Origin of the sequence: Psychrobacillus sp. NPDC058041 (assembly GCF_042885655.1) — a bacterium.
Classification (GTDB): domain Bacteria; phylum Bacillota; class Bacilli; order Bacillales_A; family Planococcaceae; genus Psychrobacillus.
Map to the genome: position 1 here is coordinate 1 of NZ_JBHVRO010000005.1, position 115,343 is coordinate 115,343.

Here is a 115,343-nt window from a genome sequence, read left to right on the forward strand (position 1 = left end):
CCAGTTGAAAATGAGTCCTTTTCATGTGATTCCGCATTCCCTAAAACATTGGGCAAAAGTCTCACAACACTATCAACAATCGTCATTGCAGCAAGATTAATTCAAAGTGGTTAAAGCCAACCTATTTTGTTGGCTTTTTTCACATTACTATTATTAGGAGGTTTGTCCACGGAGAACTTTAGAGCTATTTGCCAAGAATATGCACAAATTGTTAACGGAACAGCCAGCATTAAGCAAGGGTTTTGTTCAGTAGAAAAGGAACGAAATCTCATTGTCACCATTCAAGGACGCCCTAGCCGAAGTGCACTTCCTGCCGGAATAACATTTGAGTCATTAGATTATGAAGGGAATGCGCTAAATCTCGGTGAGGTAGCTGTTCTTCAGGAAGAATTAACCGCATTTGTTAGAATTCTAGTTAAAAATAATTTAATAGTTAGCGCTATCCATAACCATTGGACTTTCATGAACCCTACTATTTTATATGTACATTTTCAATCCGTGGAACCGCCCTTATCGTTTGCTAAAAAGTTTAAAGAAGCGTTTCTCGTTTTACATCAATAGCAATTAAACTACAGATATATCCAAAATCAATAAAACAGAAAAGTATACGCTCCCTTTAAGTGCACTTTGATATCACACGTAATTGAGTGGTTTGGACTATATAACGACCCCACTATTACCGAGGTAACTTTTAAGGCTCGTGAAGTGACCACCTTACTTCACGATTCATTTATTCCACTGGAAGTTGTTTGTCTGTCGCCAACTTAAAAGATACGGTGTCATGTTGGATATGGTTTGGATAATTAGAGACAAGACCCTGCCTTAACGCAGTTAAAAGCAACCGAAGAAATTATTTCGGTTGCTTTGATTTACTCTTTTCTTACAGGAAATTTTCGTTAGAAAGTGATGATCAACTAAACTTGATTAATTTTTCCCCTAAAAATAGTACAGAATAAAATTAATCAATAAGAACCACTGGAAGGAAAAAGACCTATGGTTTTTATTGAAAGTGAGCTTAGTCATTTAATAGTCGATTATCATAAATGTGATAGCTCTAACATTAAAGAACAAATACTTTTAGATATAACCTTTTATGTGAGGCTTTGACGATTCTTCAAAAGGACGAGCAAAAAACATATTACTAACTTACCATCCAAATGGTACATTCCACCTCTAAAATAATACTACGTAAAACAAAAAGAACGCCTTCACGACGTTCAAAATCATTTTTTATATTTACACTTATTCATCGAGATAAAGAGCATTCATTCCGATTAATAAAGTTTTCGCATCTTCGTTTAAATAGTGCTTTATATCATTTCTTATCAAAAGTTCCGAATTATTTTTAACCGACATTTTTAATCCTCTAATATCAAATTTTGTAGCATAAGCATTAATGGAATGTATCACATTTAATTCTTTTCGATTTAATGGGTTGATCACAGAGTTAGTATTGTCTTTCAAAATTTCAAACAACGATCTAGCATTACTTCTTAAAAGATGTCTATTCTCATCAATTAATTCAATATTTTCTTCTATATACTTTCTTGCCGAAACCAAATCGAAGTTTTCCATACCTTCATTAATTTTTTTCATTAATTCATTTATATCCATAATAACCCCTCTAACCTCTTTATATTTTTATCGGTTTAACAAAATAATAATCCATAGTTAATTAGGTAGAGCATACCCCTTTCTTTAGTCCCGATATTTTTAAAAAAATTAAATTATTAGTTAACAAACTTAATAAAAACGAGAGCTTTTAGAAGTTGGAAAAAGACAAAAGCTTTCCATACCTGCTGTTGCTGACTGAATCGATTTTTGTCCATTTGCTAGGCCCTTTTATTCGATATTATTCGCTGGTGCATCTATTTTCTCCACGACTCTTATCGTGCTAACCATAACCTTCATCATCTTCATTAGCGGACCCGTTAATTTATCTTTTAATGCTATTGAGGTTTAAACACCGTTCACCTAATCCCCCCCCTTTCTCCATAATAAAAGGCACCCTATGAAAGGATGCCAATAATTATTTAACGCTTTTAAATATTTCTTTCGATTTTTCATCGTTTGTTTCTAAGACAAACAATCCGTTTCTTTCCCATTCTTTCATCATTGATAAGGACTCTTCTGCTGTTTTTATAGATTTTTCAGAGTCAAATTCATAAATTGCAACTTTCTTATCATAATCAAAAATAATGCCATCTTTCGCACCAATTAAACTAAACATAGGTTTTTCTGTGTCTACCTTTATGCCTTCTTTTTCAAAAGCTTCAACATAGGATTCCAAACTTATCTTTGATTTAGTTCCGCTAGCTCCAGCATTGCAACCAACCAATAGTAAACAAAAAAGCATTACATAAATAATCTTTTTAAACATAAATATCCCTCCCATTATTTCTAAAGTAAATATATCATATCTATGAAATAAATGGATGAAATATTTTATTTTGTCATTTTATTAGCTTCCGCTTTCTCTTTAGCTAATTGGTTTTTTATGCTGGCAATTATACGGTCTTAAAAGCACACAATTGTGTGTATAATTGCATGAAACAGGCGGAAACAAGATAAAAAGATTACTGATAACCCTTGTATAGATGTTGTTAAACCTTATAAACGAATGCAAGAAGACGATTCATTAAAATTCAAGAACGCCAAGGTTGACGTTCTCGATTTGTTATTGGATAACGTTTATTAAATATTGACCTTTTGTCGAACCATCTTCAGCTAACACATCCAACCAAGATACATAGATAGTAGATATTGTATCTGAATCTGTATAGTCAAAATTATCATCACCAATATTCTTTCTAATTGAATAACTTTGATCAGTACCATTGGTGGAAACTATTACGGCTTTAATTTCAGAGACTTTTGCAGTAGCGTTAACTGATATGAATCCAGTCAACTCATCCACTTGAACTACACTGTTATTCATTGAAATAATTTTTGTTACAGATTTTGGATTTGGTTCTGGATTTGGTTCTGGTGTTGGTTTTGGTTTTGGTGTTCGTTTTGGTGTTACTGTACCATCACTTATGTTCGCAAACCTATCTTTCACTTGTACGTAATTAGTAATAACATCCGTTACTTTTGAACCTTCAGGTATTATTAATTTTGCTATTTTTGTTCCTTCACTTACTACTAATCTTGCATCTTTATTGATTACTTCGATTTTACTAATATTCCCAGTTGCATTTAAAATAACTTCGTTACCAGTTGTAATAATTATATTGGTAGTATCACCTTTACCATTAAGTACTACCTTGTTTTTAGAAGCCACTTCAAGATTAGCAACAGTCGCGTTTACTTCAACAATCTCAGCACCATCTTTAATTATCAATTTAGGAATTACTATACTACTCTCAGCATTTATGATTGAATCTTCAGAAACCACTAATTCCTCAATATGATCACTTTTTCCTACTGTTACTACTGATAAATCTTTTGCTGATGCAAACGATGATTGAAAAACAAACAGAAAAACCGTAAAGCTAACAAACATTAGTATTTTTGAAACAGTTTTCATTTCATACACCACTACTTTCTTACTATTTTCAAAAAAGTTTATCACAATTTATTTCAATTGTATATACACTTAAACTTTTTCCGTTTTTCACTTTATCAGACTCTACTCTCAAAAAACTCTCAAAATATAAACTTCAAAAAATAATAAGAAAAATACGAGCTTTTGCTACGTTTTTGATTTGATATAATAAAAGGAGACCCCCCCCCGATTGGAACGGTTCTACATTGTTGCAATTTGTTTTTTATTACGATGCTTCTATCATCCCTCATTGCCCATTCACTCATCACGACATACCCATGTAGTAATGTTATTAGAAGCCGGAGCTGATATGAAATTTGTGCAGGAACAATTTGACCATGTCTCGATGCAAATAACCTCAGATGTATACCCCCATGTTTAGAAGAAGATGGCAGCAAGATCAATCGAGAAATTTGAAGAGTATATGCAAAATTGAATAATTTAGTGGTATAAATGTGGTGGGTTTTTAAAAAGCTACCACGAACCACTTTATAATTCATAAGAAAAAGCGTTGGAAGCCCAGAGCCCCAACGCTTTACTATTAATACATTTTCAAATATTGTTCACGTTCCCATGGGTGAACGGTTGTTCGGAACATATACCTGTATAAAACTAGGTGAAATCAATCATATTTTATATGTGTTTTCACATTTCATTAAGCAATCAAAAACAGCTAAATATAGCTAGTTCTTACTCGACAGGAATCCCACCCGCTATATGATACGACCTATGCTCGGCCGCACAACTGCTGCTTTAGTTGAACAAAAAAGAGCTGACTTAGCAACCCTACGCTCTTTGAATAATGCACGCGTTAGTTCGAGAACCTAACATTTCTCTTAAGTAGGTCCTCTTATCCTTCATTGCTTCAATAAAATGAATCTTTTTAAATTAGTTTATTATTTTATTTTTTCTCATTTCTTTAATAACATTAAGAATTCTCAAACCATCAGTGGGATAGCCCCCTATATGTCTGTTATAAGAAGGAAATGTGTAAGGTAATACATTTATAATAAACATTATAAAATTAATGAAAGCAGCGTCATCTAAAAAGGTTGTATATTCTTCGGAAAATAAATAAGAACTACCCAAAAATAATATAGATCCAACTAAAGAAGCTAAAGGTCCTCCACTATCTATAATTAATTCTTGTCTGTTTGAAAATGGCGCTAGTTCTTCTATATTAGCAACACAACAAAATCCCGAAAAAGCCATTGTTACATAAAAATTTACTCTACCAATTTTAAACTTTAGTTTCTTCTCTTTACTTAGTGAACCAAAAATAATATCTGCCTCAGCTTTTTTGGATGAAGTTAATATTCCGATTGCATGGCCCATTTCATGTATCAAAATAGTAAGAGGAAGGTGAATAAATAAAACAATAATAACTTCGATTATAAATTGCAAATTACGAATCTCCTTTATCAACAGAATAAATATGATAGTCTTAAAATAAATTTCTTGATTTCTCTCTAATTGAAAATATTCACCAATCAGATCGTTAATCCACCACTTATTCAACTAACCTGCTCCGGTAGTTTATCCAGAAAATCAACAATAATCTTTAAGAAAGCTATTTTTTAAAAACGACCCACTCATACGAAAGGACCATTTCTTAATAAAGACTTAAAAGAGTCTAAATTAAGTATAGTTTAACTAAATTATATTTCTATCGAAATCGTTCGACAAAAAGAGACATAACAAAAAGCCACACCCACATTTAAGTGAGCGGGGCTACTTTTATTCAATATCAGGAATGGCGAAAATAGTGTTAGAAGTTCTTTAACATCATAAAAATTAAATCTTGTTTTGTATCGAGAGAACGGAACACCTTTAACTAAATCTCCACTTTTTTTAGAGGAAATCGATCTTCCTTCATTGCCCATTCATTCCACATACCATACCCACGCAGTAATGTTATTAGAAGCCGGAGCTGATATGAAATTTGTGCAGGAACGATTTGGCCATGTCTCGATGCAAATAACCTCAGATGTATAAGCCCATGTTTAGAAGAAGATGGCAGCAAGATCAATCGAGAAATTTGAAGAGTATATGAAAGAAATTGAATAATTTTGTAGTATAAATGTGGTAGGTTTTTAAAAAGCTACCACGAACCACTTTATAACTCAAAAGAAAAAGCGTTGGAAGCCCAGAGCCCCAACGCTTTACTATTAATACATCTTCAAATACTGTTCACGTTCCCATGGGTGAACGGTTGTTCTAAACATATCCCATTCAATCTCTTTTGCTTCTACGAAGTTTGCGTAAATATGCTCACCAAGCGCACCACGTATTATTTTACTTTTACTAAGTTCCTGAATTGCTGAATGAAGTGAAGATGGCAAATTGTAGACACCATGTTCATTTCTTTCTTCTTCGGTCATGACATAAATATTGCGATCCACTGCAGGTGGTGGTGTTAATTTGTTTTTAATACCATCAAGTCCAGCTTGTAAAATAACCGCCATAGCAAGGTATGGATTTGCAGATGGGTCTACAGAGCGAACTTCAATACGAGTGCTTAAGCCTCTTGAAGAAGGAATACGAATTAAAGGACTTCTATTTTGACCCGACCAAGCAACATAACAAGGAGCTTCATAACCTGGAACTAATCGTTTATATGAGTTTACTGTAGGATTTGTAATAGCTGTAAAACTTTGTACGTGCTTTAATACCCCTGCCATAAATTGCATAGAAGTTTCACTCATTTTATTTTCAGCGGATTCATCAAAAAATGCATTTTCATCACCTTTAAATAGGGAAACGTTAAAGTGCATTCCAGATCCAGCTACTCCAAAAAGTGGTTTTGGCATAAACGTTGCATGTAAACCATGTTTACGAGCAATTGTTTTTACTACTAACTTAAATGTTTGGATGTTATCACAGGCAGTTAATGCATCTGCATATTTAAAATCGATCTCGTGTTGTCCAGGAGCTTCTTCATGGTGAGATGCTTCAATTTCAAAACCCATCTCTTCAAGCTCAAGTACGATATCACGACGGCAGTTTTCCCCTAAATCTACTGGTGCTAAGTCAAAGTAACCACCATGGTCATTTAGTTCAAGCGTTGGCTCGCCTTGTGCATCTAGTTTAAATAAGAAAAATTCAGGTTCTGGCCCTAAGTTAAAACTTGTAAATCCTAGCTCTTCCATCTCTTTGAGAATTCGTTTTAAATTATTACGTGGGTCTCCTGCAAATGGAGTTCCATCTGCACTATTTACGTCACAGATTAATCGAGCTACTTTCCCTTTCCCTGCAATCCAAGGAAACACTACCCATGAATTTAAATCTGGTACTAAGTACATATCCGATTCTTCAATGCGAACAAACCCTTCAATAGATGATCCATCAAACATCATTTTATTGTCGAGAGCTTTATCGAGCTGACTCACTGGAATTTCAACGTTTTTAATCGTACCAAGGATGTCAGTAAACTGAAGACGAATAAAATTCACCTCATTTTCTTGAACGAATTTTTTAATGTCTTCTTTTGTATACTTGCTCATTATTTCACTCTCCTATTGATTTTTATTTATGAACCTCGCCTTAACATTAAAAGCGAGAGGGTTCCCATGTCTTAGTGAAGTGCGTTGATGGCTTTGCGCAATTTGCATCTCTTCTCTGAAGATCGCTCTTAATTGTGCATCAGAAATAGCTTGTTGCACTTCTTTGTTGGAAGTTGGATTTTTTTTCATTTCAAAGATTTGTTTAATACCCGCAATGTTTACTCCAGTTGATATCATATCTTTTATCTCTAATAAAATATCGATATCATCCAGTGAAAACATACGTTGCTTCCCTTCCGTTCGTGCAGGTTGGACTAGCTCATGCTCTTCATAATAACGAATTTGCCTTGCTGTTAATCCTGTTAACTGCATCACTATATTCATGGATAACAACGGCATCGACCGTCTCCATTCCTTTTCCATCACTGCACCCCCAGTTGGATATGCTAATACTATACGTCATGTAAACTTTACTGTCAACCTTACGTCAGATAAACTAACATGAAAAAATTTCAATAAAAAAAAGGCAGAAGCACCCTTTAAGTACAAAACCTCTTTTCAATCGTTTTCGGGAGGCTTTAAGCAGACTCGGGCTATATCATTTCCCAAAATTATGGAAGAGGAAGGTCGTTACTAAAGCCACGACCTGCCTCTCTTTTCGGGAATCTTATGGCCGTCGTCTGCACATCACTCTCCTCCAACTTTATTAATAATTTTAAACCCTTTTTGGACAATAAAAGAAAATATCCTTTCTTACAAATACAGGAAACTCCCAAAGATACAATTTCGGGAGTTATTACAATTCTTTATTTGATTGCATGCTTCCTATTCTTCATCAGCATATCTCTACATAAAAGTTTATATTTAGTTGATTGGAGTGGAAGGCGGCGACTCCTAGGGGATTAGCAAGTAAATCAAGACCCTGGACTGAGCCTTCAATTGTTCAAAGGCTAAGATCGCCACATCGTGTGGCAACGCCTTTGTGACCAACTTCGTGTTGGGCCGAATCGGCTTGATACTTGCCCCCTGGAAAGCGTCCGCCTGCAGCGGAAATCAACCTGTACCCGGCATAATAATTTGTATACTTTTGCATGAAAACAGCGGCTTTATTCATATACAAAATAGATAGGGATCCAATTTTAATCAAAATAATACCGGTTTAAAGTTGAAGCTTTTTCACGGGAAGATGGTGGCTTTCGTAATGTGAGTTTCTTATCTCTAAAAAACCACTTCCAATCATGAAAGTGGCGTAAATACTTATTTATTCAATGTTTGGACTGCACCTAAAATAGCATATTTAACATGTTCGTATGTTAATCCACCTTGTATAAAAGCTGTGAATGGAGGACGAATTGGTCCATCTGCTGTTAATTCCATACTAGATCCTTGAATGAAAGTTCCTGCAGCCATAATAACATCATCCTCATAACCTGGCATATACGCAGGCTCCGGTGCAAATTGAGCATTAACAGGGGAATGTAATTGAATTGCTTTACAAAATTGAATCATTTGATCCGACGTTTGAAAAGAAACAGATTGAATAAGATCCGTTCTTTTCTCTGTATAATGTGGTTCTGTTATCATACCAACTTCCTCCAATAATGCAGAAGTAAAAATGGCGCCTTTAACAGCTTGTGAAACTATATGCGGTGCCATAAAAAATCCTTGGTACATATCTAGAAGGGTATTTAGAGAAGCACCTGCTTCTGCACCAATTCCTGGGGAAGTCATTCGGTAAGCGCATTTCGTCACGAATTCGCTTTTCCCTGCAATGTAACCTCCAGTTTTAGCAAGACCTCCACCAGGATTTTTTATAAGTGAACCTGCCATCAAATCTACCCCGACATTCGTTGGTTCTAGTTCTTCGACAAATTCACCATAGCAATTATCTACAAAAATGATTGCATCTTCTTTTATCGCTCTAATTTTTTTAACCATTTCCTTAATCTGTTCCACTGTAAAAGATGGTCGGACTGCATACCCTTTCGACCGTTGTATGGCAATCACTTTTGTATTTTCTTTCACTGCGGTTTCTACGTTTTCCCAATCAACTGCCCCTGTTTCCAATAAATCAATATGCCTATAGGTTATCCCAAAATCAGCTAGAGATCCTGTATCTTCCCCTTCTCCGCTCACAATCGACTGAAGTGTATCGTAAGGCTTTCCAGTTATGTATAGTAATTCATCATTCGGTCTCAATAAACCAAATAAGCTGATAGAAATCGCATGTGTACCTGAGATGATTTGTGGTCGAACAAGAGCTGCTTCTGCACCAAATGTTGATGCATATACTTTTTCCAATGTATCACGACCTTCATCATCGTATCCGTAACCAGTAGAAGGATGAAAGTGATGATCACTTACATGATGTAATTTAAATGCGTTGATTACTTTTTGCTGATTATTAAATGCAATTTTTTCAACATCTTGTTGAAAAGATGTGATTTTCGCCTCTGTATTTTCCGCTAGCTCTAATACTTCTTTTGATAATGTAGTTATAAAATTCATTTCAATCTCTCCTGCACTCTTGTTTTCATATACAAATAGAAAAGACTAATTCCAAAATGAAATTAGCCTTTCTCTTCAAAACTTAAAACTGTAATTCGCCATCCCATTCGAGCATTCCGCCAACTACATTCGTTGCTGTAAATCCATTTTCCTCTAGAATTTCACATGCCATCGCACTTCGTCCGCCTGCTTTACAAATAATATAGTGAGGTACAGACTTATCAATTTGACCTAGACTTGAATCTACTTGTCCAAGTGGAATATGTTTCGCCCCTGGTATCATACCATTTGCTACTTCTTCATTTTCACGTACATCTATAATGCTGAATTGTTCTCCAGCATCTATTTTTTGTAACAATTCTTCAGTCGTAATAAAATTCATTTTTTATCGCCACTTTCCATGTATATTCCTACAAATAGTAATAGGAACATTTCTAGATGTCAACTAAACCATTTCCAACCCATCGAGGATTATCATTCAGATATAGAGTAATGCATGCAGTAATTCTCTATTCCACATTAATATTAATTGATTTAGAGGGAGCAAAAGTTGAAATGGCATGCTTATAAATTAACTGCTGTTTACCTTCCGATTCTAGCAACACAGTAAAATTATCATATGATTTTATAATACCTTTCAACTGAAAACCATTTAATAAAAATACGGTTACAAAAATATCATTCTTTCTTAATTGATTTAAAAAATTATCTTGAATATTTATTGGTTTCATCCCAATACCCCCATTTACATTTTGCGTTAAAAGATTCTCCATAACTAATATTCGATATTATTCGCTTATCTCCTGCAAAATTGTTTGAATTTCTTTAATAATTCTTTCCGAATCTGTAAATGGATTATACCAATGGATATCCATCTTATTTCGAAAATAAGTTAGTTGGCGTTTGGCATACCTTCTCGAATTTTGCTTCAAGTTATCAATTGATTCCTCGAAAGTTATATGCCCATCCAGAAAATCATAAATCTCTTTATAACCGATAGCTTGAATGGATTGAACATTTCGGATATTTTGCTCATGTAGCCCTTTTACTTCTTGAAGTAACCCTTTTCCCAACATTATTTCCACTCTTTTATTTATTCTTTCATAGAGCAGTCCACGATCAATAGAAAGTCCAATGATATAATGTGGATATACCTTCTCATTTCCTTGATTTTGTTCAATCTCATCTTTTCTTTTCCCACTTAATTCCACTCGTTCGATCGCTCTCATAACCCTTTGAATATTATTCGGATGAATTTCAGTTGAAGCGATTGGATCTAACTTGCTTAGTCTTTCGAATAACACTTCTGATGATAGCTGTTCCAATTCCTTTAATAAGTCACTATTTGTTTTAGGTTGTTCAGTAAACCTAAAGTCATATAGTACCGATTGTATATAAAGCCCTGTTCCTCCCACAATAATTGGCACACGACCACGAGAAGCAATTTCGTCTATTTTTAGGCGAACAAGTTTTTGATATTCAGCTACTGAGAAACTTTCTGTTGGATCTTTTATATCTAATAAATGGTGGGGAACACCTTCCATCTCATCTGAATTAATCTTAGCAGTTCCAATAGACAATCCACGATATACCTGCATAGAATCCCCGTTAATAACCTCACCATTACAAGCTTTTGCTAATTCTATACTAAGCGCTGTTTTTCCGACAGCTGTCGGACCTACAATTGCTATGACAAAAGGTCTTTCACTCATTATTCATCATCCATTTTACAATAATATTAAATGTATCTTTTTTATTTTTTTCTAATAAAATTTCATGTCTTGCATTTTCTACTAAATGTACAGTTACATTTTTCATTCCAGCATTCGTCAAACCTTTCGCTACTTTAAATATACCTTCTCCATTTTTACCAACTGGATCCTCTTCACCACTTATGAGTAAAACCGGCAAGTCTTTTCTAATACGAGCAATCTCTCCAGTTTTATGAATTGTCTTTAGGCCGTAAAACAAATCAATATAAAATTGATTGGTTGGGATAAACCCACACATTGGATCGTCTATATATTTTTTAACTTCTGTTTTATCAGTATTTAACCAATCAAATGTTGACACGGCATCTTTAATCTTTTTATTAAACCCACCAAAAGATAAATTATTGAGTAATTTACTTTCTGTTATTGGTGTCTGAAATTTAGAAGCAATTTTTCCAATTATCGACCCAACATCTCCAAGGACACCTGGACTAAAAGAAGTGCCACAAATGACTACTTTGGATAGTGAATCACTGTATTTTTGCATATATCTTCGGGCAACAAATGAACCCATACTATGTCCAAATAGTATTAGTGGTATCTCCACCATATCTTCTCGAACTTTTAATAATACTTCTCGAACATCTTCTGTTACACGCTCAAATCCATTAGTTTTAGCAAAATAACCTTGTTGTCCATTTTTCTCAACAGTTCTACCATGCCCTCTATGGTCGTGACCACTAACAATATAGCCTTTTTCCACTAGAAATAGTGCAAATTCATCATATCGCTCAATATGTTCCGCCATACCGTGTAATAAATGTATATGGCCAATAGGTGATTGTTTTGGAGAATATTTCACTACATGAATATGATGACCATCTGACATTTCTACTTCTAAAATTGATTTCAATACGCTATTCAACTCCATCCTAAAGTCGCTTGCATAAGAAGTTTATCTAGTTGGCTTTGATATTTTACCGTTTCTTGTTCCGAGTAATTCAACAGATTATTCATTACTTGTAAAACTTCATCTTTATAAGTTTTGTATTGCTCTATATTAAAGTAAAGCATACCAGTTCTTCGCACGAGAAAGTCTACTGGGGAATATGCCATCTCATCATGTACTGCATAATAAATTTGTGCTAATAGACTTAGCGGTAAACTTGAATCGGATGTAGTCTTTAACAAGTGTGCATATTTAAATATTTTATCAACATTTGATCCATACAATTTAGCTAATCTTCTTCCTTCTTCAAAAGATAAACCATAAGATAGCGCTAATCTTTCTTTGTTTGCAACAAAAGCCGGAAAATTCTCCGATCCACCAATGTCTCCTCCAGAAAGTTCTAAGTGCTTTGTCACACATGGCCCATAATTGTAATCACCTAGTTGTTTGGATATTGAATCAACAATAGATTCAGCCATTTTACGATATCCTGTCAGTTTACCACCTGCTATTGTAATCAAACCAGAATTCGATTGCCAAATTTCATCTTTTCGGGAAATTTCGGAAGGGTCTTTGCCTTCTTCATAAATAAGCGGTCTTACACCTGCCCAAGTAGACTCTACATTTTTTTCGGAGATATGAACATGTGGGAACATATCTTGTATCGCTTTTAATAAGTATTGAATATCTTCTTTTGTCGCTACAGGATTTTGTATATCTCCTTCAAAAAAAGTATCTGTAGTACCTACATATGTTTTTCCTTCGCGAGGAATTGCAAATATCATTCGTTTATCCGGTGCATTAAAATAAATAGCTTGCTGAAGAGGAAAATATAGTTGATCGATTACTATATGAACACCTTTTGTCAGTCTTAATTTTTTATTATTATCCATTGCATCAAGCGCTCGGACAGAATCAACCCAAGGGCCAGCTGCATTTACCACTTTTTTAGCATGAATTGTTATTTTCTTATTATTTATTTGATCGATTACCTCTGCGCCAACAACATCATTATTATCGTTATATACAAAGGACCTTACTTTTGCATAGTTTAAACATACTGCACCTTTTTCAATCGCTTTCTTAATAACTTCCAAAGTCAAACGTGCATCATCTGTCCGATATTCTACATAATATCCACCGCCAAGTAATCCTGTGCTTTTTAATAACGGTTCTTTTTCTAGGGTTTCTTCAGGCGATAACATATGTCTCTTTTCTTCTTTTTTCACTTTGGCTAAAAAGTCATATACTTTTAAGCCGACTGAAGTTGTCATCGGACCAAAAGTACCTTTTTTGTGAAATGGTAGAAGCATCCATTCAGGTTCGGTAACATGGACTGCATTTTCATATACTACTTCTCTTTCTTTCCCAACTTCTGACACCATTTTCACTTCAAATTGCTTTAAATAACGTAAACCACCGTGCACTAACTTCGTCGATCTACTAGAAGTCCCGGCTGCAAAATCTTGCATTTCTACAAGAGCTACAGACATCCCTCTTGTAACTGCGTCTAAAGCTATGCCGGCACCCGTAATGCCTCCTCCAATAACTAATACATCGAATTCATAAAAATTTAAGGTGTTAAATATTTGTTCACGCTCTAATGAAGATTTCATTTACTAGACTCCTTCTTCTATTGGTTTGAATACTCTTGTTGCTGCGACAGCTCTTTTCCAGCCTTCGTATAAATTAGTTCTTTTCACTTCATCCATTTTTGGTTCATACTTTTTTTGACTTTCTCGCATCTTTAATAATTCAAATTCATCTTGCCAAAATTTTGTTGCTAAGCCTGCTAGAAATGCCGCTCCAAGCGCCGTTGTTTCATTCAACTTTGCGAGTTCTATCGGCAAGTTGAGCAAATCACATTGGAATTGCATGAGAAATTCGTTACTCACTGCCCCACCATCTACACGGAGCACTTCTACACTTACTCCAGAGTCTTGTGCCATAGTTTGCAGTACATCCTTTGTTTGGTAAGCAAGGGATTCAAGTGTAGCACGGATGAAATGTTCTTTCGTAGTTCCTCGTGATAAGCCGAAAATTGCCCCCCTTGCATCCGAGTCCCAATAAGGGGTACCTAGCCCAACAAATGCTGGAACAATATATACACCTTCTGTAGAGTCTACTCTTTTTGCATAGTTTTCAGACTCGGATGCATTTTGTAACATTCGAAGACCATCCCGCAACCATTGGATAGCAGATCCAGCTACAAAAACGCTACCTTCTAAAGCATAAGTTACTTTTCCATTCAGTCCCCAAGCAATCGTTGTTAGCAATCCTGAATGAGATGAAACAGCTACTTCTCCCGTATTAAGTAGCATAAAACAACCCGTTCCATATGTGTTTTTAGCCATCCCTTTTTCGAAACAACATTGGCCAAAAAGTGCAGCTTGTTGATCTCCTGCCGCTCCAGCAATATTAATTTCTTTCCCAAAGAACACGCTAGAATCTGTTTGCGTATAAACTTCGGATGAAGAAGCTACAGAAGGTAGGATGTTCATCGGTATATCTAATTTTTTGCATATTTCTTCATCCCAGCACTGTTCATATATGTTATAAAGCATCGTTCTAGATGCATTGGAGTAGTCCGTAACATGTGCCTTTCCATTAGATAATTTCCAGATAAGCCAAGTATCAATAGTGCCAAAAAGAAGTTCTCCGTTTTCAGCTTGTTCTCTAGCATTTTCTACATGATCTAAAATCCATTTTACTTTCGTAGCAGAGAAATATGGATCCAGCATTAATCCAGTCTTATCTTTAAAAAAAGATTCCAATTTCTCTTTTTTTAATTGATCAATAATTTCTTGCGTTTGTCTGGATTGCCAAACAATCGCATGATAAACAGGCTTACCCGTCTTTTTGTTCCAAACTACAGTTGTCTCTCTTTGATTGGTAATACCTATCGCATGAACATCTTCTGGTTGGGTACCACTTTCCGTTAAAATTGCAGCTATAACAGACAAGACAGATCCCCAAATTTCCTGCGCATCATGTTCAACCCAACCCGGTTTTGGAAAATATTGGGTAAATTCTTTTTGAGCAGAATGTACCATATTTCCTTGTTTATCGAATAGTATTGCTCGTGAGCTTGTAGTTCCTTGATCGATTGATAAAATATATTTCCCCAAAAAAATCCCTCCTACATTACCCGCTTGAACATCTTTTCAATTTCATACGTAGTAAAATGAACGATTACTGGTCGACCATGTGGACATGTTAATGGATGTTGCGCATTTTTTAAACTTTCTAATAGCTGCTCCATATCTCTAGTAGTTAAATGGTGATTAGCTTTGATGGATAGTTTACAGCTCATCATAATCGCAGCATCTTCTCTAAGCTTTTTAATATCTGTTTTTCGATTCGTTAATACTTGCTCAATTAAACCTTCAATAATTTTGGTTTCACTTCCTTTTGGAAACCAAGATGGATGCTCTCTTACAACAAAGCTAGATGAACCAAATTCTTCTAAATATATGCCGACATTTTTTAGTTCCTCTAATGAATCTTTTATGCGGTAAGATTCATCTAAAGAATAGTGAAAAGTAAGTGGAAGTAATAATGCTTGCCGTTCACTTGCACTTACTTCCCCAACCTTTTCTTTGAAGAATTCATATTTGATACGTTCTTGTGCTGCATGTTGATCTATTAAGTAAAAGCCATCATCACTTTGCGCAACAATATATGTTCCATGTATTTGTCCTACTACATGTAAATCTGGAAAGGGCTTTTTCTCCTCTTTAAATTCTTCTATATATTCTTCTACCTCTATTTCTTCTAAAAGAGGCTCTAAATCCTCTTTTACTATCGATGGTAGCTCAGTTTCTTCTGTATCTGTTTTTGTTATTGCTTCAGGTGGGGCTTGATACGTTTGTTTAAAAAAGTCAAACTGAATACTCGGTTGTTTTTTAACTTCAGGCTTTTCTGTAATTTTCGGTGGTTGTTGTACTTTATGAATAACGGAACGAATTGTTGTTCTAACAAGCTCCATTAATTCCTTTTCTTTACTTAATCTAATTTGATGCTTTGCTGGATGCACATTTACATCCGTGAGCATTGGGTCTGTTTCAATATTTAATACTACAATCGGAAATCTTCCTATTGGTAACAAAGTATGATAAGCATCTACAATTGCATTATTTAAACCATAATGCTTTACCCAACGCCCGTTCACAAGAATTGTAATATAGTTTTTAGATGCTCGGGTAATTTCCGGTAACGTGGCAAAACCAGAAATATGAAAATCAGCGGACTCATTTTCAAAACCAATCATTTTTTTCACATTAGATACACCATAAATTGAGGCAAGAACCTGCCTTAAATCTCCTCGTCCGGTCGTTTGAACAATAGTTTGGTTATTATTTGATAATTTGAAGGCAATTGACGGAAAACTAATTGCCAATCGGTTAATTAAGTCAATAGAATGACCTAACTCTGTCTGAATTGTTTTTAAATATTTTAATCGAGCTGGTGTATTAAAAAATAATTGATTTACAACAATATCCGTACCTCGTCTAATTGGTGCCGGTGCGCAGGAAAGTACACGTCCTCCTTCAAGTTCCACTTTTGTCCCAATGTTTTCTCCATCGGACGTCCATAAACTAATTTTTGATACAGAGGCAATACTCGCTAGTGCTTCTCCCCGGAAACCTAATGAACGGATTCTAAATAGATCATGTTCCGTTGTAATTTTTGAAGTGGCATGTCGTGAAAAAGATTGGACAGCATCTTCCTCATCCATTCCTTTCCCATTATCAGTTACTTGTATTTTTGCTAATCCAGCTTCTTCGAGCACTATTTCAATGGATGTACTTTCAGCATCAATGGCGTTTTCCACTAACTCTTTTACTACGGATGCGGGACGTTCCACTACTTCTCCCGCTGCTATTTTATTGGAAAGTAGTTCTTCCATCACGATGATTTGCCCCATATTCTTCACCTACTTTTTTGGTTATTCTAATTCGTTTTGCAGTTCATATAATAGTTGTAATGCTTCTAATGGTGTTGTGCCGGAGATGTTAATCTTTTTGAGTTTTTTCACAATCTTTTCCGATGAATTATCATCATTTTTTTTAGAATCAGTATGTGTTACTTGTAATTCGTCAAAAAGGGATAGCTGTGTATCGTTTACCCCAGAAATGGATTTTTCCTGTTTATCTTTTTGCTCAAATGTCACTAAAAGCTCTCTTGCTCTTATAATAATTTCTTTCGGAAGCTGTGCTAGTTCGGCAACATGAATACCATAACTTTTATCTGCTGGACCTTTTTTTAATTTATGAAGAAATACCACTTTTCCATCTTTTTCAGTAGCAGAAACATGCACATTTCGCAGTTTAGACAGTGTTTGTTCTAGATCGGTTAACTCATGATAATGAGTTGAAAATAAAGTATTTGCACCAATATGGTCATGAATATATTCCATCATCGATTGTGCTAGACTCATCCCGTCATAAGTAGATGTTCCACGGCCAATTTCATCAAAAAGCAGCAAACTCTTACTTGTAGCATTCATAATAGCATGTTGGGATTCCATCATCTCAATCATAAATGTACTTTGTCCTCCTGCTAAATCGTCTGCAGCACCAATGCGAGTAAATATCTTATCGACAATTGGTAGATTTGCAGATTCAGCAGGAACATAACAACCAATTTGAGCCATAATTACTGTAATTGCTACTTGTCGCATAAAAGTGCTTTTACCAGACATGTTTGGACCAGTTATTAACAACATATTTTCATCTTCTGTCAAAACACAATCATTTGGTACATACAACTGATTATTCATCATTTTTTCAACTACAGGATGTCTTCCTTCTTTAATAACCATTGCATTTGTTTCGTGAAAATTTGGTTTTGTTAATCGATGTTTTTCCGATACTTGCGCAAAAGAAATATATACATCTAATTCACTCACTTGTTTTGCAAGTTTCTGGACGCGAGGAATATACTCTTTTATTTCTTCTCTTAATTGTGTAAATAACTCATATTCTAGCAATAAACTTTCGTCTTCCGCAGAAAGGATGAGTGACTCTTTCTCTTTCAATTCATCTGTAATATAGCGCTCAGCATTTGCTAATGTTTGTTTTCGAACATACCTTTCCTCATCTGCAAAGTGAATATTCGATTTCGTTAACTCAATATAATAACCGAATACTCGGTTATACCCTATTTTTAAATTCTTAGCACCTGTAAGTTCTCGTTCTTTTTGTTCTAACTCAGCTATCCACTTTTTACCATTAACAGAAGCATCACGGAGTTGATCTAAACGATTGTTGTATCCATTGTTTATCACTCCACCATCTTTCACAGAAACAGGGGGATTTTCACTAATAGCTGTTTCTAACTTTCTCCAAATATCTTGGCAATCCTCAATTGCTTGTCCTAAAGTAATTAGTGCATCATCGTTTGATTCTAATAAAACCTGCTTTATCATTGGAATTTTAGAAAGTGATTGTCGTAATTGTGCAAGATCTCTTCCTCCTGCACTTCCAAACCCTATTTTCCCTACTAATCGCTCTAAATCATATACTTCTTTAAATGCTTCTTTTATTTCTTCTCTAAGCATAAAATCTTCCAAAAAGCTCGTTACGATTTCTAAACGTGCTTCTATATTTTTTTTATCTGCAAGTGGCTGATGAATCCATTGTTTCAGTTTTCGTCCGCCCATAGCAGTTATCGTTTCATCTAATAACCATAGTAATGTTCCTTTTTGGTCTCCATTGCGAATAGAAGAAATAAGCTCTAAATTTCTTTTCGAATGATAATCAATGGCTAAAAAGGAATCTCTTCTTTGAAATGCGAAAGGCTGAATATGTAAAAGAGATCGCTTTTGCGTTTTTTGAATGTATTGTAATAATCGTTTGACCGTTCGATGTGTTTCTTTTGGATGATTTTCTACATATTTTTCTGCTTCCTCATTATTCAACTCTTCTTGTTCAATTGATAATGTAAATTCATGTAACTCTGATAAGTCGTTAATCAGTACATACAACTGTTCACTTACAATCAATTCTTTCGCTTGTATAGACAATATTTCTTGCACAACTTCTTTTTCATCACCATGTAATATAGTTGTAAAACCATCCCCAGTGGAAACATCTAGGTAAGAAAATGCTACTTCATTTGAAGGTAGCAAATCTGCAGACGCAATGAAAAAATTCGTCTTGTTGTGCATAGTTTTTCCTTCAATAATCGTTCCAGGGGTTATTAACCGTACAACTTCTCTTTTTACAACGCCCTTTGCAACTTTTGGATCCTCTACTTGCTCACAAATCGCCACTTTATGTCCTTTACTAATGAGTAATTCAATATAATTCTGCGCCGCATGATGTGGTACACCACACATTGGAATATTATCCTTTCGACTTGTTAACGTTATTTCTAAAATGGCGGCAGCCTTTATTGCATCATCATTAAATAACTCATAAAAATCGCCTAATCGGAAAAATAAAAATGCATCTATATAGTCTTCTTTTATTTTCAGATATTGTTGCATCATTGGAGTATGTGTAATCATTTTCTTTCCTTCTCTCTTCTAAACTTCTCTATTTATTATAGCAAAATATAAAGAAAAAAAGCCGGAAATACTAGCCGGCTTTTAAAGTGAGGAGGAAGAATTATCATTTGAAGAATTAGATGAGTTAGAAGAACTAGAGGAACTTTCTTCATCGAACGCCCACTCTTCTTCGAAATCCTGATCGTGAACCTGGATGCATACTGTTGTTTCCCCTACAACTTCAGCGAGAAGTTCACGTTCTACTGTTACTTGAAATTTAGTTCCTCCCGAATTAATTATTGCTTCAGTGCAATTTGGTTGCTGAATAACACGTACATGAACTTCTTCACCAGTAGAATCTTTATCACGATAGCTTAATTTTATTCTGTCTTTGTAATTAATTGTTTCGGTAAAAACAGATGTTTTGGAATGGTCATGATGAGCATACCAAACATTTATATCAAATTTCCCTGTTACCTCTACGAATTTCCCATGCTTTTTAGACTGAAACGTATGGTTAATAACCCAACATCCTAAAATACTAGATGGCGTATTTGGCGGGCACAGAATTTCAGCTGATTCCGTTCTCTTTTTCCCTTTAGCAATAACAGCTTTCGTCACTATCTGTCGTAAATGTTTCATTTTTTTCCTCCTTGTATTCAAGTCATAACATCATATGCACTATACGCCCAATGGGTTCATATTTTTTGATAAGATAGATGATTGACCTTTTGAAAGTTTACAAATACACTTATTATATAAATAGAATAGCGAGGTATTAGAATGCCATTTTTTGAAATAATTCATGTAGATAGTCAACAACAAGCAGCTTCTCATGCAATAGACAGGCTAACAAACGATTTAAATGCAAATTCATTGAATAGATTAGGTCTAGCAACGGGAAGTACAATGATTCCTATCTATAAAAGTATTATCGAATCCTCTTTAGATTTTTCCAAAGTTACCGCTTTTAACTTGGATGAATACGTCGGTTTAGCTCCTACAAATAAAAATAGCTATGCTTTTTTCATGAAGGAACATTTATTTTCCAAAAAACAATTTAAAAATACATATATCCAAAACGGACTAGCTGAAGATCTAGAATTAGAATGTATTAGATATGAAAATAAATTAAATGAACATCCATTAGATATTCAATTTTTAGGTGTGGGGGAAAATGGCCATATCGCATTTAATGAACCTGGCACTTCTTTTGACTCTGTAACCCATGTGGCCAATCTAACTGATTCTACACTTGGAGTGAATAGTCAATATTTTGATAAAAACGAAAATATACCTACTAGAGCTTTTACTATGGGTATTTCTTCTATTATGAATGCGAAGAAAATCATTTTACTGGCTTTTGGAGAAAAAAAACGTGTGGCAATAGAGGCTTTACTTGGAGATGAAATTACGGAACAGTTTCCCATTACAGTATTAAAGAGACATCCGCATGTTACCGTTATTACAGATATAAAATGAAAAAAGTGGTAGTGTCTTTTAAGTATAACTTGTCTTTAACATTTCCAAAGTACTTTGGACTAAGCATGACTACACTATTACCGTAGGAATTTTCGTGGATCTTGTTACGGATGTTTGTCCGTCGCAATCTTGGAATACGTGGAGACGTGTTGCCTAAATTTTAGGTAATAAGAGAAAAGATTCTTTCCTACTCTTTTAAAAGCAGACGAAAATGTAATTTCGTCTGCTCACGGCTTCATTTCAATTGAGGCTACTTTTTTACTTCCTTATTCCTTGAGAAACTCCGCTCTTAAAACATATACAACATCGTAATTTTTAATTTCATTTAAGCGATTGTCTATTTTCGAATAAAAATCTTTTGAAAGAGAACTCATACCTTGACCATTAGAGTAACAAATACTAGCAAGAACCATCTTATCAGATATTTGAACACTTTCCGATGGATTAGTCGCCCAAGTACTTTGCAACACTGTTGGCATTATTTGTTGTGTACTGCTACCACTATGGCCGCTTTCACTTCCAACGCTTATATTAAAAGTTGACTCTTTTTGATCTACAAGCGTTGGAGAAATAGAAAAAATAATCGTTCCTTCATTATCAATTTCAGTTACTATACTATTTAGTTTTTCTTCTATCAGTTTTCCAAACTCATATTTCTCCACCCATAGAGAGACTTTTTTATATTTTTTATCTACCTTGTAATCAAACACAAATGATTTATCACTTGTAGAAGATAATAGAAACTTTTCTTTATCAGTTAGTTTTGCTTCAGCAAGTGTATTCGTTTCTTGTATTTCTTTATTACAAGCCCCTATGCATATCATGAATAAAACTAAAGAAATGACAAGTGATATTCTTTTCAATCAATCATTCCTCATTTTACTAATTGAAATCATTGGCCAAATAGAAGACCAATTCTTTTTTCTTATTCGATCCTCGTATATGGTAATCAACTCTTTAGTTGTCTCAAAGCGTGGTGTGGGTTTTATCATCAATTGAATAACATCATTAAAACCATGCGGTGCAGCTAATAGTACATTATCTTCTTCGTCTAATTTCACTCCTAGTGCTGTTGCCGTCTCCGGAAAGTTTGCAATCCCATCAACGGCCGATGAATAAGCAGGCAAATTATTTATGACATGCATCCTAGCTTGATTTTTCACCGACCAAGGAATATTCGGCATACATTTTATTAACTGTTTTTCTATAGATTTTTCATTCGATTCCTCTACGTTTGTACAATCAAAATAGATTACATCTACATCGGATAATGGGGTTCTTTTTTCGAAATCATGAATCGTATCCCATAATTTTGAACGTACAAACCCCGCACAAATCCACCAATCAGGAAGTTTTAATTTTTTTGCTGCATTTAAAATTTCCATCATCCATTCATCTTCCTTGATCAAATTAATAATCTCTATTTCACTGTTGATTTTCACCTAATTACCTCTTTTTTTGATTGTTTTGGAAACACTGCTTTCCAACCAAATATTATTCCAATTATTAAGATAGCCATATATCCATATAATCCATAAGGTATTTTTGAAACAATCACATGTACTAATACAAACATACCTATCACTAACATACTAGCAAAGATTTTATATGCACTCGCATCTTGCATGTGCTCATGGGAGTTTGAAAATGGGTATACCTCTCTATTCAACATCTGATAGGAAATGAGTGTTATTACAATTGCCACAAGCATTACTATTAATAATTCTGACAAAATTCGTATAGAAAATAACCATATAAATAGGACACTTAAAATGACAAATACCGGAAGGAAGAATTTAACTATGCATGTCTTTAACGTAGCTCTATAGATAGATGCTTTATCTTGAACTGGGGCAGCTAAGAATATCCAGTTACCTTTGTAAGTACCAGAAAATTGAAGCATATGAACAACTGTGGGTATCATCATTAAGCTAAAATAAATTACCAAATACATATTTCCCTTTCCTATCTCATCCAATGATCGTATCCTCATCTCATTAAACAAAAATATTAAAGGGAAAATAAAGGCAAAGCCTAATTGAGGATAAATTTTTAATTTTAATTCGCGTTCATGCTTCATCATAAGTGAAGAAAAAAGGAAGAAAGTTCTTTCCTCATCTGTTTTGCATAATATTCGTGCCCAGAACTTATCAATTTTTCGAGATTTCTGTTTTCTTGTAGTAGAATCACTTAGCAATTTTGATAGATTTCGCTCAAATGCCGGCATTAAACGAATATAGAATAGTATAGCTAATATTGGTGCAATGAATGCAAGAATAGATAATATTATAATATGTGCTGAATAGTCCTTGTTTAAGATAAGCTCAAAAGGTGCTCCATACCAAATTGGGGGTAATAATAAATGCCACCACTCAAATGTATACGTTATTTTAAGATTTATAAATTCAAACGACCGTGCTACTAGCTGATAGCTCACCATTATGCCAATCGTTAAAAGAATTTGAACATAATTTATTATATCCTTCAGTTTTTCTCCACTAAAAAAACGTAAAATAAATAAATAAACAAACGCAGTTAATACGACAGCAAAGCAACTAGTAAGCACAATTTCTATTAAAAATATAAAGAAAAATTTAATTCCACTAGTAAATATACTAATTATTAATGGAATCCCTACAAATGACCCTGTTAATAAAAAAATATATATTAAAATATGAACTATTTTAGCTGCATTTAAAGTTTTTGTATTAATAGGCTTTGTATGAATAATGTTTTTATCACGAATATCTAGTAAAACAGCTGAGAAATCAGATATCATCGATGTCATTAATATAAACATTAATAAACTAAACATTATACTAATGAGAAATATATATTGGCTTCCTAAAAATAGAAAAGGGGTCAATAGTATAAGCCCGTATAACGCATACACCCACAGAGATTTCAAAAATTGATTTCCCTCTTTTTTCACTTTCGATCCATTAAAAATGGTTGGCATTCTTCTACTATCCATTGTTAATTTTAACTGTACTATCTTCCTCATTACTTCATAATCTATGCCCAATTTCCTAAAAATCCCTTTAAAATGATCTAAGATTCTCAAAGAATTAAATTCATACATGGGTGGATTCCTCGTTTACAATATTCACAAATCTTTCTGCTATTTCAGCATGTTGTGTAAAGCCAGTTAGCTGATTAAATATATTTTCGAGCGTTCCTTCTCTGTTGATAGTTTTTAATTCATCGAATGTTCCATCCGCAATTACAGTGCCATTTACAAGCAATACAATTCGGTTACTAATCTTCTCAACAACATCCATAATATGAGAGGAATAAAAAATAGTCTTTCCTCGTAACGCAAGTTTTGCTAGTATTTCTTTAATTACCATTACACTATTGGCATCTAATCCACTTAAAGGCTCATCAAAAAATAATAAATCTGGATCATGTAACAAACTGGAGATGATTAGCACTTTTTGTTTCATCCCTTTTGAAAAGGAAGATAGACGTTGATGAAACACTGCTTCTAGATTAAACTCTTCCATTAATTTTAATGCTTTTTTCTCGGCAACCTCACTTTTCAAACCATAAAGTTCTCCAGTGAAGGTTAAATATTCACACGCGGTTAAATTTTCATACAATTCAGCCGTTTCCGGTACGTACCCTATTCTTTTCTTGTAACTAATATCACCATTTGATATATCGCTCCCGAATATTTCAACTTTTCCGCTGTAATCATTCAATAATCCTAGCATTAGTTTAACAGTAGTACTTTTACCTGCACCATTCGGACCAATATATCCTATAATTTGACCTTTAAAAACTTCTAAATTAACACCCTTCAAAACTCTTTTATTTCCGTAACTTTTAGATACATCTATTAATGACAACACCTTTTCTGTACTCAAAACTAACACCTCCTATTATTTTATGAATTCTACAATACCATCTACAAGTCCTTTTGCTAATGGGAGATTAGGATCCGAATAAGTGCCGATATTCCCCTCTCTATTGGCTGGAGCTTCTTTAAGGATATGATTCATATCTTTGATTATTAATAAGGATGAAGCCACTTTTGAGTTATAAAGCGCTTCAGCATCTGACACTGGTACTTGTATATCATTTGTTCCATTTATTATTAATACTAGACAGTTTAATTTTTGAATTTCTTCAGAAGGATTATATGCTAGCCATGAAATCAAATATGGTTGTACTGATGGACGAAAAATACTTTGCAGTTCCATACTAACATTTGCTACTTGTTCTTTTTTTGCTAATTTTCTTAAAATAGTTTTAGATTCTTCTAAAAGATTTCCGGACAGCTGAACTTGTAATTGTTCGATTAATACCTCGTTAATCGGTCTTCCTGCTCCTGCTATCGAAATAAATACATCAATATTCTTTTTGTTTGCGGCTACCATTCCTACTAATGAACCTTCACTATGTCCAATGATACCTATTTTAGAAAACAACTTATCATTTTTTGCATATTCGATAAAAGACGCTACATCATCAATATATTGATCAAAGGTTAATAGATTTTCCTTCGTTACTAAATGTGCGTTTTCTCCAACACCTCTTTTATCGTACCGAATGCTTGCTACCCCTTGTTTTGCTAAGTCTTCTGCTAACATCTTCAAACTATTGTTTTTTCCTGGAAGCAGAATCGAATTACCATTATGGTCAGTTGGTCCAGAGCCCGCAATAATAATCATGACAGGAAAAGGTCCGTTTCCTTCTGGTTTTTCCAAAACACCGACCATTTCTCCATCAGATACTTTTACTTTCACAGTTTCTCCTTTATCTATCACAGATTCAGGTGATGCTTTTGTCAGTTCAAAAGGGAACTGTTGTCCATTCTGCTTAAATGTTCCAGAGATATTATCCTTTATTACCTTTCCAGCAAAGGCTATACGCTGGCCCTGAATAAGCATATCGAAAGAGAGTGCTGGCTCCGTTAATTTCACATTTTCTAATGGATATTCATTTAACCCTTGAACGGGGATACTTATAGTACTATTTTTTTCTCCGAACTGAATCGTAATAGGTAGAGGTGTTTCGGGTATTTGAATTGCTCCCTCCCAATTACCTAATATATTCTCCATTGAAAACACATCCTCTTCTATTTTTTCCTTCTTTTCACATGCCGAAAATATAAAAACGGCCCCAACAAATAACATGATTAATACCAATGATTTTTTCAATAAGTTGCCTCCTTTATCTTTCTATTGAACTTTACTATCAAAAAGTGTTAGTCTTTCATAGTACTAATTATTATTGTCATCATAAGGAGAGAATTTTGTGTCAACAAATACAGCATTAAATAAAAAAAATACTATCTTATTAATACTAGGAATTATTTTCATATCTTCCACATTAAGATCACCTCTTACGTCGGTAGGACCAATAATTTCATATATTCGAGATGGTCTAGCAATTTCTAATGTGTTAGCCGGCTTTATTACTACTATCCCTCTTCTAGCATTTGCAGTTATTTCCCCCTTTGCACCTAAAGTTGCACGCCGTTTTGGAATGGAACTGACTTTGTTTTTTTCGATCCTTTTGTTGACTGGTGGCATAATTATTCGATCCTTAGGAACTACATCTTTATTGCTTATTGGAACTGCATTAATTGGAATTGCTATTTCATTTGGAAATGTATTGATGCCCAGCTTAATAAAACTAAAATTTCCTTTACAAGTTGGCTTATTAACAGCAATCTTTACCGTTTTCATGAATTTAACTGCTGGAATAGGAGCAGGTGTCAGCTATCCTATCGCTGAAGGTACTGCATATGGATGGCAGGGTGCTCTTGGTTGTTGGGTAATTTTAGCTATAATAGCCATAATTGTTTGGATACCACAAATTAGAAAAAGAGAAGAAAACGTGGAAGTACGTAAAATTTCTGCTACAAAGAAATCTAAGTCTATATTGTATAATCCTTTAACATGGACGATAACCTTAAGTATGGGATTCCAATCATTAATTTTTTATACTACAGCTGCATGGCTACCAGAAATTTTGCAATCAGAGGGAATGAAAGCAGAACAATCTGGATGGATGTTATCTATTATGCAGTTTTCTCAATTACCAATGACATTTATTATTCCCATTATTGCTGGTCGTCTAAAAGATCAAAGAATGCTTGTAGTAATCTATACGGCTTTGTATTTAATTGGTTTCATCGGATTATTATCTGGACCTGCTTCACTAACAGTTGTTTGGATGATTTTCCTCGGTTTAGCTGGAGGAGCTTCATTTGGACTAGTCATGATGTTTTTTTCTCTTCGCTCTCGAACACCAATCGAAGCTGCTGAGCTTTCTGGTACAGCACAATCAATTGGATATCTGTTGGCAGCACTCGGCCCTGTTTTTTTCGGATTTATTCACGATGAAACGGCAAGCTGGTTTATTCCGAAAATATTATTTATAGTAATAATCGTCTTACTATTCTTTGCTGGTATGCATGCTGGAAGAGATCGATTTGTTTCAAGTGAGAACTAAAAACAGTTAAATCTTCATTCTATAAAAAAAGAGGAACCAGCAAGCTCTATTGCTGATTCCTCTTTTTAATATGGTGATGGCTGGTAAAAATAATTAGGAGTTTTCTTTTCATTATTATAAGGTTTGTGAAATATATGAGTTGTTCCTGGCGATAATGGTGGGATTAGCCAAGTCCAGTTTCCTGTTACATCACGACCCGCCTCCCCTTCTTTTTCTTCAAACCTCTTAAATTGCTGTGCAGCAGTATGATGATCAACGATGCTTACTCCGTCTTCTTTAAATGAAAATAATACCGCTGCATTTAATTCTACCAATGCACGATCCTTCCAAAGAGAAGCATTGGATTTCGTATTTAAGCCCATGTTCTCTGCAATAATAGGAACCATATTGTAACGGTTATCATCAGCCAAGTTACGGGCACCGATTTCGGTTCCCATATACCATCCGTTGAATGGTGCTGCTGGATATGTAATTCCTCCAATTTCTAGTTTCATGCTTGAAATTATCGGTACAGCATACCACTTAACGTTCAGTTCCTCAAACCACTTGAGTTCCTGGTGACGAATCGGCACTTCTAAAATATATTCTTTTGGTATCTCAAATAATTTAGGCTGATTGTTTTTCGTCTGAATGACGAGAGGCAATATATCAAAATGTTCGTTATTACCTTTCCATCCGAGATCTTGGCATACTTTGGTAAATGCTATCGAGTCTGGATCACCAATTATTCCTTTTTCCGTTTTATATCCTGCATAACGTATTAATTGATGGTTCCATATGCGAACATCATGAGGTGAAAATACGGTGATTGTTGGTCTAATTCTACCTTCATTCGTTGCAAACTGAATATGCTCAAGTAGTGCTTGGTAAATTTCTTCCTCTGTTTGCATATATCTTTTATCAAAAACGTTCAAGCTTTGCCAAAATAACCGTCCTATACATTTATTGCTATTACGCCATGCCGCTTTAGCGCCATATGTAATCTCATCAATCGTTTGTTCATAACTTCCATTTTTCTTTATTTGTCGTTCTATCTCAAGTAAACGAGAATGTATTTCCAGCTCCGATCGACCAATTTCATTATAATAACTACGTATAAAATCCTCTGCTTCTTTTAACATGCCTGTCATCCTTCCTGCTACTACTTCCATCATAGAAGAAATGGTTTAGAACAAACAAGTCCCAAGTTCTTTGAAGTTGTGAGGAATTTATGACATAAAAAAAAGAGTGCCTACTAGTAGACACCCTTTCTATAAAACTATACGAATAATTTTTTATTTCTGTATACAATAATACTTACTACTACTAATAATAATCCTGAAAATATAAATACCGCTCGTACTCCTAAAAAATCTGCAAGTATTCCAATTACCAAAGATGAAATTCCAAAAACTCCAGTTGCAACTGTACCCATGGAAGTATAGACAGTTACTAGTTTTTCAGGAGGAACACTTCTTTGAATAACCGTTCTTTGCGGAATATTTTTAAGTTGACTAAACAAACCAATACCAAACGACAAAATTAGCGCTATAACAGGATAGCTTGTTGTACCAAATAATATAGTTAAGATACTAGAGATTAAGACTCCCACGAAAATAAAAAGGTACTTATATTGTTCAACATGACGAGGGAATTTAATACAATAAAGACTACCAATTAATAAGCCAATAAAGAATGAACCATTTATAAGGCCCCACCATTGTTCTCCAACTTGTAGTGCTTGCTCGACAAATACATAAACAATTGCAGCAATCCACACAGTCCCAGCAATGGTTTCTAAAATGTCCATTTGAATTATTTTTTTCAGAATTGGAGTTGCTCCAATACTTTTCCATCCTCCGGTAAGCTGTTCCCAAAGTTTTTGTTTTTCTTTCTCGACATAATCCACATGTTGAATGAAAGTCAGAAATACACAGGACAGCATAAATAGTAAAGCTACGACACCTATTAATTGAATTGAGCTTATTACGATCAATAAGAGTCCTCCGAAAAGCCAAGCTCCTATTTGAATCATTTGAGTAATGGATTCAGCTATACTATTAGCCTTTATCAACTGATTATCTTCTACATAGTACGGAATAAGAGTATGCAAAATCGGATTCGCGCAGCCATCTAAAAATGCTATTCCAGCAATTATGAAAAAGATAAAATAATAGTTCTTATCTTGTAAAAATAGTAAAAGAAAAGCACCTAATCCCACCAATAAAACGGTTTTTCCAATTTGCGATCCTAATAACACCGATTTTAAACGCCACTTACTAATTACTAAAGGTGTAATAATACTAGAAATGAACATCGCAGAAGTAATCGTAAACGGAACAAATGCAGCTACAGTTGCAGAGCCCGTTAACTTGAATAAAACACTAATGATACAAACCACATAAAATACATCACCCAAATTAGCTAAAGACTGTCCGAGCATCAAAAAAAGAAAGTTTTTATTTATTTTCATTGTAATCCCCCATTAAATTAAATAAGTATTATATTTAATTTAGTGGGTCAAATTGGACAATTCATAAAAAGTCTCCTTTTCCTTAAAGCAAGATGAAAAAGCTTTGGGGGATAAGCGTTTCTTCATTGTCTTGCATTATTATTTATCTTTATTATAACAATCCGTTATTTAATTCACCATATGTTGTAATATTATTTGGAAATATTAATTCGTAATTTTTCCTAATAAGATATGCGCAACCACCCTCTTGGTGCAAATCCTATATTCAATTGTTTCTAAAGGACTTTGAGAAGACTTGGGTTATATCATTATCGACAGCTCCGGAAGAGGCATGTCTTGACTTCCGTTTTTGTGTGAAATAGAGTTTGATCAAAAATCCTTAACCCCACATTATATTGAAAACAAAAAGAATCCATCTTGAAAAAAGATTGATCAAAATGGATTCCACTATTATAAAAAAGTTTGATTATTTTCTGTCTGCGATGTTCAGCAATCGCGCCCGATTGTGGAAGATGCGATCTATTAATCACCTATGTTGGAAAAAAGCTGTTTTAATTTGATCATTCTTATAAGTCTTTTTTCTAATCCTTTTTCGACTTAGCCGTTAACGGTGCATTTCGCATGATTGGATATGTGATGAACAATGCAATCAGACTAATAGTAATCACAAAAGAAAATATCACCGTGTCATGAAAGTCCTGAGTCACTATCCACTCCCATAATGAAAAATCGACCAAACCACTGTATTTTACTAACGTACCGATGATCACTAACACCATGAACCAGATCACACTTTTCTTGAATCCAAGTCTATAATATATAGTATATAACAGAAAAGCGAAAGAGAAGGTAAAAACACAAAACATAAAATCTATTAAATAATAGGATAGGAAGGTATACTCTTGATTAAAAAAGGTTGCTGGATGCAATATATTAGCCGCTACGTTCCATCGTTCATAAAGTGTTAAGAGAATCCATTGAAAGACATTTAAAATAAAGGTGATAACCAGTACACTTGCTAAACCTACCACATAAAAGGTTTTCAACAAATTGACCCTTGTACTTCCCATTCCTATTGCGACAGGGAAAATAGTTTTGAATCCATTAATTGCAAACAGAAGAATAAAAAAATATGTTGGTCCTGAGATGGCGGCGATAACATCTTCACCCAAGTTAAAGAAATATCCAATGAATAACCATAACAAAAGTAAAGGGATAGTTATATATAGTAAAAGCAACTTCCCGAAGGCAAAAAGTGTCTCTTCATAAACCATCCTAAATGTCCCTCTGTTCAAGTTCATATGTTCACCTCATTTCGTTCTTCCGTTCTATTTAATAAATAATCATGTAGGGAGGCTGGTTCAATTGATAAGCTATGGGACTGAGCAAAATGCTTCCATTCGTTCGTATAAGGTTCATCAAGCATGACTTTCATTTTCGTACCCATTTCTTGTTGCTCCAACACAGTGTGCGACTGGATGATATTTAATAAATAGGTCTTCTCTCCACTTAACCAAATGCCTTTTTCCCGCATCGTTTCCATTGTTTCATGGAGAAATACTCTACCATCATGAATCACTACCAACGCTTCACATAGAGTTTGAATTTCTTCGATATGATGGGAGGACAAAAGAATGAGCCTCGGGTTTTCTTCATAACTTTCCAATAATACTTTGTTAAATTTCTTTCGCATACCTATATCTAAACCATTGGTCGGTTCGTCAAGTATTGTTATATCAGCATTACTAGCAATACCGATAATAAATTGCAGTGCTGATTTCATACCTTTAGAGAGCCTGGATACATTTTTGTTTTCATTCAAATTAAAAACTGTTAAAAGCTCTTTAGCAAAATTCATATCAAAATTTGGATTGTAATAATCGCCAAAGCGTAACGCATCTTTTACCTTCCAAATCTTACTGAATGGATGCTCTTCTTGCATATAACATAAATGATTATTTGTTCGATCATGGTTATAAGGATTAAATCCCTGTATGTTTATCTCCCCTTGATCAGGTTTCAAATGACCGGCTAACAACTTCATAAAGGTAGTTTTCCCAGTTCCATTTCGCCCCCAAAGTCCAACGATGATTTTCTCGCTCTCAGACAAATTAAAGTCATGCAATATTTTGTTTGAATCATAACTAAAGTGAACCTGATTGATTTCTATCATGATTGATCCTCCTTTTTAATTAATTGGATAATCTTTTGGACATCCATCCCTAAACGAGCCCCTTCTTCTAATAAAGGGGTTATATAATTCTGACGATATTGTTTCTGTCTTTCATCTAATATTTTTTGATAAGCTCCTTCATTCACAAACATACCGATACCTCTTTGCTTATAAATAAAAGCATCATCAACTAAAGTTTGAAGCCCTTTTCTTATGGTTGCACGGTTAATATTGTAAAAGCGAGACAATTCATTCTCAGAGGGCAATTGTTCTCCTTCTTTTAAATGACCTTCCACGATTTCATCTAATATGATTTGTGCAATTTGTAGAAAAAGTGGCTGATTTTCATCTAATGATGGCTTCAAAGCTTTACCTCCAAATCTATACATATGTTTACTTGAACACTCGACTATCCAACTATACAACATCTTAGTTTTGTTGTAAAGTCTTTTTCTAAATTTTCTATCAACTCTAGTTTTTATTATTTGTCCGCCAAATTTATAGCCGGATCAATTCGCTCATGCAATAGCAGCAAGTAAAGACGTCCTGTACATTCAGATAATCCATTCAACAGGTTGTTGATTTCCGTTCCGGCGCTCGCTTTCCGCGGGCATGACTTGAGCCTCCTCGTTCGCTTCGCTACCTGCGGGGTCTCAAGGCTCATGCTATTCCCGCAGGAGTCGAGCACCTGCACTCAAAGCAACAATGAACACTAAATAAGAGTACTATTGAAAACAGCGTAAGCTATTTTCATTCATGGATTCGAAATGAAGGACTATGAGCAAACACAAGGAAACAGCCGATTATATCTTGGGAAAGGAAGGAACAGACGAAGAATAAAGAAAAGGTAATACATAAAATCACGTACAAAAGATTTGGTCGCCATCTCTTTTGGGAAGGAGGCTGCGTTTAACCAATGGAACCTATGAAATAAGATTTTCTTACCTTGACTAGAGGTAAGAAAGCGTCCGCCTGCAGCGGAAATCATACTGTTTCTGATATACAATACTGCCTACTTTTTCTCAATTTCCACTTGCCATATTAATATGCAAAAAAGTAAACCAGTACATTAATTTGAGAAACATATTGTCTTTCATATTAGCAATGTTGATTGGAGCGGATGGCCACGACTCCGAGGGGATTAGCATGCAGCGGATATCAATCTGTTCAAAGAATAAAAATTTCTATACTTCTCGATTCTTCAAAAAAAAAAGAACATACACAAATCTTTTCAGATTTCCTGTACATTCTTTTTCGAATTCTTCTTATTTAAGAACAACTACCCGGTGTAGAGTTTTTTACTTGTGAACCAGTTTCACCTCTAAGTAAATCTCCACCTGTTGCCTCTATAATTTGATTTGTAACATTGTTTGAGATGGAATTTGCAACCATTTGAAGAAGACTGTTTACATCTCCTTGTGATTGCTTAAACTGTTGAACAATTGGTAGTTCATCAATTTCTGCTTCGATTGCTTCAATTTTTCCTTCAATTAATTTTAAAGCTTTTTCTTTACCTAAATGTTGAAAGTTAACTGCTTGTTTTTGTAAGCTTTTTAAACTAGCAATTTTTTCACGAACTTTTTGATTTTCATTGATTTGAGCTTCTGCTCTTTTAAAGAAATCAACTTCTTCTGTGCTTGCAATCATCGTAGCAATTTCTCTTGCTTTTTCAATGATATCTTCTTTTGTGTACTTAGTAGTCATTATATTCCCACCTTTTGTCCATTTGGTACGTCTACTAGTTCTCCAGTAAGTGACCATGTTTTTGCATCTGTAATTTTCACTTGCACAAGTTGGCCAATTATTTCTTTTGGTCCTTTAAAGTTCACTAGCTTACTTTTTCTTGTGTATCCTGCTAGAACATCCGGATTATTTTTACTTTCTCCTTCTACTAACACTTCCACAATTTGTCCGTCAAGCTTTTTCATTGCTTCCGCAGACATGTCATTTACCAGTTTATTTAAACGCTGTAAACGTTCTTTTTTCACTTCCATCGGTACATTGTCTACCATTTTAGCAGCTGGAGTACCTTCCCGTGGAGAATAAATATACGTATATGCCAGTTCGAAGCCTACTTCTTTATATAAAGACATTGTCTCTTCAAATTGCTCATCTGTCTCATTAGGGAATCCAACAATAATGTCAGTTGTTAAAGATGCATTTGGAATAGCTGCTTTAATTTTACGAACAAGTTCTAAGTAATGTTCTCTAGAATATTTACGAGCCATTATTTTTAGTATTTCAGAAGAACCTGACTGAACAGGTAAATGAATATGGTCAACTAAGTTTCCGCCTTTTGCAAGCACTTCGATTAAATGATCATCGAAATCCCTTGGATGACTCGTCATGAAGCGAATACGTGCAACATCAATTTTACGAAGATCGTCCATTAAATCACCAAAACGATAATCTAAATCTTCAAAGTCTTTTCCATATGCGTTTACGTTTTGGCCGAGCAATGTTACTTCTTTGTATCCCTGAGCAGCTAGATGTCTTATTTCTTGAATAATATCTTCTGGACGACGACTACGTTCTTTACCTCGTGTGTAAGGGACAATGCAATACGTACAGAATTTATCGCAGCCATACATAATATTAACCCATGCTTTGATCGAACCTTTTCTCACACGTGGCAAGTTTTCAATTACATCGCCTTCTTTTGACCAAACTTCAACTACCATTTCTTTTGAAAGGTATGCTTCGTTTAATATGTTCGGAAGTCTATGAATATTATGCGTTCCGAAAATCATATCAACTTGATTGTAAGTTTTCAAAATTTTATTTACTACAGATTCTTCTTGTGACATGCAGCCACAAACACCGATTAATACATCCGGATTATTTTGTTTCAAATGCTTTAAATGACCTAGCTCGCCGAACACTTTGTTTTCCGCATTTTCACGGATTGCACAAGTATTTAAAAGAATGACGTTTGCATCGTCCACGGTATCTGTTGGTTCATACCCAAGTTGCATGAATATACCAGCCATTACCTCTGTGTCATGCTCATTCATTTGACAGCCATAAGTACGTATATAAAATTTTCGATTTTGTCCCATACCTCTAAATTCTTCGGCGATGGCAAAGTCGTTATGGTAAGCAACTTCTTCTTTTCCTCGTTTTTTTGCTTCTTTTAAAGATGGAGGCGTATATACTGCTTGAAAATATTTACTATAATCCTTCTCGGATTTTTTGTCCGGAGAATTAGGTTCTTTCACTTGACTGCTAAGTAAACGTGATTCTTCGTTCATGAGAACGCTCCTTTCATACATTCGTATAATAACACGAATATCCATCCTATTATTATACTGAATAGAACTCCATTGCCACAAGGTTTAAAGCTTAAAAGTGCTGAATTGGTCATAAATATGTGTGTACAAGTCGAATATTTTATTGAATACCATAAATAGTCGTTGATTTCCGCTGCGGCGGACGCTTTTCGCGGGCATGGCTTCAATCTCCTCGTCGCTCTGCTCCTGTGGGGCTTTCAGCTCATGCTATTCCCGCAGAAGTCGCCGCCTCCACTCTAATCAACTAGTTCACCACTTAACGATTAATAGAATAAGAAAAAAGGATAGAAAACTACTGTTCAAAAGGAAATCACTTCCTATGTTTGAAAGTAGCGGTTTCCAACTATGAAAGCAGCCTTACTAGTAGCATAAAAGCGTAATTTTTTAAATTTATTCGTATATCCGTCTTTATTAAGCTCAAATACTTCCGTTCACAAAAGATAAAAATACTAGTTCATTGATTTGATATCATTGACATGCTACCTAAAATTAATACACTCATTATACAACAAAAACAACAACCCTTTCCTCATTAAAGTATTGGAAAGGATCGCTATTATTAGATATTTTAATTTTTGTATACTTCTTTTTAAAAGATACTTTTTAAACAAGAATACTTGATTGGAATTCTTTAGGAATATCTCTATGATCACTTTGGGTTATATGATTAACGGGTAAATACAAAGAGCAGCATATAAGCGACTGCGTCACTTAAAAGCTGCTCTTTGTTGGGTAATCGTATGGCAAGTGTTTGCCCTCCGTTCGCTAGAAACTTAAGTACCAAGTAGTTGAATGCTTTTGGTAATAAGAGAATCCATGAAATCACTAAATAGAAAGAACATGATTATACACTGCTTAACTAGATAGATGAAGTGGAAAGCGTCGACTCCGGCGGAAATAGCGTTAGTAGAAGACCCCACAGCGAAGCGAGGAGTCTGAGGCAACGCCCGCGGAAAGTGTCCGCTTGGAACGGAATCCTCTCTATAAAATTTTTCGTCCTTGTTCTTTAAGAAAAGCCGCCAATTTTTATTGGCGGCTTCTTTTTACATAAAGTCTTGCATCAAAAGATTAAATTCTTCTTCACTCATTTTCAAATTTTGATCAACAAGTGGATCTTCTGCATAACCTGGAACTTGCTCTTGATACGAAGGTGCTTGTTCATTTTGATAGATAATACCTGTTACAAGACCTTCCTTTTCCATTACTACTCTCATTGCTTCTTCACGATTTGTATGATTATAACCTTCGATATCAGAAAGCTTTGTTAAATGTTCTTTAAACCAATCATACGTATTTACTTTATTGTATGTTACACAAGGGCTAAATACATTAATAAATGAAAAGCCTTTATGTTTAATACCTGCTTCGATAATAGCGGTCAATTCTTTTATATCGGATGAAAATCCTTGAGCAACAAATGTCGCACCAGAAGTAAGTGCTAGTTCAAGTGGTTTAAGCGACGGCTCAATTGCACCACCTGGCGTTGACTTTGTTTTAAATCCTTCTGCAGAACGCGGAGAAGTTTGCCCTTTTGTTAATCCGTAAATTTGGTTATCCATAACTACATACGTTAAATCTATATTACGGCGAATAGAATGAATTGTATGCCCAAGTCCGATGGCAAAACCGTCTCCATCTCCCCCAGATGCTATAACGTGAAGATCTTTATTTGCCATTTTTAACCCTTGTGCAATCGGAAGTGCTCTACCGTGAATACCATGGAAACCATAAGAATGGATATACCCTGAAATCCGTCCCGAGCATCCAATACCAGAGATTACTGCTAATTCATGGGGAAGTATTCCCACATTTGCTGCCGCACGTTGAATAGCTGCTTGAACAGAAAAGTCACCGCAACCTGGGCACCAATTTGGTTTGACATTGTTACGAAAATCTTTAAATGTTACCATCAGATAAGCAACTCCTTTACTTGTTTTTCAAGTTGTAACGGCAAAAATGGTGTTCCGTCATATTTCGTTACATTTATCACTTTATCATGTCCGCCTACATTCATTTTCAAAATGTTTGCTAGTTGACCTGTTGCATTATTTTCCACTACAACTACTTTTTTTGCATTTGCTACTAATGATTGCACTTCTTCAACTGGAAATGGGTGTATTAATCGGATATGAGCATGATTCACTTTCATACCTTGGGCATTTAGTGTTTGCTGTAACTCTTCTAACACACCTCTTGTAGAATTAAAGCCAACAAATAAAATATCTGCATCTTCATAAGGAGCATTGACATAAACTGGTTCACTAAAATTGATATACTTTAGTTTTCCTAATCGTTTGTCCATTTGAGCTTTACGATTGGTAGCAGCTTCGGATGGTTTTCCAGTTTCATCATGCTCTACACCAGTTACATGATGAATTGCATGCTCAGTTCCAGGTAGGACACGCGGTGAAATACCATCTTTTGTTACTTCAAATCGCTTAAAGTAAGATTTATCTTCCGTTGCTGGAATTTCCTCGTTTTGAATTAATTTACCACGACGAATTTCTATTTTAGAATAATCAAACGGCTCCACCGTTTGTTTACCTAATGATAGTTGTAAATCTGACAAAATAATTACTGGAAGTTGTAGTTCTTCAGCGATATTAAATGCTTGAATCGTGTCAAAAAAAGCTTCTTCCCCAGTACTTGGGGCAATAACTACTTTAGGAATTTCCCCATGCGTACCATAAATCATTTGCATAAGATCGGATTGTTCTTGTTTTGTTGGAAGACCTGTTGATGGTCCGCCACGTTGTGTATCTACTATTACGAGTGGTTGCTCTGTCATTCCTGATAAACCAATTGCTTCCATCATAAGAGAAAGTCCAGGTCCTGCAGAAGCTGTAAAAGCACGAACGCCTCCGTAATTAGAACCAATCGCCATTGTTGCAGCTGCAATTTCATCTTCTGTTTGAATAACAGCACCACCAAATAACGGTAGCTTTTTAATCATATATTCCATAATCTCAGAAGCAGGAGTAATTGGATATGCTGCCATGAAGCGAACACCCGCTGTTAACGCGCCAAGTGCAATTGCGTCGTTTCCAATCATGAACATACGATGCTTGCCGTCAGCCGCAACAAGTTCCCATTCTCCTAAACGGTCTCCTAATTGCTCAGCCATTACATCAAAACCTTGTTGAATGGCTTGCATATTTTTTTCCACTACTTCTGTTCCTTTTTTACCGAAAATCTCATCAACCACACCTTGGAACACAGCTTTATCTAAATTTAATAATGCAGAAGTTGCTCCAATTGCTACCATGTTTTTCATAAGTGATGTACCAAGCTCTGCGGCAATCTCCGTAAATGGAACAATATACATAGGTGCTACACAATTTTCAGGTGAAATTGGAGAAAACTTAGCGTCGGCTAGTATAATACTATTTTCCGTCAATTCATTGTAATTAACATCTATTGTTTCTTGATCAAACGCTACAAGTATATCTAAATTATCTGGGATTGTACGTACTTGAGTAGGTCGTACACAGATTTTATTATTCGTATGTCCACCTTTAATACGAGAAGAGAAATGACGATATCCGTATAGGTAATATCCAAGGCGGTTCATCGCCATTGAGAATATCTCACCGGTACTTTCGATACCCTCTCCTTGCTGCCCTCCTACTTTCCATGAAAGTTGTTGCAACATATAAACATCTCCTGTCTTTCTTAATCGAATGTGCCTCATCGTATGTGCGTCCAGAATTTGAATTAATGATAGGTCAGCCTTTTACCAAGCCGTTACGTATTAAATGATACATAAAACTTTTCCTTAGCCAAAAGCTATCAACGAATTTAGATAACATCAATCTTATAATTCTTTTCAATATCTGTGACTTTTCAGCAGGGTATGTAATTAAACCTCTACTCTTTGAAGTAATGAAGCTAAATCTTTTTTTCCTTCATAAGTTTATCACGAAGTAAGGAGATTCACTATGTATTCCCTATATTTTTAATGAAAATCAGACCTTTGACGGAATAGCAACGTCACATTATATTCAGAATATCATTATATATAAATATATTAAACATAAGCTCTGTTAAATTATGCGATTGTTTTTGTGAAGGGAAATCCGCGAAAAAACGTGTTGTCAATCCCCAATGAGCTTGCGGATGGCATTGGAAAAGTCCATTTTAAACTAATTTACTAGATAGTTCTTTCCAATGAGGAAGAAAATCGTTGAAACGACTCCCAACATGCTTTTTAATAGAGCAACAGAGTCCACAAAAACATAAATGAAGTCGCTACTAATACAGTAGCGACTTCAGGTAAAAAATATTTAAATTCAAAGTTGTCGCCTTTGACTATCATTAATACACTTATCAGTCGAGGCAACTTAATTTCGTTGGAAAAATGAAAACACATTTTCAACAGTCTAAGATTATTTTGACTTTTTTTCTACCAATAGCTTCAAAGCAGTTCGATCTTCACCTGATATAATAATATCTGTAAAAGCAGGTGAGCAAGTTAAATCTGTACCACTAGGCGCAACAAATCCTCTTGCAATTGCGATTGCTTTAATTGCTTGATTTAATGCACCTGCTCCTACTGCTTGCATCTCTGCATACCCTTGTTCTCTTATTACTGCAACTAATGCACCTGCAACTGAATTTGGGTTTGAACGAGAAGATACTTTTAAAGAATCCACTATCATTTCTCCTTTTATCGCTAGATTATGAACTTGCTTTCGTCCATAATCTAACTTATGCTAAGAGGAATTTTTTTAGACTCTTTTACCCCTTAAAGGGATAATCATCATTTATATAAACTCGTTCTTGATGTATGGATTTACCAGTCACATCGTTTACTTCTACAAATATTCCACTTAAGACGGAACGGCCATTTTTTGGCACTTCAAAACGAGTCGGCATATTCGTTTGGAAACGATATAAAACATCTTCTTTTTTCATTCCTAAAACTTCATCATATGGACCAGTCATTCCAACATCTGTAATATATGCTGTTCCTCCTGGTAATATCCGAGAATCTGCTGTTTGGACATGTGTATGTGTTCCTACTACAACTGATGCTTTACCGTCCAAATGCCACCCAAAAGCAATTTTTTCACTTGTTGCTTCTGCGTGAAAGTCTACGAAGATAATAGGTGATATTTTTTTTGCTTCTTCTACTAACTCAGTAGCTTTTTTAAATGGGTCATCATGTGGAGGTAAGAAAGTTCTTCCATGCAAGTTGATAACAGAAATAGTTTGTCCGTTTTTAGTAATAGTCGTCATTCCTTTACCAGGAGCTTCCTCTGAAAAGTTTGCAGGACGAATTAAATAGTCAGTATCATCAATAAAGTCCATAATTTCTTTTTGATCCCAAGTATGATTTCCCATAGTTACAACATCGACACCCATATGTAATAATGATTGAAAAATACTTTTTGTAATACCTCGTCCTGCCGCAGCGTTTTCTCCATTTGCAATAACTACATCTGGCGAATATTTTCTTTTTAATCGTGGTAAATAGCTTTCTAATGTATCTCTTCCTATTGAACCAACGATGTCACCTATAAATAATATCTTCATATTCAAACTTCTATCCCTTCACGAAAAAAAGGCTTCTTATCGAAGCCTTTTTCTATTATTTTGCGTATTCTACCGCTCTAGTTTCTCTAATAACAGTCACTTTAATATGACCAGGATAATCTAGTTCTTCTTCAATCCGCTTACGTATATCCCTTGCCAAACGATGTGCAGTTAAATCATCTATTTGATCTGGACGTACCATAATACGAATCTCTCTTCCTGCTTGTATTGCAAAAGATTTTTCTACACCTTCGTACGACTCTGAAATTTCTTCCAGTTTTTCTAAACGACGAATGTAGTTTTCAAGTGTTTCACTTCTAGCCCCTGGACGTGCAGCGGACAGTGCATCTGCAGCTGCTACTAAAACTGCAATAACCGAAGTAGCTTCCGTGTCACCATGATGTGAAGCAATACTGTTTATGACTACAGGATGCTCTTTATACTTGGTTGCCAATTCTACACCAATTTCTACATGGCTTCCTTCTACTTCATGATCAATTGCTTTTCCAATATCGTGTAGTAACCCAGCACGTCTCGCAAGAGTTACATCTTCTCCAAGCTCAGCAGCCAGTAATCCAGCTAAATAGGCTACTTCTGTAGAATGCTTTAACACATTTTGACCGTAGCTTGTACGATAGCGAAGTCTACCTAAAATTTTCATCAGATCAGGATGTAAATTGTGAATACCGATATCAAATGTTGTTTGCTCGCCGATTTCACGAATTTGCTCATCCACTTCTCTTCTGGATTTCTCTACCATTTCCTCAATGCGAGCTGGATGTATACGTCCATCCTGTACTAGCTTTTCAAGTGCTAAACGAGCTGTTTCCCTACGTATCGGATCAAATCCTGATAGAATAACAGCTTCTGGTGTATCATCAATAATTAAATCAATACCAGTGAGGGTTTCTAACGTACGGATGTTTCGACCTTCACGACCAATGATGCGACCTTTCATTTCATCATTTGGTAAATTGACAACGGAAACAGTTGTTTCTGCCACATGATCAGCTGCAAATCGTTGTAATGCTAAAGAAAGGATTTCTCGAGACTTTTTATCCGACTCTTCCTTTGCACGAGTTTCAGATTCTTTTGTCATGACAGCAATGTCCGTTGCAAGCTCATTTTCTACTTCTTGAAGAATTATTGACTTCGCTTCTTCACGCGTTAAAGTAGAAATTCTTTCAAGCTCGCTTTTTTGCATACTAACTAACTCGTCCACTTTACTTTCCTTCTGTTCGATATGCTGTTGTCTTTCAGTTAGAGCATCTTCTTTACGCTCAAGACCTACTTCTCTCTTGTTTAGAGCATCATCCTTACGATCAAGATTCTCTTCTCTTTGTAATAACCGATTTTCCTGTTTTTGCAGTTCCATACGGCGTTCACGGATGTCAGATTCTGCTTCATTTCGTAATTGGTGAGTTTCATCTTTGGCTTCTAACAGTGCTTCTTTCTTCAAAGCTTCTGCTTCTCGCTTTGCTTCATCTAAGATGAGTGCAGAAGATTGTTTTGCACCGGACACTTTTGAATCGTTCACTTTTTTAAGATAATTATAACCAACAAGCGCACCGACAATCAGACCAAGCAAGGCGGAGATGATAATTTCTAACATTCGAACACCCCCCTATTGCTATACTTTTTAAGTTATAGTCGGCACATATATACACATGGCATATATGTATTGCCTTTTCATCTTTTATTCAAGAAATTATACAATTTTAATTGTATAGATGTAGAAATACTCTGTCAAGGAAACGGAAGGAATATAAAAAAAAAGTCTCCCAATAATTGAGAGACTTTTCAATATTTTATTCTTCAGATAATAATAATTCAAATTCTTCATCTTCTTCTTCAGGTTCGTGTCCAGCAATTGTGTATGAACTTCCAGCCATACCAAGTGACTCGCGAATTTTAAGAGCAATTTCATTTTTAATAGCAGGATTTTCTTTTAGGAATTGTTTCGCATTTTCTCTACCTTGTCCTAAGCGCTCTTCATTGTATGCATACCATGATCCACTCTTTTGTACAATATCCAACTCAGACCCAAGATCGATTATTTCTCCTTCTTGGGAGATTCCTTCACCGTACATAATATCCACTTCAGCAGTTCTAAATGGAGGTGCAACTTTATTTTTTACAACTTTGATCTTCGTTTTGTTACCTACAATATCAGTTCCTTGTTTAATAGCTTCAGCACGTCTAACTTCTAATCGCACTGAACTATAGAATTTTAGTGCACGTCCACCAGGTGTAACTTCTGGGTTTCCAAACATTACGCCAACTTTTTCACGAATTTGGTTGATGAAAATTGCAATCGTATTCGACTTGTTAATAGCACCAGATAATTTACGTAATGCTTGCGACATTAGACGGGCTTGAAGGCCAACATGAGAATCTCCCATTTCTCCCTCAATCTCCGCTTTAGGTACTAGTGCAGCTACTGAGTCAATAACTAAAATTTCTACTGCACCACTGCGGACTAATGCTTCAGCAATTTCAAGTGCTTGTTCACCTGTATCAGGTTGAGAAAGCAGTAATTCATCAATATTTACTCCTAGTTTTTGTGCATAAACTGGATCTAATGCATGCTCAGCATCAATAAACGCTGCTTGCCCTCCACTTTTTTGTACCTCTGCTATCGCGTGAAGAGCAACCGTTGTTTTACCAGAACTTTCTGGACCATATGTTTCAATAATTCTTCCACGTGGATATCCACCTATTCCTAAAGCTGCATCAAGTGCTAAGGAGCCACTAGATGAAGTCGATATCTCTCTATCTGTTTTTTCACCAAGTTTCATAATAGAACCTTTACCAAATTGTTTCTCTATTTGTTTTAAAGCCATTTCTAAAGCTGCTTTACGATCATTAGCCAACTGTTTTTCCTCCCTTAAAGTAAGTCTGATTTTTATTTCTATCTCTACTATACTAGGTAATTGAGAAATATACAAGAAAAAAGCGAACGTCTATTCGTTATTTTTACCATCAATTTCATTTTAGAAGCTAAAAACAGTCCAAAAATCAATTTTGAACTGTTTTTTTCGTTGAAAACTCTATTTTGGCTTAACGAAATAATTACTTCTACTCTTCCGTTCACTTTGTACCAGTACTGAAAAAAGTTAAATGGTTGTAAATCCGTGTTCACGAAGTAACCTGATTAAATAGTGAATGGCAAACTTTACTGCTCTCAATCTGTTCGTGTTTCTCATTCCAGTAAGATTTAGCTGGTAGGAGAATGGTGCCATTTGGTTCAAAACAAGACCTATCCAAACAGTTCCTGCAGGCTGTCCACCATGCGCATCTGGCCCAGCTGCGCCAGTAATACCAACACCTATATTCGTTCCAAACTTTTCTTTAATACGAATTGCCATGGCTTCTGCACATTTGCTAGAAACAACACCGGATTCAGTAATAATTTGTTGCTTAACGCCAAGTTGCTCCACTTTAATCTCTTCGGTATATGTAATCATACCTCCAACTAAAACTGCTCCCATGCCAGGGATTGAAGCAAGTTCTGATTGAAATAATCCTGCAGTCATACTTTCAGCAGCAGAAATAGTCAATTGGTTTTCAACTAAAATTTCCTGAAGCTTGGAAGCAAGAGAGTCATCATTATAACCATAAACATACTCTCCTACCCGCTTAAAAATCTCAGCTTGAAGGGTATCAATTTTTTCACGTGCATCCAACTCAGTCTCACTTTTAGCAGTAAGACGCAACGTAACTTCTCCATCTGAAGCAAGTGGTGCTAATGTGGGATTCGTTTGATTATCCAAAAGGTCTTGGACTTTTGTTTCTAATTCCGCTTCTCCAATTCCATAAAAACGAATAACATGTGATAATATAATTGTTTCTTCATTTATCAATTTTGAAAGCATTGGTTTTGCTTCAAATTGGAACATTGGCTCCATTTCTTTTGGTGGACCAGGTAAAAGTATATATGAGTGCTTATCTGTAGATAACAGCATTCCTGGAGCCATACCATGCTTATTTGGAAGGACATTGCAACCTTCTAATATTAACGCTTGCTTTTTATTATTTTCAGTCATTACGCGATTCATTCTTTTGAAAAACTCTTCAATATCTACCAAGGCATGATCATCCATTATTAATCTCTTATTCAAATGGGTAGCAATCGTTTCCTTTGTTAAATCATCTTTTGTTGGTCCTAAACCGCCTGTGAAAATGAGTAAATCTGCACGTTGTTCTGCGAGTTTAATGGTTTCTAATAATCGATTGGAATTATCACCTACTACTGTATGATAATACACGTCGATTCCTAGCTCAGCTAATTGAGATGATATAAATTTTGCATTTGTATTGGAAATTTGCCCCAATAACAATTCTGAACCCACGGCAATAATTTCTGCTTTCATCTACTCATTCTTCCTTCCTACTTAGAATCCAGTAATACTTTACGGTTTAAATAAAAGTAATCGATACCAGACCATAAAGTAAATACAAGGCAAATATACAACATAATCATGTCAAAAGGGATGGAGAACATTTCAAAGAAAACATTTCCTAATAACAAGGAAGATATTGCAATAATTTGTGTCCACATTTTAATTTTCCCTAACATGTTTGCTGCAACTACTTCTCCTTCATTTGCTAGAATCAAGCGTAATCCTGTTACTGCAAACTCACGACTAATAATTAAAATTACTACCCATGCAGGTGCAATTCCAAACTGAACTAAAATGATAAGTGCAGCTGAAACAAGAAGTTTATCTGCTAAAGGATCTAAAAACTTCCCCATATTGGTCACTAAATTATATTTACGCGCATAATAACCATCAATAAAATCGGTAATCGAAGCAATAATAAAAACAATTGCTCCAATTAGATGTCCCATAGGTATAGTTGCCCCAAGAAAACTTACATTTCCCCAGTTAAAATCAATCAGCATAAAAAACATAAAAACGGGAATTAAAAAGATACGAAACATCGAAATTTGATTTGGAACATTCATTTTCATCTATAGTAAGCTCCTTTCATTTTTCAAACAAAATAGCCATCTTATAGATGACTATTTGTTGAACTGTATTACTAAATTTTGAGTAGTTCTATTTGGTTGAAATTCAACCAATTGATCATTAATATACACCATGTTACCTGGAGTATGACCCATTCGAACACGAATACGTGAAAATTCACTTGCATCTAACTCATAAGTCTCACCAGCATTAACTGCTCGATCAACTAGTATTTTATTGTTTTCATCTCTTATATTAAGCCACGTTTTATTAGCCGCAACTACTTTTAAATCGTATTTTTCAGCATTCGTTAAATCATAGGTAGTCGTTTCTCCTTGCGTTTCGACAATTGTTAGCTGTTGTTCTGGTTTTGTTTCTTCAACTGGTGGAACGACCTCTTCTTTAGGCTCTTCTGTAGGCTTTTCTTCCTCTTTTGGTTTAACCGAACTATTTTCTTCGGACTTTGGTTTTGTTTCCATTGTTAAAGTAGTATCTACTTCAGTTTGATCTACTTCGTTTTTTGGCGTCTTCTGAAAAAGAATCCACAAGATAACGATAATAACAATAATGAATAGGGCAACAACAACCATTGGAAAAACTTCCATTAATTTATTGGAAGAACGACCACCTAAAGATCTTCTAGTAGGAGTTGCTGGAATATTTTTTGAAACTTCTTCATTTGATGGAGTAGGAATTTCAGTTTTATACATTTCTAATAGCTCGTCCCCATTTAAACCAACTGCTTCTGCATATTGCTTTATAAATGCACGCACATAGAAAGATCCTGGCATCGTTTCATAGTTACCTTCTTCTATTCCCGCCAAATATCTCTTTTGAATTTTTGTAATTTCTTGTAAATCATCAATACTATAACCTTTTGCTTTTCTCGCATCTTTTAAGCGAGATCCCAGTTCTGTCAATTAAAACACCTACCTGTTAAAAATTAAATCCACCAAATCCTTCAAATCCCTTGTCGGACATTCCGTGGTTTTTCTCCATCATTTCATACGTAAATTCTTCCTCAGGGCTATGACGAAGTTCAATTATATAATCAAAATCATCAATTGAATACTCGGAATGCTGGATAAACATATCCGGGTGTTCTACTACTTTAATAGTTGGCATACGCATCATTTCTCTAACTAACATTTGATGTTTTTCATCATTTGAATTTCTTGTCACAATACCATCTAATATAAAAATATTGCGATCACTAAACTCGTCCCCTGCAAGTTGACTTCTGATAGTTTGCTTAATCATTGTAGAAGAAAGAAATATCCATTTTTTATTTGCACATACGCTCGCAGCAACAACTGATTCGGTTTTACCTACACGCGGCATCCCTCTAATTCCAATTAACTTATGACCTTCTTGTTTAAATATTTCCGCCATAAAATCTACAAGTAAACCTAGTTCATCACGAACAAAACGAAATGTCTTTTTATCATCGGCATCTCGTTGAATATATCTACCATGTCTAACAGCTAGGCGATCTCTAAGCTTCGGTTCTCTAAACTTAGTTAATTGAATCGTTTCCATCGTAGAAGCAATATGCTCAAATCGCTCGATATTTTCTTTTTTTTCTGCTTTAATAAGCATTCCACGACGACCTTCGTCCACACCGTTAATTGTGACAATGTTTACTCTAAGCATACCAAGTAAAGAAGCAATATCTCCGAGAAGTCCGGGACGATTTATCTGAATTTCGTATTCAAAAAACCACTCACTAGCCATACTATATCTGTCCTCTCTATTTAGATGACGTTATTCACTCATTATAAGTTCTATCATATCTGATTTCTTAGATGAATAAAAGAAAAAAAGAAAAGAGCTGCAATAAAGCTCTTTTCAGACTGTAGACAAACTCAATTTTGGATGTATAGAGTTGTATATTAAATTGGCAGGGACCACCACTTCGCTTTCCGTGGGCTTGGCTTCAGCCTCCTAGGCCAACACGATGTTGGTCATGAAGGCGTCGCCTCAGGACGAGGCGCCCTTAGCCTTCCTTCCGTCACTGCGTTCCTGAGGGGTCTTCAGCTCAAGCTATTCCCACAGGAGTCTTCATGGGTGCCCTGCCTTGTAAACAATTCCTAATAATAGTTATCCACTATCTTCTCTTTTATTTGGATGAAGTAACCTCATTTCTATTCTTAAGCGTTTTATAAAATACTTTGTCGTCAAGATAAAAAAAAGCTGCAATAAAGCTCTTTGATTTTCGTATTTGGTTATTCAGACTATGGTCTAGTACGAGCTTATAGTCTAGAACATCCTAATCATATTAAATATACCATCCACCATTTACACGAATAATTTGACCGGTTATATAATTTGCTTTCTCGCTAACTAGAAATAACACTGTATTCGCTACATCTTCCGCAGAACCAAATACACCTGTTGGTATTTCCTCCAATAGGAGTTGTCGAACTTCTTGTTCCACATGATGATTCATTTTAGTATCAATAAACCCTGGAGCAACTGTATTAACGGTAATTTTTTGGGAACCTACTTCTTTTGCAAAAGCTTTTACAAATGCATGTTGAGCCCCTTTTGCAGCAGAATAAGCAACTTCATAGGAAGCACCTGTTTCTCCCCAAATTGAACCTACAAAAACAATTGAAGCATTTTCACATTTGCGAAGTTTAGGAGTCAATTGAGCAACTAAGTACATTGGATGCTCCACATGTACTTGAAATAGATGGCGAATCTCTTTTAATGTAGTATCTTCTAGTCCTTTATACAAACTATGCCCTTGAGCAAAAACAACTGACTGTATTGAAAAAATAGAAGATGATAACTTTTCTACTGACTCCGCATCACGCATATCGGCTTGTACGGGTATAAATTCTTGCTCATGATAAGTTGCTTCTAACTTTTCTAAGAGACGTTTTACAAGCTCTTCATTGCTTGCATAATGTAAGTACAAAGACCAACCAGCTTCTGCAAGTTTATAACTAATTGCATGGCCGATTTCACCTGATGCACCTACTACTAATGCAAACTTTTTATTCATTGTTCTTTTTCTCTTTTGGAATAATTGTAAATACGGTATGTGCATCTTCGTCTTGCATCGATTCAAAAGCATTTCTAACTTGTTCCATCGTTATATTTTCCAGCGTTGGAACAACATCAAATAAGTTCATATTGTTGAATGAGTAACGTGTAAATTGATTGGCAATATATTCAATAGAGTTTAATGCACGTAAGAAAAATCCGATTTTCTTACGTGTAATGCGTTTTAAATCTTCGTCCGAAAACTTCCATTCTTTCGAATTGTCTAGAATAGCTTGTTTGATCGATTTTACCAGCTCATTTGTGTCAATAGAATCAGAACCAATCATAGTAAACCCATAACCATGTTCCATCGAAAAATCTGCAGAGTATGATTCATCAACTAAACCCTTTTCATAAACATCCTGATAGAAGAGAGACGTTCTTCCGAAAATGAGTTCTACTGCTACTTGCATAGAAAGCTCATAATTTAACATTTCTTTACCAGAAATATTCGTATTATTTGATTTTATCCCGAAAATTACCTTTGGTTTTTGTACATCCATCTGTAATGTTCTTTCTGAAAAAGCTACAGAACTTTGCTCATTTGGAAAAAATCGTTTAATTTCCTGTGGTTGTTCAAATGATTTCGATGATTGATCTTTTTTAATAAAAGTCATCATTTCTTCCGGATTCACTGCTCCTACGACAAATACCATCATATTGGAAGGATGGTAAAAAGTATTATAGCATTCATATAAATGATCAGCTGTAATTTGTTGTATCGATTCAACAGTTCCAGCGATGTCTATTTTTACTGGATGTTCTTTATACATGTTCTCTATTGCACCAAAGTATAAACGCCAATCTGGTTGGTCATCATACATCGTTATTTCCTGTGCAATAATACCTTTTTCTTTTTCAACTGTTTGTTCAGTAAAGTAAGGTTGTTGCACAAAATCAAGCAATACTTTCGTATTTTCTAGCACAAGATCTGTTGATGAGAACAAATAGGCGGTTCTAGTAAAAGAAGTAAATGCATTAGCTGATGCCCCGTTCTCACTAAACTTTTGAAATACATCCCCTTCTTCTTTTTCAAACATTTTATGCTCTAAAAAATGTGCTATTCCGTCAGGAACAATTACTGGTTCATCCTTTCCAAGAGGAATAAATTCCCGGTCAATCGAACCATAATTTGTAGTAAAAGTTACAAAAGTTTTAGAGAACCCTTTTTTGGGTAAAATATAAACATTTAAACCATTTGGCAGTTTTTCATGGTATAAAGTTTCTTCTAGTTGATTAAAATAAGTTTCATTCATTGCTTGCACCATCCTTACCAGATAGGAAATAGACAAACTCCTTCTCTATTTTAGAAGCCATCTGTTTTATTTGTTCCTTTGTCACATTGGACCATTTTTCTACCCATTCTTCGACCGTAAAATCTTCATTTAATTCTTTATATTGATCATAAATATCAATTTGCGCTCTTGCAGAATCTAAAGCTTCTTTTAATTGATTTTTTAACATCGATTTTGTTTGGTTAATTTCTAAGTCAGAGATATCACCTTTTTGCATAGCTTTTAGCTGTTCATCAATTAATTGAACTGCTTTTTCTTGCAAATTTGAATCAATACCTGCTAACACAAAAATTAGACCATACAAAGAAGAATAATTACTTGAAGCATAGTAAGCCATACTTTCTTTTTCCCGGACATTCATGAATATCTTTGAATGAGCAAATCCTCCTAATATGCCATTTGTCATTTGCATAATAGGATATTCTTCCGAATAAAAAGTAATTGGTGTATGATAGGCGATATGTAATTTCCCTTGTTTCATGTCTTGAATTTCATGTAAATAATTCTTACCATTTATTATTTGTTGTTGCTCAATGTGATTCTCAATTGGAACTGTCCCTTTTCTGTCCGAAAATGTGAAATGATTTTTCATTTTCTCTTTAATATCTTGAACATCAATATCCCCAACTATATAAATGGAAAGCTCATCATCATCTAATAATTTTTTATGCATGTCGATCAATTGTTCATTTGTAATTGATTGTACTGTAGCTACTGTCCCATTTGAAGAGATAGATGCAGGTTGATCTGGACGAATATTTTCGAGCAAACGTTGTTGAGCATATCTTGTTTTGTCATCATACATCGATTGAATTCTCTCAATCACTTGTTCCTTCTCGCGTTTTACAATCGAATCTACAAATTTCCCGTTCACTAATAAAGGTTTGAAAATCACTGTTGCAAGTAATGAAAAAACTTCATCTACTACTTTTTCTTTTAATAAATATGCATCATTCACCATTTCTGCATTTAAGGAAAAAATATGATTGTTTCCCTTTTTAGATGTATCAAAATATAATACCGCTCCATATAAATCATCTAATCGTTTACGAAATTCTGCATTCGATGGATATACTTCATTGCTATATTGAAGTATGTTGGCAAGCACTGCACGAATGGAAGCGTCTTGTGCTGTTATTGATTGTTTCCACTTAAATGAAATATTAATTGTTTTAAATTGTTCTGTCGGTCGTACATAAAGCTTAACACCATGTGCAAGATCAAACTGCTGAAACATGTTGGTGTCCCCCTTTTTCTTTCTAGTTTAACTCTTTCTTCTCTTCACTATACATGTTCTAACGATTCTATGACAAACAAAAAGGAACCAAATAAATTTGGTTCCTAATTCTAAAATCAGAAAATTAGCTTACTATTCAGCTACAGACGCCAGCTACTCGAGGTTAAATGCCAATTTCCTGCGGAGGCTTAGGAACTGACTCCTTGGTCCGCACGAAGAAGGTCATGTCTGCTTTACCAAATGATGTGGCGAACTTCGCAGACCTACCCCAACCACATTTGCTTTTGGTAGCTAAACGGCGTCTATTCTCATTTCAATTTATCTTTTCCCTTTAATGTAAGGTACTCCACTAGCTTTTGGCGCATTTGCCTTACCAATAAATCCTGCTACCGCCAAAATTGTTAATACATAAGGTAAGATATGCAAGACGTAGCTTGGTACTTGGTCAATAAAAGGAATTTGCCCACCAACAATACTTAACGCTTGAGCAAAACCAAAGAATAGAGCTGCTCCAAGGGCTCCAAGTGGATGCCACTTACCAAATATCATTGCAGCAAGTGCCATGAACCCTTGTCCATTTATAGTAGTATGACTGAATTCTCCAGAGATGGCTTGAGAATATACTGCACCACCGATACCAGCAAGAGCTCCTGATAATACAACTGCAATATAACGCATTTTTGTTACATTTACACCCATTGTGTCAGCAGCCATCGGGTGCTCACCTACAGCACGAAGGCGTAAGCCGAACGGAGTTTTATAAATGACGAACCAAGCTCCAATTGCTACAGCAATAGCTAATATAGATGTAGAATACACATCTTTGAAAAACATTGGTCCAATTACTGGAATGTCACTTAAAAAAGGAATATCAAATCGTATGAAACGTTCCTGAATATAGTCTGTTTGCCCTTTACCGAAAATCATTTTCACAGAAAATAATGCGACTGCTACACCAAGCATATTAATCGCAACCCCAGATATGGTTTGATCTGCACGGAATGATATCGCTGCAACTGCATGCATTAAAGAAAATAATGCAGAAGCAACCATCGCTGCAAGAAGTGCTAACCATGGAGTATAAACTCCGAATACGTCAACAAATTTCAAGTTAAATAGTATGCCGATAAATGCACCCATTACCATTAAACCTTCTAGTCCAATGTTAACAACACCTGATCGCTCTGAGAAAACTCCTCCAATTGCCGTAAAGATAAGTGGAGCTGCATAAAAAATAGCAGAGGGAATGATGAAATATAGAACATCTAAAAAGCTCATATTATTTCGCCTCCTTTTTCTTGTTCATTTTGTCAAGGAAATAGCGAATTACGTAACCACAAGCTACGAAGAAAATTATGATTGCGATTACAATCGATACAATCTCAACTGGTATACCAGCTGCATTTGGCATATTCAAAGATCCAAATTTTAGAGCTCCAAATAAAGTTGCACCGAATACAATTCCAAGTGGTGTATTTGCACCTAAAAGAGCTACTGCAATACCATCAAATCCTATACCGGTGAATCCACCATTAACATTCGCATATTGGAATGTACCTAGTGCTTCCATCGCTCCAGCTAGTCCTGCAAATGCACCTGAGATAACCATAGAAAGAATAATATTTTTCTGAACGTTCATACCAGCATATTGAGAAGCATTTTTGTTAAATCCAACCGCTTTCAATTCATACCCAGTGGTTGTTTTTTCTAATATAAACCACATAACTAAAACCATTGCTATTGCTATGAAAATTCCATAATGTAATCTAGAATAATCCGTTATACTTTCAAAAAATGCGGATTTTAATGATGCAGTTGGTTTTATGTTTCCTGTATTTTCACCACCGTGAGAGACAACACGGATGAGTGCATTCGTTGTGTGAAGCGCGATATAGTTCATCATAATTGTCACTATAACTTCGTGCACTTGTAATTTAGCTTTTAATAGTCCTGGAATGAATGCCCACAATGCACCTGCTAAAGCGGCAGCGATAATCGCAAATGGCAAATGAATATACATTGGAAGATCAAAAGTAATTCCAACATATGCAGCTGCAAACCATCCGACAAGTAGCTGCCCTTCTACCCCAATATTAAATAATCCTGTACGGAATGCAAATGCTACTGCTAATCCGGATAATAAGTAAGGGGTTATCTGGCGTATAGTTTCACCCATTGCATATGCATCACCAAAAATTCCATTCCATAATGCAGCATATCCTTCGATTGGATCGTAGCCACTTACTAACATAACGATGGCACCTACAAGTAATCCTAAAATAACGGATATAACGGGGACAAGTATATTGACTACTCTATTCGACATGCTGTTTTTCCCCCTGATTAACATCTTTTTCATTTCTTCTCTGACCAGCCATTAACAACCCAAGTTCTTGTTCCGTTGTTTCCTTTGGTAATAATGTATCAACAATTTGACCATCATAAATAACAGCAATACGGTCAGAAACATTCATTACCTCATCAAGTTCAAACGAAAGAAGAAGTACAGCTTTCCCTTTATCACGCTGTTCAATTAAACTCTGATGAATAAACTCAATTGCTCCTACATCCAATCCACGAGTTGGAAGAGCTGCTATTAATAATTCTGGATTTCGAAGAATTTCTCGTCCAATAATCGCTTTTTGTTGATTTCCACCTGATAAAGAACGAGCAAGTGTGTCTTCACCTTGCGTACGCACATCAAAATCAGTTATCACTTTTTGCGCAAGTTCTGATACTTTACCGTAATCAATAATTCCATTTTTTGAAATTGGTGGGAGGTAGTATGTTTGTAACGCAATATTATGTCCAATTGAAAAATCAAGTACTAGCCCATGTTTATGTCGATCTTGTGGAATATGACCAACCCCAGCCTCTGTAATGAAACGTGGCTTCTTATTTGTAACATCTTTACCATTGATGGAAATCAATCCACTTTTTACTTTACGAAGACCTGTTATAGCTTCTATCAATTCCGATTGACCGTTCCCATCAATCCCTGCTATCCCCAAAATTTCACCTTTACGTACCGTTAAATTCAATCCTTTAATTTTTTCTACTCCACGATAGTCTGTTACGACTAAGTCTTTTACTATTAAAGAATCTTCTGTTGGATGAGCTTCATCTTTCACAGTAGTAAAATCAACTTGTCTACCAACCATCAATGAAGCTAGATCATTTGGATTTGTTTCCGCTGTAACAACAGTTCCAATACCTACACCTTTACGAATAACTGTCACTCGATCTGATACATCCATGATTTCTTTTAATTTATGTGTAATTAAAATAATCGATTTTCCTTCTTGAATCAGTCGCTTCATTATTTGAATAAGTTCTGTTATTTCTTGAGGTGTAAGAGAAGCTGTTGGTTCATCAAAAATTAGTATTTCTGCTCCACGATAAAGAGTCTTTAGGATTTCAACACGTTGCTGCATGCCAACAGATATATCTTCGATTTTTGCGTATGGATCTACTTCTAAACCATACATTTCGGACAATGCTTGAATTTTCTTTGCAGCATCTTTAACATTAAGCATTCCGCTTTTTGTTAATTCATTTCCTAGAATGATATTTTCAGTTACAGTAAAATTTTCAACAAGCATAAAATGCTGATGAACCATTCCAATTCCCAAGTCATTTGCTATATTAGGGTCCGTTATCTTAACAGATTTCCCATTAACTTTTATCTCACCAGCTTCAGGTTGATATAGTCCAAAGAGGACGTTCATGAGGGTCGACTTACCAGCACCATTTTCCCCTAAAAGAGCATGAATTTCGCCCTTTTTCAATTGAAGGGTGATGTTATCATTTGCAACGAACGATCCAAACTCTTTTCGAATACCAAGCATCTCTATTACATAATCCAATGAATTCACTCCCTACTATACTAGTACAAAATTAATACAGGAAAGACTTTAAATTTTTTAATCCAGTCAGTTTATAAAAATACTTTTTGTTTGCTATTATTGTCAAGCTATTTTACAACAAACTGAACATGTCTACCTTCAACATTAGATTTTGCATACAACCCAAATAAGACTTTAAAATATTTAAAATCTTTCTTCTATTAATTAAAATATCATAAAGACCGAATTACTCGGCCTTTATGATGTTAGAAAAACAATTTATTTTGCTACTGATTCAGGTACAACAATTTCTCCAGCAGCTATTTTATCAGAGTATTCTTTCACTTTAGCTAAAATATCATCTGGAATAGCTCCACGTGAATCAGCAAGACCTACTCCGCCTTCAGCAATACCATAAGTAGTTGTTTTACCACCAGGGAAGTTACCTTCCATACCAAGTTTAGCAATTTCTTGTACCGCAACATCTACACGTTTTTGCATAGAAGTAAGTGTTACGTTCTTATCTCCAATTTGACCTTCTGCGTATTGGTCAGAGTCAACTCCGATTACCCATACATCTGCATTTGGATCTTTCTTTTTACGTTCTTTTGCTTCAGAAAATACTCCGTTACCAGTACCACCAGCAGCGTGGAAAATAATGTCTACGCCTGAAGAATACATACGGTTTGCAGTTGTTTTACCAAGAGCAGCATCATCGAACTTACCAGTGTATTGAACATCTACTTTAATGCTTGGATCTACCGCTTTTACTCCTTCTAAGAACCCTGCTTCAAATCGTTCGATTACCGGAATTTCCATTCCACCAACGAAACCGATTTTTTTAGATTTAGACATAAGAGCAGCTGCAACTCCAGCTAAATATGAACCTTCTTGCTCTTTAAACATTACTGAAGCTACGTTTGGAGCATCAACAACTGAGTCGATTAGAGCAAAGTGATTATCTGGTTTTTGACCTGCAATTGTACTAATTGGTTGTTCCATTAAGAAACCAATACCGTATACTATGTCAAAGTTACGACGTGCTAAGCTATTTAAGTTTGTTGTATAATCAGCATTTCCAGCTGATTGAAGGTAATCATACCCTCCATCACCTTTTTTAAGACCGTTATCTTTACCAAACTTTTCAATACCTTCCCAAGCTAATTGGTTAAATGATTTATCATCAATCCCACCAACGTCAGTTACCATAGCAATAGAGAAGTTTTTTGCTTTAGATGTACCTTCATTATCTTTTGTAGAAGTTGTTCCTTCATCTTTTGAACCACATGCTCCAAGGATAGTACCAGCAGCTAGTACAAGCGACAGTCCTAATCCAAATTTACGTTTCGTCAAATTGAAAACCCCCATTATTTTTCTTATTAGCAGGAACTAAAAGATTTTACACCCTTTTTCGAACAACATGAAAGCTAAACTTATCTGCTCGAAAATAATTTTTCGAGTACAAGACTACACGATCATTTTCATCGTAATGAAGTTGTTTTAATATCAGCAATGAAGTTTCCGGATCGCAATTCAATGTTGGAGAAGCAATTTCATGATATCCCACTGGATCAATGAAAGTGACTGCATATGAAACATGAATGTCTCCAGATTCCTCTAATGCCGAAAATATTGAACCTTCTTCTCTAACGAGGAAATCATTTGGCAAATATTTTTCCGGAACTTTATCAATACAATACACAACTGGTTCACCATTTGCTGTACGTACTCGTTCCATAGAAATAATAGATTGTCCTTCACTACATTGAAAGCGATTTAAATCATCTTCAGAAGGAAGCGTTTGCATAGAACTTAAATATATTGTTCCCGGCTCCATACCAACACTTCGGATCATGGATGAAACGCTTGAGAGTTGCTCTATTCCTGAAGTAAAAACAGGTTTTGAATTCACAAAGGTTCCTACACCATGTCTTCTGATAATTATATTTTCTTCTTCCAATAAGCGAAGTGCTTCTCTTAATGTTGCACGACTTACTCCAAGTGATTTAGCTAATTCAAATTCTGAAGGAAGTTTTTCCTTTTCTTTGAAAATGCCTTTTTCAATGTCCTTTTTTAGACGATCGATCACTTGAAGATATAAATGACGATTGTCTATTTTGATTGTCAACGAAAACACCACCATTTTAAAGAGATCAGACATCAGATGTAAAACATTCCTACTAATCAGTCATACTATACCATTTTTAAAGATTGAAATAAATACTTTTATTCTTATTTCAAAAAAAGATTTAATGGAAATTTCATATGCTTGTAATCATTTTGTCATATAAGGTCATGATCTAATGGGTGTTTTGGAGCAAGTACTTGACGTGGCTTGCTACCTTCATACGGTCCAACAACTCCACTCATTTCCAGCTGATCAATAATTCTAGCGGCTCTCGAATATCCAATTCTAAAACGTCGTTGAAGTAATGAAACCGATGCTGTCTGCATTTCCGTCACTAATTGCTCTGCATCATCATACAGTTCATCTCGATCCATTTGTTCTTCTACATCTTCCATTTCTTCTGGAATCATTTCTTCTTGATAATTTGCTTTTTGTTGTTCAATAACGAAATCCACTACACGCTCTACTTCTGCATCGGACAAATAAGCACCTTGAACCCGAACTGGCTTAGAGCTTCCTGCTGGTAAAAACAACATATCTCCTCTACCAAGTAACTTTTCAGCACCACCCATATCTAATATGGTGCGGGAGTCAATAGCTGAAGATACCGCAAATGCAATTCTAGATGGAATATTTGCTTTAATGATACCAGTAATTACATCTACACTAGGTCTCTGAGTAGCAATAATTAAATGAATACCGGCTGCTCGTGCCATTTGTGCAAGTCTTGTGATTGAATCCTCCACATCACTTGATGCAACCATCATTAAGTCAGCTAACTCATCCACGATAACTACTATATATGGTAGTTTAGGATGTTTTTCTTCGTTTTCTTCATTCCATTTATCGATATGTTCGTTATATCCCTCCATATTACGTGTGCCAGTATGAGAGAATAAATCATATCTTCTTTCCATTTCAGAAACGATTTTTTTCAATGCTTGAGAAGCTTTTCTAGGATCTGTTACAACAGGTGCCAATAGATGTGGAATACCATTATATACATTTAACTCCACCATCTTGGGATCAATCATCATCATTTTTACTTCATGTGGTTTCGCACGCATCATAATACTAACAATTATGCCATTAATACAAACACTTTTCCCACTACCAGTTGAACCCGCAACTAGTAAATGAGGCATCTTGTTAAGTTCAGCTAACACAGCTTGACCAGTTACATCCCTTCCAAATCCTATTAAGAGCTTTAAGTTTGGTTTATTGTTCTCAGTAGATTCGAGCACTTCACTTAGACTTACGATAGCAACTTCTTTATTTGGTACTTCGATACCGATAGCAGATTTCCCAGGAATTGGTGCTTCAATTCGAATATCTCTTGCAGCAAGCGCTAAGGCCAAATCATCATGAAGACTTACTATACGACTAACCTTAACACCTACATCCGGAAGTACTTCATATTTTGTAACAGCTGGACCTAAATGGACTTGAGTAACTTTTGCTTTTACACCAAAACTTAAAAAAGTTTGTTCCAATTTTTTCGCATTCGCTTGAATCATATTTAACTCACCGCTTTGGTCACTATGGGCTGGTGAATCTAATAGAGAAATTGCAGGTAATTGATAATCTTCATTTTCAACTACATCTGAATCCATATTGATTTCAATCGGTTCTGTCGGCTCAACTATCTCTTCTTTTTTTGAAATACGTTCTGTGAATGCAGAAATAATAGGAGCTGTTTCATGTACTATCTCGTCTATATGAATCATTTCTTCATGTGTTGTAACAGCCTCTTCTTGAGGAATCTCTTTTTTATTTCTCCTTGTTTGTCTTTCAGGAACAACTGGTTTCTTTTTCTTTTTTCTTATTTTCATCGAATCTTTAATCTTTGGTGATACTTCTACTAAATAGGGGACCAGTGCTTTTCCCGTTAGTAGAACAATTCCAATAAGTAATAACAGCCAACCAGCTATCTTTGCTCCTGCTGAATCAAATAACACATGGAATGTTGCAAATAGAATGGCTCCAATCATTCCACCACCAAGCGAACTACTCCTATCTATAATTCCACCACTTTCAACTAAAACTCTGTAACTTTCTCTTAACACCGAATTAGTTACTAAAGCTTTTCCTTGAAATAATTGTTCAAAAAGAGCTAAATGGCTAAATAATAAAAGACTACTCAAAAAAAAGATAGAGCCTAAAATTAGTCTATGATTCCAAGATGGAAATGTTTGTTTGATCATAATTATTAGAGCATAAACAATCAAGAAAAATGGTATTGCAATATGCCAATTACCAAAAAGAAAATATCCTATATATGCCAATCCCCTACCAACTAAACCATATTCAAAAAAAGAAATAATCGCTATTCCAATTACGATTAACCCAATAATTTCATACATAAGAGGGTGCAAAGGTTGTTTCTTTTCCTTTTTAGTTGGTTTTTTTAAAGTTTTTTTCTTTTTTTGAGCCAAACTAATCACCTACTTTCCTAAAAGATAAAAAGGATTTCCTATCCGCTTTCGGAAGGAAATCCTCATACTCATATTAATATTCCATAATAATCGGGATGATCATTGGACGTCGTTTTGTTTGTTGGAATAAATATGAATTTAGCGTATCGCGGATTTCTTGTTTAATGTTTGTCCATTCAAACGTTTCTTTATTCACATATTTTTCAACAATCGTTCTAACAAGCTTCGCTGATTCATCCATCAGCTCCTCTGATTCTCTAACATAAACGAACCCTCTTGATAGAATTTCTGGACCAGATGCAATTTTCTTTTGTGCACGGTTTAAAGTAATGACAACTATAAAAATACCATCTTGTGAGAGAAGTTTGCGATCACGTAAAACAATATTACCTACGTCACCAACACCAATACCATCAATTAATACATTACCAGCTGGTACTCTTCCACTCATTCTCATTTTGCCATTTTTATATTCAACAATATCCCCTTTATCCGCAATAAATATTTCAGATTTTGCCATACCGATGTCTTGAGCTAATTTGGAGTGAGCCATTAACATTCGATATTCCCCTTGAATTGGGATAAAGTATTTTGGTCTTGTTAAGTTAAGCATCATTTTTAAATCTTCTTGACTACCATGACCAGATACATGAACATTTTTGCTTGAAGTTAATACTTTAGCCCCTGCTTTAGCAAGTTGGTTCATCGTTTGGAACATTCCTACTTCCATCCCTGGCGAAGGGGTGAAAGTGATTAAAATTGTATCCGTATCTTTAATTTTTATATCTTTATGATGTTTTCGCACCATTTTTTCTAATGCTTCTAGAGGTTCACCTTGATTACCCGATACGATTATAACAATTTCATCATCATTGTATTTTGAAATTTCTTTAATCGAGATAATTGTATCTTCGTCAACAGAGAAGTAGCCTAGATCTAGTCCAATTTCAAAAATATTTTCTAAACTTTTTCCTGCAATGGCAACCTTCTTACCAGTTTCAACCGCTTTATCGAATACTTGTTGAATTCGTATAAAATTTGATGCATATAAAGACACAAGAATACGACCTCGAGCAGCGTGGAATGTTTCTGATAATTGGTTTTCAATAACTGCTTCTGAAGTTGTATACCCAGGTCTTTCCGCTTCCGTTGAATCAGATAATAAAATAAATACTCCTTCTTCACCAAGCCCAGCAATTTTAGCAATATCTGGACGGTATTTTCCTTTTGCTGATTGGTCAAATTTAAATTCCCCTGTATGCACAATTGCGCCTTCTGAAGTATGAAATACAATGCCAAATGAATCTGGAATACTATGTGTTGTGTGAAAGAATGTCACATAAGTGCTTTGAAAATTCATCCGACTCTTATTTGTCACTTCAAAATATTTAACCGATTGTTTGGAAGGTAACGCTTTTAAATGCGTCTTGGCTAAAGCAATCGTTAATTTAGAACCGTAGACAGGTGCTTGAATTTTTTGCAATAAATATGCTATAGAACCAATTGAATCTTCGTGTCCGTGGGTTAAAAAGATACCTTTTACACGATTTTTATTTTCTTCTAAGTAAGTTATATCTGGTATGACAATATCAATACCAAGCATTTCATTTTCAGGGAACATAAGCCCACTGTCCACAACAAATATTTCTTCGTCTATTTCTACTACATACATTGCTTTTCCAATCTCACCTACTCCACCGAGCGGTATGATTCGAATAAGTTCATTATTTACTTTTACCAATTGTTTTCCTCCTATAATTAACCCGACCAACATCCACTTATTTTCATTATATCGAACGAGGACGATTCGCACAATAATAAAAGCATAAAGCAAACACTTTACAAGTCTAAACGTCGTACTACTCAACCTATAAGAGCATCATGTCTCCACTAATTCCTCGGTGCTTTGGAGGGAACATAAGAAAAGAAATGAAATATTAATAGATATAGCTACATTTGCAATAAATGTTTTTAAAAGAGAGAAAAATTTATATGAATTTTTTGCGATGAACGGGTTGATTTCCGCTGCAGGCAGACGCTTTCTTACCACTAGTCAAGAGTTTCTATAAAAATCAAATTAAAGATAGTGATTCATTCAACGAGTTGTTGATTTCGGTGCAGAAGACATCTGCTATTCCCGTAGGAGTCGAGCTCCAGCACTCCAAGCAACAATGGACACTAAACAAATGGACTTATCAATAATCACCTTTAAAATTAATTACTTTATTAGGGTTTTCTCTTTCTAATTTGCATGCCAAACTTGCTAATTCCCTAGGAATCGCCGCCTTCCGCTCCAATCAATGAACCGAGGCATTTTCTTTTGCTTATCTATTGGGCAAGCAGACAGAGAGAAAAATAGGGAGTATCGATTAATAAAATAGCGAAGCCGCAGACGAAATTATATCTTCGTCCGCATTTAATCAAGAGGGCGAGGGACAAACATCCACCACAATATTAACGAAAAAATGGATCGTGAAGTGAAGAAGTCAATTCACGATCCATTACTCAGATGGTAATGATCTAGCAAGATCATAACTGCCCCAGCTACGTATACTTTCTTGTTTATAAAAAAAAGACTGAAAAGTGCCTCAGTCTTTTAACGCTTATTTTTTTTGTAAGAATTCATCCCATATTCGATCAAAATTTATCTTTTCCTCATCCGTCATTTCTACTAACGGAAGACGTAAAGAACCTACCCCAACTCCAACTTTCGAAAGCGCATATTTTACAACTACTGGATTAGGATGTTGAAATAATCCTTTAATAACTGGTAAGATTTGTTGATGAATTCTTGCTGCTTTCACATGATCCCCATCATGGAACGCATGAATCATTTCTTGCATATCTTTTCCGATGATATGGGAAGCAACTGAGATTATTCCAGTTCCCCCAATAGCTAATAAAGGTAAGGTTAAAGAATCGTCCCCGCTATATACGAGAAAATCTTCTTCCGTATTTGCTAATATTTTAGTCATTTGATCCAAATTGCCACTTGCCTCTTTCACAATCTGAATAGAAGGAATTTTGCTTAATTCAACGATTGTTTCAGGCTCCAGATTTACAACAGATCTGCCTGGAATATTATATAACACAATTGGTAAAGTGGTTGCATTTGCAATTGCTTCAAAATGGGCAACCATTCCTCGTTGGTTTGGCTTATTGTAGTATGGTGTTACAATCATAATTGCATCTACGCCAAGTGCTTCCGCTTTTAAGGATAAATCAATAGAAGCAGCCGTATTATTGCTGCCTGTTCCCGCTATGACAGGAACTCTTTTGTTCACTTTTTCTACAACAAATTGGATTAATTCTAGTTTTTCAGAAGTAGATAAAGTAGGAGATTCTCCCGTAGTTCCACATACAACAAGAGAATCCGATCCACTCGAGAGTAAGTGTTCTATCAAATTTTCCGTTGCTGTGTAATCAATGTCTCCATCTGATTTAAACGGAGTAACCATTGCTGTAGAAATATTACCTATATTCATGTTGTTACACCTCTTTTAGTATTCCTTCTTCAATTAAAGCCTCTGCAATTTGAATCGAGTTTAATGCTGCACCTTTTAGAAGGTTATCAGATACAATCCACATATGGAAGCCTTTACTGTTTGAAGGATCTTTTCTAATTCTACCAACAAATACATCATCTTTATCCTCTGCAAAATAAGGCATTGGATATTGCTGCTGTTCCGGTTTGTCTTGAACTGTAATTCCTGATGAATTAGAAAGTAATTCTTTTATATCATCTACTGAGACATCCTCTTTATCTACTTCTAGATAAACTGATTCTGAATGACCTGTAACAACTGGCACTCGGACGCAGGTAGCAGCAACTGCAAGCTCAGGCATTGACATGATTTTCTTCGTTTCATTCATCATTTTATGTTCTTCAAATGTGAATCCATCCTCATCAAATACATCAATTTGGGGGATAACATTTCCTGCAATTGGGTAATGTTTTTCATCACTTTTTACAGGTAAAATACTAGGGTTTGGATTCTTCTCAGTGATATTAGTACTTTGTAATGTAAGTTCATTTATAGCTGCAGCTCCTGCACCCGACACAGCTTGATAGGTAGAAACGATTACTTTCGTTAATCCGAATTGCTGCTTAATCGGTTCCAATGCACAAACCATCTGAATAGTAGAACAATTTGGGTTAGCAATTATTCCTGACTGCTCATGTAATGCTTGTTTGTTCACTTCCGGTACAACTAGTGGAACATCTTTATCCATACGAAAAGCACTCGTATTATCAATTACAATAGCACCTCTACTACTTGCTTCTTTTGCAAGTGCTTTAGAAATAGAACCACCTGCTGAGAAAAATGCTACGTCCACCCCTTGAAAAGATTCAGGTGTTGCCTCTTCAACTACATATGTTAATCTACTTACTTCTACTTGCTTACCTGCTGAATTCTTTGAAGCTAGTAGCTTTAATGTTGTATATGGGAAATTTCTTTCAACTAATTTTTCAATAATCTTTTGACCAACTGCACCTGTTGCGCCAACTATTGCTACCGTAAAACCTTGTGACATTTAAAGCTCTCCTCTCAATTCAAAACATATTGGCGATATTGTATCATATATTACATGAAAATACATTATCTTTAATATTTATTATTGATAACTTATGAGTATTGGCTGCATTTGTTTAGATTGAATAGCATGTTCTACTGTAGGAATTATCTTTGTAAAGTCTGCGATTAATGAATTCGGTTTTTTGTGAGGATTGTCTTGACCAAAGGGGATAAAATAAATGTTTTTGGTAGATAGGAGTTTCATAATATTCATACCATTTAAACCTAGTGCATCGTTTGTTGAGATACCAAGTACAACTGGCTTACCATTTCGTAAGGTGGCTTTTGCAGCCATTAATACAGGAGAATCTGTTTGAGCATTTGCTAGCTTGCTAATTGAATTTCCTGTCATCGGTGCAATGACCATGCAGTCTAGTGGATTGGTTGGTCCAAAAGGTTCTGCTTCTACAATTTTCGAGACAACTTTGCTCCCACTCGAAGCTTCAATTCTTTCAATCCATTCTTCACCAGTTCCGAATCGTGTTGCAGCAGTTAAAACAGAGTACGTAATTATCGGAACTACAGTAGCACCTCTATCAGTAAACTGTCTAATCATTGGAATTACTTCCTCATACGTACAGTGAGAAGCGGTAATTCCAAGACCTATTCGAAGACCATTTAACACTATTTTTCCTCCTCCAATACAGACAATTGAGTTTGAACCGACCTGGCTATTAAATATCCCGCATCTTGCGGAAAAAACATTCCAGGTAAACTTGTTGGATTTACATAATTAATTGGGATATTATCCTCATTATTTATAAGACATCCCGGCTTAGAAGCAAGATCGAATACTTTTATGAAACAGGAAGCATCTGTATTAATTAGCCATTTAGAAGGTATTGTATTAATTAGATAAGTTGACTGTTCTTCTGACTTTTGAATAATATTGTCTAATGTTTCAATTTGATAACCATAGCTTTTTGCTTCAAACAGCTGATGCTCAGATCTTACAGATATAATCACTTTCGCCCCAAGGTGATGAAGTGCATATGCTAGTCTCTTCCCTACTCTTCCATATCCGGTAATGATAAATTGTTTATTGTACAAAGACCTTTTTTCATTCAAATAAAAGTAGTTAATAAACCCTTCCGCAGTAAGATTTGCATTATCCCAAATCCACTGCTCATCCTCTAGATAATAAAACACTTTTCGTTCTCGAGACTCAAATTCTTCAAATTTCTTTCCAATAAAAAGAACTTCACATGATTTTGGTAATGTAAAAGGATGCTCCATCATCATTGCTTGAATTGGAAAAAACATTACATGTGGCTGGAACTCATGAATATCCTGCACTAATTTTTCGTTCCATACCATTGTTGAAAATAATTTAACTTCAAGATTGGAGGATAATTCCTCCTGCAAATACAGTAATCTATCATCCGTTCCGATTATGGCACATTTTTTGTTCATGAGTAATCACTATTGTCATTAAAAGAATCAGTTTCATTAAACAAAATACGATCTTTCCCTATGAGAATAATTTCTTCCCAAGAGATAAATTCCTTTTTCTTGTTTGTTTTATTTACTTGAAAAAAAGAAGCTGACTTTTGATATACTTCAAAACCTTTAATTTTTCCACTGGATGGATCAAATAGTAACTCGGTATTGGCTAGTTTTCCATATCTAGCACCATCTTTAACTTGGATAAGCTCTTTTTCAGCAAGTTCCGAAAGTAACAACCTTTCCCCTCCCCAATATATATTTCTACTTATGTATATGCCTATTAGCTAAACAAAGTGAATCAGAAAAACAGTATGACGTGTACTAAACAAATAAGAAAATCACAAACACTCTTTTAGTGATCTTGGCTTCACTAATTCCTGACTGCTTTGGCCGAAACATTTGCTAAACTATTACCTGTGAATTTTGAGGAGTTGGAAGTGACTACGTCACTTCCAACTCCTCATTTTCGGTCATCTTGTGACGAATGTTTGTCCGTCGCCCTCTTAGAATGTGTGAAGACAGGATACGTTTGTTTTGGATAATGAGAGAAAAAATACTTGCCTAATCTTTTAAAAGCTTCCGAAGATACCATTTCGGAAGCCCTTCACTTCTTTATCGGTAGATACTATTTATTTTTTCTCTGATCCCTCTTGCCGTATGGATAAGCAAAAGAAAGTGCCAGTTCATTAATTCGACCCAGCATATTGTCTTATCATTTGAACTGTTGATTGGAGTGCAGGAGCTCGACTCCTGCGGGAATAGCGTGAGCCTTGAGACCCCGCAGGTAGCGAAGCGAACGAGGAGGCTCAAGCCATGCCCGCGGAAAGCGAGCGCCGGAACGGAAAGCAACAACTCGTTGAATGGATTACTATCTTTAATTTGCTTTTTATAGAAATTACTCTTGACTAGAGGTAAGAAAACGTCCGCCTGCAGCGGAGATCAATCTGTTCATTACCTAAAATTTTTTATAATATATTGTCTTTTAAAAAACCCCTTTCCTATAGTGGAAAGGGGTTTTTAAATTCTTTATTATTCGGAAAGCGAGTATCCTTTTCTAAACTTGTTTTTGTACTTTTTCCTATTTTTCATAAAGAGGAAAAGTGATATTTTCACTCGGTTTATTTCCCAAAAGATGACAAGAACTTTACACGATCGCCCATTGGAGGTACGTTGTTATCAATTAAAGCCACTTCTAAAATAGCAGGTCCATTGCAATTCATTAAGCTACTAACAACTTCTTGAGATAAATCTTCCATTCGATCGATTCTAAAACTCGGGATATTCATAGCTGTAGCCATTGCTGCAATATCGATCGGTTCTTGTTCAAAAGATGGATGTGTACGCTTATATTGAAGAGAATGCCCGTGATATACCATTCCTAGACGCGCATTATTCATTACTACAAATAATACAGGGATATTATATTCTTTGGCAGTTAGTATTTCCATCCCATGCATGAAGAAGCAACCATCTCCTGTAATAGCTACGGAAGGACGTTCGGGTTCAGCAAGTTTCGAACCTATTGCCGAGCCAATTCCACTACCCATTGCTCCAAAATGTACATTAATATCAAAGGTATTAGATTCTAGAACATTCATATGATGAATGACATAAGCCATAAATTCACCAATATCAATTGAGTATCTAGTGGACTTCGGTAAATATTCTTGTAATTTGAATAATACATTTTTCGTGTTATATTCTTCGGTATTCCTGTTATCATCGTCCACTTTCTTTTGTGGTGTAACTTTCCTAGAGAAGTCATACGTTCTTAATTCTTCTATTAGATAATTTAAGCTTAATTGAATATCTCCTAAAACTGGGATATCAATTGGATATTTTCGATTGAACACCGTCTTATCAAAGTCCATTTGTACAGTAAAACGACCTTTCGTAAGATGTTCATTATAGTTACTTGTTGCCGTTTCCCCTAAGCTTGATCCGACAATTAATAATGATTTAGCATCGCCTTCATTTATTAAATTGGATGCATTTTCATGTGCTGCAAAGCCGAATACTCCAGCTAGAAGAGGATGTTCGGTCGGAATTAGCCCTTTAGCTTGCGGTGTTGTAATAATTGGCCAATCCAGAATTTCTGCTAACTCGATTAACTGTTCAACAGAATTTCTAGCTCCTTGCCCTACAAGAATATAGCCGCTTTCTTTTTCTACTAGATTTTTAGCTACTTCTTTAATGATATTCAAATTTGGAATTATTTCTTCTTTGTTTATGAATGAAGGTATTTCGGCTTGTCCACCATCTCCATGCTGAACATCAATCGGCATTGCAATATGCACAGGTCCTGGCACTCCAGACATCGCTATTTCAGTTGCCTTCACCACTTCATTTAGTAAATCTTTTGAATCTGTCACCGTTACACTATACTTTGTAACTGATTTAAATATCGGGTCTGCATCCAGTTCTTGAGAAGCATTTAAACCCATGGTGCTTACAGGAACGCCACCCGTGAAAAATAGGATAGGCAAATGCTCACGCATTGCATTAGCTGCTCCTGTCACTAAATTTGTTCCACCAGGACCACTACTTCCTATACATACACTCATCTTGTTAGTATATTTAGCATAGGAAGCTGCCATATAAGATGCTGCTCCTTCATGTTTTGTAACAATTGGTGTGATCTCGGGCATATCATAAAGTTCATTAAAAAATGCATTTACGGAACCTGCTGGAATACCAAAAACATGTTTTACTCCAATACCTTTTAAATACTCTAAAACAGAACGAACAGCCTTCATTTTATTCCCTCCATATATCTAACAATCAATTTACTAGCAATTGTGTAAATATTTCTTAGCAAGCTCCTGGGCATCTATTGGCTTACTAAAGTAATAACCTTGCATGATAGAACAGTCTTTTGATAATAGAAATTCTGCCTGTTCTTTTGTCTCGACGCCTTCCGCAATCACATTTAAATTCAAGTTTTGAGCCAAAGAAATAATGGTATTCGTAATAGCTGCGTTATCATCATCCTTTTCTAAATCTTGAATAAAAGATTTATCAATTTTGAGCGCATCAATTGGAAAGTTTTTTAAATAGCCTAAAGATGAATACCCTGTACCAAAGTCGTCAATGGCTATTTTCACGCCCAGATCTTTCAATTGCTTCATTTTCTTTATAGTTACCTCTGTATTTTTTATGATTTGGTTTTCTGTTAGTTCTATATGCAAACATTTTGGTGTAAGATTCAATTCTGCTAATATATTTTTAATCATTGAAACTAAGTTGTCCTCTTCAAACTGACGTCCTGACAAGTTAACAGACATACTCATATACGAATGCCCTTGCATATGCCATTCTTTCAACTGTTTACATGCATGGATTAAAACCCATTTTCCAATAGGAACGATTAATCCGGTTTCTTCTGCAATTGGTATAAAATCTACAGGTGAAATCATACCTTCTGTTGGATGATTCCATCTTAATAATGCTTCCACTCCAATAATAGTATTCTTTTTACTATCAATTTGAGGCTGATAATAGATAACTAGCTCATCCTTATCTAATGCTTTATATAATGCATTTTCTAACTTAATACTTTCTAGCGTTCGATTGTTCATTTCATTCTCAAAAAAGTGAAAATAAGTGCCTGATCTCTCTTTTGATTTATACATAGCTGCATCTGCGTTCTTTATCAAGTCTTCTGCATTATCTCCATTATCAGGAAACAAACTAATACCAATACTCGTTTTAATATAGAGTTCATTTTCTTTTAACGAAAACGGCTTAAAAAAGGAATCAGTTACTTGTTTTACTGTTTTGAGGACGTCTTTCTTACTATTAATATTTGGTAAGACAATTGTAAATTCATCTCCACCTTGTCGTGATACGATAGCTCCTTTTGGGATACTAACACTTAACCGATCCGCTACACCACGCAATAGAAGGTCTCCATAACTATGTCCTAAACTATCATTAATTAATTTGAAACGATCTAAATCTAAATATAGCACTGCAACTTTTTTATTGTTTGTCTGTGCGTCAAGTAGTGCTTGATTTAGAGTTTCATTTAAACGAATTCTATTAGGTAGATTGGTTAAACTGTCAAAATAAGCAAGATATTTTATTTCTTCCTCCATTTGCTTGCGTTCGGTTATATCTTTAAAAGTTACAACTTCTCCGTGCACTGTGTTTCCTTCTTTTATTAAGGAAATGACATATTCTACACTTAGACTAGAACCATCTTTTTTAAAAAACTTTTGATTTCCTTCTGAGTATGGTGAAAATAGATGCTGGGTTTTATGTCTTTTAAATATAATACGGCAAGGTTTACCTATTAGCTCACCTGTTTCATATCCCAATATCGATTCGCTGGCGGGATTACAAAATGTAATTTTCCCTTCGAGATCAATACCAAAAATTCCATCTCCGGCTGAATTTAATATTAATTCTTTCTCTCGACTAAGTTGTTCTAATTCCGTAACAACACGTTCAAGCTCTTTATGTTTATCAAAAATTTCTGAAGTTCTCTCTTCAATTATTACTTCTTGCTTTTCCATATAGAGTAAGTTCGAAAGAGTGGAAGCTGTAGCATCCGCTATAGATTGCGCAATCAGAATATCTGACTCTGGAAAAATTAAATCATTTTCTTCTAGTTCTACGATAGCCAATGCTCCTAAAACCTCTCCCATCGCAACTAATGGCAGCATGAACATTCCTCTTATGCCAAAGTATTGGCATGCTTCATGATTGGGTCTTTCATCCTCCAATACATTTGGAATAAGCAATGGTTTTTTTGTTCTTATAACTTCTTGGAATACAGGATCATTTGCAGGGTCAATACGAAACCTATTATGCGTATTCTTCCAATCTTCCTCCGTCCAATCACTATCCCTGCTTAAACTTGCTGGCTTAATAGCTTTTTCAACTAAAGGATCTAGGAGGTGAACACCAATATTATAGTTCTTCAACACTTTCCCAACATAGAAAAAGCATTTGTCTATAACCTCTTCCATCGTAGAGCACATAGATAGTTCACGTGTAAGGTCTAATAATAATTGCTTTTCTGCGATTAGATTCTCCTTACGTGTCATATTTGTTGCATTTTGTATTGCAACACCAGCCATATTCACATATGCTTCTACAGTTTGAATTTCTTCTTCTGTTAAATTCATTGGAATTCCATAATCAAACAAAAAAACAAGACCAAATAATTCATTTTCATAAGAAATAGGAAGAACTAATAATGATTTAATTTTAAATCCTTCCACAGCTCTAGGGTCAGGTCGATTATCCTTGGATGTATCTGGTATATAAATTGTTTTTTGTGTATCAATTACTTCTTTAGCAAGAAGATCAAATTCAGTCTCAATTACGTGCATATCTAATGTCATTCCATTGATGATCTCTGGCTTTCCAACATATCCTCTAAATTTCCCATCTGCCTGAGGCAAATAAATCCCTACAGAATCACATTGTACGATTTCCTCAGATATAGCTGTGACTACCTGTTCCAATACTTCACGGAGTTCCAGCTTCGTATTTATTAATTTGGTTATATTAGCGAGACGTGAGTATCTCGTTTGTTCTTTTACCATTCACGACCCCCCATTCCTAACACCTTGAACTTAAATTATCAAAAAATAAAGATTATGTACCAATCTTAACATCTTAACTTTCTATTTAATATTATTTTCATAGAGAAAATTAAAAAACTTGCTGTTTTCCGATTACATTCGAATGCAGATTGCCGAGCAGAAAGACTACCAGTCCATTTAAAAAGAGTAACCATAGAACTATGATTTCCGCTATGACCGACGTTTTTCGCGGACACGGCTCAAATCTCCTAGGCCAACAGGATGTTGGTCATGAAGGCGTTGCCTCAGGGAATAGGCGTCTTTAGCCTTCCTTCCCTATCCTGCGTTCCTGCGAGACCTTCCGCTCATGCACCTGCCGCTTTGCTTTCGGTGCAAAAAACATCTGCTATTCCAGCAGAAGTCGCCGACCTCCGCATCTTTATCCGTGGATACTACCTATCTTTTCTCAATTTCAGCATGACTTGATATGCAAAAGAAAGTACACCAGTTCATTAATTGGAAGAATTATATTTTTTATTGGGACTGTTTATTGAAGTGGAAAGCGGCGACTCTTAGGGGATAAGCAAGCAAATGAAGACACTGGCCTCGCATGAAGCTAAATTAATTTTTTGCGACGAGCTAGCGAAAGAGCGAAGGAAGCGGCTTGATGCTTGCCCCAAGGAAAGTGTCTGACTGCAGCGGAAATTAGCTTTTATCATGGTAGATGACGGCTTTCTTGAAACGTGAGCAATGGTAGTTTCTTATCATTGAACAAAAACCCTGTAATGATTCTATATATTTCCTCACAATTAGCGAATAAGTTCATAAAATATAGAATGACTACCATCTGTGATAAAAAGGAGTATGTTAGAAATGAAAGAATCGGAGGTACATTTATTTTCCACAGTCTTAGCAAAGAATAACAATCGAAGTCATTTCGTGTCTAATCCATATATAGAACTATTAGAGGAACAAAAATCTTTAAACCTACATTTTATGGAATACTTTTCTCAACTAAGCGACTTGTGCCATACAATTTTAGGGAAAGTGCAAGAGCAAGAAATAGCTTTAAACGCACAAAAAAGAACTCTGAGGATAAATTATTTAAACCTCAGAAATGTTTTGATCGAAAACGCTCAAACCACTAAAAAACATAACTTCGATTTAGGGAAGCTTTCAAATTCTCATAAAATGATAATTGAACAATTAAGGAAACAAAGAGAGGTACTAGATATTATGCATCGAAGGATTGTTAGACAAAAGAATTATCTTAATAATTCTTCTATTACTCAAAACAGAAATATAAAATATTCGTTAGAAAAATATGACTCGTTGGAAAAAATGAACGAAACAATTTTGAACCACATAAAGCTACAAAAAGAGGAACAGGAAGATTTCTTCCATAAATTTTTGGAAGTATTTAATAATCCAAATGACGATCTAGTTAATATTTCTGTAAAACCAGTTAATCCTTTTGAAAATCTGTCACATCAGCCGGAGGATTCCATTGAAAGCACTGATAATTGAAGCTATTCAAAGGGACAAGAAAAGCAGGTTGTTCCATTAATATGAACACCCTGCTCTTTTAATTTTATTATATATACTTTTTTAAAACACAAGTGACTACTCTTACGAAGAAAACCTAAGTTATATACATAACTTCATCTTATTAGTAAGGGCTTCCTACTATTTAATTAGTATTGAAACTTAACTCGAACAGTAGCGCTAATCGTCATTTGTCCTTGTTCGATTGGCGTAGCTGAGTTTTCAGCCATGGAAACTGATTTAAATAATACAGGACCTGCCTCATTCTCTTCTACGATTTCTATCGGTTGTGGATGCAATGGTAGTTTCATTGTCTCGGCTATCGTTTTTGCTTTGGCTTGAGCATTTTGAAGCGCTAAACGGAGAGCTTGTTGATAGGACGTATCTACGTTTTCAATTTTAAACTGAATTCCTGAAATGCGATTTGCACCATTTTGTACTGCCGTATCAATGACAGTTCCTATTTGACTGATATCTTTTACTTTTACAGTAATTGCATTCGTAACTTCATATCCTCTAAAAACTTGTTTTCCTTCAATAAAGTCATAGTGTGGGTATACATTAAATGCTGCTGTTTGAATATCCTCTCTCGGAATATTGAGCGCCAAAATGGACTGGATCACGCGATTCATGATGTTTGCATTTTCCTGCTGAGCCTCTCTCACGTTCATTCCTTCTGTATTCACTTCTATTTGAAGTTGAACATAGTTGGCTTGTACAGTAACTTTCCCGTTCCCAGTAACTGTTATCACTCGCAATGTTGGAAATGCCATTTGATGAACATAGTGCATCGGATTACCCCTTCCGTATTGTGCATACTTACATTCTATGCTTGTTGTCTAGGGAAGTTGTCGCAACAAACTTAGCATTTCTCCGACACTAGCTCTTTACCACCTAGTTTAAAAACGATTATTCCACCGATGATCACCAACACACCCAATAACTGTTGGAACGTAAAGGGCATTTTCTCAAGACCTAACCAGCCTAGAGAATCAAATAGTAGCGCAAAGCAAAGCTGTGATGTAAGTACAATAGAAATAGCGTATGTTGGACCTAGCAATTTGATACTCCGAACCAAACAACTAACGACTCCTACTCCAATAATCCCACTAAACCAGTACCAACTTTTCATATTATCCAACATAAACATACGTTCACCTTCCAAGATGAGGCCAATTAGGAAGGAAGCCAAAAATCCCATTCCTAATATAAGTGTTGTTGCGCTCCAAGAACCTGTTTGTTCATTGACTTTACTATTAAAAATATTTTGCAGACTTAAGAAAAAACCTCCAATAATTGCTATTGCTAACCCTACAAACATCCTCTCAACTCCCCTATTCATTCATAAATATTATCATTAGCAAGGATACTTAACCCTTCGCGGTCTATTACGCTGATAAATTCTTTATTACGTTCAATTAGCCCCTCAGCACATAACTGATTAATAACCCGATTCAGATGTCTATAACTTGTTCCAATTAGACCAGCTGCATCTTTTAAATTCTTAATACTGAGCCGTCCTTTAAAATTTGCATTTGATTCATCAAAGGATATAGACATTAAATAACTAGCTAAACGCACTTCTACTGGATACATCATGTTAAAACTAAAAGAATTATCCTTAATCCGAAATTTTCTTGTAATGATTTTAAGTAAAAACTGCATGAGCGGAGGATAATTCATTCCGTATTTATTTAACCAATCATAGTGAATTCCAATCATATAAACTGGCGTAACAGCTTCAACTGTATTAATCAATTCAATATTTTGTATGAATTCAATATCGCCAACTATTTCGAGGGGAGATTTAAAAGCAATAATTAGCTTATATCCTTCCGAAGAGTTCATAAAAATCTTTATTTTCCCTTTCACTAGTATATATAGATGGCTTTGGAGATCTCCCTGTTCACAAATAATTTCTCCTTCATTGAAACTATATAACGACAAATGCGGTAATAACGCCTCGTTAAATACAGATTCAATTTGATGAACTTGCAAATAGTAATGGAGTTGCTTTCTATCCTCGATTTGCTTCATGAATTTTTTCCTCCTAGCCTTTTATCGCTATCAAAGTCCTAAAATCACAACACCAGCTACCATCATTCCCATACCGATAAACTGAGGTAGTTTCATTTTCCGCTTTTCTACGCCAAACCATCCATTAATATCAATGACAAAGGTCAAACTAAGTTGTGCGATCAGCACTGCGGAAATAGTAAGTGTAGCTCCAATTTGATGAATCGCGGTAATATTACTAAAAATAATGACAGCAGCCAAAGCTCCGCCAGTTAAATAGACCGGTTTCACTTGCTTAAACATTTGCCATTTGCCATCTCGTACGAATAACACAATGATCAACGCTAATACAAATCCCGTAAGTTGTGTAATGCTAGCGGTCTGCCATGTACCAATATCTTGACTAATCCTTGCATTAGCAACCCCTTGTAGGGTTATAAATGCCCCAGCTAAAAACGCAAACATGATCCCTCTCATTTTTCATTTCCCCCATTCGACTTGTTATCTCTATTTAAAGATAGATCCGTATATTTTGGAAAGGACATATGTCCCTATTTTATTTTCCACAAAAAAACATGCTCTTAAAACAAAATAATATTGTTTTAGGAGCATGTTATTTAGAATACTTGATAAAATTCTTATTTTATAATTCTAACTTTTACCGTTTTACGTCCCCAATTAATTGCGTCTTGTTTAGACTGCATATAAATATCAATTTTATTTCCTTTAATCGATCCACCCGTATCTCCAGCAATCGCTTCTCCATAGCCTTCTACCCAAACATGGGAACCAAGAGGTATAACTGTTGGATCAACAGAAATGACTTTTTTGTTCGGATTTGCACGTAAATCTATACCTGTTGATGTTACTCCCGAACACCCTGCACAAGATGCTGTATATGCTGTTGAAGAAACAGTTATCTCTTTTGTTGCAGACTCAGATGGTACTACTGTTTTTGCTACTGCTACTGGTTTTGCTACTGGTTTTGCTACTGCTACTGGTTTTGCTACTGGTTTTGCTACTGGTTTTGCCACTGGTTTTGCCACTGGTTTTGCCACTGGTTTAGTTGCATTAGATTGATTAGACGTAGGTATGGAAGCTACTTCTTTTTTAGGCTGAATTGTTTTAATTTTTGTTCCTTCAAGCACTAATTCATCTCCAGGAAATATTAAATCACTTGTAAGTTGATTGCGATCCATTAAATCATCGACAGATAAATTATGTTCTTTCGCAATATCAAAAAGTGTATCTCCTAAGACAATTTTGTATGTATCAGCTACCTTTAACTGTTGAGATGGATATATAACCGTTGTATCGAGATTGTTCCAATCTTGTAAATCTTGTACACTTACATTCATTTCTTTAGAAATATCCCAAAGTGTATCTCCTTTTTCTACCGTGTGAACGCTTGCTGCGGATGCTTGTCCTGTCGCTCCTACTGATAGTGCTGCAATTGCCGTTAGTGCAATAATGTGTTTTTTCATAAGATGAATTTCCTCCTTTTCACTAACAAAACTTAGTTTACCATCCGAAGATGACAGCACTATTGCAGAAACATTAGAAGGATATATCAATTAAATGACAAATTTCGACACAATGATACAATTGTAATATTTTCATTTATTTAAGACTAACAAAGCAAAATTAATCCCAACGTTTAATATATAGGGAAACGGGAAAACGATTTCTAAGGAGGAGATAGCAATGCCATGGAGCAAAAATGATTATCCTGACTCGATGAAAAACTTAGATCCGACGGTAAGAGAAAAAGCGATTGAAATTGCAAATGCATTGTTACAGGAGAATTATGGGGAAAGTCGAGCAATTTCCATAGCCACTGCCCAAGCACGGAAAGCAATTAATGGGGAGAACAACGATCGCCCCAAATACGAAGTCATCTCGAGGAAGAACGACTGGGCACTCATCAAATCTGGTGGTGAACGTGCCATTTTCACAGAAAATACAAAAGAAAACATTCTCGAAAAAGCGAAGCCATATGTCAATGATCATAACGGTATTCTCGCAATTTATCACGAAGACGGAGACCTTGAAACCACATTATATAAATAAAGTATATGGAAGGTCCGAGTCAGGTGCACAGATGAGTTATTACCTATTAATAGCCATTTCGAGGGTACTCTAAATGTCACTTTAGAGATTCTCAATGTCCTCTAGAAGGATAAATTCAATCATTACCACAATCTCCTTTTAAATATCTAGAAAATCGTTGAAAAAGGCGACACCCCTGCAGGAATAGCTTTAGTTGAAGACCCCGCAGTGAAGCGAGGAGACTGAAGCAACGTCCGCGGGAAGGGTGCCGTTTCAACGATTTTCTTACTTATAGGACAATCTTGTCTCGTAAAATCGGATAATAGGCACTTTTTCAGTACCTTCAGCTAATCCCTTTAGCTGGATGGGTTATTTTTTATTGATTCTTATTCAAATTGTATTATAAACTCTTCCAGTACATCCGTGTATATTTTTGGTTGATTTATATGCACTAAGTGCGAAGCAAATGGAATAATGGCAACATGTACATTTTTATTTAATCTTGGAAGTAAAGTCGCACCAATAGTTTCATTTTGATTCCCTTCTCCCACCATAAAAAGAACTGGAAAGTTAAACTCTTTTAGTTCGTTTACATCATCAAACGGATACCATCCTTCATCTCTTCCCTTGTATATAAATTGTTTCCAATCTGATGCATGTAATTGATCGAAATAATTAGTCACTTCTTGGCTATTAAGTACATTCGCCTGTGATTCCACATCTTGTTCATGTATCTCCAACCAATTACTTGGTCTCACTGGCATAATTCCAGAAATAGATAATGTGTTCATTCTCTCTGGATACATTTTGGCAAATTTAATAGCGACTAGTGCACCTAAAGAACAACCTACTAAATGAATGGTTTTTAGGTTATGATAATTTATTGTTTCCAATAGATCTTTTGCACAATCCTCAAAGAAGTTTTGAATATAATTCGTTTTAGATTGGCCATGTCCTCTTAAATCTGGTGAAAAAACTTGATAGTTTTTACTGAAATACTCTCTTTGGAATTCGAAATCAGTTAACCCTGTTTGTAAACCAGTATGCAAGAATACAACTGGTTTTCCCTTACCTAAAATACTTGTATGTAGGATCAAACATTTCACCCCTTTTTAGTTTAAGTGTTCTTGTCTATTCAGAAACCTTATAACTCTCACACTCTCTTTAATCTCCAATAAATGAATACCTGTATCACCTGTTGCATATGCAAAATCACTAGAATTAGGCTGTCGAAGAAACGCTTTTAATAAATGCGAGATTAGTCCTCCATGAGAAATAATAGCCACTCTTTCATATTCTTTATAGTCATAAATAATTGTATGAAAAACCCTTTCTGCTCGAAAACGAAGTTCCAATTCTGACTCTCCGTCTTCAATTGGTAAATGAACCGGTCTTCCATTCTGGGGTAATGGATATTTAATAGCCGCCTCTTCCCTAGAAAGCCCCGCGAGTACACCATTATTTAATTCCATTAAGTCATCCTCTACAATTAATTCACATCCAATGCCTTCTTTTAGTATGGAAGCGGTACTTTTCGCTCTCATTAAAGGGCTAGTTAAAATAACGTTTGGCGGAAAATGGGTTGCTACATAATTAGTGAGCAACTTTGCTTGATGCTCCCCAAGCTCTGTTAAAGGAAAATCTGCTCTTCCTTCATGTACTCCTAATACATCTGCTTCCGACTGCCCATGTCTAATAATTACTAATTCCAATTGTTTCACTACAAATCCACATTTATGTTTTTCAGCCAATGATTGTTAACGAAAACCTACCTCGCTTATGAAAACCACTACAAATTATACCTAAAATAGAGTAAAAGTTATATAAAAAATCTAAAAATTACAATAATTTAACTTGAATTGTAATCAAAAAATCTAGTATTTTCTAAAAATATTACAAAACACAAACATTTTTTTAAAAAAATAAATAAATATACGTTTTTTATATATACCAGATATTTTTTTTGCTCTATAATAGCCAATAAGTTTTCAAAATACGAACATTAAGGTGGAATATATGAGGAAATATACGCAAATTTTTCAAGGAACTGCTTTTACTAGTAAATCATCAAAAGAAGTGGAATTCTTACACAACTATCTTTTCTGTATTAATAGCAACGGAATAATTGAGAAAGTAGTTGCTCCAGATGATACAGACTATCAAGACTTGCTAGATGCTTATCAAGGAAAAGAAAATTTTCATCGTTTAACTGATGGTCAATATTTTTTACCAGGTTTTGTCGATTTGCATGTTCATGCTCCGCAATGGGCGCAATCCGGAACAGCATTAGATATTCCACTTAATGACTGGCTAAATACTTATACTTTCCCGCTAGAATCTAAGTTTTCAGATTTAGTTTTCGCAAAAAATGTTTATGAAGATGTAGTAAGTACCATGCTCGCAAATGGAACAACGACTGCACTTTATTTTGCAACTGTTCATAAAGAAGCAAGTTTGTTACTAGCTAAAATATGTGCAGAAAAAGGCCAACGCGGTCTAGTTGGGAAGGTTGTGATGGATGATCCAGAACAAAACCCATCATTTTATCGAGATGCGGATACGCAAACTGCATTGGTTGATACGGAAGAATTTATTTTAGCTGTTAAAGAATTAGCAAAAACAACTAAGCAAGGGGTATACCCAGTTGTCACACCTCGCTTTATTCCAAGCTGTACCGACGATGCTTTAAAAGGTTTAGGTGAACTCGCTGCTAAATATGATACTTATGTTCAATCGCACTGTAGCGAAAGTGACTGGGCTCATGGTTACGTTAAAGAGCGGTTTCAAAAGAACGATGCCTTTGCACTGAATGGTTTTGGACTATTAAGCGATAAGTCTATAATGGCACATTGTAATTTTCTAGATGAAGAGGATGCAAATCTATTTGTCGAAACGGGGACTGCCATTGCTCATTGTCCAATTTCTAATGCTTACTTTGCCAATAGCGTTATCCCTATTGCTCATCTACATTCAAAAGGTGTGGAGATTGGTTTAGGATCAGATATTTCAGGTGGCTTTTCACCGAGTCTTTTCGATAATGCTAGACAAGCTGTTATGTCCTCAAGAATGTTAGAAGATGGGGTGAACCCATCTCTTCCAGCAAATGAGCGAGGCGTTCTAGCTTCACGCATCACGATAAATGAAGCATTCTACTTTGCAACTGCTGGCGGCGGTCAAAGTTTAAGCTTACCAATTGGACGTTTAGCAAAAAATTACACTTGGGATGTTCAAGTAATTGATACCAAAATAACATCTGCAAAACTACCCATTTTTAATGACAAGGAAGATTTAAATGATGTTTTCCAAAAAATAATGTATCTTGTTCGACCTGAGAATATTCGTGAAGTGTGGGTTCAAGGAGAAAAAGTTCATTCAAGATTGTAATACAAAAATAAAAACTTCGAGGTGTTCATATACAATGGAAATGCCAACACATAAGCTTACTAACAATAACAACAACCGCCTAACAGTTGGGCCAGATGAAAAAGTTTCTCTAGGTCAATCTCTTTTACTCGGATTACAACATGTCCTTGCAATGGACGTTTACGTTGTCCCTTTTATCATAGCAATGCTAATCTCCTTACAAGCTGGACAATCAACTGCACTAATTCAATCTACTTTTATCGCTGCTGGAATCGCAACAATTGTACAAACATATTTCTGTATGAAGTTACCTGTTGCTCAAGGTCCTTCTTTTATTCCTATTGGTGCAATCGTAGGAATTTATGCAGCTAGTGGAGGTGGTACAAATGGTTGGGGTACTGTTTTAGGTGCTAGTTTAATAGCTTCTGTTTTAATAATCATTTTGGGCTTTACTGGCATTTTCAATAAACTGATAACATCTTTTGTTCCTACAATCGTTGGTGGTACGATTATTTTCGTAGTCGGTCTTTCTTTAATGCCTGTTGCATTAAATGACAATATTTACAATGCCGCTGGTGCTACTGTTGCACAAAATATATGTTTGGCTCTTATTTCAGGAGCTGCGCTCATTTTATGTGTAATGTTAGGGTCTTTGTTCGGAAAGAAGGGTCGAGTTTTCCGTATTGCTTCTGTCATTATCTCACTTATCGCTGGTTGTATAGCCGCAAGTTTTATGGGAGTACTGAATTTATCTGCTGTTGGAGAGGCAAAATGGTTTAGCTTGCCACAAATCCCTTTTGTCGATTTTACTTTTTCTTTTAACCCCTCTGCAATTATTACGATGGTTGTTATATATGTTGTTCTAATGGCAGAAACAACTGGTACATGGTTCGCTGTAAGTAATGTAATTGATAAACCGTTAACGGAAAAAAATATCAACCGAGGCGTTATTGGTGAAGGCATTGGGTGTTTGGTCGCTTCCTTATTGGGGACAACTCCTGTTACTGGTTACTCAACTAATGCTGGGATTATTTCCATAACTGGTGTTGCTAGTCGTCGTGTTTTTATCGCTGCCGGTGCATGGTTTGTATTATTTGGTTTTTCAAGTAAATTATCTGCTTTAATCTCTGCAGTTCCCTCCGCTGTTATTGGTGGTGTTTTCGTAATCGTTTGTGGTGTGATTGCGATTAGCGGTCTGAAAGTAATGAAAAACGAAAAAATAGGCGAAAAAGAAATGTATGTCATCGCAGTACCAATGATTTTAACATTAGCTTTAACATTAATACCCAAAGATTTTCTATACTCGTTACCAACCGTGTTACAATATTTATTCAATTCACCTGTAGCAACAGCTGCTATAGCAGCAATCCTATTGAATAGACTATTACCAAATACGAAATAATTTTTGGTGCGAAAGAAGCGTTAACTACAATGCAGAACATACAGTCATTGAACATCATGTTGCAATGACTGTATGACCTGTCTTGGGTGCCACTTCGACAAGTATCCAATTTTATGTGCCGATCATCCGATAATCACCCTAGATCATCCGATTATGCACTCTGATCATCCGATTGTCACCCTCTGATCATCCGATTCCCTTATTTTTTCTTTTGACCCTAGATTAGGCGAGCTCGACAATGCAGCGTAGTAAATTTTCTTACCTAAATAGAAGGACCCCATCCTATCTCTTATAAAATAATCCACCGTTAATAATTTCAAGCTTAATTTTCGGTTTGTATTGTTCTTCTAATGCCATTTTCTCCAACTCATAACATTCTGGCTTATTTTCAATACCTTCATAGAAGTACTCTAGTACTTCCAAATCCTTTTTCCATCTACTTTTTGCCTCTTCAGCCCAAGAATGATCATCTTTTTGTATGATATTTTCAATCACCTCATCTAATCGCTCTAATCCGCGGACTGGCTTAATAATAAACGGTAATTGAAATGCATCTCCGGTCATAATTGCATCCAACTCCACTTGACTTAATGATTCATGGAATCCATCTATAATTTCCCCTCTTATTAAATTTATCCCTAAAGAATAAACCATTTCTTTCGTTTGGTCGCTATAATACGAAACTTTGTAATTCACCCCTAGCCAAGGGGTTAAAATAACATTAGTCTCAAGCTCTCCTATCTTCTCAAACATTTGGACAAAGGAACCTAATTCTTTAGTCACCAAAAACAGTTGACTAAGACGAGGGGAACCAAAGTGCACGACTTCCCCCTTAATATCATCCTTCATTTTATTTTGATCAGTGATTAAAGTTAATTGAGCTGGGCTAGGAACGCCATTTGTACTTTCTAAGTACTGCCAATAATAAGGACGATTCATAATTTTTTTATCCATATCAATTGTTAGTTGGATGGTCATGTAGTTCTCATTATTGTTTAAAATATGGCAATTATTTTCCTCAAAGAATTTTTGTAAATAGCCGTGAACTTGTTGTGGGTACATGTTTATCCTCCTCAAATAGTTTTTTTGAATGCTGATAAAATATCATCTAACTCACCCACTACTTTTTCAAAAACATCAATTTTAACGTAAAGCAAATCCAATATGTCTTTTTCAATTGTGTTATCAATTGCTAAATTGTATATATGAACGTCATGCTCTTGACCTAAACGGTGTACACGTCCAATACGTTGTTCTAACTTCATTGGATTCCAAGGTAAATCATAGTTTATAACATGGTGACAAAATTGAAGGTTAATCCCTTCCCCTCCTGCTTCAGTTGCAATTAGTACTTGGGCACGTTCTTTAAATAGATACTTCATCCAATCTCGCTTATTTTTGTTAAATTGTCCATTAAAAAGAACATTTGAAATTCCTTTTGAATTTAAGTACCACTGTAAATAAGCTTGACTGGCTTTATATTCAGTGAAAATAATGACTTTATCATTTGCATGAGAAATAATTTCAAATACTTTTTCCGCTTTCGAATTTATTTCCAGTGCCATCAACTTTTGAATAATCCCTTCTACGTATTCAATTTCATTAGGCTCAACACAGTTTTGTCGCATTTTGTTTAAAGTCAAATATGTGGCTTCTTTACTGCTACACATTTCCTTTTGCAGCGTAATCATGGAGAAGGCGCCTGAAAAAATGGATGAAACATTTTTTAGATTTAATATTAGATCATAAACTTCTCTTTCTTTTTCAGTAAATTCTATTGGAATAATTTGAACACGACGATTTGTCCATTCAACTTCCGTGTCCTGCCTTCTATTTCGTACCATGACTTGATTAACCAATTCTTTCAAATAATCATCATGCTCTAAGTTGTGTTTACTTGCAGAGAAAGAGGATTGGAACGTCTCATAATTACCTAGATGCCCTGGTTTTAACAAGGATATGAGATAAAATAGCTCGAATACATCGTTTTGAATCGGAGTAGCAGTTAACAACAAACAAAACTTCTTCTTCAAGCTTTGAACAAACTCGTAAATTTTTGTTTTATGATTTTTTAGTTTATGTGCTTCATCGATAATAATCATGTCGTATTCCTGTGCATAAATGAGTTCCTTATGTGGGCTTTTTTTAGCCGTATCCATGCTCATGACAACTATATCGTAATAATCTATTGGAGTATTTTTTTTATAAGGAATCGCAGGAATGTAAAATTTATAATTCATTTCTTCTACCCATTGATTGATAAGTGAAGCAGGGGCTAATATTAACGCTTTTTTTACAAGTCCACGAATGAGGTATTCCTTCAATATCAAACCAGCTTCAATGGTTTTACCAAGACCAACTTCGTCTGCAAGAATTGCTTTTCCGTTCATCCTTTCAATTACCGTTTCAGCCGCTTCCAATTGATGGACTAGAGGAGTTAAATTGGGTAAATATTTCGGAGATTGAAGACCTGTGAAGTTTGTAACCAAGTTAGTTTTCATCACATCGTAGCTCATATTGTATAATGTCCAATTTTGCCAAGGTTCCAGATTTTCCAGTCTTTTTATGAATCCCTCTTTCCACTCAGTCGACTTTTCAATTATCATAACTTTCACCTCATGCCACTTTCTTTTTCTTAGTTTGTCCAGAAATAAACTCGCTATGATTATTTAATAAAAGAAAGGTATATTACTACATCCTCCAAAGTGCTTTAGACGAGACATTTGCTCTTGCGTTTACTCCTTGCAGAAAAACATTGGCTACTTCTTACCGGTAGGTTTTTGAGGATTAGGACTGTTGATAGAGGCGGAAATCAATTCTCTTTATGGTAATTACGTCATGAAAAAATACCATCAACACTAGGTTGATGGCATAAATTATTCTTTCTAAATCTTTTCAAAGTATATTAATGATCGCCAGAATAGCCATTTTTGCGTGCTGCAGCTTCATCTAAAATTTCTTGTCTAAAACCTTCCAGACTCTTTTTACGACGTTCATTTTTTTGTCTCAGTACTTCTTTTTCATCACCATCCAGGAAAGCCATGGTTTCTTCAGCGGCTTCCATGTTTCCAATTGTATTTTTCGCCATCTCTTGTAACTTTTCAACATTATCTGATCGATCATCCGGTTTTGGGTTGTTTCGTGGCACTTTTATTCCTCCTTCTTTTTAATAAGGTCGCACAAAATATAGCGTCCCCAATCTAATTAAAACTATCCTTTTCTGGAGAATAAAAAAAATAACATGTAATAAACGTACCAAAATAGGACAACCTAAATGAGGAAAAAAAAAAGAAAAAAGGCGGTAATGACATGACCTTGGAATGGTTTAACAGGGTAACGGGAGAGCTACAGGATAATTTGGAATCCATTTGTGAAAAGTATGACCAAGTTGGCCATATGAATATCAATCGTGGGTCAAAACATCCGCGAATAGAATTTTTTGTCGGTACCGAAGAAGATGAAAGAGATTACTTTTGCACACTTCTATTTGACCCATATAATGAAGAGTTTTATGTTGAAAGCTTCGATGTGACTCTCCAACAGCCTACAAGAATTATTTTGGAGGATATTACCGATGTAGTCGAAGCTGTTCATGAAATGTTTCATGAATTTATGGATGATATGGATGAAGTATTTTATGTAGATGAAAATAGCAATGAATATGAAGTTCTTGATGAAGAAGTCACGCTTGAAGAAATAGATGTTGAATGGGAAACCCCTGAGGTTACAGCTTTTCACATAGAAGATAAGATAGAGGTGACCTATCAATTTGGAATAGATAGTGCAAACGGAGATGGAGTTCTCCGAAGGGTCAACCGAATTTTGGTAGAAGATACGGAACTTATTGAAGATGAAAGTACTTTTTCATTTAAAAAAGAAGAGGTTAATACAATTATTGCGATGATTGCGAGCCATGTAGATAATTTGATTGGATATGATGAAATTATAAACGATTAATATATCAGTTAATAACTTTTGTACAAAGGTATAATTCAACGAGTAGTTACTTGCAAAAAAACTAATTTAGAGTTTTATCAGTACCTCCAATAGAATTGGAGGTATATTTTTTAGGTTAAGACTGCAGTTAATTAGATAATGAAATATTTTGTGTTTATTCTTTTAATACTATTTTTTAAAAAAGTATTGCCTTTTTTATGCAAAACGTTTTATAATATATCTTGTCGCTAATAATTAGTTATTAGCTAAACAATATTGGAGGAATACCCAAGTCTGGCTGAAGGGATCGGTCTTGAAAACCGACAGGCGGGTCATACCGCGCGGGGGTTCGAATCCCTCTTCCTCCTCCATTTTTTAAATTATTTTCGAAAATATAATTTTTTGTTGTTAGTTTATGTTATTATTACTTTACTAAGTATATTATTGTCGCGGGGTGGAGCAGTTCGGTAGCTCGTCGGGCTCATAACCCGAAGGTCACAGGTTCAAATCCTGTCCCCGCAACCAAATGGTCCCGTGGTGTAGCGGTTAACATGCCTGCCTGTCACGCAGGAGATCGCCGGTTCGATCCCGGTCGGGACCGCCATTTATTATTTTTTAGATTTAGGATAAGCATGCAGCTGACGAAGAAATGCGCAGCTTAGCGTAAATCGTAGAGGCTCAGTAGCTCAGTCGGTAGAGCAAAGGACTGAAAATCCTTGTGTCGGCGGTTCGATTCCGTCCTGAGCCACCATTCTTGCGGGTGTAGTTTAGTGGTAAAACCTCAGCCTTCCAAGCTGATGATGAGAGTTCGATTCTCTTCACCCGCTTACATTATAATTAAGCTTTAGCTCCTTCTATGAGCTAAAGCTTAATTCATACGGGGAAGTACTCAAGCGGCTGAAGAGGCGCCCCTGCTAAGGGTGTAGGTCGGGTAACCGGCGCGAGGGTTCAAATCCCTCCTTCTCCGCCAGATGTTTGGGCCCCTTGGTCAAGCGGTTAAGACACCGCCCTTTCACGGCGGTAACACGGGTTCGAATCCCGTAGGGGTCATCTTTAATAAAAACTCAGAATCTATTTATGGATTCTGAGTTTTTTTCTTTGTCTTCTTTTCTGCTGGCAATTGGTATCCGTAATTCATACAAGGCTTTGTCCAACGCTTCTTGCAATTGTTTGGCACCAGCTGTGCTAAAAATTACACCACTCACACCTCCCCCATTTGAAGGGAAATACTCGCTGCATTTACAATAACATCGACTCGTATTTTCGTAATATCGTTTCGAATTATTTCTAATGACATAATGAGCGGTCACCTTTCTTATCAATACATTAATAGAATTATTATTATTTTAGTAGATACATCTTATTGGTTTATAAAACCGGCAAATGGTAATATAAAATCAAAGAAAGGGGAGAGATACATGGATTTTATTACACTTAGTAATGGCATTAAAATACCACAAATTGGTTTTGGAGTTTGGCGAGTTGATAACGACACAGAGGCGCCGGGGGCAGTTGAAGAAGCTTTACGTGTAGGTTATCGCCATATTGATACTGCAGCCGTTTATAAGAACGAGGAAGGTGTTGCAAAAGGTATCGCTGCTTCTGGCGTAGCACGTGAGGACATATTCCTAACGTCTAAAATTTGGAATGACGACATTCGTGCTGGGCGTACAAAAGAGGCGTTCCAAGAATCGTTGGACCGTTTACATACCGATTACCTAGACCTATGCTTATTGCACTGGCCAGTGGATGGTATAGTAGAAGCTTACCGAGCACTGGTAGAGTTATATGAAGAAGGAAAAGTAAAAGCAATTGGGGTATCTAACTTCAAGCAGCATCATCTGGAACAATTGAAGGAAGCCGGTTTAATGACGCCGATGGTCAATCAAATCGAGTTGCACCCTCAGTTGCCTCAAAAAGATTTCGTAGCGTATTTGAAAGGCGAAGGTATTCATGTTGAAGCATGGAGCCCATTGATGCAAGGGAAATTCATGGAGATCGACTTGTTCCATGAATTGGCGAATAAATACGAAAAAACACCTTCCCAAATCGTACTTCGCTGGCATTTGCAATCAGGTCACGTGGCCTTACCAAAATCAGTGACACCAAGTCGTATTCAAGAGAACTTAAACGTATTTGACTTTGAATTATCTTCGGAAGATCAAGCCGCTATAGATGCAATCGCAACAAATGAACGCATTGGCCCAGATCCAGACAAAATCGAATTTTAATAGCAAATGAGTAGACCTGACTTCTTTCGGAGGCAGGTTTTTTCATGTACTTATTCTTTCGCACTGAAAACCTAAAACAATATGCTCAATAAAGTATGTAATCTGTTAAAATGAGTGTAGTCATTTTAATAAATCAGAACTGGAACGGTGAATAAACCTTGAAAACATTCAAAAAAATGTATATCGAGATTACAAGTGTATGTAATCTTGCATGTAGCTTCTGCCCTCCCACAAGTAGAAAGGCGAATATTATCAAATTAGATGCATTTAATAACATATTAGACCAGATTAGACCTCATACGAAGTATATTTATCTTCATGTGAAGGGAGAGCCTCTTCTCCATCCTAGAATCGATCAATTGTTAGATGCTGCTCATGCCAAAGAATTTAAAGTAAATATAACGACAAACGGAACTCTTATTAAGAAAAATAGACATAAGTTATTAGGTAAACCTGCGCTACGTCAAATGAACTTCTCCCTTCATAGTTTTGATGGACATGAAGGATCAACTAATCGAGAGCAATATTTGTCCACCATTCTAGAGTTTGCCAAAGAAGCGGCAGAACAAGGTGTCATTATTTCCTTCCGATTATGGAATCTTCAACGAGAAAATGCAACGAATGAAGATAAAAGAAGAAACCAAGAGACATTAGAAATCTTGGAAAAAGAATTTGACCTAGATTACAAGATTGAAGAAAAAGTAGTGCCAGGCAGTGGGATTAAAATTGCAGAGCGAATCTATATTAACCAAGACCACGAATTCCAATGGCCTAGTTTACTCGCACCAGAGGATGACGGAAAAGGATTTTGTCATGCCCTTCGCAGTCAAGCAGCCATTCTTGTGGATGGAACCGTTGTCCCTTGTTGTTTAGACGGTGAAGGCGTGATTAATCTCGGGAATATCAATAAAACCTCTTTCTCTGAAATTGTAGAGGGAGAACGAGCAAATGCTCTTTACGACGGGTTTACGCGAAGAGAAGCTGTGGAAGAAATGTGTAGGAAGTGCGGATATAGACAGAGATTTGGGGTTTAAGGATTTTTAGAATAATTTTATAAGTAACCCTCCGACCGAGACTGCTCGATTGGAGGGCTATTTTGTATTACTTAGGTACTTGCACAACCACAGACTATACCTCCTTTGGAACTCCCTCTAAATCATAAATATTTCAAACTGGAAAAAGTGTCACAAACCCTTTCTATATAAGAGATATTTATGAAGTTTTCTTTACAATACTCCTTCTCTCCCGTAAAATTTTATTGTTAAACTGTTTTTACGTTTCAAGGAGGAATTATTGATGCACAACATGCAAGATATTTTAGAAGCTAAAGATTTTATTATGAGCAAGACCGATTACCAACCTGTGATTGGACTAATCCTTGGTTCAGGTTTAGGAACACTCGCGGATGAAATAAAGAATCCTGTCCAAATTCCTTATAGCGCAATTCCTCACTTTGCAAAGTCTGAAGCTATTGGACATGCAAACGAACTTGTCATTGGAGAATTGAATGGTAAGATCGTAGCGGCTATGAAAGGTCGTTTTCATTATTATGAAGGATATTCATTAGATGAAGTAACCTTTCCAGTACGTGTAATGAAAGCACTAGGAATAGAAAATTTAATTATTACAAATGCATGTGGAGCTGTTAATACAAGTTTTAACCCAGGAGATTTGATGTTAATTACGGATCATCTTAATTTAGTTGGAACTAATCCGTTAATGGGACCAAATAATGATGAATTAGGAACTCGTTTCCCTGATTTATCCCAAGTGTATAATAAGGATCTACGTAATATCGCAACTAAAGTAGCGAACGAACAAAACATGTCCTTACAAGAAGGTGTGTATGCTTGGTGGAGTGGCCCAGCCTACGAATCTCCTGCTGAAATCCGTATGATCCGCACATTAGGAGCAGACGCTGTAGGTATGTCGACAGTACCAGAAGCGATTGTTGCAACTCACGCAAATATGAAAGTACTAGGTATTTCTTGCTTAACGAATATGGCATGTGGAATATTAGATCAGCCTTTAAATCACGACGAAGTAATTGAAGTTGCTGGTAAAGTAAGAGTTAAATTTGTTGAATTAGTTAAAGGTGTTTTGGGAGAGATTTAAGCGCTGATCTGACTTTCTGTTAGACACTTTTCGAATTCAATATGAAAAGACCTATTCAATGTGAATAGGTCTTTTTCATACAATTATTCTGAAATAAGACGTCTTGCCTTACTTACATGAACTTGATTCCAAATCAGTGCACCGAACATTTGAATAATAGTTTTCACCATAATTTGTCCAAAAATAGCAGCTGGTACAGCTTCCCAAGGCAGTATGTTGGCTCCAAGCGGACTCAAGCCGATTATGACGAAAATAACAGAATCAAGAAATCCTCCAACGATTCCGCTGTAGAAAACACGCCAAGCCATTGGTAGTTTTAATCGTGTATAGATCTCTGTGTCAGCTGTCTCAGAGACAACAAATGAAAGTGCCGATGCCACCACAATTAATAATGTGTCCCCAAGTATGAATGAAACTAACGCGGATAATGCCAAAGCTGTAATAATAAACAAGTATGTCTTTGCTCTCCCGTGTTTATTTTGTACAAGATCTCGGAGAATAAAAGTCGCTCCGATCAGAAGAGTTCCCATAGGAATGATAAACATTCCAAGATGTAATGGTGCAAATGCTGCAGTTACCACATTAGCGGTGACAATCGATATTAAATAGAATAGTATTCTCATGATGTTGCTCCTCAAGTAAATTTAAATACAGTTTTGTTGTAGACCACTAAACCCCTCTTTTATTTCCCCAAACAAGGGCATGTAGCTGTGGAAGTACTTTGACATCTCTTAATTCATCATCCGCAATTACCCAGTCTATCAGCTCTTCATATTTTTCTAATAAATGGCCGATCAACTGGGGATTGTCAGTCGTCGTGATATCATCATTACCGACCTGAAGATAAAAAGGAATCGTCGGGTATCGAAGGTGAATTTGTTTGGCATAATCATAATCCTTTTGATTAAAAACGACTATTTTGAGGGATATATGCTGCCCACTGTTTCTATTTTTAAGTTTGCCGATAATATCAGAGAGCATAGTAAAGTCCGTGGTCATTCCTGAACTAGGGGGCTTTGGTGAAATCGTCAATTCATCGATATCATACAGCCAATCCTGCCATTTGCTTCCTTGTGTCTCCACTCCGATCTTTATCTCGTTTTCTTTTAAAATAGCTATGAGTGCTTCCAAATTTCGAAGGAGTGCTGGATTTCCACCAGAAATCGTAACAAATGAAAAACCACTGCCTCCAAGACGTTTCAACTCAGACCAAATCTCTTCTGCTGTCATTTGGACAATAAGGTGTTTACCGCTGCCATCCCACGTAAACGATGAGTCACACCAGGAACAGGAGTAGTCACAACCGGCAGTTCGCACAAACATTGTCTTCTGGCCCACTACCATTCCTTCGCCTTGAATCGTTGGTCCAAAAATCTCCATAACGGGTACCTTACTCAACTTCCATCCACTCCCGTCTCGCTTCCGCATAACTTGTCGGAGTTTCATACAATCTGACAAATTCTACACGTGCCCCATTATTTCGTTGGTAATCAAGCAGTGCCTCTACCAGCTTTTGATAGATCCAAACAACGATGTTCTCTGCTGTCGTATTCATCGGTGGAAGGGTTTCATTTAAATAGCGATGATCCAAATAAATCTCTATTTTTTGCTTCCATATTTCTTTTATATCGCCAAAATCAATCATCAAACCACGTTCATCCGTGTATCCACTCAAACCTAAAACGGCACGATACGTATGGCCATGAAGGTTTTTACATTTCCCCTCATAGTTGTGTAAATGATGAGCAGCATCAAAGGTAAATTCCTTACTCACGAGAATACGCTTGGAATGATAGCTCAATTGACTGCTTTGAATGTCTTCCTCTATTTTTTGGAGCTTCTCGACAATTCTAAAATCAGACATGCCTTAAGACTCCTTCTTGAAGCTTAAATACTCATCAAGCCCTTTTTTGCGGAGCTTACAAGCTGGGCATTCACCGCAGCCATCTGCTATTACACCGTTATAGCAGGTCAATGTTCTTTCTCGAACAAATTCAAGCGCCCCAAGTTGATCGGCAAGTTCCCATGTCTGTGCCTTGTTCAACCACATCAGTGGCGTATCAATAACAAAGGTATCGTCCATAGCTAAATTTAACGATACGTTCAAGGATTTAACAAAAATATCTCGGCAATCAGGATATCCACTAAAATCTGTTTCACAAACTCCAGTCACGATATGCTTTGCTCCTACTTGGCTCGCTAAAACTCCAGCAAATGAAAGAAAGAGCAGATTTCGTCCAGGAACAAAAGTCGATGGTAGTTCACCTTCTTCACCGTCTTCTACCTTTATGTCATTCCTTGTTAATGCGTTCGGTGCAAGCTGATTCAAGAGCGACATATCAAGAATATGATGCTTGATACCGAGTTCCCTTGCTATCTCCTTCGCACATTCAATTTCAAGGCTATGCCTTTGACCATAATCAAAAGTCACTGCCTCTATCTCTTTAAAACGTTCTTTTGCCCAGAACAGACAAGTCGTGCTGTCCTGACCTCCACTAAACACAATAATTGCTTTTTCCTGCTTCATCTGTAAAACTCCCTTATAACGAGAAAACAGCACCCTAAAAAGAATGCTGTTTTCTTCTTAGTTTTTTAAAGAGGGTAGCTAAAAACCTCTTTCTTCGCATGTGGACTATTCAATTTCTCAATTATCGATTATCTATTTTTTCTGGGTACAGATCATGGTTCATCAAACGGAAATTTGCCATCTCTTCGTATTTGGTACCTGGTTTTCCATAGTTGCACCATGGATCAATGGAAATTCCCCCACGTGGTGTGAATTTTCCCCAAACCTCTATGTACCTTGGATCAAGTAGCTTAATTAAATCGTCCATGATGATGTTGACGCAATCTTCATGGAAATCACCATGGTTTCTAAAACTAAATAAATATAATTTTAGAGATTTACTTTCTACAATTTTTTTATCCGGTATATACGAAATATACATCGTTGCAAAATCAGGCTGTTGAGTAATCGGGCATAAACTAGTGAATTCTGGACAATTAAATTTCACGAAGTAATCACGATTAGAATGAAGACTATCTACCGACTCCAATACCTCTGGTGCATAATCAAATGAATACTGTGTACCTTGATTACCTAACAATGTTAAATCCTTTAAACCTTCTTCATGACTTCTTCCAGACATAAAAAAACCTCCCATTAAAAAGTTTCCCAGCACTTTTCAAAAGAGGTATCTACAAACATTCTATTGCAAACTTATGAGGATAAAAACAAAAAAGCCACGTCCAAATATGGACATGGCGAATAGTCATGTATCCATAGTTTTTTATAGAGGGTATGAGCTATGAACCTCTCCCGATTAAGTTCGGGTACCTTTTTATGATATAGAATACTTGTGGAAACGTCAAATAGATATTTCTCTTCTGTTCCACCCCAGATGATTTTAAATACTGAATTCACATCTCTGAGACTATAGATTTAGCGTGGAAAAGTAATCTCTAGGATGAATAGTAGAAGAGAAGCAGTGAAGAAAATGAAGAAATAGATTTGAGTAGAAATCTAAGTAATTTAAATTGATAATCTTTTTTAAGAGATTATCAAATTTTTTAATATTTTCTTCAAATTTTATGTATAAACTCGAACTAGATTGACTATATTAGTAATAGAATACGAGATTCAAGGAGGAATAGAAATGAAGAGTCCAATAGGTTTACCAGTGCAACTACCAGAAACATTAGATGAGTTATTGAAGCTATTACTACAAACAGTTGTCGCATAGGGGAGACTTTAGATTAATAATGAAACTAAGAAACATAGATAAGTAGATATTACTACTCGTGTCAGGTAGCGATATCTACTTATTCATTTTACTCCTACATTTCCCCAATCTCTCCTCTGCGAGAACTCCAAATTTCAATCCCCGTTGACCATCCTATACTATTAAGAAACTTAAGCAGACATATTAAGCACAATCTTTTTAGTTGTTCTTGAATAATCAAACATATTTATTTTCCTCTAATTTGTTTCTACCACAAGAGATCGTTTTATGAAGGAAAAAGGTTATGCGTTAGTGAATAAGTATAGTATTCGAAAAGGAGCTGAATCTTATGTCGTCCGATTTAAAATCCCAAATTGAAGCGCTTCAAAATGAAATTCTTGAGAAGAAAAAAAAACTTACGGAGCTAAGAATGTCCGTACCAGAAAGAGTTGTTCATAATTATGAATTCACTACATCCACTCATCAGCAAACTACCTTATGTGAGTTGTTTGGCAACAAGAAGGAATTAATTGTCGTTCATAATATGGGAAAAGGTTGTTCTTACTGCACCATGTGGGCGGACGGAATTAATGGTGTGTTTCATCATTTAATTGCCAAAGCGGGCTTCGTTTTAGCTTCTCCAGATACACCTGAAGTGCAAGAGGATTTTTCAGCAAGCCGGAAATGGCAGTTTCCTATGATTTCAACAAAAGAGAGTACTTTTACAGAAGATATGGGCTTTCAAAATGGGAAGTATCACCATCCCGGCGTGTCCACTTTCCGTAAAGATAACGAGGGTAATATTTATTTAATTGCACAAGCACCATTTGGACCTGGCGACGATTTTTGTTTGACTTGGCCATTGTTTGATTTACTTCCATCCGGTTCAAATGATGTCGTTGCCAAACAGAATTTAAACAGTCGCTCCCTATTCCAATTAACAAACAATATTGCAGTAGGTGTTACCGATTATCCTAATGCCGTTGAATTCTATGAGAACATTTTAGGGATGAAAAGTGAACAAACTTTAGAGAAGGAAACAAAGTTTTCAATGAGTGGTACTAACTTCTTCCTTGAAGAAAGCACGGAAAACAATACATTCTTTGAATTTGCTGTAGAGGAATTTGAAGCGGCTATGAATCTTCTATTAGAAAATAATTGTGTTATTACGAAGAAGTTCGCTGAAAAGAGCGTGATGATTGCAGATCCATATGGTTTGAAGTTTCATCTGTTTGAAATAGCAAAGTGAATTGTTTTTGTCCCTGTGTCAGACACTATTCAGAATTGTGTTTCACACAGGGACATTTTTATCTATATATTCTTCTTTATTTCCTCAACAAATGCTCTTACTTCTTCCTCTTTTGTTGCCCATGATGTTACTAATCGAATCGCAGAGTGTGTGGAATCAATCTTTTCCCATACGATAAACGAGTAATTTTTTTGAAGCTCCGCAATCAGTTCGTTCGGTAATATCGGAAAGATTTGATTGGATGGAGAATGGGTCAAAAATGAAAAATTGGCATTGTTACATGCTTCCCTAAGAATGGCTGCCATCTTATTCGCATGCTGAGCCAATTCAAAAAATAAATCATCCCGGAACAGTTCATAAAATTGAATACCTAATAGTCTCCCTTTTGCTAGAAGAGCTCCTTTTTGCTTCAAATGAAAACGAAAATCTTCTTTTAATGAATTTCTACAAATGACTAATGCCTCGCCTAAAAGAGCGCCATTCTTAGTCCCACCAATATAGAAAGCATCTACAAGTGTCGAGATGTCACTTAACTTCAAGTCATTTTCATGGGAGCACAACGCTGACCCGAGTCTTGCACCATCCATATATAATATAAGATTATGCTCTTTACAAAAATCGCTTAAATCCGTCAGTTCACTCTTAATGTAGATAGAGCCTATTTCTGTTGAATTTGATAGGTAAACCAACTTTGGTTTTACCATATGTTCATCTGTATGTAGGTCCAAAACTTCTTTTATTAGAGTAGGATTTAGTTTTCCATTTTTCGTTTCTACCGATATGACTTTATGTCCAGTAGCTTCAATTGCACCTGTTTCATGCGTAAAAATATGACCTGTACTAGCAGCGATCGCCGCTTCATGCGGTCGAAGAAAAGCGGAAATTGCCGTTAAATTTGTTTGGGTTCCTCCCGATAGTAGGTGTATATCAACGTCCTGTCTCCCTAATTTCGATTTCAAAAGCTCGATTGCTTTTTGAGTAAAGCTATCGCCTCCATAACCTTCTTCTTGTACAAAGTTTGAATCTACTAAAGCCTGTAAAATTCTAGGATGCGCTCCCTCGCTGTAATCGTTCTTGAAGCTATACATATATATTCCTCCATTCTATTTTCGTGCTGTTCGCTATGAATTAGATGCCTAATAATATTACTAATATACTCTCTTTGAAGCTCAAAATCTAATAGACATTTTCGTACTTATAAATTCCTATCCAAATACATCCCATTCAAATGCTTTCTGACACTTTGCACATATTTTCATATAACGATTACATCCTCTTCGAAATTTTAATCGTTGTTAAAAATATGAACCACCTAGCGATAGACATACAGGGCAAACGAAAAAAATACACCACTTAAGATCAAGTGGTGTATGTATAATGCAACAGGATTTATAAGCTTTTTAATCTATTTTTGTACTGTCTGAAGTTTATACTTTTTAACTTCAGGCGGAATGGGTGACACATAGTCTTCACCATTTCGTTGTTCAATTAATTCTAGCTTCGCTTTTTCAAGAATATCAGGGTTATGCAGGGCTTCAATTGCAGTTGCTGCCATGACTTTACCAGCATGAAGCATTCCTTTATGAGCAATTGAGGTTTTTCCAGTTGAAACCACCTGCCAAGTATGAAGCGGAGTTCCGACTGGTTCACACGCTACCAAACATTGTACGGTAGGGACAATCCAGCTCACATCGCCAACATCAGTTGTGCCTGGCAATACCCCATTTGAAGGAATAAATGGATCAATGACGTCCGCTAAATCTTTTCCTTCTAGTTCTTTATTGGCCTTAATATCTTCTCTTTTATCTGCCTCAGATAGAGTTGCTCTAATAGCCTTTGCAAATTGGACTTCCTTTTCATCATACTGAGGAACGCCTAAAGCAACAAAGTTATCATGCATTACTTTTTCTAATGTATTATTTGGCAATATATCAGCGGCAGCAGAAGCAAAGTCTATTTCTAATTGTGTTCCGGTCATAAGAGCAGCGCCTCTTGCAATATCACAAATGCGTTGATAGATTTCTTCTGTTTGGGATACACGTGGTGCTCGAATAAAATATAATACATCTGCCTTTTCTTGAACGACATTTGGTGAAAATCCACCTGTATTAGTTATAGCGTAATGAACTCTTGCTTCAGGAATAATATGTTCCCGTAAATAGTTTACACCCACATTCATTAGTTCAACTGCATCAAGTGCGCTTCTTCCAAGATATGGGCTAGCAGCGGCATGAGCACTTTTTCCTCTGAATCTAAAGGAAACTTCATAACAGGCAAGTGATGACATGGACCAAACGGCATTTCGAGACCATGGATGCCAGCATACAGCAAAATCTACATCATCAAATAGTCCCTCTCTTACCATAAAGGTTTTTCCGCTACCAATTTCTTCTCCAGGACACCCGTAGTAACGAACCGTTCCTTCTAGATTGTTTTCTTCTAAATAATGACGGATCGCAATTGCAGCTGCTAATGCACCTGTACCAAGTAGATTATGTCCACAGCCATGCCCATTGCCATTTGGTATTACTGGATTATACTCAGTTTCACCACCAACTTGGCTTAGACCAGTCAAGGCATCAAATTCACCTAATACAGCAATAATCGGTTTCCCTGTCCCAAAGCTGCCGATAAAGGCGGTATCGATATTTCCTACACCTTTTTCAACAGTAAAACCTTCTTCTTCTAAAGTTTTACATAATAATTCTGCTGATTGAAACTCTTCAAAGCCTGTTTCAGCATAGTCCCAAATTTGATCACTTACTGCAATCAATTTATGTCGTTTCTCTTCAATAATTTTTGATAGAGCATCACGATAATCCAATACATTCACCTCTTTAGAAAATATTATTTATTTAACTTCATTCAGCAGAAGGAACTCACTTCTTTATGATTCTTTTTATTAAAACGGACCATAATTAATAGCTTGAGCAATGATTAAAAAGATTACAACAATTACAACCTGAATAAGAACATATGGCAATATCCATTTTGCCCATTTGGAATAAGGAATTCCCATCATACCAAGAGCCGCAAGTAGCACGCCACCTGTTGGAATAATTAAATTAGAAACTCCTCCACCCATTACAGTAGCAAACGCAGCAGTTTGTCTCGTTACACCGACTAAATCTGCTAACGGTGCCATAATAGGCATAACTAAGGATGCATGTCCGCTTCCAGATGGAACAAGGAAATGGATAAAGAAATTTACAACCGCCATTCCTATGGCTGTAACGCTAGGCGGTAGGCCGCCAAGTAAACCAGAGGCAGTATGTAATATAGTATCTAATAATTGACCGGATGTAAGAACGACTAGAATTGTATTCGCAACACCAATTATCATCGCACCTGGAATCATTTCAGAACAACCTTTTAAAAATGCATCTGTAATTTCATTTCCAGAAAGTTTTCCAATAAGCGCCATAACAATGGCACCTAGTAAGAAAACTCCTACTATTTCACTGATATACCATTCAAGACTAATAACACCATAGATAAGGGCAATAAAGCAGCCTAAAAAGACTAAAAGCGAAATCGCATGTCTTTTACCCAACTTGAAATTGTTTTCAAACTTAACGCTTTCGTTTGGGTTAAACTTCCCGTATACGGCTAATGCCGGATTTTTTTCTATCTTATTAACATGTCTCCAAATGTAGACAACTGACAAAATATAAAAAACAACGTAAATCCCAATACGTAAGCCAATTCCTGAGTACATAGGAAGTTCAGCTACTGTTTGAGCAACTCCAATTGTAAAAGGGTTCGTAATTCCTGATGTAAATCCAGCACCTAGCATCCCAAGAAAAACAATCGCAAGGCCTGTTAACGCATCAAAGCCTAATGCAATAGCCATCGGAGCAATGATTGCAATATAGACCAAGGAGTCTTCAGCCGATCCAATTAGCGTACCAAGTAATGAAAAAAGTAACACCATAACAGGAATAATCAATTTTTTTCTTGAACCAAATTTTTGCACAGTAAATCTAATTAAAGCATCAATGGATCCTGTAGCTTGCATAATCCCAAGTGCACCGCCAAATAGTAAAACAAATAGGATAATCGGAGCGCCGTTTACCATACCATGGTGAAAAGAATTAAACATGTCTAGTAATCCTACAGGAGTTTTTTCTACGTATTCAAATTTTGTAGGGTCTATAATGGTTCTGCCATTTTCCTCATGTCTCTCGTATTGACCCGCAGGTATCACATAGGTTAACAGAGTAATAGTGGCAATAATTAAAAACATCAGAACGTAGGCACTTAACCCGCCTTTTTTCTTTTTTTTCTTTTCAGTGCTTTCTTCAACATTTAATGGTTTAGCAGTACTCAAACTTAACACTCCTTTATCGTTTATGTAAAAATCAACTTGTCCTACTATGAATTAACTCTTTAAACAATCTGAGTTGTAATCATCCTTCCAATTAAAATTGAATTTTGAAAATATTTAAATTTGTCAACGCTTTCATTTTATCCTAATTATTGATCACTGATATTCAAAAAAAGAATATTCAATATTACTATTTTTAATATTTCGTGTTATATTTCTATTAAAATAATTCAGTTATCACTATATAATCTTTTTATATAATATATAGCTGCCAAAATAAACAGGAAAGGTTGTTATTTAGTGGAAATTAGACACCTTCAGACATTTCAAATTGTAGTAGAAGAACAAAATTTAATACAAGCAGCTATGCGTCTTAATTACTCACAACCTACTGTTTCAAAACATCTACAGCAACTAGAAGATGAGATTGGCTTACCTCTTTTTGAGAGAGTAGACAATCGAAAAAAGTTAACTAAATCTGGTGAAATTCTATATGAGCATTCAAAAAATATATTAAATGAACTGTTTACTCTACAAAGGAAAATGGAGGAATCTAAAGGTGAAAAACAAATCATTCGCGTTTGTGGATTAGATGAATATTGTGATCGCTTTTTACTTCCTCAAATAGTAAATGTTAAAAAAAAGGATCAAAATGTTTCGATAGAGGTTTATTGCGTCAATAGCAGTGATGATGCACTAAAAAAGGTAATTCTTAATGAGATGGATTTTGCTATTATCAATGAACGACCTTTAAACTCCGATATTTCCTCCCAATGCATTGATTATAATAACTTAGTGCTGTTTGCTTCGAGTGATGTGGCTAATGACACTTCTCAAACAGAAAATTACATAGCAAAATATCCGGTTTTGGTTGATCAAAGGGTTCCTTTAATTAAATTTGAAATATTAAAAAAGAGAGCGCATTTTCCAAATACTATACACTGTAATAGTGATGAAGCGATTAAAAATGGAGTTCTCAACCGTCAATGTCTTGGTATCATAGGGACAAACAGAATAAAAAAAGAAATCGAATCGGGAGCTGTCACTATTTTGGAAACTTATTCTTCAAACATGCAAGTCAAACTTATTGCACTAACAAAGACCCTAAGTAACCCAATTTTCCAAGACTTTTATACATCGATTATTAATGCATGTCGTCGTGATGCAACAACTAGATAGCAAAATCTGTGAGTTAAAGCTCGATAACCGCTGACAGATGACCCGGATATTATGTAAGGGCAATGAAAAACATATATTCTTATTAGTTTTAATTATTTTTCAAACAAGAATAGGCAACTTTCGTTTAATTTTGAACGAATGTTGCCTATTCCTTTGCATATTTTTACTCTTTTTATTCCAAGAGTGTTAGAATCCTTTTGAGATTAACCGCAATGATTGCAGTGGATCCTCGTTAAAGACCCGTGTAATCCTGGTACCTAACATTAACAACTTTATACTCGTAGCAAATACAATCTTTCTATTGGTGTGTTAAAATATTGATTGGATATAGGTTTTTAACAAATGAGGTGAAATGATGGGGTTAAGAGTAAGAAAGAGCTTTAAAATTGCAAAAGGGGTCCGTGTTAACTTGAGTAAATCAGGTGTCGGGGTTAGTGTTGGAACCCGCGGTCTTCGTCATAGCATTCACTCAAGTGGAAGAAGAACTAGTACGATTGGCATTCCAGGATCAGGGATTTCATATGTAAAGACATCTAGTACTGCCCGAAAAAATAGAGTGGTTTCAAACAATGCAATACAGAAAAAACTAGAGAAGCAACTTGAAATAGAAAAAAACAGCAAAATTGTGGATGAATACAACGTTCTACTTGAAAGAATCATATCTGTTCATAAGACTTGTGATGATTTTGTAGATTGGAAGAGTATAAACGCTATCCATCCTCCTTTTGAACCCCCTAATACTGGCCCTCATCAAACAATAGCTCAAAACAAATATAATAGTTTCAAACCGAATATTTTAGAGAAGCTATTTAAAAATTGGGGAGAAAAAAGAAGAAATAAGCTGAGAATGGAAATTCATGTAGCTAAAGAAAAGGATAAAAAAGAATATGATGATTGGAAAAGCTTACATCTTCTTTCAGAGAGAGTTATAAATGGGGATGTTGACGCTTATTTTGAAGTAGTTAATGAAATGAATCCATTTGACGATTTACTCGAATTCGGAAGTGATTTCGAATTCAGTGCAAATAATTCTAATATAATTGAAGTCGAATTTAAGGTGAAATCTGATTCTGTTGTCCCAAATTACTCACTCTCCCTTACGCAAACTGGTAAGCTTTCGCAAAAGAATATGACAAAAACAACGTATTACGATATTGTACAAGATTATGTATGTAGTTGTTCAATAAGGGTTGCTCGAGACTTGATGGCACTTTTGCCAGCAGAACAAGTAATAATCCATGCCGTAGATGAAGTGTTGAACACTTCAACAGGTTACAAAGAAGAAATTACTATATTATCGGTCTCCTATGATAGAAAAGGGCTCGATGCCTTAAACTTCGAACTAATCGATCCTTCTGATGCAATGCAAAACTTCAAATTCAATATGAAACACATGAAAACAACCGGATTCAAGGCAGTAGAAAGAGTTATAGAAGATTAATAAGACTGATTTAATGTCAGGAACCCATACAATTCAATAACCAGAATTGCTTTGGTTCCTGGCTCATACACTGATATTAACGCCGTGCACCATATTCTTTTTTTATCCTTGATATTTTATAAATTTGATTGCTTACTGGCATCGCTTTAAAACGATTATAGAACATCGGAAGAACGAGACCCACGTAATCATCTAAAAATTTGTTTTCCATCCTTTCTTCTATTAGCACTCTATACTTCACCAAAGCACTTACAATCAGTTTTTCATTTGGTTCAGACATACTAATTGTCTCTATATGTTGGATCATTTTAGTCTTAGACCGCAAAATCTTTTCTACTTTTATTTCATAGCCTTTCGTATTTTTTACTTCCACTAACATATTTACTACCGTTATTACTTCAATCATTTGTAATCCTCCATGCACGAATAGCAGATACTCTTTATAATGGTAGCATATTACGTCATTATTCTATTGTTAAAAGTGTGATTTAGATTTCATCGGACTATTTTTAGATAGAATGGGGCAAATAAAACCATTGAAGGGTACCAGATTCTAATACAATTGTTTTAGAATCTGGTACCCTAGACTAGGTTAAATTTAATATGAAACGCATGTGTTTATAAACTAGATATAACATAGGGGAGCGGTTATTGTTATAAATCATTTAATGTTTGATACCATTTCAAGGGTATTCAATTCTAGTTTTGCTGAAACTATTTGTTACACATCTATTTCAGTCCCAATTTTGTTCGCTATCGCTTTCAAATAAACCCCTTTCGCTACTGCTAAGTCAAAATATGCTGCCCCGACTGATTTGAAAAGAGTAATCTCTTCAAAACTTTCACGACCTTTCACTTCTCCAGCAACAAGTTTCCCTATTTCACTATGTATTTTGTCAAAAGACCACTTCTCGATTTTCACGGCGTGTATCAATTCCCCTGCTTCACCTTTTACGCCTTCTATATCGTCTACGACAATTTTAGCTGCCTGCGTAATAGTCGATACATCCATTTCTAACATATGGGGCAAATAAGAACCTACTCCATTAACATGCGTTCCAGGTTGTAAGTCTTCTCCATTAAAGACCGGTTCGTTCGATCGAGTTGCACAACAAATAATATCCGCTTGGCGAACAGCTTTAGAAACATCCTCGAATACTTCAAATGGTATTTCCACACCATACTCTTTTAGTCTCTCTCCAAACAATTGAGCCTTTGCAGCTGTTCGGTTCACTAATAATATGCGTTCTATTTTACGAACCTCAATTACAGCTAGTACTTGTTCAAAAGCCATGGCACCAGTTCCAATTACAGTTAGAACTTTTGCATCTGTTTTGGCTAAATAGTCAGTAGCTATACCAGTCAACGCACCTGTTCGTAATCGTGTTAAATAGGATGCGTTCAACATCGCTAAATGTTCCCCATTTTGCGCATCTGTTAGTAACACCACCCCCTGCGTTGTCGGCTTACCATTGGTAGGATTGTTCGGAAAAATGGTAACCACTTTTACCGCTGACACTTCTCCTACTAAATCGGCACTTGGCATGTATAATGCAGAAGCTTCATGTTGTGGAAACTCAATAACTGTGCGGTGAGGGTTTGCAATTTTATTTGCTTCCTTTGCTATTAGTACTTCTTTAACATCTTGTATTGCCTCTTTCATACTATATGTATTCATAATTTCTCTCTCATTAACAATTAACATATTAATAACCTCCATTAAATAGAAAAACTCGTCTTTCTTAGTCTCAGATAGACGAGTTTTTCTATTAACTTAAATTTGTGTTACCCCTTTAGCATTTAGCTTATTATTTACAGGTTGCTCTTTTACAATCTCATCTAGATGTTTCTGACTACGATCTTTTACTGCCCAAATCGCTAGCAATGAAATAACTGCTGTGAACATAATATAGAAGGCGACGGGTATATACGACCCATTAAACTTCAACATCAAACTTGCTGCTACTAGTGGAGCAGTACCTCCAGCTAATGCCGCACCAATCTGGTAACCAAGTGTGATTCCTGTATATCGTACCTTTGCATCAAATATCTCCGAAAACATTGTTCCAAGTACTGCAGTAATCGGTGCCCAAATAATACCTAACCCAATAATTGTAGCTATGACTAGTAATACGACCGATTTTTGTTGTAGCATCCAAAAGTATGGGAATGCAAATAAGAACATACCGACTACACCAGCTACGTAAATTTTTTTACGCCCTATTTTATCTGATAGGCTACCCATGATAGGAATAAGAATAGTTGTTACTATTGTAGCTACCATAACCGTATTTAGAATTGTAGTACGAGAGAAACCTAAATTTGTTGTCGCATACGAAACTACGAACGTACCAAAAATATAAAAAGGAGCAGTTTCAACTACTTTCGCACCAATTGCGATAAGCACTTCACGCCAATGATATTTTAGCGTATCCACGATTGGCAGCTTAGGTATATCACCCGATTGCTGCACTTTTTTAAATGACGGTGTTTCCTCAATCCCTTTTCGAATCCATAAACCAAAAATGACTAATAATGCACTAAATATAAAAGGAATACGCCAACCCCATGTCATAAACGATCCTTCTGGCAATAACGTCATAATGGATAAAGCAACTGTCCCTAATACCATTCCAATTGTTACACCCATTTGTGGAATCGCTCCATATAAACCACGCTTTTCTTTTGGAGCATATTCAACCGCTAATAACAAAGCTCCTCCCCATTCTCCACCTATACCTAAACCTTGAACCAATCTAAGTGTTATTAAAAGAATAGGCGCCCACACACCAATTGCTTGATACGTTGGAAGTAACCCCATTCCAAACGTTGCTGCTCCCATTAAACTTAATGTGATAACCAGCGTTTTCTTTCGTCCAATTCGATCTCCTATATGACTAAAAATTATTCCTCCAAATGGTCGGATAAAAAATGCTAATGCAAATGATGCATATGCCAGTAATAGTCCAACTGTCGGCTCTTCTGTAACAAAAAATAACTGATTAAACACAAGTGCAGCTACGGTACCATACAAGAAATAATCGAACCATTCTATTGAACTACCAACTAAACTTGCAATCCACACTTTTCTCATTTGTTTTGAATCCATTTTACTTCTCCCCTTTTCAAAATTGAAGTGTCACTTCAATTCCCCTTTCTATCATTTTAAATAGTTTAAAATTTTCTGTCAACATAAATTCTACGTATTTACATTGAGCGTTTCATATCTAGTGATGTATCATTAATTAAAGACAAGAGTATAAAGGAGTAATAGTAGTGCCTTCAGAATCTATTGGCATCATTCTAAAAACGTTGAGAAAAGAACGAAAACTAACACTAAAAAACTTAGCGGAACTAACGGACGTCTCTATCAGCTTTCTGTCACAAGTCGAACGCGGAAAATCAAGTGTAACACTAGAATCTCTTAAGAAAATAGCAGATGCATTAAAAGTGAGTCCAACAGTATTTTTTCCAGAGAACTCACAAAATGATGACTTAGAAGAAAGAAGACAACAATTTTTTTACAAAGATTTGTCACATGGTATTCGCGATGCCTCATACTTACCCATTCTAGTTACCCTCCAACCCGGTGAAAATGAAGGAAACGCATTTACTCATAGCGGACATGAATTTCTATTTGTCGTCGAAGGATTATTAACTGTATTGGTTGATGATGAAAAAGTAGAGTTAAGCGAAAAACAGTCCATTATGTTCGATGCAAACAAAATTCACTACTGGTACAACCTAACGGATAAACCAGTACGATTTTTAGCTGTATCTTCTAAGTAGCTAATTTTATACGAATAGATAACACTAAAAAAGAAAGCTTATCCATTTGCTATGGAAAGCTTTCTTTTTGGTTGTGCATCGGATATCGATAGCGCACTTAAGAATAATATTACTTTTACTAGTTAGTTAAAATATTTGTGCTCCGTCGTATTCATTCTTCTTTTATATTATCTATAACTTTATTGATTTTATTTAAAAACTGCTTGAATTCAGGTGATTGATAGAGTTGCTCCATTGCAGCGAAAACTTGATCAGCATCTTCTGAATTTTGAACTGGCATAGAATTTGAATAAATGCGGGTATACTTCCTGCCCTCTTCATATCCCATAGCTCGTATAGAAATTCCTTCTAACGCTAACCTTTCCAATACTTTAACACGATATAGATGCTCTATAGGTCCTACCTCTACAATCAGGCGGATAGATGAATTTTTATTTCTAAACCAAGCAATAAAAGGTGCTTGCAACCAGTAATCCCGAGGCACTTTATAAGCTTCAGGTAACTCTCTCCATGAAGATTGAATAAAATTGGGCACACTTCTGTGAACATAGTATAAATGTTCTTCAAAATTTAAACGAGATACTAGCTGAAGAAATGCACGTTGCATTACAGTCTGATTATTGGGTGTACCAATCATTGAATCATTTGAAATAGGGTCAATAATTATTGGAGAATCCTGTTTACTTAAACTAATTGCTTCTCGGATATACTCTAGCAATGCTAGATAATCAGGATTTTCTAATAATTTTTTCATGGATAACGCGATATTGTTTTTATCATTCCAAGATGCAGGTGTTTCAAAAGAAGTGTATATACGAGAAAATTTTGCACCTTCTTCTAAAGCACGTTCTTTAATAGCAATACCTTTAAATGCAAGTGCGTTTAATAATCTCTTCCTCTTATCATAATGTAGGGGGCCAACTTCTATTGTTAATTTTAAACGATCATCTTTTCTCTCAAACCATCCAATAAGCCCTTGGTTTAGCCACCAATTTTCACGTAAATCATCACGTCCGTATGCTCCATTCCATTGATTCTCTACAAAGTTAGGAAGTTTAAAATGTGGATCAAATTGTTCACTCGCCAATTCTTTCTCTCGAGCAACTAATAAAAAGGCCTCTTTAAGTAAGCTGTCGCCTACTTTTACAATAAAATCAATCGTTTCTTTATTATCAAGATAGATTTGCTGAATCAATTCTTTGCTTTCAGTGTCTTGTAATTCCATTGCAAGTGAAGTATCTACAACTTGATGTCGAATATATGTGTTTCCTGAAGCATACAAAAGGTCTACCGCATCTTTGTGATTTCGATAGACAATCAGTCCATTATCTACCATTTCTTCATTTTGAATAAGCTGATTCTCTAAAATGTCTACATAATAAATGAGAAAAGAACGGATATCTGCCTGCATATAGTCTACTTTCATATCGAGATAGTTCTTTAAAATAGACAAAATATCTTCATATCCAAGCATTAAGTAATCTTCATGAGTTGGTTCATCATTCTGGAGCGTTAAATATATTGGAATAATTTGATAGCCCGAATAAGTCTCTCTCACATCGTTAATATATGCTTCTAGTTGACCTTCTGATTCACTAGACCAATACTTATTCTCAATAACCATTGCTATTTTGTGATGATTCGAAACTGCTAATAAATCTATTCTTTTCCCTGTTTTGGTCAAACATTCTTTGTGAACTGTCAAATCAAAGAACTCTCTACGGGATAGTTCGAGCACATCATAATTTGAAATCTTATCCTCATCTTCAAAATTCGAAGGGTTCACAAACGTCTTTGCAAGTATTTTATTAATAAAAAATGACCCTAAATCATGATTTTCTTTCGGATCTAAAAGCCAGGCTAGTACATTGGAATGTCTTATTTCATAATTATCTACTTGTAAAACTTTGAACGGGTTAAATCGATTAAAATGATTATGTAAGATAGAAAACTCCTTCGAATCTTCTATTAACGACAATAACTGTTGTTGATAGTCAGGCAATATATCTCACTCTTTCTGTTTTCTATTAAAGATTCATAGTCCGGTACAAATAATATGATTGAATATTATCATGAATCGTATATTTTTAATGATAGCATTAAAATCTATGACATTTGAATTGCCTTTAGTAATTTCATAATTTCTTCTGATTCCGTATAAAATGTTGGAATAGTTCCATTAACTTTTCATCTCGCTGTCTATCAATGAAACGATATATTCTCTATCCAGCCAAAATGCTTGTTTCGCAATCATTTGTCCATCTGGTAAAGGTGTCTTATCTTCCCCATCTCTTCCTTTAGGACGAATATGACAAAGGCCATTAGTACCTGGAGAAGGCAAATCATTCCTAGCTACAGTTTTTTTGCCTCTCGCTATCATCTCAATTTGAACGCCTGTAACCAATTGCTTCTGAAGACCATCATAGAATGTTTTTAATCTACCTTCAATTTCTTTAATAGGCATATTCCATAGCTTTATACCTTTGAAATATAGTTCTCGATTTACATCTTTTTTCTTCTTTTCTCTATATTCAAAAACAACAAAGAGAAATTTTGTTTGTTCAAAGTAGTTCTTTAACCAACTGTCTTCCCAGTCTTCTTCAAACCAATCCGAAAATGACACATTTTTAAATGACATATGTTCTTGTGGTATTCCGGACGGCTCTAAACGAATTGTTTTAAATTGAATATTTGCTTTTGAAAACTCTTCAATATCATCAAGTTTTGTTCCTTTAATCCCTAACAATGCACTTACAAAATCAGGAACAAAGCTTTTGGAATTATTTATCTTAATCTCTTTTTCAATTGCAATTTGTGTTAAAGATTTCCCAATGAAAGGATGAAATCTTTCGTGAAGAATTTCATCAAGGGTTTTATTTTTTAATTCTTGTCTATTTGTTATTGATACTAGGTCATCGTTTGATAGTATTTTTCTTGCAACTCCAGTTATATAACTAGCTTTTAAGCTGTAAGCTCTTTGCATTGCAAGAATAGGACTAAACGGTTGGGTTCTTAAGGAGTCTTTATTTTTACCTTTTGTACAAGCACCTAAATAAACAGTATCCGCTTCGGATAGCTCATGTGCTTTTCCCATTCTGATTTTGTTTGTTATGAATTCCCAATCTTTCTTGATTATATGTAAATCTTCCTCACTAAAAGTTAAAAGATGGCTTTTAAGTACTTGGTACTCCGACCGGTGAACTTCTGGAATCCATTGATAAAACATTAATAAGATAGTTTGATTCTTATTCCAAAAGCTCGAGGTTTCAAAGGTAGTTAGAATTTCCTTATGATAATTTATTATATTTAAAACCAATCTCTCTTTTGCTGAAATAGTTTTATTTTTATTCTGTTTAATTGGAGTGACTTTTAACTCAATACCTAATTCTTCAAAATCAGCCTCGGATTTAGAATTTATTTTATAACCGAAGAAACTCTCTTCAATTATTTGACCCAGCTGACCCTTTGACTTTGGATTTGTAATTCTACCACTTTGATCAATTTCACCAAAGGTTTTTCCTTCTGCTTCTTTTGCTTTATATAAAAGTGATTCTTCCGTTTCAAATATCACTGAGATCCCCCTTAAATAATAATATTGATTATTAACATAATTTTACCATATATAAAAAAGCTGATACTAAAAGTATCAGCTTTGTAAAGACATTTCCAATTGAACGTCAGTTTGTACATTCATATTTTCAATTTCCTCAATTCTCAATCCCATGCGTTCGATCAATCCTACCACTAATGCATTACCCATACAGAAATACCGCATACGGTCTGTCATAGTGCTTGTCCAATTATCGTCAAACCCATTGAGTCGTTCACATTCTAAAGGTGTTAAAAAACGTTTGCGTCCATTCACCTCAACAATATGGGTACTCCGATTAGTTGAACCCTCACTTGTAAGCATTGTCCTACCAGGCTTGTCCAAATCATCAGTAGCAGACATTCCACCTTCAGAAAATTGGTAAACATGTCCCTCTGCAGACTTGCGTTCTATTTTTTTAGGTCCCCGCAAATATGCAAACTTTTCAATTTGTGATTCAGATAAATAAAATTTATTATCTACTTCTGATTCATCTATAAGAATATCTCTTAAGTAGGTTGGTTCTTCTTCTATTGGTATTACTTGTGTAGTAAAAACTGTCCCGTGTTTCATGTATCCTGCAGTATGGAAGCCAAATGAGAAATCATCAGAAATGGAAACTATATCAGTCGGCAAAGAAACAGAAGTTATTCTATCTTTATAAGGCTCAAATTCAACAGGGAAAGGTTTAGCAAAAAAACCTTCATTAAAAACAATCTGATCTTCGGAATAATTATTTTGAGCTTGTTCAAATGCAATACCATTCTTATAAGCAAAAATAAATATTCGTCTTCTTCTCTGAGCAAACCCATAGTCTGCAGCATTTATAACACGCCATTCTACCGTGTAATCCAGATCTCTAAATGTCGCTAACATCACGGCAAAATCACGACCACGTTGGGACGAAGGAGACTTTAACAAACGATCTACATTCTCAAGTAGAACATATTTCGGTTGTGTATTCTCAATCACTCTTTTTATTTCCCAAAATAAGACCCCTTTTTTCCCTTGAATGCCTTTTTCGCCAGAAAGTGTACGTGCAACAGAGTAGTCTTGGCAAGGAAAGCCACCAACAACCAGATTCGGCTCTAAATTTACAAAAGTTTCATTGGAAACTGTCGTTATATCTTCATTTGAATGTATTCCTGATTCAAAATTATGTGTATAGCAATCAAAAGCATCTTGTGCTTTTCGAGAAGGTTCCCACTGATTACCCCAAACCACTTCAAATAATTCGGGGTTCGCTTTTTTTAGACCTAAGCGGAATCCACCTACACCGGCAAACAATTCAATTACTTTAATTTTAGAATTTTGCATATACGAACACCCTTTCGTAGTTTCAATCTATTATACAACATTTTGTCGGAAAGATCAAGATCTTTTACTCTTTTTTTGTCGGAAATTAGTATTAGCAATTATTTTAGGGGTACTGGTAGTACAGATAGTACTATTATGTCGAGAAATATACAAAAAGCATCAAGTCCTGCAAGTTTTTAATAAAACGAGTGGTAAACGACGTAATGTTACTAAATTGGAGTTAGTTGTGTGCAAAGCACTGTGGAATGGTGGGTACCTTAAGCTAGTAGAATTTCTAGATTCACGTTATTGGTATGGTTTCCCACTTTATTTCAAGATACCAAAACTAATTATTACTTTGGCATCAAGAAATAATTTGAAATATTGAACATGATAATGGAGTTTCCTAACATTATCTAAAAGAGGACTTGACCCTTCTACGTTATTGGGAACATGAGATAAGAATGATTTAGGAAGGATATTAAGAACAATTGAAAAATACCTTATAAATCAAAAGCGAGAAACTTAATTTTATGTGCTTTACGTACTTCATCTATTTATTATTTGGTCGACTTTCCATGATCAGGATTTGGTCATAAATTTGATAATATGAAATTTAATATTAAATTGGACTATGCTATAACTTGAAATTCTTTAAGCGTACGTAAATTAATGGTTTCTAAATCAAGGAATCGGTTTTATACTTTTAATCCTTCTACCTTTATGTTCAAGCACTAATGTCTGCCCATGATATTATGTTATTCTTTTTTATTTAACCAGAAATCGGGTTAAATAGATTCGAATTAATTTCGAAAAGTTTAATTCAAATACTTACTTTAGTGTATCAATATAGTCTCGTACTAACTTATAATGTTTTCCTCTTATCAATGCACTTTTATTTCTTAAAACATTTATATCTGGTTCTATAGACTTTAAATCCCATTCCGGTTCATTTGATGTATCAAGTCCAATAACTAAAATTGGAACAGTAATAGAAAGTTTGGCGGATGGAATCTCTTTCTTAGTTTTTTCAAAATTAGAAACACCACTATCAATTCTTTTTGCCAATTTGTCCATCGGGACAATTAATATACATATATCAGCCATATCATAAGCAAAAGAAAGCTGAAACTTAAAATAATCTCTATAAGAACTTGCAACATTTCCGAACTCAACTTCAACTTGAACTACTACTGATTTTCCATCTGGAAAGATAAATTCCTTTCTAAAGTCCCCTCGTAATTCATCTTGAAAATTCTTTGGTGTCGCAAGTGGCTCTTCCTCCCATTTCAATCCTGAAAACTGTATCCGAAAATAAGTATTTAAAAACTGTTGAACAATATCTAATTTTTTTTGCTTAATTGATTTTCCTTTGTATACAGGAATTGGACAATTTTCACATATTTTAATGATTTCATTGTATATATGTACATGTTCGGGATGTGTTAATATTTCTTTAGCAAATCTATAAGAAAATGTTTCTACCTTCATCATATCAATCCTTTCTTTAACTATATTTTGTCTTTTTCTTGACTTTTCAACATCTTCTTTACAATAGACACTCTATACTATTGAACGAATCTGTATTGATAACGAGAGTTCTCCAGATAATTGCGAAGCATACATCTATTACTTTACTTGCTGGTGTAGCTGATTAATGCTTATACATTTACTACGGGTCTCGAGTTTCGTATGAATAGAGAAATCAATTAGATACCCCATCTAAACTACACCACAATGACAAACTATACTTTTCAATATTCCCCTAATATCCTCCTCATTAATACCAGTAATCATATATTATCCCGAAAATGAATAGCCTCATCAATAAGACTCTTCTATTTCTGTTGAAGTTCACAAATTTTCTCTTCAATCGTTCCTTTTGCTACTAAACGGATTACGTGGGCTTCGTTTTGCTAATCTAATCTACTGTCCCTGTGTTAAAAACAAACACGAAAGTTTAAACATTCATGTTTGTTTGAATTAACGTGAAAGTTTAAACATTCATGTTTGTTTGAATTAACGTGAATGTTTCTAACACAGGGACTATTCGTCTGTTATATCTAATAAGTTCTGACAAAATGTTTCAATTATTTCCCTTTCCTCCACTGGCAATCGTGTATATTCTTCCTCATGTTGCTCTGATAATTCTTGTAGTTCCTTGTAACTAACTTCTCTTTTTCGTACAACACCTTCCATCTCTATTGCCTTTTGCTTCGCATTTGCCAGATTCGTAAAAGCATATGCCTGTTCCTCATCTTTTGTTGTGGTAGCTATATCATCTGTATGTTTGTAGTAGTGCTCACCTATTTGCACAACATAATATATAACCTCTTCTAGTGAATCCAAAGTACACTTCCTTCTCTTTAAGAATGATTAGTTTTCATTTCTCGTATTTTCAATTTATCCATTATACAATAACTATGTTCAAACTGATGTGAAGAAAATAAAATAGCAAGAAGTAAGGGAAATTGGATTATAGTTCCCATTAGCGGAGTGATGAACTACCTTGTGGCGAACTAGAGGCAATGTTTTGTAGTAAAGCTGCAGCGCTGGCTGCTGGATACCGAGCTTCAAAGAGATAATTTCCTGTAAACTTATACCTCTGTATTTCTATGTCATCTATATATTTATACAAAAACAACTCCTCTCTTGTAGAGAGGAGTTGTTTTTTCATTTTGAAATAATGCCGTTCCTACTAAGCTAGGATAATCAACTCTAATATAATGCCAGAATGGATAGAAAGATACAAATACATGCTAATATAAATAAAATGAGTGAGTTTTTAAGACTCTTTCTGAATTTAATACCATAAGCACAAAAAAAGATAGCAGCAGCTAATTTGGAACAGCTTCGAAAATAAGTACTATCTGAAAATAATGAACTGCTAAAAATAATCGAAACAAGCAAGGTTGTAGAGACTAGTATTTTAAACCACAAAGGCTCATTTAAGAACTGCCTAAATATAAACTTTATCCTCTGCATAGGAATAACCACCTTCATGAAAATTTTCATTCAAATGTATCATATGATATTCCCAGCATCACGGATTAATACCCATTGCCCAATGCATGAAGCAGTTCCAATTTTGATTGGAGTGCAATTGCAAAGCATACATTGTAACTCTAAATGTCTCTATAGTTTGTACTAGAATTATCTCACTCAATCATCAAAATCTCGCGAATATCTTCCTCACTCATACTAGTCAACACATCCTGACCCGAATGAATAACCTCATCAATAAGACTCTTCTTTTTCTGTTGTAGTTCATTAATCTTTTCTTCAATCGTACCCTTTGCTACTAAACGAATAACATGTACTTCGTTTTGCTGTCCCATTCGATGGGCACGGTCTGCTGCTTGTTGTTCGACTGCTGGATTCCACCAGAGATCGTAAAGAATTACTGTATCCGCTCCTGTTAAGTTTAGACCAGTGCCTCCAGCTTTTAGTGATATGAGAAATAAATCTCCCTCCCCGTTATTGAAGGCATTACATAATTCCACTCGATCGGCTGGTGGCGTTTGGCCGTCCAAGTAAAAGTAAGGTGTTCCCTGGCGAATAAGTTGTCTTCGTATAATACCGAGCATTTGGGTGAATTGTGAAAAGATGAGCACTCTTCTTCCTGACAAACTGCATTCTTCTAGGATTTCCAATAATTGCTCATACTTTGCGGAGCTTCCCGTGTATCCCTCAACAAATAGCCCAGGATGGCAGCATAATTGTCGGAGTCTCGTTAGGCCAGCTAAAATTTTTATACGATTCTTTTGAAAACTACCTTTCTTTAAATGCTTCAATGTATCTTCTTTCAGTTCCGCCAAATAAGCTGCGTATAGTTTTTTCTGTTCTTTTTGCAACTCTGAGAATTGAAACGTTTCAATTTTATTCGGTAGCTCTTTCAGAACATCCTTTTTCATTCGCCGTAATATAAATGGGCGTACACGTTTCGCTACTTCTTCCCGTCTTAATTCGCTAAAAGCTCTTCTATTTGGCAAGAGGCCAGGAAACACGACGTGGAAAATGGACCACAGTTCGTCTAGGGAATTCTCTATTGGAGTTCCTGTCAGTGCAAATCGATATTCTGCTTGAATCATTTTCACTGACTTTGCAGTTTTGGTCATTGGATTTTTAAATGCTTGGGCTTCATCCAAGAACAGCGTATGAAAAGAATTCTTGGAGTAAAGATCGGTATCCATTCTCAATGTCGGATAAGAAGTGATGATGACATCCGCTCCGAGAGATGCTTTCCAAAGGATACTTCTCTCTTCTTTGTTGCCGTCTATGATTTGTGCATGTATATGGGGAGTGAATTTTTCTAATTCGTTCTTCCAATTATAAATGAGCGAAGAAGGCGAGACGATTAATACTGGTAATTTCCGTGCCCGAACATCCGGTAGCACCGATTCGATGAATGCGATACTTTGCAAAGTTTTGCCGAGCCCCATGTCATCCGCTAGAATTCCTCCGA

General features: G+C 35.5%; 99 protein-coding genes, 7 tRNA genes, 1 pseudogene and 2 riboswitches (1 of these 109 running past the window's edge). Of the genes and pseudogenes, 23 read left to right on the forward strand and 84 right to left on the reverse strand.

Going from position 1 to position 115,343, the window contains the following annotated elements; genetic code table 11:
* Positions 1–95 (reverse strand): annotated as a pseudogene (locus ACFVR1_RS09270) (tRNA (guanosine(37)-N1)-methyltransferase TrmD); the annotation flags it as partial.
* Positions 96–162: 67 nt separating this feature from the next.
* Between ACFVR1_RS09270 and ACFVR1_RS09275 the strand changes: the two are divergent.
* Entirely contained in the window at positions 163–561 is a 399-nt protein-coding gene (locus ACFVR1_RS09275) for a DUF1259 domain-containing protein (protein ID WP_387583326.1), read from the forward strand.
* A 681-nt stretch (positions 562–1,242) separates the two neighbouring features.
* Here the strand turns inward: ACFVR1_RS09275 and ACFVR1_RS09280 are convergent.
* From ACFVR1_RS09280 to ACFVR1_RS09290, 3 genes are all read right to left on the reverse strand, one after another.
* Complete coding sequence (locus ACFVR1_RS09280; RefSeq protein ID WP_387583329.1) at positions 1,243–1,614, reverse strand: hypothetical protein; 372 nt, start codon at positions 1,612–1,614, stop codon at positions 1,243–1,245.
* Between the two features lie 415 nt (positions 1,615–2,029).
* Entirely contained in the window at positions 2,030–2,380 is a 351-nt protein-coding gene (locus tag ACFVR1_RS09285; protein ID WP_387583331.1) for a hypothetical protein, read from the reverse strand.
* 297 nt (positions 2,381–2,677) lie between these two features.
* Positions 2,678–3,529, reverse strand: a complete 852-nt coding sequence (locus ACFVR1_RS09290) for a hypothetical protein (RefSeq protein WP_387583334.1) — start codon at positions 3,527–3,529, stop codon at positions 2,678–2,680.
* 268 nt (positions 3,530–3,797) lie between these two features.
* Between ACFVR1_RS09290 and ACFVR1_RS09295 the strand changes: the two genes are divergently transcribed.
* Entirely contained in the window at positions 3,798–3,929 is a 132-nt protein-coding gene (locus tag ACFVR1_RS09295; RefSeq protein WP_387583908.1) for a tyrosine-type recombinase/integrase, read from the forward strand.
* A gap of 506 nt (positions 3,930–4,435) precedes the next feature.
* Here the strand turns inward: ACFVR1_RS09295 and ACFVR1_RS09300 are convergent.
* The 13 genes from ACFVR1_RS09300 to cotE form a co-directional block, all read right to left on the reverse strand.
* Positions 4,436–5,065 carry a zinc metalloprotease gene (locus ACFVR1_RS09300; RefSeq protein ID WP_387583337.1) on the reverse strand — a complete coding sequence of 210 codons (630 nt, stop codon included), beginning with the start codon at positions 5,063–5,065 and terminating at the stop codon, positions 4,436–4,438.
* A gap of 650 nt (positions 5,066–5,715) precedes the next feature.
* Positions 5,716–7,050 carry a type I glutamate--ammonia ligase gene (glnA, locus tag ACFVR1_RS09305; RefSeq protein ID WP_387583339.1) on the reverse strand — a complete coding sequence of 445 codons (1,335 nt, stop codon included), beginning with the start codon at positions 7,048–7,050 and terminating at the stop codon, positions 5,716–5,718.
* Between the two features lie 12 nt (positions 7,051–7,062).
* Complete coding sequence (locus ACFVR1_RS09310) at positions 7,063–7,473, reverse strand: MerR family transcriptional regulator (RefSeq protein WP_387583341.1); 411 nt, start codon at positions 7,471–7,473, stop codon at positions 7,063–7,065.
* Positions 7,474–8,307: 834 nt separating this feature from the next.
* Positions 8,308–9,558, reverse strand: coding sequence for a methionine gamma-lyase family protein (locus ACFVR1_RS09315; protein ID WP_387583343.1), 1,251 nt, complete (start codon positions 9,556–9,558; stop codon positions 8,308–8,310).
* Positions 9,559–9,640: 82 nt separating this feature from the next.
* Complete coding sequence (locus ACFVR1_RS09320; RefSeq protein WP_387583345.1) at positions 9,641–9,940, reverse strand: rhodanese-like domain-containing protein; 300 nt, start codon at positions 9,938–9,940, stop codon at positions 9,641–9,643.
* 127 nt (positions 9,941–10,067) lie between these two features.
* The gene (hfq, locus tag ACFVR1_RS09325; RefSeq protein WP_387583347.1) at positions 10,068–10,289 is read right to left on the reverse strand and encodes an RNA chaperone Hfq; all 222 of its coding nucleotides are present in this window, start codon (positions 10,287–10,289) and stop codon (positions 10,068–10,070) included.
* 57 nt (positions 10,290–10,346) lie between these two features.
* Positions 10,347–11,270, reverse strand: a complete 924-nt coding sequence (gene miaA / locus ACFVR1_RS09330; RefSeq protein WP_387583349.1) for a tRNA (adenosine(37)-N6)-dimethylallyltransferase MiaA — start codon at positions 11,268–11,270, stop codon at positions 10,347–10,349.
* Positions 11,263–12,183, reverse strand: a complete 921-nt coding sequence (locus ACFVR1_RS09335) for an alpha/beta fold hydrolase (RefSeq protein ID WP_387583351.1) — start codon at positions 12,181–12,183, stop codon at positions 11,263–11,265. Before ACFVR1_RS09335 ends, miaA begins: the two co-directional genes overlap by 8 nt.
* Before the next feature lie 8 nt (positions 12,184–12,191).
* Positions 12,192–13,835: a glycerol-3-phosphate dehydrogenase/oxidase gene (locus ACFVR1_RS09340; RefSeq protein WP_387583354.1), complete on the reverse strand. Its 1,644-nt coding sequence runs from the start codon at positions 13,833–13,835 to the stop codon at positions 12,192–12,194.
* 3 nt (positions 13,836–13,838) lie between these two features.
* Entirely contained in the window at positions 13,839–15,347 is a 1,509-nt protein-coding gene (gene glpK / locus ACFVR1_RS09345; protein WP_387583356.1) for a glycerol kinase GlpK, read from the reverse strand.
* Positions 15,348–15,358: 11 nt separating this feature from the next.
* On the reverse strand, positions 15,359–17,146 hold the full coding sequence (gene mutL, locus ACFVR1_RS09350; RefSeq protein ID WP_387583358.1) for a DNA mismatch repair endonuclease MutL: 1,788 nt from the start codon (positions 17,144–17,146) through the stop codon (positions 15,359–15,361).
* 21 nt (positions 17,147–17,167) lie between these two features.
* Entirely contained in the window at positions 17,168–19,732 is a 2,565-nt protein-coding gene (mutS, locus tag ACFVR1_RS09355; RefSeq protein ID WP_387583360.1) for a DNA mismatch repair protein MutS, read from the reverse strand.
* A gap of 81 nt (positions 19,733–19,813) precedes the next feature.
* Positions 19,814–20,353 carry an outer spore coat protein CotE gene (gene cotE, locus ACFVR1_RS09360; protein WP_387583362.1) on the reverse strand — a complete coding sequence of 180 codons (540 nt, stop codon included), beginning with the start codon at positions 20,351–20,353 and terminating at the stop codon, positions 19,814–19,816.
* 141 nt (positions 20,354–20,494) lie between these two features.
* On the opposite strand from cotE, the gene ACFVR1_RS09365 reads away from it, so the two are divergent.
* Complete coding sequence (locus ACFVR1_RS09365; protein WP_387583365.1) at positions 20,495–21,193, forward strand: glucosamine-6-phosphate deaminase; 699 nt, start codon at positions 20,495–20,497, stop codon at positions 21,191–21,193.
* Positions 21,194–21,459: 266 nt separating this feature from the next.
* On the opposite strand, the gene ACFVR1_RS09370 is transcribed toward ACFVR1_RS09365, so the two are convergent.
* Genes ACFVR1_RS09370 through ACFVR1_RS09390 form a run of 5 tightly spaced genes read right to left on the reverse strand, consistent with a single transcriptional unit; the run spans position 21,460 to position 26,358 of the window.
* Complete coding sequence (locus tag ACFVR1_RS09370) at positions 21,460–22,056, reverse strand: hypothetical protein (RefSeq protein ID WP_387583367.1); 597 nt, start codon at positions 22,054–22,056, stop codon at positions 21,460–21,462.
* Positions 22,057–22,635, reverse strand: coding sequence for a nucleotidyltransferase family protein (locus tag ACFVR1_RS09375; RefSeq protein WP_387583369.1), 579 nt, complete (start codon positions 22,633–22,635; stop codon positions 22,057–22,059).
* Complete coding sequence (locus ACFVR1_RS09380) at positions 22,632–24,275, reverse strand: hypothetical protein (RefSeq protein ID WP_387583371.1); 1,644 nt, start codon at positions 24,273–24,275, stop codon at positions 22,632–22,634. The genes ACFVR1_RS09375 and ACFVR1_RS09380 overlap by 4 nt, the downstream gene beginning before the upstream one ends.
* Positions 24,268–25,062: an ABC transporter ATP-binding protein gene (locus tag ACFVR1_RS09385; RefSeq protein WP_387583373.1), complete on the reverse strand. Its 795-nt coding sequence runs from the start codon at positions 25,060–25,062 to the stop codon at positions 24,268–24,270. The genes ACFVR1_RS09380 and ACFVR1_RS09385 overlap by 8 nt, the downstream gene beginning before the upstream one ends.
* A 15-nt stretch (positions 25,063–25,077) precedes the next feature.
* Complete coding sequence (locus ACFVR1_RS09390; protein ID WP_387583376.1) at positions 25,078–26,358, reverse strand: alpha/beta hydrolase family protein; 1,281 nt, start codon at positions 26,356–26,358, stop codon at positions 25,078–25,080.
* A 97-nt stretch (positions 26,359–26,455) separates the two neighbouring features.
* Here ACFVR1_RS09390 and ACFVR1_RS09395 point away from each other — a divergent pair, with 97 nt between their 5' ends.
* Positions 26,456–27,658 carry a CynX/NimT family MFS transporter gene (locus ACFVR1_RS09395; RefSeq protein WP_387583378.1) on the forward strand — a complete coding sequence of 401 codons (1,203 nt, stop codon included), beginning with the start codon at positions 26,456–26,458 and terminating at the stop codon, positions 27,656–27,658.
* A 65-nt stretch (positions 27,659–27,723) separates the two neighbouring features.
* On the opposite strand, the gene ACFVR1_RS09400 is transcribed toward ACFVR1_RS09395, so the two are convergent.
* From ACFVR1_RS09400 to ACFVR1_RS09565, 34 genes are all read right to left on the reverse strand, one after another.
* Complete coding sequence (locus ACFVR1_RS09400) at positions 27,724–28,788, reverse strand: nitric oxide synthase oxygenase (protein WP_387583381.1); 1,065 nt, start codon at positions 28,786–28,788, stop codon at positions 27,724–27,726.
* A 128-nt stretch (positions 28,789–28,916) separates the two neighbouring features.
* The gene (locus ACFVR1_RS09405) at positions 28,917–30,110 is read right to left on the reverse strand and encodes an MFS transporter (RefSeq protein WP_387583383.1); all 1,194 of its coding nucleotides are present in this window, start codon (positions 30,108–30,110) and stop codon (positions 28,917–28,919) included.
* A gap of 581 nt (positions 30,111–30,691) precedes the next feature.
* Positions 30,692–31,384, reverse strand: a complete 693-nt coding sequence (locus tag ACFVR1_RS09410) for a hypothetical protein (RefSeq protein ID WP_387583385.1) — start codon at positions 31,382–31,384, stop codon at positions 30,692–30,694.
* A 23-nt stretch (positions 31,385–31,407) separates the two neighbouring features.
* Positions 31,408–32,283: an ATP-binding cassette domain-containing protein gene (locus ACFVR1_RS09415; RefSeq protein WP_387583388.1), complete on the reverse strand. Its 876-nt coding sequence runs from the start codon at positions 32,281–32,283 to the stop codon at positions 31,408–31,410.
* On the reverse strand, positions 32,280–32,648 hold the full coding sequence (locus tag ACFVR1_RS09420) for a GntR family transcriptional regulator (RefSeq protein ID WP_387583391.1): 369 nt from the start codon (positions 32,646–32,648) through the stop codon (positions 32,280–32,282). The genes ACFVR1_RS09415 and ACFVR1_RS09420 overlap by 4 nt, the downstream gene beginning before the upstream one ends.
* A 904-nt stretch (positions 32,649–33,552) precedes the next feature.
* The gene (locus ACFVR1_RS09425; protein WP_387583393.1) at positions 33,553–33,987 is read right to left on the reverse strand and encodes a YlbF/YmcA family competence regulator; all 435 of its coding nucleotides are present in this window, start codon (positions 33,985–33,987) and stop codon (positions 33,553–33,555) included.
* The gene (gene miaB / locus ACFVR1_RS09430) at positions 33,987–35,534 is read right to left on the reverse strand and encodes a tRNA (N6-isopentenyl adenosine(37)-C2)-methylthiotransferase MiaB (RefSeq protein WP_387583396.1); all 1,548 of its coding nucleotides are present in this window, start codon (positions 35,532–35,534) and stop codon (positions 33,987–33,989) included. The genes ACFVR1_RS09425 and miaB overlap by 1 nt, the downstream gene beginning before the upstream one ends.
* Positions 35,535–36,616: 1,082 nt before the next feature.
* A complete protein-coding gene (locus ACFVR1_RS09435) occupies positions 36,617–37,483 on the reverse strand; it encodes a 2-oxoacid:ferredoxin oxidoreductase subunit beta (protein ID WP_387583399.1) in 867 nt (288 codons plus the stop codon).
* Positions 37,483–39,225, reverse strand: coding sequence for a 2-oxoacid:acceptor oxidoreductase subunit alpha (locus ACFVR1_RS09440; protein WP_387583401.1), 1,743 nt, complete (start codon positions 39,223–39,225; stop codon positions 37,483–37,485). Before ACFVR1_RS09440 ends, ACFVR1_RS09435 begins: the two co-directional genes overlap by 1 nt.
* 733 nt (positions 39,226–39,958) lie before the next feature.
* Positions 39,959–40,225, reverse strand: a complete 267-nt coding sequence (locus ACFVR1_RS09445; RefSeq protein ID WP_169358657.1) for a stage V sporulation protein S — start codon at positions 40,223–40,225, stop codon at positions 39,959–39,961.
* Positions 40,226–40,310: 85 nt separating this feature from the next.
* Entirely contained in the window at positions 40,311–41,108 is a 798-nt protein-coding gene (locus ACFVR1_RS09450; protein WP_387583910.1) for a TIGR00282 family metallophosphoesterase, read from the reverse strand.
* A 55-nt stretch (positions 41,109–41,163) separates the two neighbouring features.
* Complete coding sequence (gene rny, locus ACFVR1_RS09455; protein ID WP_387583404.1) at positions 41,164–42,720, reverse strand: ribonuclease Y; 1,557 nt, start codon at positions 42,718–42,720, stop codon at positions 41,164–41,166.
* A gap of 196 nt (positions 42,721–42,916) precedes the next feature.
* Positions 42,917–43,981, reverse strand: coding sequence for a recombinase RecA (recA, locus tag ACFVR1_RS09460; protein ID WP_387583407.1), 1,065 nt, complete (start codon positions 43,979–43,981; stop codon positions 42,917–42,919).
* Positions 43,982–44,224: 243 nt separating this feature from the next.
* Entirely contained in the window at positions 44,225–45,481 is a 1,257-nt protein-coding gene (locus tag ACFVR1_RS09465; protein WP_387583410.1) for a competence/damage-inducible protein A, read from the reverse strand.
* Between the two features lie 17 nt (positions 45,482–45,498).
* The gene (gene pgsA / locus ACFVR1_RS09470) at positions 45,499–46,077 is read right to left on the reverse strand and encodes a CDP-diacylglycerol--glycerol-3-phosphate 3-phosphatidyltransferase (protein WP_387583911.1); all 579 of its coding nucleotides are present in this window, start codon (positions 46,075–46,077) and stop codon (positions 45,499–45,501) included.
* A gap of 57 nt (positions 46,078–46,134) precedes the next feature.
* Positions 46,135–47,001: a helix-turn-helix domain-containing protein gene (locus ACFVR1_RS09475; RefSeq protein ID WP_387583413.1), complete on the reverse strand. Its 867-nt coding sequence runs from the start codon at positions 46,999–47,001 to the stop codon at positions 46,135–46,137.
* A gap of 16 nt (positions 47,002–47,017) precedes the next feature.
* Positions 47,018–47,815, reverse strand: a complete 798-nt coding sequence (locus tag ACFVR1_RS09480) for a DUF3388 domain-containing protein (protein WP_387583416.1) — start codon at positions 47,813–47,815, stop codon at positions 47,018–47,020.
* Between the two features lie 544 nt (positions 47,816–48,359).
* Positions 48,360–49,091 (reverse strand): elongation factor P 5-aminopentanone reductase, encoded by a 732-nt coding sequence (gene ymfI, locus ACFVR1_RS09485; protein WP_387583419.1) that lies wholly within the window; start codon positions 49,089–49,091, stop codon positions 48,360–48,362.
* A complete protein-coding gene (yfmH, locus tag ACFVR1_RS09490) occupies positions 49,084–50,388 on the reverse strand; it encodes an EF-P 5-aminopentanol modification-associated protein YfmH (RefSeq protein WP_387583421.1) in 1,305 nt (434 codons plus the stop codon). Before yfmH ends, ymfI begins: the two co-directional genes overlap by 8 nt.
* Positions 50,381–51,664, reverse strand: a complete 1,284-nt coding sequence (gene yfmF, locus ACFVR1_RS09495) for an EF-P 5-aminopentanol modification-associated protein YfmF (RefSeq protein ID WP_387583424.1) — start codon at positions 51,662–51,664, stop codon at positions 50,381–50,383. Before yfmF ends, yfmH begins: the two co-directional genes overlap by 8 nt.
* Positions 51,665–51,982: 318 nt before the next feature.
* Positions 51,983–52,942: an ABC transporter permease gene (locus ACFVR1_RS09500; protein WP_387583427.1), complete on the reverse strand. Its 960-nt coding sequence runs from the start codon at positions 52,940–52,942 to the stop codon at positions 51,983–51,985.
* 1 nt (position 52,943) lies between these two features.
* The gene (locus ACFVR1_RS09505) at positions 52,944–53,990 is read right to left on the reverse strand and encodes an ABC transporter permease (protein ID WP_387583429.1); all 1,047 of its coding nucleotides are present in this window, start codon (positions 53,988–53,990) and stop codon (positions 52,944–52,946) included.
* Positions 53,980–55,530: an ABC transporter ATP-binding protein gene (locus ACFVR1_RS09510; protein ID WP_387583432.1), complete on the reverse strand. Its 1,551-nt coding sequence runs from the start codon at positions 55,528–55,530 to the stop codon at positions 53,980–53,982. Before ACFVR1_RS09510 ends, ACFVR1_RS09505 begins: the two co-directional genes overlap by 11 nt.
* Positions 55,531–55,788: 258 nt before the next feature.
* On the reverse strand, positions 55,789–56,862 hold the full coding sequence (locus ACFVR1_RS09515) for a BMP family lipoprotein (protein ID WP_387583435.1): 1,074 nt from the start codon (positions 56,860–56,862) through the stop codon (positions 55,789–55,791).
* A gap of 46 nt (positions 56,863–56,908) precedes the next feature.
* Positions 56,909–57,637, reverse strand: a complete 729-nt coding sequence (locus tag ACFVR1_RS09520) for a GntR family transcriptional regulator (RefSeq protein ID WP_387583438.1) — start codon at positions 57,635–57,637, stop codon at positions 56,909–56,911.
* A gap of 155 nt (positions 57,638–57,792) precedes the next feature.
* Positions 57,793–60,072 carry a DNA translocase FtsK gene (locus ACFVR1_RS09525; protein ID WP_387583440.1) on the reverse strand — a complete coding sequence of 760 codons (2,280 nt, stop codon included), beginning with the start codon at positions 60,070–60,072 and terminating at the stop codon, positions 57,793–57,795.
* Positions 60,073–60,145: 73 nt separating this feature from the next.
* Positions 60,146–61,813, reverse strand: a complete 1,668-nt coding sequence (locus ACFVR1_RS09530; protein ID WP_387583443.1) for a ribonuclease J — start codon at positions 61,811–61,813, stop codon at positions 60,146–60,148.
* Between the two features lie 862 nt (positions 61,814–62,675).
* On the reverse strand, positions 62,676–63,557 hold the full coding sequence (gene dapA / locus ACFVR1_RS09535; protein ID WP_387583446.1) for a 4-hydroxy-tetrahydrodipicolinate synthase: 882 nt from the start codon (positions 63,555–63,557) through the stop codon (positions 62,676–62,678).
* A 4-nt stretch (positions 63,558–63,561) separates the two neighbouring features.
* Positions 63,562–64,608: an aspartate-semialdehyde dehydrogenase gene (locus tag ACFVR1_RS09540; RefSeq protein ID WP_387583448.1), complete on the reverse strand. Its 1,047-nt coding sequence runs from the start codon at positions 64,606–64,608 to the stop codon at positions 63,562–63,564.
* Between the two features lie 81 nt (positions 64,609–64,689).
* A complete protein-coding gene (locus ACFVR1_RS09545; RefSeq protein WP_387583452.1) occupies positions 64,690–65,274 on the reverse strand; it encodes a dipicolinate synthase subunit B in 585 nt (194 codons plus the stop codon).
* Positions 65,274–66,062 carry an NAD(P)-dependent oxidoreductase gene (locus ACFVR1_RS09550; protein ID WP_387583454.1) on the reverse strand — a complete coding sequence of 263 codons (789 nt, stop codon included), beginning with the start codon at positions 66,060–66,062 and terminating at the stop codon, positions 65,274–65,276. Before ACFVR1_RS09550 ends, ACFVR1_RS09545 begins: the two co-directional genes overlap by 1 nt.
* Positions 66,059–66,331, reverse strand: a complete 273-nt coding sequence (locus ACFVR1_RS09555; protein ID WP_387583456.1) for a YlmC/YmxH family sporulation protein — start codon at positions 66,329–66,331, stop codon at positions 66,059–66,061. The genes ACFVR1_RS09550 and ACFVR1_RS09555 overlap by 4 nt, the downstream gene beginning before the upstream one ends.
* Before the next feature lie 882 nt (positions 66,332–67,213).
* Positions 67,214–68,851 (reverse strand): thiamine pyrophosphate-binding protein, encoded by a 1,638-nt coding sequence (locus tag ACFVR1_RS09560; RefSeq protein WP_387583460.1) that lies wholly within the window; start codon positions 68,849–68,851, stop codon positions 67,214–67,216.
* A 33-nt stretch (positions 68,852–68,884) separates the two neighbouring features.
* Positions 68,885–71,650 carry a bifunctional diguanylate cyclase/phosphodiesterase gene (locus tag ACFVR1_RS09565; RefSeq protein WP_387583462.1) on the reverse strand — a complete coding sequence of 922 codons (2,766 nt, stop codon included), beginning with the start codon at positions 71,648–71,650 and terminating at the stop codon, positions 68,885–68,887.
* A 918-nt stretch (positions 71,651–72,568) separates the two neighbouring features.
* On the opposite strand from ACFVR1_RS09565, the gene ACFVR1_RS09570 reads away from it, so the two are divergent.
* The gene (locus tag ACFVR1_RS09570; RefSeq protein WP_387583465.1) at positions 72,569–73,156 is read left to right on the forward strand and encodes a hypothetical protein; all 588 of its coding nucleotides are present in this window, start codon (positions 72,569–72,571) and stop codon (positions 73,154–73,156) included.
* 167 nt (positions 73,157–73,323) lie between these two features.
* On the opposite strand, the gene ACFVR1_RS09575 is transcribed toward ACFVR1_RS09570, so the two are convergent.
* The 5 genes from ACFVR1_RS09575 to ACFVR1_RS09595 all read right to left on the reverse strand — a co-directional run bounded on the left by ACFVR1_RS09575 (position 73,324) and on the right by ACFVR1_RS09595 (position 76,674).
* Entirely contained in the window at positions 73,324–73,965 is a 642-nt protein-coding gene (locus ACFVR1_RS09575) for an SIMPL domain-containing protein (RefSeq protein ID WP_387583468.1), read from the reverse strand.
* A 71-nt stretch (positions 73,966–74,036) separates the two neighbouring features.
* Complete coding sequence (locus ACFVR1_RS09580) at positions 74,037–74,495, reverse strand: DMT family transporter (protein ID WP_387583470.1); 459 nt, start codon at positions 74,493–74,495, stop codon at positions 74,037–74,039.
* Between the two features lie 17 nt (positions 74,496–74,512).
* Positions 74,513–75,211 carry a Crp/Fnr family transcriptional regulator gene (locus tag ACFVR1_RS09585; RefSeq protein WP_387583473.1) on the reverse strand — a complete coding sequence of 233 codons (699 nt, stop codon included), beginning with the start codon at positions 75,209–75,211 and terminating at the stop codon, positions 74,513–74,515.
* A 30-nt stretch (positions 75,212–75,241) separates the two neighbouring features.
* Positions 75,242–75,667, reverse strand: coding sequence for a DMT family transporter (locus tag ACFVR1_RS09590; RefSeq protein WP_387583476.1), 426 nt, complete (start codon positions 75,665–75,667; stop codon positions 75,242–75,244).
* A 161-nt stretch (positions 75,668–75,828) separates the two neighbouring features.
* Positions 75,829–76,674 (reverse strand): LysM peptidoglycan-binding domain-containing protein, encoded by an 846-nt coding sequence (locus ACFVR1_RS09595; protein WP_387583479.1) that lies wholly within the window; start codon positions 76,672–76,674, stop codon positions 75,829–75,831.
* 220 nt (positions 76,675–76,894) lie between these two features.
* Between ACFVR1_RS09595 and ACFVR1_RS09600 the strand changes: the two genes are divergently transcribed.
* Positions 76,895–77,260: a DUF2188 domain-containing protein gene (locus tag ACFVR1_RS09600; RefSeq protein WP_387583482.1), complete on the forward strand. Its 366-nt coding sequence runs from the start codon at positions 76,895–76,897 to the stop codon at positions 77,258–77,260.
* A gap of 365 nt (positions 77,261–77,625) precedes the next feature.
* Here ACFVR1_RS09600 and ACFVR1_RS09605 read toward each other — a convergent pair whose 3' ends face one another.
* Together ACFVR1_RS09605 and ACFVR1_RS09610 are read right to left on the reverse strand one after the other, a co-directional pair.
* A complete protein-coding gene (locus ACFVR1_RS09605; RefSeq protein ID WP_387583484.1) occupies positions 77,626–78,345 on the reverse strand; it encodes an alpha/beta fold hydrolase in 720 nt (239 codons plus the stop codon).
* Positions 78,346–78,351: 6 nt separating this feature from the next.
* Complete coding sequence (locus ACFVR1_RS09610; RefSeq protein ID WP_387583912.1) at positions 78,352–78,951, reverse strand: histidine phosphatase family protein; 600 nt, start codon at positions 78,949–78,951, stop codon at positions 78,352–78,354.
* A 304-nt stretch (positions 78,952–79,255) separates the two neighbouring features.
* Between ACFVR1_RS09610 and guaD the strand changes: the two genes are divergently transcribed.
* Both guaD and ACFVR1_RS09620 read left to right on the forward strand, forming a co-directional pair.
* Positions 79,256–80,623, forward strand: a complete 1,368-nt coding sequence (gene guaD, locus ACFVR1_RS09615; protein WP_387583487.1) for a guanine deaminase — start codon at positions 79,256–79,258, stop codon at positions 80,621–80,623.
* A gap of 34 nt (positions 80,624–80,657) precedes the next feature.
* On the forward strand, positions 80,658–82,004 hold the full coding sequence (locus ACFVR1_RS09620) for a solute carrier family 23 protein (protein ID WP_387583489.1): 1,347 nt from the start codon (positions 80,658–80,660) through the stop codon (positions 82,002–82,004).
* A 282-nt stretch (positions 82,005–82,286) separates the two neighbouring features.
* On the opposite strand, the gene ACFVR1_RS09625 is transcribed toward ACFVR1_RS09620, so the two are convergent.
* The 3 genes from ACFVR1_RS09625 to tlp form a co-directional block, all read right to left on the reverse strand.
* The gene (locus ACFVR1_RS09625; RefSeq protein ID WP_387583492.1) at positions 82,287–83,066 is read right to left on the reverse strand and encodes a YqhG family protein; all 780 of its coding nucleotides are present in this window, start codon (positions 83,064–83,066) and stop codon (positions 82,287–82,289) included.
* A gap of 11 nt (positions 83,067–83,077) precedes the next feature.
* Entirely contained in the window at positions 83,078–84,610 is a 1,533-nt protein-coding gene (locus tag ACFVR1_RS09630) for a DEAD/DEAH box helicase (protein ID WP_387583494.1), read from the reverse strand.
* A 299-nt stretch (positions 84,611–84,909) separates the two neighbouring features.
* Complete coding sequence (gene tlp / locus ACFVR1_RS09635) at positions 84,910–85,152, reverse strand: small acid-soluble spore protein Tlp (RefSeq protein ID WP_387583496.1); 243 nt, start codon at positions 85,150–85,152, stop codon at positions 84,910–84,912.
* 161 nt (positions 85,153–85,313) lie between these two features.
* On the opposite strand from tlp, the gene ACFVR1_RS09640 reads away from it, so the two are divergent.
* From ACFVR1_RS09640 to ACFVR1_RS09675, 8 genes are all read left to right on the forward strand, one after another.
* A complete protein-coding gene (locus tag ACFVR1_RS09640) occupies positions 85,314–85,961 on the forward strand; it encodes a hypothetical protein (RefSeq protein ID WP_387583499.1) in 648 nt (215 codons plus the stop codon).
* A 257-nt stretch (positions 85,962–86,218) separates the two neighbouring features.
* Positions 86,219–86,311, forward strand: a tRNA-Ser gene (locus ACFVR1_RS09645).
* Positions 86,312–86,388: 77 nt separating this feature from the next.
* A tRNA-Met gene (locus tag ACFVR1_RS09650) sits at positions 86,389–86,465 on the forward strand.
* 3 nt (positions 86,466–86,468) lie between these two features.
* Positions 86,469–86,544 (forward strand) — tRNA-Asp (locus ACFVR1_RS09655).
* Positions 86,545–86,615: 71 nt separating this feature from the next.
* A tRNA-Phe gene (locus tag ACFVR1_RS09660) sits at positions 86,616–86,691 on the forward strand.
* A gap of 5 nt (positions 86,692–86,696) precedes the next feature.
* Positions 86,697–86,767 (forward strand) — tRNA-Gly (locus ACFVR1_RS09665).
* 52 nt (positions 86,768–86,819) lie between these two features.
* Positions 86,820–86,910, forward strand: a tRNA-Ser gene (locus tag ACFVR1_RS09670).
* Positions 86,911–86,918: 8 nt separating this feature from the next.
* Positions 86,919–86,990 (forward strand) — tRNA-Glu (locus ACFVR1_RS09675).
* Between the two features lie 14 nt (positions 86,991–87,004).
* Here ACFVR1_RS09675 and ACFVR1_RS09680 read toward each other — a convergent pair.
* Positions 87,005–87,145 carry a hypothetical protein gene (locus tag ACFVR1_RS09680; RefSeq protein ID WP_387583502.1) on the reverse strand — a complete coding sequence of 47 codons (141 nt, stop codon included), beginning with the start codon at positions 87,143–87,145 and terminating at the stop codon, positions 87,005–87,007.
* Between the two features lie 213 nt (positions 87,146–87,358).
* Between ACFVR1_RS09680 and ACFVR1_RS09685 the strand changes: the two genes are divergently transcribed.
* From ACFVR1_RS09685 to ACFVR1_RS09695, 3 genes are all read left to right on the forward strand, one after another.
* A complete protein-coding gene (locus ACFVR1_RS09685; protein ID WP_387583505.1) occupies positions 87,359–88,171 on the forward strand; it encodes an aldo/keto reductase in 813 nt (270 codons plus the stop codon).
* 158 nt (positions 88,172–88,329) lie between these two features.
* A complete protein-coding gene (locus ACFVR1_RS09690; protein WP_387583507.1) occupies positions 88,330–89,205 on the forward strand; it encodes a radical SAM/SPASM domain-containing protein in 876 nt (291 codons plus the stop codon).
* 262 nt (positions 89,206–89,467) lie between these two features.
* Entirely contained in the window at positions 89,468–90,286 is an 819-nt protein-coding gene (locus ACFVR1_RS09695; protein WP_387583510.1) for a purine-nucleoside phosphorylase, read from the forward strand.
* Between the two features lie 83 nt (positions 90,287–90,369).
* On the opposite strand, the gene ACFVR1_RS09700 is transcribed toward ACFVR1_RS09695, so the two are convergent.
* From ACFVR1_RS09700 to queF, 5 genes are all read right to left on the reverse strand, one after another.
* Entirely contained in the window at positions 90,370–90,909 is a 540-nt protein-coding gene (locus tag ACFVR1_RS09700) for a VUT family protein (RefSeq protein ID WP_387583512.1), read from the reverse strand.
* A gap of 46 nt (positions 90,910–90,955) precedes the next feature.
* A complete protein-coding gene (queE, locus tag ACFVR1_RS09705; RefSeq protein WP_387583515.1) occupies positions 90,956–91,684 on the reverse strand; it encodes a 7-carboxy-7-deazaguanine synthase QueE in 729 nt (242 codons plus the stop codon).
* Positions 91,677–92,150, reverse strand: a complete 474-nt coding sequence (queD, locus tag ACFVR1_RS09710) for a 6-carboxytetrahydropterin synthase QueD (protein WP_387583517.1) — start codon at positions 92,148–92,150, stop codon at positions 91,677–91,679. The genes queE and queD overlap by 8 nt, the downstream gene beginning before the upstream one ends.
* Before the next feature lie 3 nt (positions 92,151–92,153).
* Entirely contained in the window at positions 92,154–92,813 is a 660-nt protein-coding gene (gene queC, locus ACFVR1_RS09715; RefSeq protein WP_387583519.1) for a 7-cyano-7-deazaguanine synthase QueC, read from the reverse strand.
* Positions 92,814–92,864: 51 nt separating this feature from the next.
* A riboswitch (PreQ1 riboswitch) is annotated at positions 92,865–92,908 on the reverse strand.
* A gap of 26 nt (positions 92,909–92,934) precedes the next feature.
* Positions 92,935–93,435: a preQ(1) synthase gene (gene queF / locus ACFVR1_RS09720; RefSeq protein ID WP_387583522.1), complete on the reverse strand. Its 501-nt coding sequence runs from the start codon at positions 93,433–93,435 to the stop codon at positions 92,935–92,937.
* Between the two features lie 127 nt (positions 93,436–93,562).
* Positions 93,563–93,609: riboswitch (PreQ1 riboswitch) on the reverse strand.
* Between the two features lie 748 nt (positions 93,610–94,357).
* On the opposite strand from queF, the gene ACFVR1_RS09725 reads away from it, so the two are divergent.
* On the forward strand, positions 94,358–95,257 hold the full coding sequence (locus ACFVR1_RS09725; protein WP_387583524.1) for a DUF899 family protein: 900 nt from the start codon (positions 94,358–94,360) through the stop codon (positions 95,255–95,257).
* 62 nt (positions 95,258–95,319) lie between these two features.
* Here the strand turns inward: ACFVR1_RS09725 and ACFVR1_RS09730 are convergent, their stop codons facing one another.
* The 3 genes from ACFVR1_RS09730 to ACFVR1_RS09740 form a co-directional block, all read right to left on the reverse strand.
* Positions 95,320–96,345, reverse strand: coding sequence for a threonine aldolase family protein (locus tag ACFVR1_RS09730; protein WP_387583527.1), 1,026 nt, complete (start codon positions 96,343–96,345; stop codon positions 95,320–95,322).
* Positions 96,346–96,662: 317 nt separating this feature from the next.
* A complete protein-coding gene (locus tag ACFVR1_RS09735; RefSeq protein WP_387583529.1) occupies positions 96,663–98,081 on the reverse strand; it encodes a M20 family metallopeptidase in 1,419 nt (472 codons plus the stop codon).
* Positions 98,082–98,159: 78 nt separating this feature from the next.
* A complete protein-coding gene (locus tag ACFVR1_RS09740; protein ID WP_387583532.1) occupies positions 98,160–99,587 on the reverse strand; it encodes a YfcC family protein in 1,428 nt (475 codons plus the stop codon).
* A 297-nt stretch (positions 99,588–99,884) separates the two neighbouring features.
* Here ACFVR1_RS09740 and ACFVR1_RS09745 point away from each other — a divergent pair, with 297 nt between their 5' ends.
* A complete protein-coding gene (locus ACFVR1_RS09745) occupies positions 99,885–100,763 on the forward strand; it encodes a LysR family transcriptional regulator (RefSeq protein WP_387583535.1) in 879 nt (292 codons plus the stop codon).
* Between the two features lie 355 nt (positions 100,764–101,118).
* Complete coding sequence (locus ACFVR1_RS09750) at positions 101,119–102,204, forward strand: DUF4236 domain-containing protein (RefSeq protein ID WP_387583537.1); 1,086 nt, start codon at positions 101,119–101,121, stop codon at positions 102,202–102,204.
* Positions 102,205–102,280: 76 nt separating this feature from the next.
* Here the strand turns inward: ACFVR1_RS09750 and ACFVR1_RS09755 are convergent, their stop codons facing one another.
* The 3 genes from ACFVR1_RS09755 to ACFVR1_RS09765 form a co-directional block, all read right to left on the reverse strand.
* Entirely contained in the window at positions 102,281–102,610 is a 330-nt protein-coding gene (locus ACFVR1_RS09755) for a hypothetical protein (RefSeq protein ID WP_387583539.1), read from the reverse strand.
* Positions 102,611–102,925: 315 nt separating this feature from the next.
* Entirely contained in the window at positions 102,926–103,909 is a 984-nt protein-coding gene (locus ACFVR1_RS09760) for an ornithine cyclodeaminase family protein (RefSeq protein WP_387583541.1), read from the reverse strand.
* A 69-nt stretch (positions 103,910–103,978) separates the two neighbouring features.
* A complete protein-coding gene (locus ACFVR1_RS09765) occupies positions 103,979–105,313 on the reverse strand; it encodes an MFS transporter (RefSeq protein ID WP_387583543.1) in 1,335 nt (444 codons plus the stop codon).
* Positions 105,314–105,480: 167 nt separating this feature from the next.
* Here ACFVR1_RS09765 and ACFVR1_RS09770 point away from each other — a divergent pair, with 167 nt between their 5' ends.
* Positions 105,481–105,993: a helix-turn-helix domain-containing protein gene (locus ACFVR1_RS09770; protein WP_387583546.1), complete on the forward strand. Its 513-nt coding sequence runs from the start codon at positions 105,481–105,483 to the stop codon at positions 105,991–105,993.
* Between the two features lie 151 nt (positions 105,994–106,144).
* Here the strand turns inward: ACFVR1_RS09770 and ACFVR1_RS09775 are convergent, their stop codons facing one another.
* The 6 genes from ACFVR1_RS09775 to ACFVR1_RS09800 form a co-directional block, all read right to left on the reverse strand.
* Entirely contained in the window at positions 106,145–107,995 is a 1,851-nt protein-coding gene (locus tag ACFVR1_RS09775) for a PDDEXK-like family protein (protein ID WP_387583549.1), read from the reverse strand.
* Between the two features lie 177 nt (positions 107,996–108,172).
* Positions 108,173–109,564, reverse strand: coding sequence for a Sau3AI family type II restriction endonuclease (locus ACFVR1_RS09780; RefSeq protein WP_387583552.1), 1,392 nt, complete (start codon positions 109,562–109,564; stop codon positions 108,173–108,175).
* Positions 109,565–109,639: 75 nt separating this feature from the next.
* Positions 109,640–110,899, reverse strand: coding sequence for a DNA (cytosine-5-)-methyltransferase (gene dcm, locus ACFVR1_RS09785; protein ID WP_387583555.1), 1,260 nt, complete (start codon positions 110,897–110,899; stop codon positions 109,640–109,642).
* Between the two features lie 810 nt (positions 110,900–111,709).
* A complete protein-coding gene (locus ACFVR1_RS09790) occupies positions 111,710–112,372 on the reverse strand; it encodes a BglII/BstYI family type II restriction endonuclease (RefSeq protein WP_387583557.1) in 663 nt (220 codons plus the stop codon).
* A 552-nt stretch (positions 112,373–112,924) separates the two neighbouring features.
* Positions 112,925–113,227: a hypothetical protein gene (locus ACFVR1_RS09795; protein ID WP_387583560.1), complete on the reverse strand. Its 303-nt coding sequence runs from the start codon at positions 113,225–113,227 to the stop codon at positions 112,925–112,927.
* An 809-nt stretch (positions 113,228–114,036) separates the two neighbouring features.
* A protein-coding gene (locus tag ACFVR1_RS09800) for a DEAD/DEAH box helicase (protein ID WP_387583563.1) crosses the window boundary here: on the reverse strand, positions 114,037–115,343 show its final stretch. 1,855 nt of this gene lie beyond the right edge of the window; 1,307 of the gene's 3,162 nt are visible here — the last part of the coding sequence; its start codon lies off the right edge, out of view — the gene reads right to left on this strand; its stop codon occupies positions 114,037–114,039.

What these genes read in the sequence shown, in the direction of transcription:
- ACFVR1_RS09280 (WP_387583329.1), bottom strand. Translation starts at nt 1,614, where the DNA reads ATGGATATAAATGAATTAATGAAAAAAATTAATGAAGGTATGGAAAAC.
- ACFVR1_RS09285 (WP_387583331.1), bottom strand. Translation starts at nt 2,380, where the DNA reads ATGTTTAAAAAGATTATTTATGTAATGCTTTTTTGTTTACTATTGGTT.
- ACFVR1_RS09290 (WP_387583334.1), bottom strand. Translation starts at nt 3,529, where the DNA reads ATGAAAACTGTTTCAAAAATACTAATGTTTGTTAGCTTTACGGTTTTT.
- glnA (WP_387583339.1), bottom strand. Translation starts at nt 7,050, where the DNA reads ATGAGCAAGTATACAAAAGAAGACATTAAAAAATTCGTTCAAGAAAAT.
- ACFVR1_RS09310 (WP_387583341.1), bottom strand. Translation starts at nt 7,473, where the DNA reads ATGGAAAAGGAATGGAGACGGTCGATGCCGTTGTTATCCATGAATATA.
- ACFVR1_RS09315 (WP_387583343.1), bottom strand. Translation starts at nt 9,558, where the DNA reads ATGAATTTTATAACTACATTATCAAAAGAAGTATTAGAGCTAGCGGAA.
- ACFVR1_RS09320 (WP_387583345.1), bottom strand. Translation starts at nt 9,940, where the DNA reads ATGAATTTTATTACGACTGAAGAATTGTTACAAAAAATAGATGCTGGA.
- hfq (WP_387583347.1), bottom strand. Translation starts at nt 10,289, where the DNA reads ATGAAACCAATAAATATTCAAGATAATTTTTTAAATCAATTAAGAAAG.
- miaA (WP_387583349.1), bottom strand. Translation starts at nt 11,270, where the DNA reads ATGAGTGAAAGACCTTTTGTCATAGCAATTGTAGGTCCGACAGCTGTC.
- ACFVR1_RS09340 (WP_387583354.1), bottom strand. Translation starts at nt 13,835, where the DNA reads ATGAAATCTTCATTAGAGCGTGAACAAATATTTAACACCTTAAATTTT.
- mutL (WP_387583358.1), bottom strand. Translation starts at nt 17,146, where the DNA reads ATGGGGCAAATCATCGTGATGGAAGAACTACTTTCCAATAAAATAGCA.
- mutS (WP_387583360.1), bottom strand. Translation starts at nt 19,732, where the DNA reads ATGATTACACATACTCCAATGATGCAACAATATCTGAAAATAAAAGAA.
- cotE (WP_387583362.1), bottom strand. Translation starts at nt 20,353, where the DNA reads ATGAAACATTTACGACAGATAGTGACGAAAGCTGTTATTGCTAAAGGG.
- ACFVR1_RS09365 (WP_387583365.1), top strand. Translation starts at nt 20,495, where the DNA reads ATGCCATTTTTTGAAATAATTCATGTAGATAGTCAACAACAAGCAGCT.
- ACFVR1_RS09380 (WP_387583371.1), bottom strand. Translation starts at nt 24,275, where the DNA reads ATGTATGAATTTAATTCTTTGAGAATCTTAGATCATTTTAAAGGGATT.
- ACFVR1_RS09400 (WP_387583381.1), bottom strand. Translation starts at nt 28,788, where the DNA reads ATGACAGGCATGTTAAAAGAAGCAGAGGATTTTATACGTAGTTATTAT.
- ACFVR1_RS09405 (WP_387583383.1), bottom strand. Translation starts at nt 30,110, where the DNA reads ATGAAAATAAATAAAAACTTTCTTTTTTTGATGCTCGGACAGTCTTTA.
- ACFVR1_RS09410 (WP_387583385.1), bottom strand. Translation starts at nt 31,384, where the DNA reads ATGGTTTATGAAGAGACACTTTTTGCCTTCGGGAAGTTGCTTTTACTA.
- ACFVR1_RS09415 (WP_387583388.1), bottom strand. Translation starts at nt 32,283, where the DNA reads ATGATAGAAATCAATCAGGTTCACTTTAGTTATGATTCAAACAAAATA.
- ACFVR1_RS09425 (WP_387583393.1), bottom strand. Translation starts at nt 33,987, where the DNA reads ATGACTACTAAGTACACAAAAGAAGATATCATTGAAAAAGCAAGAGAA.
- miaB (WP_387583396.1), bottom strand. Translation starts at nt 35,534, where the DNA reads ATGAACGAAGAATCACGTTTACTTAGCAGTCAAGTGAAAGAACCTAAT.
- ACFVR1_RS09435 (WP_387583399.1), bottom strand. Translation starts at nt 37,483, where the DNA reads ATGGTAACATTTAAAGATTTTCGTAACAATGTCAAACCAAATTGGTGC.
- ACFVR1_RS09440 (WP_387583401.1), bottom strand. Translation starts at nt 39,225, where the DNA reads ATGTTGCAACAACTTTCATGGAAAGTAGGAGGGCAGCAAGGAGAGGGT.
- ACFVR1_RS09450 (WP_387583910.1), bottom strand. Translation starts at nt 41,108, where the DNA reads ATGAAGATATTATTTATAGGTGACATCGTTGGTTCAATAGGAAGAGAT.
- rny (WP_387583404.1), bottom strand. Translation starts at nt 42,720, where the DNA reads ATGTTAGAAATTATCATCTCCGCCTTGCTTGGTCTGATTGTCGGTGCG.
- ACFVR1_RS09465 (WP_387583410.1), bottom strand. Translation starts at nt 45,481, where the DNA reads ATGAAAGCAGAAATTATTGCCGTGGGTTCAGAATTGTTATTGGGGCAA.
- pgsA (WP_387583911.1), bottom strand. Translation starts at nt 46,077, where the DNA reads ATGAATGTTCCAAATCAAATTTCGATGTTTCGTATCTTTTTAATTCCC.
- ACFVR1_RS09480 (WP_387583416.1), bottom strand. Translation starts at nt 47,815, where the DNA reads ATGGCTAGTGAGTGGTTTTTTGAATACGAAATTCAGATAAATCGTCCC.
- ymfI (WP_387583419.1), bottom strand. Translation starts at nt 49,091, where the DNA reads ATGAATAAAAAGTTTGCATTAGTAGTAGGTGCATCAGGTGAAATCGGC.
- yfmH (WP_387583421.1), bottom strand. Translation starts at nt 50,388, where the DNA reads ATGAATGAAACTTATTTTAATCAACTAGAAGAAACTTTATACCATGAA.
- yfmF (WP_387583424.1), bottom strand. Translation starts at nt 51,664, where the DNA reads ATGTTTCAGCAGTTTGATCTTGCACATGGTGTTAAGCTTTATGTACGA.
- ACFVR1_RS09500 (WP_387583427.1), bottom strand. Translation starts at nt 52,942, where the DNA reads ATGAGCTTTTTAGATGTTCTATATTTCATCATTCCCTCTGCTATTTTT.
- ACFVR1_RS09505 (WP_387583429.1), bottom strand. Translation starts at nt 53,990, where the DNA reads ATGTCGAATAGAGTAGTCAATATACTTGTCCCCGTTATATCCGTTATT.
- dapA (WP_387583446.1), bottom strand. Translation starts at nt 63,557, where the DNA reads ATGAATATAGGTAATATTTCTACAGCAATGGTTACTCCGTTTAAATCA.
- ACFVR1_RS09540 (WP_387583448.1), bottom strand. Translation starts at nt 64,608, where the DNA reads ATGTCACAAGGTTTTACGGTAGCAATAGTTGGCGCAACAGGTGCAGTT.
- ACFVR1_RS09550 (WP_387583454.1), bottom strand. Translation starts at nt 66,062, where the DNA reads ATGAACAAAAAATGTGCCATAATCGGAACGGATGATAGATTACTGTAT.
- ACFVR1_RS09560 (WP_387583460.1), bottom strand. Translation starts at nt 68,851, where the DNA reads ATGAAGGCTGTTCGTTCTGTTTTAGAGTATTTAAAAGGTATTGGAGTA.
- ACFVR1_RS09565 (WP_387583462.1), bottom strand. Translation starts at nt 71,650, where the DNA reads ATGGTAAAAGAACAAACGAGATACTCACGTCTCGCTAATATAACCAAA.
- ACFVR1_RS09575 (WP_387583468.1), bottom strand. Translation starts at nt 73,965, where the DNA reads ATGCACTATGTTCATCAAATGGCATTTCCAACATTGCGAGTGATAACA.
- ACFVR1_RS09580 (WP_387583470.1), bottom strand. Translation starts at nt 74,495, where the DNA reads ATGTTTGTAGGGTTAGCAATAGCAATTATTGGAGGTTTTTTCTTAAGT.
- ACFVR1_RS09585 (WP_387583473.1), bottom strand. Translation starts at nt 75,211, where the DNA reads ATGAAGCAAATCGAGGATAGAAAGCAACTCCATTACTATTTGCAAGTT.
- ACFVR1_RS09590 (WP_387583476.1), bottom strand. Translation starts at nt 75,667, where the DNA reads ATGAGAGGGATCATGTTTGCGTTTTTAGCTGGGGCATTTATAACCCTA.
- ACFVR1_RS09595 (WP_387583479.1), bottom strand. Translation starts at nt 76,674, where the DNA reads ATGAAAAAACACATTATTGCACTAACGGCAATTGCAGCACTATCAGTA.
- ACFVR1_RS09600 (WP_387583482.1), top strand. Translation starts at nt 76,895, where the DNA reads ATGCCATGGAGCAAAAATGATTATCCTGACTCGATGAAAAACTTAGAT.
- guaD (WP_387583487.1), top strand. Translation starts at nt 79,256, where the DNA reads ATGAGGAAATATACGCAAATTTTTCAAGGAACTGCTTTTACTAGTAAA.
- ACFVR1_RS09620 (WP_387583489.1), top strand. Translation starts at nt 80,658, where the DNA reads ATGGAAATGCCAACACATAAGCTTACTAACAATAACAACAACCGCCTA.
- ACFVR1_RS09625 (WP_387583492.1), bottom strand. Translation starts at nt 83,066, where the DNA reads ATGTACCCACAACAAGTTCACGGCTATTTACAAAAATTCTTTGAGGAA.
- ACFVR1_RS09630 (WP_387583494.1), bottom strand. Translation starts at nt 84,610, where the DNA reads ATGATAATTGAAAAGTCGACTGAGTGGAAAGAGGGATTCATAAAAAGA.
- ACFVR1_RS09640 (WP_387583499.1), top strand. Translation starts at nt 85,314, where the DNA reads ATGACCTTGGAATGGTTTAACAGGGTAACGGGAGAGCTACAGGATAAT.
- ACFVR1_RS09685 (WP_387583505.1), top strand. Translation starts at nt 87,359, where the DNA reads ATGGATTTTATTACACTTAGTAATGGCATTAAAATACCACAAATTGGT.
- ACFVR1_RS09695 (WP_387583510.1), top strand. Translation starts at nt 89,468, where the DNA reads ATGCACAACATGCAAGATATTTTAGAAGCTAAAGATTTTATTATGAGC.
- ACFVR1_RS09700 (WP_387583512.1), bottom strand. Translation starts at nt 90,909, where the DNA reads ATGAGAATACTATTCTATTTAATATCGATTGTCACCGCTAATGTGGTA.
- queD (WP_387583517.1), bottom strand. Translation starts at nt 92,150, where the DNA reads ATGTCTGATTTTAGAATTGTCGAGAAGCTCCAAAAAATAGAGGAAGAC.
- queC (WP_387583519.1), bottom strand. Translation starts at nt 92,813, where the DNA reads ATGAAGCAGGAAAAAGCAATTATTGTGTTTAGTGGAGGTCAGGACAGC.
- queF (WP_387583522.1), bottom strand. Translation starts at nt 93,435, where the DNA reads ATGTCTGGAAGAAGTCATGAAGAAGGTTTAAAGGATTTAACATTGTTA.
- ACFVR1_RS09725 (WP_387583524.1), top strand. Translation starts at nt 94,358, where the DNA reads ATGTCGTCCGATTTAAAATCCCAAATTGAAGCGCTTCAAAATGAAATT.
- ACFVR1_RS09730 (WP_387583527.1), bottom strand. Translation starts at nt 96,345, where the DNA reads ATGTATAGCTTCAAGAACGATTACAGCGAGGGAGCGCATCCTAGAATT.
- ACFVR1_RS09750 (WP_387583537.1), top strand. Translation starts at nt 101,119, where the DNA reads ATGGGGTTAAGAGTAAGAAAGAGCTTTAAAATTGCAAAAGGGGTCCGT.
- ACFVR1_RS09755 (WP_387583539.1), bottom strand. Translation starts at nt 102,610, where the DNA reads ATGATTGAAGTAATAACGGTAGTAAATATGTTAGTGGAAGTAAAAAAT.
- ACFVR1_RS09760 (WP_387583541.1), bottom strand. Translation starts at nt 103,909, where the DNA reads ATGTTAATTGTTAATGAGAGAGAAATTATGAATACATATAGTATGAAA.
- ACFVR1_RS09765 (WP_387583543.1), bottom strand. Translation starts at nt 105,313, where the DNA reads ATGGATTCAAAACAAATGAGAAAAGTGTGGATTGCAAGTTTAGTTGGT.
- dcm (WP_387583555.1), bottom strand. Translation starts at nt 110,899, where the DNA reads ATGCAAAATTCTAAAATTAAAGTAATTGAATTGTTTGCCGGTGTAGGT.
- ACFVR1_RS09790 (WP_387583557.1), bottom strand. Translation starts at nt 112,372, where the DNA reads ATGATGAAGGTAGAAACATTTTCTTATAGATTTGCTAAAGAAATATTA.